At 61.8% G+C, this 109,908-nt stretch carries 116 protein-coding genes and 5 tRNA genes (1 of these 121 cut by a window edge); 75 read left to right on the top strand and 46 right to left on the bottom strand.

The window, feature by feature from the left end; translation table 11 throughout:
* Nucleotides 1-344: 344 nt before the first annotated feature.
* From rpmG to topA, 6 genes are all read right to left on the bottom strand, one after another.
* Nucleotides 345-512, bottom strand: coding sequence for a 50S ribosomal protein L33 (gene rpmG, locus BSY16_RS07590; protein ID WP_069059092.1), 168 nt, complete (start codon nt 510-512; stop codon nt 345-347).
* Nucleotides 513-605: 93 nt separating this feature from the next.
* Nucleotides 606-1,790: an MFS transporter gene (locus BSY16_RS07585; protein WP_069059091.1), complete on the bottom strand. Its 1,185-nt coding sequence runs from the start codon at nt 1,788-1,790 to the stop codon at nt 606-608.
* Nucleotides 1,791-1,803: 13 nt separating this feature from the next.
* Nucleotides 1,804-2,466 carry an NUDIX hydrolase gene (locus tag BSY16_RS07580; protein WP_069059090.1) on the bottom strand — a complete coding sequence of 221 codons (663 nt, stop codon included), beginning with the start codon at nt 2,464-2,466 and terminating at the stop codon, nt 1,804-1,806.
* Nucleotides 2,463-2,939: a DUF983 domain-containing protein gene (locus tag BSY16_RS07575; protein WP_069061434.1), complete on the bottom strand. Its 477-nt coding sequence runs from the start codon at nt 2,937-2,939 to the stop codon at nt 2,463-2,465. Before BSY16_RS07575 ends, BSY16_RS07580 begins: the two co-directional genes overlap by 4 nt.
* Before the next feature lie 34 nt (nt 2,940-2,973).
* Entirely contained in the window at nt 2,974-5,325 is a 2,352-nt protein-coding gene (rnr, locus tag BSY16_RS07570; protein ID WP_069059089.1) for a ribonuclease R, read from the bottom strand.
* A 4-nt stretch (nt 5,326-5,329) separates the two neighbouring features.
* Nucleotides 5,330-7,981, bottom strand: a complete 2,652-nt coding sequence (gene topA / locus BSY16_RS07565; protein WP_069061433.1) for a type I DNA topoisomerase — start codon at nt 7,979-7,981, stop codon at nt 5,330-5,332.
* A 257-nt stretch (nt 7,982-8,238) separates the two neighbouring features.
* Here topA and BSY16_RS07560 point away from each other — a divergent pair, with 257 nt between their 5' ends.
* The gene (locus BSY16_RS07560) at nt 8,239-8,493 is read left to right on the top strand and encodes a hypothetical protein (protein WP_069059088.1); all 255 of its coding nucleotides are present in this window, start codon (nt 8,239-8,241) and stop codon (nt 8,491-8,493) included.
* Here BSY16_RS07560 and dprA read toward each other — a convergent pair.
* The 4 genes from dprA to BSY16_RS07540 form a co-directional block, all read right to left on the bottom strand.
* Nucleotides 8,425-9,576, bottom strand: coding sequence for a DNA-processing protein DprA (gene dprA / locus BSY16_RS07555; protein ID WP_069059087.1), 1,152 nt, complete (start codon nt 9,574-9,576; stop codon nt 8,425-8,427). The genes BSY16_RS07560 and dprA overlap by 69 nt on opposite strands.
* Nucleotides 9,577-9,578: 2 nt before the next feature.
* Nucleotides 9,579-10,184, bottom strand: coding sequence for a glycerol-3-phosphate 1-O-acyltransferase PlsY (gene plsY / locus BSY16_RS07550; RefSeq protein WP_150130035.1), 606 nt, complete (start codon nt 10,182-10,184; stop codon nt 9,579-9,581).
* Nucleotides 10,185-10,283: 99 nt separating this feature from the next.
* A complete protein-coding gene (locus BSY16_RS07545) occupies nt 10,284-11,576 on the bottom strand; it encodes a dihydroorotase (protein ID WP_069059085.1) in 1,293 nt (430 codons plus the stop codon).
* Nucleotides 11,573-12,514 carry an aspartate carbamoyltransferase catalytic subunit gene (locus BSY16_RS07540; protein ID WP_069059084.1) on the bottom strand — a complete coding sequence of 314 codons (942 nt, stop codon included), beginning with the start codon at nt 12,512-12,514 and terminating at the stop codon, nt 11,573-11,575. Before BSY16_RS07540 ends, BSY16_RS07545 begins: the two co-directional genes overlap by 4 nt.
* A 172-nt stretch (nt 12,515-12,686) precedes the next feature.
* Here BSY16_RS07540 and BSY16_RS07535 point away from each other — a divergent pair, with 172 nt between their 5' ends.
* Nucleotides 12,687-14,333, top strand: a complete 1,647-nt coding sequence (locus BSY16_RS07535) for an acyl-CoA dehydrogenase family protein (RefSeq protein ID WP_069059083.1) — start codon at nt 12,687-12,689, stop codon at nt 14,331-14,333.
* On the opposite strand, the gene BSY16_RS07530 is transcribed toward BSY16_RS07535, so the two are convergent.
* Entirely contained in the window at nt 14,315-15,250 is a 936-nt protein-coding gene (locus tag BSY16_RS07530) for an AEC family transporter (protein WP_069061432.1), read from the bottom strand. The genes BSY16_RS07535 and BSY16_RS07530 overlap by 19 nt on opposite strands.
* A gap of 206 nt (nt 15,251-15,456) precedes the next feature.
* Here BSY16_RS07530 and BSY16_RS32705 point away from each other — a divergent pair, with 206 nt between their 5' ends.
* The gene (locus BSY16_RS32705; protein WP_286157190.1) at nt 15,457-15,588 is read left to right on the top strand and encodes a hypothetical protein; all 132 of its coding nucleotides are present in this window, start codon (nt 15,457-15,459) and stop codon (nt 15,586-15,588) included.
* Nucleotides 15,585-15,914 (top strand): DUF6105 family protein, encoded by a 330-nt coding sequence (locus BSY16_RS07525; protein ID WP_069059082.1) that lies wholly within the window; start codon nt 15,585-15,587, stop codon nt 15,912-15,914. The genes BSY16_RS32705 and BSY16_RS07525 overlap by 4 nt, the downstream gene beginning before the upstream one ends.
* On the opposite strand, the gene ruvX is transcribed toward BSY16_RS07525, so the two are convergent.
* Both ruvX and BSY16_RS07515 read right to left on the bottom strand, forming a co-directional pair.
* Nucleotides 15,857-16,345 (bottom strand): Holliday junction resolvase RuvX, encoded by a 489-nt coding sequence (gene ruvX / locus BSY16_RS07520; protein WP_069059081.1) that lies wholly within the window; start codon nt 16,343-16,345, stop codon nt 15,857-15,859. The genes BSY16_RS07525 and ruvX overlap by 58 nt on opposite strands.
* 24 nt (nt 16,346-16,369) lie before the next feature.
* On the bottom strand, nt 16,370-16,666 hold the full coding sequence (locus BSY16_RS07515) for an alkylphosphonate utilization protein (protein ID WP_069059080.1): 297 nt from the start codon (nt 16,664-16,666) through the stop codon (nt 16,370-16,372).
* 147 nt (nt 16,667-16,813) lie between these two features.
* On the opposite strand from BSY16_RS07515, the gene BSY16_RS07510 reads away from it, so the two are divergent.
* The 8 genes from BSY16_RS07510 to BSY16_RS07470 all read left to right on the top strand — a co-directional run bounded on the left by BSY16_RS07510 (nt 16,814) and on the right by BSY16_RS07470 (nt 23,185).
* Nucleotides 16,814-17,518 (top strand): metal-dependent hydrolase, encoded by a 705-nt coding sequence (locus BSY16_RS07510; protein ID WP_069059079.1) that lies wholly within the window; start codon nt 16,814-16,816, stop codon nt 17,516-17,518.
* A gap of 23 nt (nt 17,519-17,541) precedes the next feature.
* Complete coding sequence (locus BSY16_RS07505; protein ID WP_069059078.1) at nt 17,542-18,054, top strand: hypothetical protein; 513 nt, start codon at nt 17,542-17,544, stop codon at nt 18,052-18,054.
* A 66-nt stretch (nt 18,055-18,120) separates the two neighbouring features.
* Nucleotides 18,121-18,408, top strand: coding sequence for an Asp-tRNA(Asn)/Glu-tRNA(Gln) amidotransferase subunit GatC (gene gatC, locus BSY16_RS07500; RefSeq protein WP_069059077.1), 288 nt, complete (start codon nt 18,121-18,123; stop codon nt 18,406-18,408).
* A 3-nt stretch (nt 18,409-18,411) separates the two neighbouring features.
* A complete protein-coding gene (locus BSY16_RS07495; RefSeq protein WP_069059076.1) occupies nt 18,412-18,876 on the top strand; it encodes a GNAT family N-acetyltransferase in 465 nt (154 codons plus the stop codon).
* 17 nt (nt 18,877-18,893) lie between these two features.
* The gene (gene gatA / locus BSY16_RS07490; protein ID WP_069059075.1) at nt 18,894-20,375 is read left to right on the top strand and encodes an Asp-tRNA(Asn)/Glu-tRNA(Gln) amidotransferase subunit GatA; all 1,482 of its coding nucleotides are present in this window, start codon (nt 18,894-18,896) and stop codon (nt 20,373-20,375) included.
* Nucleotides 20,376-20,754: 379 nt separating this feature from the next.
* A tRNA-Lys gene (locus tag BSY16_RS07485) sits at nt 20,755-20,829 on the top strand.
* Nucleotides 20,830-21,270: 441 nt separating this feature from the next.
* Nucleotides 21,271-22,416, top strand: coding sequence for a slipin family protein (locus BSY16_RS07475; protein ID WP_069059074.1), 1,146 nt, complete (start codon nt 21,271-21,273; stop codon nt 22,414-22,416).
* 256 nt (nt 22,417-22,672) lie between these two features.
* Complete coding sequence (locus tag BSY16_RS07470; RefSeq protein ID WP_069059073.1) at nt 22,673-23,185, top strand: GNAT family N-acetyltransferase; 513 nt, start codon at nt 22,673-22,675, stop codon at nt 23,183-23,185.
* A 37-nt stretch (nt 23,186-23,222) separates the two neighbouring features.
* Here BSY16_RS07470 and BSY16_RS07465 read toward each other — a convergent pair whose 3' ends face one another.
* The 4 genes from BSY16_RS07465 to BSY16_RS07450 form a co-directional block, all read right to left on the bottom strand.
* The gene (locus BSY16_RS07465; RefSeq protein ID WP_069061431.1) at nt 23,223-23,480 is read right to left on the bottom strand and encodes a YjhX family toxin; all 258 of its coding nucleotides are present in this window, start codon (nt 23,478-23,480) and stop codon (nt 23,223-23,225) included.
* 193 nt (nt 23,481-23,673) lie between these two features.
* Nucleotides 23,674-24,576 carry an NAD(P)/FAD-dependent oxidoreductase gene (locus tag BSY16_RS07460; RefSeq protein WP_069059072.1) on the bottom strand — a complete coding sequence of 301 codons (903 nt, stop codon included), beginning with the start codon at nt 24,574-24,576 and terminating at the stop codon, nt 23,674-23,676.
* A gap of 83 nt (nt 24,577-24,659) precedes the next feature.
* Nucleotides 24,660-25,109: an RrF2 family transcriptional regulator gene (locus tag BSY16_RS07455; protein WP_069059071.1), complete on the bottom strand. Its 450-nt coding sequence runs from the start codon at nt 25,107-25,109 to the stop codon at nt 24,660-24,662.
* A gap of 57 nt (nt 25,110-25,166) precedes the next feature.
* Nucleotides 25,167-25,472, bottom strand: coding sequence for a DUF1294 domain-containing protein (locus tag BSY16_RS07450; protein ID WP_069059070.1), 306 nt, complete (start codon nt 25,470-25,472; stop codon nt 25,167-25,169).
* Nucleotides 25,473-25,602: 130 nt separating this feature from the next.
* Between BSY16_RS07450 and gatB the strand changes: the two genes are divergently transcribed.
* The 4 genes from gatB to BSY16_RS07430 all read left to right on the top strand — a co-directional run bounded on the left by gatB (nt 25,603) and on the right by BSY16_RS07430 (nt 28,757).
* Nucleotides 25,603-27,105 carry an Asp-tRNA(Asn)/Glu-tRNA(Gln) amidotransferase subunit GatB gene (gene gatB, locus BSY16_RS07445; protein WP_069059069.1) on the top strand — a complete coding sequence of 501 codons (1,503 nt, stop codon included), beginning with the start codon at nt 25,603-25,605 and terminating at the stop codon, nt 27,103-27,105.
* 67 nt (nt 27,106-27,172) lie between these two features.
* On the top strand, nt 27,173-27,673 hold the full coding sequence (locus BSY16_RS07440) for a GNAT family N-acetyltransferase (RefSeq protein ID WP_069059068.1): 501 nt from the start codon (nt 27,173-27,175) through the stop codon (nt 27,671-27,673).
* Between the two features lie 153 nt (nt 27,674-27,826).
* Complete coding sequence (locus BSY16_RS07435) at nt 27,827-28,225, top strand: NADH:ubiquinone oxidoreductase subunit NDUFA12 (RefSeq protein ID WP_069059067.1); 399 nt, start codon at nt 27,827-27,829, stop codon at nt 28,223-28,225.
* A 76-nt stretch (nt 28,226-28,301) separates the two neighbouring features.
* The gene (locus BSY16_RS07430) at nt 28,302-28,757 is read left to right on the top strand and encodes a DUF2155 domain-containing protein (RefSeq protein WP_083242853.1); all 456 of its coding nucleotides are present in this window, start codon (nt 28,302-28,304) and stop codon (nt 28,755-28,757) included.
* A gap of 183 nt (nt 28,758-28,940) precedes the next feature.
* Here the strand turns inward: BSY16_RS07430 and aat are convergent, their stop codons facing one another.
* The 5 genes from aat to BSY16_RS07405 form a co-directional block, all read right to left on the bottom strand.
* Complete coding sequence (aat, locus tag BSY16_RS07425) at nt 28,941-29,555, bottom strand: leucyl/phenylalanyl-tRNA--protein transferase (protein WP_069059066.1); 615 nt, start codon at nt 29,553-29,555, stop codon at nt 28,941-28,943.
* Nucleotides 29,556-29,566: 11 nt separating this feature from the next.
* The gene (accC, locus tag BSY16_RS07420) at nt 29,567-30,913 is read right to left on the bottom strand and encodes an acetyl-CoA carboxylase biotin carboxylase subunit (RefSeq protein WP_069059065.1); all 1,347 of its coding nucleotides are present in this window, start codon (nt 30,911-30,913) and stop codon (nt 29,567-29,569) included.
* Between the two features lie 10 nt (nt 30,914-30,923).
* Nucleotides 30,924-31,385, bottom strand: a complete 462-nt coding sequence (accB, locus tag BSY16_RS07415; RefSeq protein WP_069059064.1) for an acetyl-CoA carboxylase biotin carboxyl carrier protein — start codon at nt 31,383-31,385, stop codon at nt 30,924-30,926.
* A 22-nt stretch (nt 31,386-31,407) separates the two neighbouring features.
* Nucleotides 31,408-31,845, bottom strand: coding sequence for a type II 3-dehydroquinate dehydratase (gene aroQ / locus BSY16_RS07410; RefSeq protein ID WP_069059063.1), 438 nt, complete (start codon nt 31,843-31,845; stop codon nt 31,408-31,410).
* A 152-nt stretch (nt 31,846-31,997) separates the two neighbouring features.
* Nucleotides 31,998-32,756, bottom strand: coding sequence for a DsbA family protein (locus tag BSY16_RS07405; protein ID WP_069059062.1), 759 nt, complete (start codon nt 32,754-32,756; stop codon nt 31,998-32,000).
* 206 nt (nt 32,757-32,962) lie between these two features.
* Between BSY16_RS07405 and BSY16_RS07400 the strand changes: the two genes are divergently transcribed.
* A complete protein-coding gene (locus BSY16_RS07400; RefSeq protein WP_069061429.1) occupies nt 32,963-34,102 on the top strand; it encodes a pyridoxal phosphate-dependent aminotransferase in 1,140 nt (379 codons plus the stop codon).
* A gap of 74 nt (nt 34,103-34,176) precedes the next feature.
* On the opposite strand, the gene BSY16_RS07395 is transcribed toward BSY16_RS07400, so the two are convergent.
* A complete protein-coding gene (locus BSY16_RS07395) occupies nt 34,177-34,941 on the bottom strand; it encodes an SDR family oxidoreductase (protein ID WP_069059061.1) in 765 nt (254 codons plus the stop codon).
* 134 nt (nt 34,942-35,075) lie between these two features.
* Entirely contained in the window at nt 35,076-37,967 is a 2,892-nt protein-coding gene (locus BSY16_RS07390) for an Rne/Rng family ribonuclease (RefSeq protein WP_069059060.1), read from the bottom strand.
* 631 nt (nt 37,968-38,598) lie between these two features.
* Here BSY16_RS07390 and BSY16_RS07385 point away from each other — a divergent pair.
* The 3 genes from BSY16_RS07385 (at nt 38,599) to prfB (ending at nt 43,805) form a co-directional block, all read left to right on the top strand.
* Nucleotides 38,599-39,846 (top strand): N-acetylmuramoyl-L-alanine amidase, encoded by a 1,248-nt coding sequence (locus BSY16_RS07385; RefSeq protein WP_083242852.1) that lies wholly within the window; start codon nt 38,599-38,601, stop codon nt 39,844-39,846.
* A gap of 278 nt (nt 39,847-40,124) precedes the next feature.
* Nucleotides 40,125-42,572 carry a penicillin-binding protein 1A gene (locus BSY16_RS07380; protein WP_069059059.1) on the top strand — a complete coding sequence of 816 codons (2,448 nt, stop codon included), beginning with the start codon at nt 40,125-40,127 and terminating at the stop codon, nt 42,570-42,572.
* Between the two features lie 101 nt (nt 42,573-42,673).
* Nucleotides 42,674-43,805 (top strand): peptide chain release factor 2 gene (prfB, locus tag BSY16_RS07375; protein ID WP_150129898.1). Its coding sequence is split into 2 segments (ribosomal slippage): nt 42,674-42,742 and nt 42,744-43,805, totalling 1,131 coding nucleotides; the frame shifts between segments, so codons are not numbered across the junction.
* A 131-nt stretch (nt 43,806-43,936) separates the two neighbouring features.
* Here the strand turns inward: prfB and BSY16_RS07370 are convergent.
* From BSY16_RS07370 to BSY16_RS07360, 3 genes are all read right to left on the bottom strand, one after another.
* Nucleotides 43,937-44,449, bottom strand: a complete 513-nt coding sequence (locus tag BSY16_RS07370; protein WP_069059057.1) for a hypothetical protein — start codon at nt 44,447-44,449, stop codon at nt 43,937-43,939.
* A 35-nt stretch (nt 44,450-44,484) separates the two neighbouring features.
* Complete coding sequence (locus BSY16_RS07365; RefSeq protein WP_069059056.1) at nt 44,485-45,258, bottom strand: NAD kinase; 774 nt, start codon at nt 45,256-45,258, stop codon at nt 44,485-44,487.
* A 233-nt stretch (nt 45,259-45,491) separates the two neighbouring features.
* Entirely contained in the window at nt 45,492-45,689 is a 198-nt protein-coding gene (locus tag BSY16_RS07360) for a hypothetical protein (RefSeq protein WP_069059055.1), read from the bottom strand.
* Between the two features lie 340 nt (nt 45,690-46,029).
* On the opposite strand from BSY16_RS07360, the gene BSY16_RS07355 reads away from it, so the two are divergent.
* Complete coding sequence (locus tag BSY16_RS07355) at nt 46,030-46,716, top strand: DUF2268 domain-containing putative Zn-dependent protease (protein WP_069059054.1); 687 nt, start codon at nt 46,030-46,032, stop codon at nt 46,714-46,716.
* Nucleotides 46,717-47,285: 569 nt separating this feature from the next.
* Here BSY16_RS07355 and BSY16_RS07350 read toward each other — a convergent pair.
* Together BSY16_RS07350 and BSY16_RS07345 are read right to left on the bottom strand one after the other, a co-directional pair.
* Nucleotides 47,286-47,361: transfer RNA gene (locus BSY16_RS07350), tRNA-Thr, on the bottom strand.
* A gap of 52 nt (nt 47,362-47,413) precedes the next feature.
* Entirely contained in the window at nt 47,414-48,361 is a 948-nt protein-coding gene (locus BSY16_RS07345; RefSeq protein WP_069059053.1) for a LysR family transcriptional regulator, read from the bottom strand.
* Between the two features lie 130 nt (nt 48,362-48,491).
* Here BSY16_RS07345 and BSY16_RS07340 point away from each other — a divergent pair, with 130 nt between their 5' ends.
* Entirely contained in the window at nt 48,492-49,115 is a 624-nt protein-coding gene (locus BSY16_RS07340) for an FMN-dependent NADH-azoreductase (RefSeq protein ID WP_069059052.1), read from the top strand.
* Nucleotides 49,116-49,188: 73 nt separating this feature from the next.
* Here BSY16_RS07340 and rlmB read toward each other — a convergent pair whose 3' ends face one another.
* The gene (rlmB, locus tag BSY16_RS07335; protein ID WP_069059051.1) at nt 49,189-50,064 is read right to left on the bottom strand and encodes a 23S rRNA (guanosine(2251)-2'-O)-methyltransferase RlmB; all 876 of its coding nucleotides are present in this window, start codon (nt 50,062-50,064) and stop codon (nt 49,189-49,191) included.
* A gap of 292 nt (nt 50,065-50,356) precedes the next feature.
* On the opposite strand from rlmB, the gene BSY16_RS07330 reads away from it, so the two are divergent.
* The 13 genes from BSY16_RS07330 to rpoC all read left to right on the top strand — a co-directional run bounded on the left by BSY16_RS07330 (nt 50,357) and on the right by rpoC (nt 65,445).
* A tRNA-Tyr gene (locus tag BSY16_RS07330) sits at nt 50,357-50,441 on the top strand.
* Between the two features lie 24 nt (nt 50,442-50,465).
* Nucleotides 50,466-50,539: transfer RNA gene (locus BSY16_RS07325), tRNA-Gly, on the top strand.
* A gap of 220 nt (nt 50,540-50,759) precedes the next feature.
* A complete protein-coding gene (tuf, locus tag BSY16_RS07320) occupies nt 50,760-51,935 on the top strand; it encodes an elongation factor Tu (protein ID WP_069059036.1) in 1,176 nt (391 codons plus the stop codon).
* Between the two features lie 305 nt (nt 51,936-52,240).
* Nucleotides 52,241-52,897: a hypothetical protein gene (locus BSY16_RS07315; RefSeq protein ID WP_069059050.1), complete on the top strand. Its 657-nt coding sequence runs from the start codon at nt 52,241-52,243 to the stop codon at nt 52,895-52,897.
* A 136-nt stretch (nt 52,898-53,033) separates the two neighbouring features.
* A tRNA-Trp gene (locus BSY16_RS07310) sits at nt 53,034-53,109 on the top strand.
* Nucleotides 53,110-53,304: 195 nt separating this feature from the next.
* On the top strand, nt 53,305-53,505 hold the full coding sequence (gene secE, locus BSY16_RS07305) for a preprotein translocase subunit SecE (RefSeq protein WP_069059049.1): 201 nt from the start codon (nt 53,305-53,307) through the stop codon (nt 53,503-53,505).
* A gap of 16 nt (nt 53,506-53,521) precedes the next feature.
* Entirely contained in the window at nt 53,522-54,052 is a 531-nt protein-coding gene (gene nusG / locus BSY16_RS07300) for a transcription termination/antitermination protein NusG (RefSeq protein WP_069059048.1), read from the top strand.
* Nucleotides 54,053-54,253: 201 nt separating this feature from the next.
* Nucleotides 54,254-54,685, top strand: a complete 432-nt coding sequence (gene rplK, locus BSY16_RS07295) for a 50S ribosomal protein L11 (protein ID WP_069059047.1) — start codon at nt 54,254-54,256, stop codon at nt 54,683-54,685.
* 2 nt (nt 54,686-54,687) lie between these two features.
* Nucleotides 54,688-55,380, top strand: a complete 693-nt coding sequence (gene rplA, locus BSY16_RS07290; protein WP_069059046.1) for a 50S ribosomal protein L1 — start codon at nt 54,688-54,690, stop codon at nt 55,378-55,380.
* Between the two features lie 350 nt (nt 55,381-55,730).
* A complete protein-coding gene (rplJ, locus tag BSY16_RS07285) occupies nt 55,731-56,249 on the top strand; it encodes a 50S ribosomal protein L10 (RefSeq protein WP_069059045.1) in 519 nt (172 codons plus the stop codon).
* Between the two features lie 60 nt (nt 56,250-56,309).
* Entirely contained in the window at nt 56,310-56,684 is a 375-nt protein-coding gene (gene rplL, locus BSY16_RS07280; RefSeq protein ID WP_069059044.1) for a 50S ribosomal protein L7/L12, read from the top strand.
* Nucleotides 56,685-56,937: 253 nt separating this feature from the next.
* A complete protein-coding gene (gene rpoB / locus BSY16_RS07275) occupies nt 56,938-61,077 on the top strand; it encodes a DNA-directed RNA polymerase subunit beta (protein WP_069059043.1) in 4,140 nt (1,379 codons plus the stop codon).
* Between the two features lie 156 nt (nt 61,078-61,233).
* A complete protein-coding gene (rpoC, locus tag BSY16_RS07270; protein ID WP_069059042.1) occupies nt 61,234-65,445 on the top strand; it encodes a DNA-directed RNA polymerase subunit beta' in 4,212 nt (1,403 codons plus the stop codon).
* A 218-nt stretch (nt 65,446-65,663) separates the two neighbouring features.
* Here rpoC and BSY16_RS07265 read toward each other — a convergent pair whose 3' ends face one another.
* Complete coding sequence (locus BSY16_RS07265; RefSeq protein ID WP_069059041.1) at nt 65,664-66,776, bottom strand: helix-turn-helix transcriptional regulator; 1,113 nt, start codon at nt 66,774-66,776, stop codon at nt 65,664-65,666.
* A 294-nt stretch (nt 66,777-67,070) separates the two neighbouring features.
* On the opposite strand from BSY16_RS07265, the gene BSY16_RS07260 reads away from it, so the two are divergent.
* Complete coding sequence (locus tag BSY16_RS07260; RefSeq protein WP_069059040.1) at nt 67,071-68,381, top strand: calcium-binding protein; 1,311 nt, start codon at nt 67,071-67,073, stop codon at nt 68,379-68,381.
* A gap of 132 nt (nt 68,382-68,513) precedes the next feature.
* Here the strand turns inward: BSY16_RS07260 and BSY16_RS07255 are convergent, their stop codons facing one another.
* Nucleotides 68,514-68,810 carry a transcriptional regulator gene (locus BSY16_RS07255; protein ID WP_069059039.1) on the bottom strand — a complete coding sequence of 99 codons (297 nt, stop codon included), beginning with the start codon at nt 68,808-68,810 and terminating at the stop codon, nt 68,514-68,516.
* A 556-nt stretch (nt 68,811-69,366) separates the two neighbouring features.
* On the opposite strand from BSY16_RS07255, the gene rpsL reads away from it, so the two are divergent.
* The 31 genes from rpsL (at nt 69,367) to rplQ (ending at nt 88,969) form a co-directional block, all read left to right on the top strand.
* The gene (gene rpsL, locus BSY16_RS07250; RefSeq protein ID WP_022719193.1) at nt 69,367-69,738 is read left to right on the top strand and encodes a 30S ribosomal protein S12; all 372 of its coding nucleotides are present in this window, start codon (nt 69,367-69,369) and stop codon (nt 69,736-69,738) included.
* Between the two features lie 58 nt (nt 69,739-69,796).
* A complete protein-coding gene (rpsG, locus tag BSY16_RS07245) occupies nt 69,797-70,267 on the top strand; it encodes a 30S ribosomal protein S7 (RefSeq protein WP_069059038.1) in 471 nt (156 codons plus the stop codon).
* Between the two features lie 31 nt (nt 70,268-70,298).
* A complete protein-coding gene (gene fusA / locus BSY16_RS07240; RefSeq protein ID WP_069059037.1) occupies nt 70,299-72,398 on the top strand; it encodes an elongation factor G in 2,100 nt (699 codons plus the stop codon).
* Between the two features lie 66 nt (nt 72,399-72,464).
* The gene (gene tuf, locus BSY16_RS07235) at nt 72,465-73,640 is read left to right on the top strand and encodes an elongation factor Tu (RefSeq protein WP_069059036.1); all 1,176 of its coding nucleotides are present in this window, start codon (nt 72,465-72,467) and stop codon (nt 73,638-73,640) included.
* A gap of 188 nt (nt 73,641-73,828) precedes the next feature.
* Nucleotides 73,829-74,137 carry a 30S ribosomal protein S10 gene (gene rpsJ / locus BSY16_RS07230; protein ID WP_003507767.1) on the top strand — a complete coding sequence of 103 codons (309 nt, stop codon included), beginning with the start codon at nt 73,829-73,831 and terminating at the stop codon, nt 74,135-74,137.
* 168 nt (nt 74,138-74,305) lie between these two features.
* A complete protein-coding gene (gene rplC, locus BSY16_RS07225; protein ID WP_069059035.1) occupies nt 74,306-74,989 on the top strand; it encodes a 50S ribosomal protein L3 in 684 nt (227 codons plus the stop codon).
* 12 nt (nt 74,990-75,001) lie between these two features.
* Nucleotides 75,002-75,622, top strand: coding sequence for a 50S ribosomal protein L4 (gene rplD / locus BSY16_RS07220; protein ID WP_069059034.1), 621 nt, complete (start codon nt 75,002-75,004; stop codon nt 75,620-75,622).
* The gene (locus BSY16_RS07215) at nt 75,619-75,912 is read left to right on the top strand and encodes a 50S ribosomal protein L23 (RefSeq protein ID WP_069059033.1); all 294 of its coding nucleotides are present in this window, start codon (nt 75,619-75,621) and stop codon (nt 75,910-75,912) included. Before rplD ends, BSY16_RS07215 begins: the two co-directional genes overlap by 4 nt.
* A 29-nt stretch (nt 75,913-75,941) precedes the next feature.
* Nucleotides 75,942-76,778, top strand: a complete 837-nt coding sequence (gene rplB, locus BSY16_RS07210) for a 50S ribosomal protein L2 (protein WP_069059032.1) — start codon at nt 75,942-75,944, stop codon at nt 76,776-76,778.
* A gap of 15 nt (nt 76,779-76,793) precedes the next feature.
* Nucleotides 76,794-77,072 carry a 30S ribosomal protein S19 gene (gene rpsS, locus BSY16_RS07205; RefSeq protein ID WP_023517272.1) on the top strand — a complete coding sequence of 93 codons (279 nt, stop codon included), beginning with the start codon at nt 76,794-76,796 and terminating at the stop codon, nt 77,070-77,072.
* A gap of 2 nt (nt 77,073-77,074) precedes the next feature.
* The gene (gene rplV, locus BSY16_RS07200; RefSeq protein WP_069059031.1) at nt 77,075-77,464 is read left to right on the top strand and encodes a 50S ribosomal protein L22; all 390 of its coding nucleotides are present in this window, start codon (nt 77,075-77,077) and stop codon (nt 77,462-77,464) included.
* A complete protein-coding gene (gene rpsC / locus BSY16_RS07195) occupies nt 77,464-78,198 on the top strand; it encodes a 30S ribosomal protein S3 (RefSeq protein ID WP_069059030.1) in 735 nt (244 codons plus the stop codon). The genes rplV and rpsC overlap by 1 nt, the downstream gene beginning before the upstream one ends.
* Before the next feature lie 38 nt (nt 78,199-78,236).
* Nucleotides 78,237-78,650, top strand: coding sequence for a 50S ribosomal protein L16 (gene rplP, locus BSY16_RS07190; protein ID WP_069059029.1), 414 nt, complete (start codon nt 78,237-78,239; stop codon nt 78,648-78,650).
* 12 nt (nt 78,651-78,662) lie between these two features.
* Entirely contained in the window at nt 78,663-78,863 is a 201-nt protein-coding gene (gene rpmC / locus BSY16_RS07185) for a 50S ribosomal protein L29 (RefSeq protein WP_069059028.1), read from the top strand.
* 13 nt (nt 78,864-78,876) lie between these two features.
* The gene (gene rpsQ / locus BSY16_RS07180; protein WP_069059027.1) at nt 78,877-79,113 is read left to right on the top strand and encodes a 30S ribosomal protein S17; all 237 of its coding nucleotides are present in this window, start codon (nt 78,877-78,879) and stop codon (nt 79,111-79,113) included.
* A 236-nt stretch (nt 79,114-79,349) separates the two neighbouring features.
* Complete coding sequence (gene rplN / locus BSY16_RS07175; protein WP_003495199.1) at nt 79,350-79,718, top strand: 50S ribosomal protein L14; 369 nt, start codon at nt 79,350-79,352, stop codon at nt 79,716-79,718.
* Nucleotides 79,719-79,730: 12 nt separating this feature from the next.
* The gene (gene rplX / locus BSY16_RS07170) at nt 79,731-80,042 is read left to right on the top strand and encodes a 50S ribosomal protein L24 (RefSeq protein WP_069059026.1); all 312 of its coding nucleotides are present in this window, start codon (nt 79,731-79,733) and stop codon (nt 80,040-80,042) included.
* A complete protein-coding gene (rplE, locus tag BSY16_RS07165) occupies nt 80,035-80,592 on the top strand; it encodes a 50S ribosomal protein L5 (protein ID WP_069059025.1) in 558 nt (185 codons plus the stop codon). The genes rplX and rplE overlap by 8 nt, the downstream gene beginning before the upstream one ends.
* A gap of 34 nt (nt 80,593-80,626) precedes the next feature.
* Nucleotides 80,627-80,932, top strand: a complete 306-nt coding sequence (gene rpsN, locus BSY16_RS07160) for a 30S ribosomal protein S14 (protein WP_069059024.1) — start codon at nt 80,627-80,629, stop codon at nt 80,930-80,932.
* Between the two features lie 12 nt (nt 80,933-80,944).
* A complete protein-coding gene (rpsH, locus tag BSY16_RS07155) occupies nt 80,945-81,343 on the top strand; it encodes a 30S ribosomal protein S8 (protein ID WP_069059023.1) in 399 nt (132 codons plus the stop codon).
* Nucleotides 81,344-81,385: 42 nt separating this feature from the next.
* On the top strand, nt 81,386-81,919 hold the full coding sequence (rplF, locus tag BSY16_RS07150) for a 50S ribosomal protein L6 (protein ID WP_069059022.1): 534 nt from the start codon (nt 81,386-81,388) through the stop codon (nt 81,917-81,919).
* A 12-nt stretch (nt 81,920-81,931) separates the two neighbouring features.
* A complete protein-coding gene (rplR, locus tag BSY16_RS07145) occupies nt 81,932-82,294 on the top strand; it encodes a 50S ribosomal protein L18 (protein WP_069059021.1) in 363 nt (120 codons plus the stop codon).
* A gap of 124 nt (nt 82,295-82,418) precedes the next feature.
* Nucleotides 82,419-82,985 (top strand): 30S ribosomal protein S5, encoded by a 567-nt coding sequence (rpsE, locus tag BSY16_RS07140; RefSeq protein ID WP_069059020.1) that lies wholly within the window; start codon nt 82,419-82,421, stop codon nt 82,983-82,985.
* A gap of 13 nt (nt 82,986-82,998) precedes the next feature.
* Nucleotides 82,999-83,202: a 50S ribosomal protein L30 gene (gene rpmD, locus BSY16_RS07135; protein WP_069059019.1), complete on the top strand. Its 204-nt coding sequence runs from the start codon at nt 82,999-83,001 to the stop codon at nt 83,200-83,202.
* Between the two features lie 11 nt (nt 83,203-83,213).
* Entirely contained in the window at nt 83,214-83,693 is a 480-nt protein-coding gene (gene rplO / locus BSY16_RS07130; protein WP_069059018.1) for a 50S ribosomal protein L15, read from the top strand.
* Nucleotides 83,694-84,106: 413 nt separating this feature from the next.
* Nucleotides 84,107-85,447, top strand: coding sequence for a preprotein translocase subunit SecY (gene secY, locus BSY16_RS07125; RefSeq protein ID WP_069059017.1), 1,341 nt, complete (start codon nt 84,107-84,109; stop codon nt 85,445-85,447).
* The gene (locus BSY16_RS07120) at nt 85,444-86,028 is read left to right on the top strand and encodes an adenylate kinase (RefSeq protein WP_069059016.1); all 585 of its coding nucleotides are present in this window, start codon (nt 85,444-85,446) and stop codon (nt 86,026-86,028) included. Before secY ends, BSY16_RS07120 begins: the two co-directional genes overlap by 4 nt.
* A gap of 264 nt (nt 86,029-86,292) precedes the next feature.
* Complete coding sequence (gene rpsM, locus BSY16_RS07115; RefSeq protein WP_069059015.1) at nt 86,293-86,661, top strand: 30S ribosomal protein S13; 369 nt, start codon at nt 86,293-86,295, stop codon at nt 86,659-86,661.
* Nucleotides 86,662-86,905: 244 nt separating this feature from the next.
* Nucleotides 86,906-87,295 (top strand): 30S ribosomal protein S11, encoded by a 390-nt coding sequence (gene rpsK, locus BSY16_RS07110; RefSeq protein WP_069059014.1) that lies wholly within the window; start codon nt 86,906-86,908, stop codon nt 87,293-87,295.
* Nucleotides 87,296-87,395: 100 nt separating this feature from the next.
* Entirely contained in the window at nt 87,396-88,406 is a 1,011-nt protein-coding gene (locus BSY16_RS07105; RefSeq protein WP_069059013.1) for a DNA-directed RNA polymerase subunit alpha, read from the top strand.
* A 140-nt stretch (nt 88,407-88,546) separates the two neighbouring features.
* A complete protein-coding gene (gene rplQ / locus BSY16_RS07100) occupies nt 88,547-88,969 on the top strand; it encodes a 50S ribosomal protein L17 (protein WP_069059012.1) in 423 nt (140 codons plus the stop codon).
* A gap of 54 nt (nt 88,970-89,023) precedes the next feature.
* Here rplQ and msrQ read toward each other — a convergent pair whose 3' ends face one another.
* Complete coding sequence (gene msrQ / locus BSY16_RS07095; protein ID WP_069059011.1) at nt 89,024-89,668, bottom strand: protein-methionine-sulfoxide reductase heme-binding subunit MsrQ; 645 nt, start codon at nt 89,666-89,668, stop codon at nt 89,024-89,026.
* Nucleotides 89,668-90,609: a protein-methionine-sulfoxide reductase catalytic subunit MsrP gene (msrP, locus tag BSY16_RS07090; RefSeq protein ID WP_069059010.1), complete on the bottom strand. Its 942-nt coding sequence runs from the start codon at nt 90,607-90,609 to the stop codon at nt 89,668-89,670. The genes msrQ and msrP overlap by 1 nt, the downstream gene beginning before the upstream one ends.
* 201 nt (nt 90,610-90,810) lie before the next feature.
* On the opposite strand from msrP, the gene BSY16_RS07085 reads away from it, so the two are divergent.
* The gene (locus tag BSY16_RS07085) at nt 90,811-92,214 is read left to right on the top strand and encodes a DegQ family serine endoprotease (RefSeq protein WP_069059009.1); all 1,404 of its coding nucleotides are present in this window, start codon (nt 90,811-90,813) and stop codon (nt 92,212-92,214) included.
* A complete protein-coding gene (locus tag BSY16_RS07080; RefSeq protein WP_069059008.1) occupies nt 92,211-93,506 on the top strand; it encodes a replication-associated recombination protein A in 1,296 nt (431 codons plus the stop codon). Before BSY16_RS07085 ends, BSY16_RS07080 begins: the two co-directional genes overlap by 4 nt.
* 40 nt (nt 93,507-93,546) lie before the next feature.
* Here the strand turns inward: BSY16_RS07080 and BSY16_RS07075 are convergent, their stop codons facing one another.
* Both BSY16_RS07075 and BSY16_RS07070 read right to left on the bottom strand, forming a co-directional pair.
* A complete protein-coding gene (locus tag BSY16_RS07075; RefSeq protein ID WP_069059007.1) occupies nt 93,547-93,840 on the bottom strand; it encodes a hypothetical protein in 294 nt (97 codons plus the stop codon).
* A gap of 33 nt (nt 93,841-93,873) precedes the next feature.
* Nucleotides 93,874-94,188: a DUF1883 domain-containing protein gene (locus BSY16_RS07070; protein ID WP_069059006.1), complete on the bottom strand. Its 315-nt coding sequence runs from the start codon at nt 94,186-94,188 to the stop codon at nt 93,874-93,876.
* Nucleotides 94,189-94,452: 264 nt separating this feature from the next.
* Here BSY16_RS07070 and BSY16_RS07065 point away from each other — a divergent pair, with 264 nt between their 5' ends.
* Nucleotides 94,453-95,394, top strand: coding sequence for an alpha/beta fold hydrolase (locus tag BSY16_RS07065; RefSeq protein ID WP_069059005.1), 942 nt, complete (start codon nt 94,453-94,455; stop codon nt 95,392-95,394).
* Between the two features lie 107 nt (nt 95,395-95,501).
* Here BSY16_RS07065 and BSY16_RS32315 read toward each other — a convergent pair whose 3' ends face one another.
* From BSY16_RS32315 to BSY16_RS07050, 5 genes are all read right to left on the bottom strand, one after another.
* Nucleotides 95,502-95,678 carry a hypothetical protein gene (locus tag BSY16_RS32315; RefSeq protein WP_160859753.1) on the bottom strand — a complete coding sequence of 59 codons (177 nt, stop codon included), beginning with the start codon at nt 95,676-95,678 and terminating at the stop codon, nt 95,502-95,504.
* 98 nt (nt 95,679-95,776) lie between these two features.
* The gene (locus BSY16_RS07060) at nt 95,777-96,412 is read right to left on the bottom strand and encodes an alpha/beta hydrolase family protein (RefSeq protein ID WP_069059004.1); all 636 of its coding nucleotides are present in this window, start codon (nt 96,410-96,412) and stop codon (nt 95,777-95,779) included.
* Between the two features lie 21 nt (nt 96,413-96,433).
* A complete protein-coding gene (locus BSY16_RS32310; protein ID WP_171902393.1) occupies nt 96,434-96,604 on the bottom strand; it encodes a hypothetical protein in 171 nt (56 codons plus the stop codon).
* Between the two features lie 64 nt (nt 96,605-96,668).
* Nucleotides 96,669-97,661 (bottom strand): endonuclease/exonuclease/phosphatase family protein, encoded by a 993-nt coding sequence (locus tag BSY16_RS07055; RefSeq protein ID WP_150129897.1) that lies wholly within the window; start codon nt 97,659-97,661, stop codon nt 96,669-96,671.
* A 107-nt stretch (nt 97,662-97,768) separates the two neighbouring features.
* Nucleotides 97,769-98,182, bottom strand: a complete 414-nt coding sequence (locus tag BSY16_RS07050) for a hypothetical protein (RefSeq protein ID WP_069059002.1) — start codon at nt 98,180-98,182, stop codon at nt 97,769-97,771.
* A 792-nt stretch (nt 98,183-98,974) separates the two neighbouring features.
* Here BSY16_RS07050 and BSY16_RS31900 point away from each other — a divergent pair.
* Nucleotides 98,975-99,421: a hypothetical protein gene (locus BSY16_RS31900; protein WP_150129896.1), complete on the top strand. Its 447-nt coding sequence runs from the start codon at nt 98,975-98,977 to the stop codon at nt 99,419-99,421.
* Between the two features lie 189 nt (nt 99,422-99,610).
* Nucleotides 99,611-100,066: a hypothetical protein gene (locus BSY16_RS31365; protein WP_083242975.1), complete on the top strand. Its 456-nt coding sequence runs from the start codon at nt 99,611-99,613 to the stop codon at nt 100,064-100,066.
* Between the two features lie 735 nt (nt 100,067-100,801).
* Here BSY16_RS31365 and uvrB read toward each other — a convergent pair.
* On the bottom strand, nt 100,802-103,960 hold the full coding sequence (gene uvrB / locus BSY16_RS07040) for an excinuclease ABC subunit UvrB (protein WP_069059000.1): 3,159 nt from the start codon (nt 103,958-103,960) through the stop codon (nt 100,802-100,804).
* A 113-nt stretch (nt 103,961-104,073) separates the two neighbouring features.
* Between uvrB and BSY16_RS07035 the strand changes: the two genes are divergently transcribed.
* Nucleotides 104,074-105,021 carry a DUF3137 domain-containing protein gene (locus tag BSY16_RS07035; protein ID WP_069058999.1) on the top strand — a complete coding sequence of 316 codons (948 nt, stop codon included), beginning with the start codon at nt 104,074-104,076 and terminating at the stop codon, nt 105,019-105,021.
* A 63-nt stretch (nt 105,022-105,084) separates the two neighbouring features.
* Here the strand turns inward: BSY16_RS07035 and BSY16_RS07030 are convergent, their stop codons facing one another.
* The 4 genes from BSY16_RS07030 to BSY16_RS07015 form a co-directional block, all read right to left on the bottom strand.
* Nucleotides 105,085-105,333, bottom strand: coding sequence for a hypothetical protein (locus BSY16_RS07030; RefSeq protein ID WP_069058998.1), 249 nt, complete (start codon nt 105,331-105,333; stop codon nt 105,085-105,087).
* Between the two features lie 22 nt (nt 105,334-105,355).
* Complete coding sequence (locus BSY16_RS07025) at nt 105,356-107,800, bottom strand: hypothetical protein (protein WP_150129895.1); 2,445 nt, start codon at nt 107,798-107,800, stop codon at nt 105,356-105,358.
* Between the two features lie 14 nt (nt 107,801-107,814).
* Nucleotides 107,815-108,111: a hypothetical protein gene (locus BSY16_RS07020; RefSeq protein WP_069058996.1), complete on the bottom strand. Its 297-nt coding sequence runs from the start codon at nt 108,109-108,111 to the stop codon at nt 107,815-107,817.
* A 199-nt stretch (nt 108,112-108,310) separates the two neighbouring features.
* Nucleotides 108,311-109,219, bottom strand: coding sequence for a LysR family transcriptional regulator (locus BSY16_RS07015; RefSeq protein WP_069058995.1), 909 nt, complete (start codon nt 109,217-109,219; stop codon nt 108,311-108,313).
* A gap of 88 nt (nt 109,220-109,307) precedes the next feature.
* Here BSY16_RS07015 and BSY16_RS07010 point away from each other — a divergent pair, with 88 nt between their 5' ends.
* Nucleotides 109,308-109,895: an NAD(P)H-dependent oxidoreductase gene (locus tag BSY16_RS07010; protein WP_069058994.1), complete on the top strand. Its 588-nt coding sequence runs from the start codon at nt 109,308-109,310 to the stop codon at nt 109,893-109,895.
* Nucleotides 109,896-109,898: 3 nt separating this feature from the next.
* Nucleotides 109,899-109,908, top strand: the 5' portion of a protein-coding gene (locus tag BSY16_RS07005) for a DUF6220 domain-containing protein (protein ID WP_083242848.1). The gene runs 410 nt beyond the window's last position; the window shows 10 of its 420 coding nt (coding positions 1-10); it begins with the start codon at nt 109,899-109,901; its stop codon lies off the right edge, out of view.

Below are 109,908 nucleotides of genomic sequence, written 5' to 3'. Positions count from 1 at the left end.
ATGAGACAACGACACGCCGTTTGAGCGTTAATAATTCGTTGATTTTTTTTCCTTTTCGCGCGATGCTCAACTCATGGGCGGCAAACAAGCCCGCACAACCGGTTACCCCATGATGCTAGGTCCGCCGCATCTCCTGGGTCGTGGGGTCGGTCGGTCAGCTGCGACAAATACGGAATCCTCGTGCCGTCGTCGTGTCTGACCGACCCCCATTCAGCGCCGCTCCCGTCAAGGGGGCGGCGTTTTTGATTCGATCTGCCGGAAAAAGGTTGCAGACATCGGGCGCAAAAGAAAAGGCGCCGGATGTTTCCATCCAGCGCCTTTGCGAACCTGATCGGCTCCCAAGATTACTTGATCTTGGTTTCCTTGAACTCGACGTGCTTGCGGACGACCGGGTCGTACTTCGTCTTGGTCATCTTGTCCGTCATCGTACGGCTGTTCTTCGTGGTAACGTAGAAGAAACCGGTGTCGGCCGTCGACAGCAGCTTGATCTTGATGGTGGTAGCCTTGGCCATGGTCGTCCTGCCTTTATAAAAAACGAAGCCGCGGACAGCCAGTCTGCTCTGCGGCTTAAATCTGGGCGGAAACTACAAATCGCGCCCGAAAAGTCAACCCCGTTTCGGTCTGAAAACGATCCGACCAAGCGAAAGTGCCAGGTAAAAGCCGAAGAATGCGGCAATTACCCAGGCAAAACCGTCATTACCCGAGACATCCATCGCAGCGCCGATCGCCTGCGGACCCACAACCGTGCCGACCGCGTAACAGAAGATGAAGGCGGCATTGGCTGCGGCGAGGTCCGCACCGACGAGTCGCGAACCGAGATGGCTGAGACCCACCGTATAGAGGCCGGCGACGCAGCCGCCCCACACCAAGAGCACCATGGCCATCAATAGCCAGTTCTGTGACACCAGAGGCAGCGAGAGCGCGCCGACAAGGCCGATGACGGCCATGATCGTCAGCAGGCTCCGGCGATCCTTCATGCGGTCTGAGAGCATTCCCAGCGGGATCTGGAACGCCATGTTGCCGATCCCCATGATGGTGAGCAGCAGGGCCGCCTGCGGCTCTGTGAAGCCCGCACGAATGCCGTAGATGGGGAAGAGCGAGAGCCCGCCGACTTCCACCGCGCCGAAGATGAAGACGGCCGCCGTCGCCGTCGGCACGAGAAGCACGTAGCGCATGAAATGCAGTTCCGGCTTCTCGTCGATGACCGGGCTTTCCCCGCGCGCGATGTAGATCGGGATCGCCGCAAGCAGGATGATGCCTGCGCCGGCGGCAAAGGGCAGGACGCCGTCGCTGCCGAGAATCGAGAAGAGCAGGGGACCCATGGCGAAGCCGAGCGACAGCACGGTCGCGTAGATACCGAGTACGAGCCCGCGCCGGCGCGGCGGGGCGGCGGCATTGATCCAGAATTCGGACAGGATGAACAGCGTGGTGATCGCGCCGTGGAACACCAGACGCAACGGGAACCACAGCCAGAAATTCTCGATATAGTAGAAGCCGAGGCCGCTGATGGCGGAGAGCAGGATCGCCAGCAGCATCGTCGTCGACGTACCCCAGGCATGCGCAAGCCGGGTGGTGAAGGGCGCAGCCGCCATGGCGGCAATACCGGCCATGGCGGAGTTGATGCCGATCAACGTCGAGGAAATGCCGCGCTTTTCCATGATGATGGAGAGCAGCGGAAGCCCGAGGCCGATGGCGATACCGACTGCGGAAATGGCGGCGACGGCAGCAATGAGAGACCGCCAGTGGATGCTTTCCACTGGGCCGGAGGTGCCGGATTGCGGCTGCGTCATATGCGATCGATCCTCAAAGAAGGTCCCGCAGGAAGCGTCCGTGCCGGTTGCGATACAACGGCACGGCTCTTCCGAAGGGTAGAGACTTGTCTTCCTGAATGCTTTTTTGAAGCTCTTCAAGGATCAATACGGTTATGTCGGGCATCTCAATGCCCTTGTGGTCAAAAATATCGACCCAGCGCAGGTCTTCGAGTTCGTGGCTTGCCGTGGCGCCGGCCGGGTCGACATCGGCCTCGTCGGTGAAGAGCGTGAAGAATCGCGTATCGAACCGCCGCACCATGCCGGCAGGCGTGATGGCACGGGCAAGGAACCGCAGGTTCGAGAGGTCCGGCCGGAACGGCAGCGCGCCCCCGGGCTGTTCGCCAAGCGACATGCCGACCGCGATGCCGGCTTCTTCGTAGAGTTCCCGCAGCGCCGCAACGCCAATGGCGCGCAGGCGCGAATCGGAACATCGCGCGCCGGCGCGCAGGGCGAGCCGCTCGTTGGCGAGCGGGTTGAGCGGGTTCGAAACGGAAACGAGGTGATCGCCCGCATCGCGCCGGCCGCCAGGGAAAACGTAGACATCCGGCATGAAGACATGTTTGCTGCTGCGCCGGCCGACGAGCACGCGAACACGTCCGCCCGACCGGTCGAGAAGCAGGATGGACGCTGCATCGACAGGCCGGACAGCCGTCATGCGGTTCGGTCGCCGTAGGCGGGTGCGACTACTGCGTCGGTCTCTGCCGGCTTGTCGTTGAAGCCGTGCATTTTCATCGCCCATTGCAGGCCGATGACGCCGCCTTTGACGGGCTGCATCATCAGGATCGACATGACGAGCGCGATGGGCGTCCAGATTGCCAGGTGCTGCCAGGTGGTGAGCGACCACACGAGGTCCGTCGCCATGTAACCGCCGACCACGACGTGGCCGACGATGGTGATGACGAGATAGGGCGGCAGGTCGTCGGCGCGCTGGTGCGTATAGTCCTGACCGCAGGCGGCACAGTTCTCGACCGGCTTGAGGAATGCACGGAAGAGGCGGCCGGTGCCGCAGGCTGGGCAACGGTTCAGCATGCCACGCTTGATGGCGCGGCCGAGCGGGCGTTCAGCGGGCGTGGCCGTTGCCGTGTCACCAAAATGCAGCGCACTGCCGGTGGTCTCGTTCGCCTGCATGATCAAGTCCTTCCTGCCGGCGGTCTGCACCGGCCTAGCGTCTCCCGCGGGGAGGGCGGGTCCCTGGCTGGCGCCGTGGTTCGCTGCCCTTGCGCCGGCCCGACTTGTGGAAAGAGCGCACTGCCGTCGGCATCTTGCGTCCTTCGCTCAACATGTCGAACCGGAGCGATCCGGCGAGCGGCACCGCTTCCGCGAGCCTCACGCGCACCGTATCCCCGAGGCGGTAGCCAAGCCCGGTTTTTTCACCGGACAGCGCCTGATGGGCCTCGTCGTAGATAAAGTAGTCGCGTCCCAGCATAGATATAGGCACGAACCCGTCGGCGCCATACTCCGGCAGGGTGACAAATAGTCCCGCCTTGGTGACGCCCGAAACCCGGCCGTCGAACTCTTCGCCGATGCGGCCGGCGAGGTGATGGGCGATCAGCCGGTCGACCGTGTCACGCTCGGCCGCCATAGCGCGGCGCTCGAAGGTCGAGATTTCGGCAGCGATATCGTCGAGCACAGCTTCTTCATCCGGCGTGATGCCGCCTTCGCCGAACCCGAGCGAACCCACCAGCGCCCGGTGCACGATCAGGTCCGCATAGCGGCGGATCGGCGAGGTGAAGTGGGCGTATTTCAGCAGGTTCAGACCGAAATGGCCGATATTCTCCGGGCTGTAGATCGCCTGGCTCTGTGAGCGCAGCACCATCTGGTTGACCATCTGCTGGAACGGCTTGTCCTGAGCCTTGGCAAGGATGCCGTTGAAATGGTTGGAGCGCAGGTTGCCGCCCTTGACCAGCGAGATGTCGAGCGTCTGCAGGAACTCGCGCAGCGCCTCCTGCTTGGCGAGCGACGGCGTATCGTGCACGCGGTAGATCAGGACCTGCTTCTTCTTCTCCAGCGTCTCGGCGGCGGCGACATTCGCCTGGATCATCATCTCTTCGATGAGCTTGTGCGCATCGAGCCGCGGCGGCACGAAGACCCGATCGACGGTGCCGTCGTCTTTCAGCAGGATCTTGCGCTCCGGCATGTCGAGTTCAAGCGGCTGGCGGCGGTTCCGGCCAACCGTCATGATGCGGTAGGCTTCCCAGAGCGGCTTCAGGATCGTGTCGAGGATGGGGCCGGTCTTGTCGTCCGGTGCGCCGTCGATGGCCGCCTGCGCCTGCTGGTAGGAGAGTTTGGCCGCACTCTTCATCATGATGCGGTGGAAGGTGTGGCTCGCCTTGCGGCCCTCGTGGGAAAAGACCATGCGCACGGCAAGTGCGGGACGGTCGACGCCTTCCTTCAGCGAGCAGAGGTCGTTGGAGATGCGCTCCGGCAGCATGGGTACGACGCGGTCGGGGAAATAGACCGAATTGCCGCGCTTCAGCGCCTCGCGGTCGAGCGCCGACTTCGGGCGCACATAATAGCTGACATCGGCAATCGCCACGGTGACGATGACGCCGCCCGGATTGTCCGGCGACGGATCCGGCTCGGCATAGACCGCGTCGTCATGGTCCTTGGCATCGGCCGGGTCGATGGTGATGAGGGGGAGGCCGCGCCAGTCCTCGCGGTGCGCCATCGTAGCCGGGCCGGCAGACTCAGCCTCGCGGATGACCGCGTCAGGGAAGATGTGTGGAATGCCGTGGGCGTGGATGGCGATCATCGAGATCGCCTTTTCCGAGGCGACTGAGCCGATCACACTCTTGATCTGCGCGCGCGCCAGGCCGAAACGGCCCATGCGCACGACATCGAGTTCCACGAGGTCGCCATCCTTGGCGCCCGCCGTGAACTCGGCATCGACATCCATCTCCTCGCCGCGGCGATCGATCGGCATGATGCGCCCGCCGCCGCCCGGCATGACGCGGAACACGCCCATGCCGGAGTTCTTCCTCTTGTCGAGAACCTTGATGATCCGCGCCGTATAGGCCGGACCGCCACGCTCCTTCGCCGGGAAGATTTTGGCGAGCACGCGGTCGCCGAGGCCGGCGACCGGCGCCTTGTCCTTGCGAGCGCCGCTCGACTGGCGGATCAGCACGGCGGGCGCGACGCCGGCATCGTCGAGCCACTCTGCCGGGCGACCGATCAACTCGCCGTCCACGTCGCGCGTGGTGATGTCGAGCACGGCAACGGGGGGCAGGGCGCCGGGCCGCACCAGCGACTTGCGGCGCTTTTCCAGAAAACCGTCTTCCTCGAAGGACTTGAGCAGGGCCTTCAGCTCGACGCGCGCCTCGCCCTTCAGCCCGAAGGCCTTGGCGATCTCGCGCTTGGACGCCTGTTCCGGGTGGTCCGCGATGAAGCGCAGCAGCACGTCACGCGGCGGAATGACGCCGTGGATGATCGGCGTATTGTCTGCCGGCGGCACGTCACGGCCCGCGCGACCGGGCCGCTTGACGTGTCCTGCCCGGCTGCGTGGTTCCCTGGTCATGTCGTCAGGCCTTCTTTGCCTTGGCTGCAGTCTTTGGCTTGGCGGCTGCCTTTGCCTTCGGCTTTGCAGCCTTGGCACCGTCGGCCTTCGCCTTCGTGGTCTTGGCCGCCTTGGCCTTGCCCTTGGCTGGCGTCTTGCCGGCTTTTTCGGCGATCAGCACGAGCGCCTCTTCCATCGTGACGCTGTCGGCTTCCTTGCCCTTCGGCAGGGTCGCATTCACCTTGCCCCAGTTCACATAGGGGCCATACTTGCCGTCGCGAACCGTTATGGGGCCGCCATCCGGATGGTCGCCCAGCGTTTTCAGCGCCGCCGGCGTGCCGCGCGAACGCCCGCCGGGGCCCTTCGATGCCTTGTCGGCGATGACGGTCACGGCGCGGTTGAGGCCGATCGAGAACACATCCTCGACGGTTTCCAGGTTGGCATAGCCACCGTCGTGCAGCAGGAACGGACCGTAGCGGCCGAGGCCGGCGGAAATCATCTTACCGCTCTCGGGGTGCTGGCCGATATCGCGCGGCAGCGAAAGCAAAGCGAGCGCCTTCTCATGGTCGATGCTTGCCGGCGTCCAGCCCTTGGGCAGGCTCGAACGCTTCGCCTCCTTGCCGTCGCCGCGCTGCACGTAAGGGCCAAAGCGGCCGGAGCGCAGTGTGATCTCTTCGCCGGTATGCGGGTCCTTGCCGAGGCTCTGCGGCTCGTTGGACGCGTTTGCCTCCGCATCCGAACCGTTATCGGCGGAAAGTTGGCGGGTGAAGTTGCAGTCCGGATAGTTCGAGCAGCCGACGAAGGCGCCGAATTTTCCAAGCTTCAGCGAGAGTTTGCCAGTGCCGCAGACCTGGCAGATGCGCGGATCGCTGCCGTCCTCGCGCTTCGGGAAGACGAGCGGTGCCAGTTCCTCGTTCAGCGCGTCGAGAACATTGGTGACGCGCAGTTCCTTGGTTTCCTCGATCTGGGCAAAGAAATCCTTCCAGAAATCGCGGAGAACCTGCTTCCAGTCGAGTTCGCCGGCCGAGATCTTGTCGAGCTTTTCCTCGAGATCCGCCGTGAAGTCATATTCGACATAGCGCGTGAAGAAGCTTTCCAGGAAGGCCGTGACGAGGCGGCCCTTGGTTTCCGGGATCAGCTTGCGCTTGTCGATGAGGATATATTCGCGGTCACGCAGCGTGGCGAGCGTCGCGGCATAGGTCGACGGGCGACCGATACCGAGCTCTTCCATCTTCTTGATCAGCGTCGCTTCGGAGTAGCGCGGCGGCGGTTCGGTGAAGTGCTGCGTGGCATTCACCTTCTGCTTGGCGACGATCTCCTGGGCGTTGATTTCCGGCAGGCGGCTATCTTCGTCACCGTCGTCCGACTGTTCGCCGTCTTCCTTCTGGTCGGTATAGGCGGCAATAAAGCCGTCGAAACGGATGACCGAGCCGGTGGCGCGCAGGCCCGCCTTGCGGCCGCCATTGTCGGCTTCGATTTCGACCGTCGTGCGCTCGATCTCGGCGGATGCCATCTGGCTGGCGATGCCGCGCTTCCAGACGAGGTCATAGAGCCGCAGCTGGTCGGGATCGAGGAAACGCTTCACCTGGTCCGGCGTACGGTCGAAGGAGGTCGGGCGGATCGCTTCGTGCGCTTCCTGGGCGTTCTTCGCCTTGGTGGAATAGAAACGGGCCTTTTCCGGCACGTAGCGCGCGCCGAACTGCTCGCCGACGGCGCGCCGGGCAGCGTCGATCGCCTCCGGCGCCATCTGCACGCCGTCGGTACGCATATAGGTGATCAGACCGACCGTCTCGCCGCCGATGTCGATACCTTCATAAAGCTTCTGCGCCACCTGCATGGTGCGCGAGGCCGAGAAGCCAAGCTTGGAGGATGCGGCCTGCTGCAGGGTGGAGGTCGTGAAGGGCGGACCCGGGTTGCGCTTGGTCGGTTTCGCCTCGACGCTTTCGACGCGGTAGGCAGCACCGTCGAGCAGCGCCTTGAGGTTGTTCGCCTCTTCGCCGTTGCCGATTGATCGCGCCTGCAGGCGCTTGCCCTCGGCGGAAACGAGGCGGGCTTCGAACTCGTCGCCGCGCGGTGTCTTCAGGAGGGCGGAGAGGTTCCAGTATTCTTCCGAGACGAAACGCTCGATTTCGGATTCGCGATCACAGACCAGGCGAAGTGCCACCGACTGCACCCGGCCGGCCGACCGCGCGCCGGGCAGCTTGCGCCAGAGGATCGGCGACAGGTTGAAGCCGACGAGATAGTCGAGCGCACGGCGGGCGAGATAGGCATCCACGAGAGGCGTGTCGATATCGCGCGGGTTGCGCATGGCTTCGAGCACGGCCGACTTGGTGATTGCGTTGAAGACGACGCGCTTGACCGGCTTGTCGCCGAGCACCTTCTTCTTCTTGAGAACATCGAGCACATGCCAGGAAATCGCTTCACCTTCGCGATCCGGGTCGGTCGCGAGGATGAGGCCGTCGGAGGCTTTGACCGCGTCGGCGATGTCCTTCATGCGCTTGGCCGAGGCGCTGTCCACTTCCCAGGACATTTCGAAGTCCTCGTCGGGGCGCACGGAGCCGTCCTTGGCGGGCAGGTCGCGCACGTGGCCGAAGGAGGCGAGCACGGTGTAGCCAGGGCCAAGATACTTGTTGATCGTCTTGGCCTTCGCAGGCGATTCCACAACTACAACTGTCATCGTCATTTCTCTGGTATCGGGCGCCGCACGCTTGGAAGTGCGGCGAAACGGGCGCATTGCGCCGGAAAGTCGTGCTTCGACATGAACAGGGAAAGCGTTCGGGTCAAGAGGCGGAACGGAAATTAGTCGGATACAACGCGATACAACCAAAGGGAGCGCAATCGGTTGTTGCAATTCTAAATAATCGTTGTATCGTTTCCTAGGTGTAGGAATTACAACCTATCGGCGATTCTCCTCATGGACGCAACGGACAAGCCATGAACCCGAAACCAGCCCGACCCGCCTTGCCGCCCCACACGGCAGAAGAGAATATCGCCTACATCCGGCAGATGCTGGGCGAACTGCGCACCGTCGCAAACAACGAAGGCGCGGACATGCTGCGCTATATGATCGAGATGGCCTATGTCGAAGCCGGCGACATCCTGGCCGGCTTGCGGCCGATGTCAATCCGGGGCCATCGAGACCCGGCCATCGGCATGCCGCTCAAGTCGACCGGCAAGATCAAGTTCTAGAAGGACGAGGTAGACGGCCGACGCTCCGACACCGGTGTGCCGGATGATTTCGTCGATCTCGGCCGGCACTTGGCTCAAGGCCTCCGCAATCCGCTCCCGTTCGCCATCGCTCGGCGGTAACCGCAGACCGGGTGACCCATCGTCCGCAGGCTCGCCGGCGCCAGACTGTTGCGTGAAGAGGTCCGGCTCCGAGAGTGGCCGCAGGCCTTCCAGCACATCCTCCGGCGTGGTGATGATCGTCGCACCGTCCTTGAGCAGGCCGTTCGTGCCCTCGCAGCGCGGGTCGAGCGGCGAGCCGGGCACTGCAAACACCAGCCGGCCGAAATCCGCTGCATTGCGTGCGGTAATCAGCGAGCCGGAGCGCACCGCCGCCTCCACCACGACGAGACCGAGCGACATGCCGGCAATCAGCCGGTTGCGGCGTGGAAAATCCCGCGCGCGGGGTTCCCAGCCAAACGGCATTTCACTCACCGCAAGACCCGCGCCGGCCGTGAGTTCGTCGAGCAGCCCGATGTTTTCCGGCGGGTAGGGTTTATCGAGGCCACCGGCCATGGCGGCGATGGTGCCGGTGTCGAGGCTTGCGCGGTGAGCGGCGGTATCGATGCCACGGGCAAGGCCCGAGACGATCGTATAGCCCACGCGACCAATCTCCCGCGCCAGCATGCCGGCGAACTTCATGCCGGAGATCGAGGCGTTACGCGCGCCGACAATGCCAACGGCCGGTGCCGTCGCGACCTTGCGGTTGCCTTTGACGGCCAGCAACGGCGGGGCTCCGGCAATCTGGCGCAGCAGCGGTGGGTAGTCCGGTTCACCGATGCCGATGAAGGCCGCGCCGTGCCGGTCGGCAATTTCCAGTTCGCGTTCGGCCTCGGCCTTGCTGGCAACGCGGATGACGCGCGACGCGCCGCCGCGGCGCGAAAGTTCCGGCAGCATGTCCAGCGCCGTTTCGGCGCTGCCGAAGTGGTTGATCAGGTCGCGAAAGGTGGCCGGGCCGACATTGTCGCTGCGGATCAGCCGCAGCCAGGCGATCCTCTGTCTTTCCGTCAGCGCAATTCCCCGGGTCCCTGCGCTGCGGTCGTCCATGGCTATCCCTTGCTGCCGATCTTGCTCTCGGTGCCGCTCATCAGGCGGCTGATGTTGGCGCGGTGTTTCCACCAGGTGATGACGGTCAAGACCAGGAAGAGCAGCGCCACCTTCTCGTGACCGAGAAACCACAATACAACCGGCGATACCGCAGTTGCAACCAGGGCCGAGAGCGACGAATAGCGGGTGAGATAAGCAAGGCCGATCCAGACTGCGGCGAACACGGCGAGCATGACGGGCACGAGCCCGAGCAGCAGGCCGACATAGGTCGCAACGCCCTTGCCGCCCTTGAAGCCGAGCCAGACGGGGAAGAGGTGCCCCATGAAGGCCGCAAAGCCGGCGGCGATGCCCGCATCGAGCCCCCAGCGCGAGGCGATGGCGGCAGCGGCCGTTCCTTTCAGCGCGTCAAGCAGCAGGGTTGCCGCCGCGAGCTTCTTGTTGCCGGTGCGCAGCACGTTCGTCGCGCCGATATTGCCGGAGCCGATCTGGCGCACGTCGCCGAGCCCCGCCATGCGGGTGAGGATGAGGCCGAAGGGGATGGAGCCGAGCAGATAACCGAAGGCAAGGGCGGCAAGCGTCGGCAACGTGCCGAGCTGCCAGGTGAAGATGTCGGACACGTCAGTTCTCCCCCGAGACGTCTTTTCAATGCGGCGAGTGCGCAGCAGGCTAGATAGGGGCGGCGTCCCTTCCGCCCCAGACCATCCCGGTCAGTCCAACGAATGCACCCGTTTTCCGGCAACATAGGTGCTAACCGCGCGCCCCGTAAAGCGGGCATCTTCGAACGGCGTGTTCTTCGAGCGCGAAACGAAGCGGTCCTTGGTGGCAAGCCAGGGCTCGTCGGGATCGATGATGACGATGTCGGCGGATGCGCCCACGGCAAGGGTCCCGGCGTCGAGGCCGAAGGTTTTGGCCGGACGGGTTGATAGCGCATCGATCAGCCGCATCAGCGGCACTTCACCGCTGTGATGCAGCCTCAGCGCCGCTGCCAGCATGGTCTCGAGCCCGATCGCGCCATCCGCCGCATCCGCGAAGGGCAGGCGCTTGGTATCGACGTCCTGCGGATCGTGCGAGGAGACGATGATGTCGATATCGCCGCGCGCCAGCGCATCCACCATCGCCTTGCGGTCGTCCTCGCCGCGCAACGGCGGTGAGAGCTTGAAGAAGGTGCGGTATTCGCCGATGTCGTTCTCGTTCAGCGTCAGGTGGTTGATCGAGATGCCACAGGTGACGTTCGCGCCACGCTCGCGGGCGGTTTTCACCGCTTCCGCCGATTCCGGCACGGAGATTTGCGCCGCATGGTATTTTCCGCGCGTCAGGCCGGCAATGCGCAGATCCCGTTCGAGCGGGATCAATTCTGCCTCGCGCGGTGTGCCGGAAAGGCCGAGCCAGCTTGCCAGCAGGCCCTCGTTCATCACGCCGCCGGCACCGAGATATTTGTCGCGGGTCTCGAGCGCGATAACGCTGCCGAATTCGCGCGCATAGGTCAACGCACGGCGCAGCACCTGCGCATTGTGCATCGGGTTGCGGCCATTGGTGAAGGCAACGGCGCCAGCAGCCTGGAGCAGGCCGAATTCGGTCATCTCCTCGCCGTGCAGCCCCTTGGTGAGCGCCGCAGCGGGATGAATGTTAACGATCGCCTTGTCGCGGGCGTTTTTCAGCACGAACTCGACCAGCGCGATATCGTCGATGACGGGATCGGTATCCGGCATGGTGATGAAGGTCGTGACACCACCGGCGGCGGCGGCGCGCGACGCGGATTCGATCGTCTCGCGGTGTTCGCCGCCCGGTTCGCCGACGAAGACGCGCGCATCGACCAGGCCGGGGGCTGCAATCAGGCCGCGGCCATCGACAACCGCAGCGCCTTCCGGCGCGCCCTGGTTCTGTGCGCCGCTGCCGATGGCGGCGATCCGCCCGTTGTCGATGACGATCGAGCCGTTTTCGTCGATGTTGCGCGACGGGTCGAGGATGCGGAGGTTCTTGAGGACGGTCGTGCGGGTCATGCGCGGGGTCCCTGGTTCTGCGAAAGAAGGAGTGTTTCCATCACGGCCATGCGGACGGCGACGCCCATCTCCACCTGCTGCTCGATGACGCTCTGCGGCCCGTCGGCGATTTCCGAGGCGATCTCGACGCCGCGGTTCATCGGGCCTGGATGCATGACGAGCGCGTCGTCTTTCGCGGCCTTCAGCTTTTCTGCATCAAGACCATAATAGTGGAAGTATTCGCGCACCGAGGGCACGAAGGCACCGGACATGCGTTCGCGCTGCAGGCGCAGCATCATCACGACATCCGCATCCTTCAGGCCTTCCGCCATGGAATGGTAGACCTCGCAGCCCATGTCGGCGATGCCGGAGGGCAGAAGCGTTGCGGGTGCGACGACACGCACCCGGGCACCCATGGCGTTGAGCAGCAGGATGTTCGAGCGTGCGACACGTGAATGCAGCACATCGCCGCAGATCGCGACGATAATGCGCGACAGCTTGCCCTTGGCCCGGCGGATGGTGAGCGCGTCGAGCAGAGCCTGCGTCGGATGCTCATGCTGGCCGTCGCCGGCATTTACCACCGCGCAGGAGACCTTTTGCGCCAGAAGAGCGGCTGCACCGGCGGAGGAGTGGCGCACCACCAGTACATCCGGGTGCATGGCGTTCAGCGTCATCGCGGTGTCGATCAGCGTTTCGCCTTTTTTCACCGATGAATTGCTGACCGACATGTTCATCACGTCGGCGCCCAGCCGTTTGCCGGCAAGCTCGAAGGAGGATTGCGTGCGGGTGGAGGCTTCGAAGAAGAGATTGATCTGCGTCAGGCCGCGCAGCGTCGACGTTTTCTTTTCCCGCTGGCGGGAGATTTTTACCGCCTCGTCGGCGCGGTCGAGCAGCAGGGTGATATCCTGCTCGGTCAAACCCTTGATGCCGAGAAGGTGGCGATGCGGAAAGAAGTCCATGGGGGCTCCGCCTCAACTGTCGTGGATACGCGGGGTCTATAGAGCGTCGGTTCCACTGCTGCAAGGCGAAGACGGCAGGGCTTTGCGCATTCCCACGCTTTTGTGAAGCTTCAGGCGCCGGCAGCCGCAACGCCCCGTTTCGCCCGGTCGCGACTTGGGCTAGAACCCGCTCATGACTCGCGACACCGAACAGAAATTTTCCGATCTCAACCAGCCGCCGCTCTGGTCGGGCATCAATGCCTATCGTTCCGACCCGCTGCTGGTCGACGCAACCGACGCGATGCCGAAGGGCCTGCGCGACGAGTTCGATGCGATCGGCCGCTACGTGACCTCGCCGGAAGCGCAGGAACTCGCCCGCATGGCGAATGTCGGCGTGCCGCAGTTGCGCACCCATGGTCCGCGCGGCGAGCGGCTCGACGTCGTCGATTTCCACCCCGCCTGGCACGCGCTGATGCGCCGCTCCATGGCGACAGGCCTGCATTCCTCGTTGTGGGAGAACGTGCCGGACGAGCAGGGCAGGGCGCACAAGGCGCGTGCGGTGCGTTTCTATCTGACGGCGCAGCTCGAATGCGGTCATCTCTGCCCTCTGACGATGACCAGTGCCTCGGTCGCAGCCCTTTCGGCCTCGCCGCAGGTGCAGCGCGAATGGGGCCTGAAAATCCTGTCACGCAAATACGATTCGACCAACAAGCCCGCCATGCAGAAGAGTGCCGTCACCATCGGCATGGGCATGACGGAAAAACAGGGCGGCACCGATGTGCGCGCCAACACGTCGTCCGCCGAGCGGGTCGGCGAAGGTATTTACCGGCTGACCGGCCACAAATGGTTCATGTCCGCGCCGATGAGCGACGGTTTCGTCATGCTGGCGCAGACCCGCGAGGGCATCGGCTGCTTCCTCGTGCCGCGCCTCCTGGAGGACGGCGTTTCCAACGGCCTGCGTTTCCAGCGCCTGAAGGACAAGATCGGCAACCGCTCGAATGCATCTTCGGAAGTCGAGTTCACCGATACGTTCGGCTTCCTGCTCGGAAAGCCGGACGCGGGTGTGCGCACCATCCTCGACATGGTGACGTTGACGCGGCTCGATTGCGCGCTGGCGTCGTCGGGTATCATGCGCGCTTCGCTGGCGGAGGCCGTGCATCACACCCGCGGCCGCAATGTCTTCGGCAAGCCGCTCGTTGCCCAGCCGATCATGACGCGTGTGCTCGCCGACATGGCGCTCGACGTCGCGGGTGCCACGGCGCTTTCCTTCCGCTTAGCGGAGGCCTTCGACAAGGCGCGCGACAGCGCCGAAGACGCCGCCTATGCCCGCATCATGACGCCCGTCACGAAATACTGGTGCTGCAAGATCGCGCCGGCGCTGATCTATGAGGCGATGGAATGCATCGGCGGCAGCGGTTATGTCGAGGAGCGCCCGATCGCCCGACATTACCGCGAGGCGCCGGTCAATGCGATCTGGGAAGGTTCGGGCAATGTCATGGCGCTCGATCTGATGCGCGTGATCAGCCGGGGCAGGGACCTGTTCGAAATGCTGTTTGCCGGCCTTGCCCGCGATCTCGGCCCGGCCGGCAAGAAGACGGTGGACGTGCTGCGCGCTGCCCTGTCGCTCTGCGAGCGGGACGAGGGCGCCGCCCGCATGCTCGTCGAGCAGCTGGCACTTGCCGCCGCGGCTGCGGAACTTTACCGCGCCGGTGCCGGCCGCGTGGCCGATGCCTTCCTGGAAACGCGCCTCGCCTCCGGCTGGCGCTCGACCTACGGCATGCTCGATTCGCGTTTCGATTCGGCCTACATCGTCGACCTGCTCTATCCGCCGGCGAGATAGGCCGTCGCCGCCAGCACCATCGGGATGGTGAAGAACGACGCGATCGTCTGGAGCGTCGCGACGGCGGCATAGAGCGGCGCGTCACCGCCCATCTGCTTGGCCAGCACATAACCGTTCATCGCCGTCGGAACGCTGGCACCCATGGCGATGGTCAGCAGCGGCTCGCCGCGCATGCCGAGCGCATAGGCGGCACCCGTCATGATCAGCGGCATGAAAACGAGCTTCAGCACCACGGGTAGCAGCGCGAGCGGACGCGGGCGTAGCGCATCGGCCAGCTTCAGCCCGGCGCCAACCATGATGAGGCCGAGGCTGAGCGACGCATCCGCAACAAGCTCCGTCGCCTGCATCAGCGGGTCGTAGATCTTGATGCCCAGCAGGTTGATGCTAACGCCGAGAACCGAGCCGATGATCATCGGATTGGTGAGAATCTTGTGCGCAAAAATCTTGAGGCTGCGTGTGCCGCCGCCAAACCAGACGAGAACGCCGATATTGTAGAGGTTGATCGGGATGATGATCAGCGTTGCGACCAGTGCGACGAGCGCGAGGCTTTGCGGCCCGTAAAGCTTCTCGGCGATCGCCAGCGCGATGAAGGCATTCCAGCGCGTCGAGGTCTGGAAGACCGAGGTGTAGGAGGCCGCGGAAACGCCGGCTGCCCGAAAGAGCGGCCAGCCAATTGCCAGCATGAGCGCAATCAAGGTCACGGAGCCGATGGAGCCGATCGCGATATCGCCTGCGGCGATGCCGGAAAACTCCGCCTTGGCGAGCGTCGTGAACAGAAGGCAGGGAAACAGCACGAAGAAGCCGAGCTGTTCGAGCCCGTTCCACATGTCGCGGTCGATCAGCCGCCAGCGCTTGAGCAGCGCTCCCAGCACGACGAGCAGGAAGACGGGGAGGATGCTTTCGAAGATGGCGAGCATGATACCGGATCGGCTGGAGAGATCACCGCTCATTCCACGCCTTGGTCGAAGTGGCAAGGGCGGGGCGCGACGGCGGCCATGTGGAAATTAACCTTAATGAAGGGTTTACGTTGCGTACGGAAGGTTAACGGGTGAAGGTGCCATTCACTTGGTGTTAACCATGCGAGCGAGTGCTTGATATGGCCAGAACGGCCCGGATTTCGGTCATGACGACCCTGTTTTGTTTTGTCGCGGTGGATATCGCCGTGCCGTTGCTTGTGCTTGTCGGGAGTGTGGCGGTGAGCGAGATGATCTTCGCTGCCGGCGACCTCCTCGCGATGAAGAGGAGGGCTGCATGAAGTGGTTCCTGATTCTCTGGGCCGGCCCGATTGCGCTGATCGGCAGCTGGTACGGGCTTTCCTATTACGACATGAGCTTCGGCTTCTTCATGCTGACGCGGGATGCGCATGATCTGGTGTTCCAGATCTATGGCCATATCCTCGGCATTCCGCCGGAAAGCCTGCCGCCGCTGGTGCTGCGCGCCATTATCTTCGACAGTTTCCTGGTGCTCGGCATCATTGCGTTCCGCCGCCGCAAGCAGATTTTTGCCTGGTGGCAGGCCCGCCGTCAGTCGTCGTCGTCGGCCGTCCTTGCCAGAGACGAAAGCCTGTCCAGCGCGCCTTGAAGAATGAAGGAGGCGGCGGCCGAGTCGATACGCTCGGCCCGCTTCTTGCGCGACACATCCATCTCGATCAGCGTGCGCTCCGCCGCCACCGTCGACAGTCGCTCGTCCCAGTAGACAAAGGGGATGTCGGTCTTTTCGCTCATCGAGCGCACGAAGGCGCGCGTCGCCTGAACACGCGGACCGGCGCTGCCATCCATGTTGACAGGCAGGCCGATGACGAAGGCGACGACCTTTTCCTTTGCCGCGAAGGCCAGCAGCAGCTCGGCATCCTGCGTGAATTTCACACGCTTCAACACCGGCCGCGGCGTCGCCAGCCGCCGGCCGAGATCAGAAACCGACAGGCCGATCGTCTTCGTGCCGAGGTCGAGGCCGGCGATCGGCTGGCGGGGTGCAAGCGCCTCAGCCAGTTCTTCCAGTGTCAGTGTCGCCATGGATGAAGCCTCCCGCGGATTGTTTCAGCGTTTGCGGACGAATTCCGTGCGTAGCACCAGGCCCTTGATGGCATCGTGCCGGCAGTCGATTTCTTCCGGGTTGTCGGTCAGGCGGATCGTCTTGATCACCGTGCCCTGCTTCAGCGTCTGGCCGGCGCCCTTCACCTTCAAGTCCTTGATGAGCACGACCGAATCGCCATCGGCCAGCACGGTGCCGCTGGCATCGCGCACCACGTTCTGCGCGGCTTTCGCGGCTGCGATCTCGGAGGCGGGGCGCCATTCGCCGGTGGCTTCGTCATAGATGTAATCATCGTCGCTCATGGCGGCTCCTTGCGTGGATGGCGCATCACCGGCGGGCTGCCGGGCGTTGCTCCATCTCTATCGCCACGCTTATAACGATCCTGAGATGGATGGAAACGGCATTCGCCGGATCTATATTCCGCAGCTACTCATAACAGGAGAAACGTCATGAAGATCACCTGGCTCGGCCATTCGGCCTTCCGGATCGAAACCGCCAAGGCAAGAATCCTCATCGATCCCTTCTTCACCGGCAATCCCGCCTTCGACGAATCGACCCGCAAGGATGCCGTCGCCGGCCTCACGCACATTCTGCTCACCCACGGCCACGGCGACCATGTCGGCGATACGATCCGGATCGCCAAGGAAACCGGCGCGACCGTGCTGGCGAATGCCGATCTTGCCGCCTGGCTAGGCGCCAAGGGCGTGGAGAAGATCGACATGGGTAATACCGGCGGCACCGTGCATTTCGACGGGTTTTCGACGACCTTCGTCAACGCACTGCATTCCTCTGCGCAGATCACCGAAGACGGCGTCTCCCATTCGCTCGGCAATGCCAACGGCCTCGTCCTGCATTTCGAGGAAGACCCGACGCTCTATCACATGGGCGACACGGATATCTTTTCCGACATGGCGCTGATCCACGAACTGCACCAGCCGGAAATCGGCCTGGTGCCGATCGGTGACCGTTTTACGATGGGCGGTGCCGTGGCCGCGCTTGCCTGCCAGCGCTTCTTCAAGTTCGACACCGTCATTCCCTGCCACTACGGTTCCTTCCGCATCATCGACCAGACCGCTGACCTCTTCGTGCAGGCGATGGACGGTGCCGTGGCGAAGGTCGATGTGCTTTCGGTCGGCCAGGTGCGTGGGAGCTAGCAAAGCGTATCGAGGGGCTTTTGATGGAAGCGCGAGAGAAACACGCGGTCTTTTCGACGCTGCGTGAAAATATCGTCGAGCACCTTTTCGCCGGGGAACTTCTCCGGCGCCTCTGGCAGAAGGACATCCTCGATGCCGAAATCCTGAAAAGCGAATTCGATGCAGGTGGGTACGATCTCGTGCTCACCTGCAGGAACGTCACACGGCACATCCAGCTGAAAATCAGCCGGAAGGGTGGGGCTCGCGCCGAGGTCAATATCAGCCTGCGCCTCGCGGAGAAGGCCAGTGGATGTGTTGTGTGGATCGTCGTGGACGACGATCTGAAGACGATGAACTTTCGCTGGTTTGGGGATACGAACGGCGGCCCGTTGCCGGATATCGCGGATTTGAAGGTGGTGCGGCACAGCAAGGGCAATGCACAGGGCGTCAAGCACGAGCGACTGGGGCATCGTATCGTTCCGCAGAAGCGGTTCACCCCTCTGGAAAGCGTGGACGAATTGTTGTTGTGTCTGCTGGGAAGCGCGATCCTGAACTGATCGGCCCCGTTGCATAGGGCCGTCATGGCCGCTATAGCCGGAAGGAAAATCCCACCGGAGCTTACCATGTCCGTAGATCTAGCCACCGTGAAGCGCGTCGCGCGTCTTGCCCGCATCGCCGTCAGCGAGGACGAGGCAAACCGCATGACCGGCGAGCTGAACGGCATCCTCGGCTTCGTCGAGCAACTGTCCGAAGTCAATGTCGAGGGCGTCGAGCCGATGACCTCCGTCACGCCGATGGTCATGCGCAAGCGCGATGACGTCGTCAGCGACGGCAGCAAGGCGGATGACATCGTTGCCAATGCGCCGGCGTCCGACCGCAATTTCTTCCAGGTTCCGAAGGTTGTGGAGTAATCCTTGACCGTCACCATCGCCGTCGAAAGCCCGTTGCAGGATGAGGTTCGCACGCTGATCGCGGAGCTGAACACCATTTTGCTCGCGCTCTCGCCGCCGGAGGCCTGTTATCACCTCACCGTCGAGCAGATGGCCGAGCCGACCGTCACGGTCTGGATCGCCCGCGATGATGACATCGTCATTGGCTGCGGCGCGCTGAAACGCCACTCCGAGACGGTGGGCGAGGTGAAGCGCATGTTCACCCGGCCGGCGTGGCAGGGGCAGGGCATCGGCCGGCGCATCCTCGGCGAAATCCAAAGCGTTGCCGAACGGGAGGGGCTGGAAACGCTCGTGCTCGAAACCGGCGACCAGCACCCGGCGGCCTGGGCGATCTACGAGAAGGCCGGCTTTTCCCGCTGCGGCCCCGTGCTCGACTATCCGGACTCACCTTTTTCCGTCTTTTACCAAAAGCAGCTTCCCGCTGCCTGACCTGAAGTGACCGCACCATGACCGATCTGACCCGCCTGACCATTGCCGAAGCCCGCGAAAAGCTCGGCGCCAAGGAGATCACCGCCGTCGAACTGACGGACGCCTATCTCGGCGCGATCGATGGCGCGAACGGCGCGCTCAACGCGTATGTCGCTGTGACGCCGGAAAAGGCGCGCGACATGGCGAAGGCCTCCGACAGCCGCATCGCTGCGGGCAAAGCCGGCGCGCTGGAAGGCATTCCACTCGGCATCAAGGACCTGTTTGCGACCGAAGGCGTGCACACACAGGCGTGCAGCCACATCCTCGACGGCTTCAAGCCGAAATACGAATCGACCGTCACCCAGAACCTGTGGGATGCCGGCGCCGTCATGCTCGGCAAGCTGAACATGGACGAGTTCGCCATGGGCTCTTCCAATGAGAGTTCCTATTACGGCGCGGTCAAGAACCCGTGGCGTGCCAAGGGCTCGAACGCCGATCTCGTGCCGGGCGGTTCGTCCGGCGGTTCGGCCGCAGCCGTTGCCGCCTTCCTCTGCGCCGGCGCGACGGCAACGGATACCGGCGGATCGATCCGCCAGCCCGCAGCCTTCACCGGCACCGTCGGCATCAAGCCGACCTATGGCCGCTGCTCGCGCTGGGGCATCGCCGCCTTCGCCTCGTCGCTCGACCAGGCCGGCCCGATCGCCCGCGATGTGCGCGATGCCGCGATCCTCTTGAAGTCCATGGCCAGCGTCGACGCCAAGGACACGACCTCCGTCGATTTGGCCGTTCCGGATTACGAAGCCTCGCTCGGCCAGTCGCTGAAGGGCATGCGCATCGGCATCCCGCGCGAATACCGCGTCGATGGCATGCCGGAAGAGATCGAGGCGCTGTGGCAGCAGGGTATTGCCTGGCTGAAGGAAGCCGGTGCCGAGATCGTCGACATCTCGCTGCCGCACACCAAATATGCGCTTCCCGCCTACTACATCGTGGCGCCTGCCGAAGCCTCGTCGAACCTCGCTCGCTACGACGGTGTACGCTACGGCCTGCGCGTCGATGGCAAGGACATCGTCGACATGTACGAGAAGACCCGCGCCGCCGGCTTCGGCAAGGAAGTGAAGCGCCGCATCATGATCGGCACTTATGTGCTGTCGGCCGGTTACTACGACGCCTACTACCTGCAGGCCCAGAAGGTCCGTACGCTGATCAAGCGCGACTTCGAACTCGCTTTCAACGCCGGCGTCGATGCGATCCTGACCCCCGCAACGCCATCCTCCGCCTTCGGCATCGCCGACGAGGATCTCGCGTCCGATCCGGTCAAGATGTATCTCCAGGACATTTTCACCGTCACCGTGAACATGGCGGGCCTGCCGGGCCTCTCCGTGCCGGCCGGCCTCGACCACAAGGGCCTGCCGCTCAGCCTGCAGCTCATCGGCAAGCCGTTCGAGGAGGAAATCCTCTTCAAGACAGCGCATGTCATCGAAAAAGCAGCCGGCCGCTTCACGCCGAACAAGTGGTGGTAAGGGGCCAATAGCCCCTCATCCGGCCTGCCGGCGACCTTCTCCCCGCAGGCGGGGAGAAGGGATATGCCGCACTGTTTTCCTCAATCTAGACTCCTGCATGTGGCAAGTTCCCTCGCCCCGCTTGCGGGGAGAGGGTTAGGGTGAGGGGCACCCGAAGGCACGGCTTTCATCGTCCATATCGTGTCGTAACGGCAACACCTGCCGTAACGATAGGCATGCCCACGCCTTTTCTGCTTGATCCCCCCATAAGTTGAGAATAAACGCGCCCTCCCGGTCGTTCAGCCGGTGCGGATGTCAACGGATGGAGTTTTCACGCTCCTCCCGCGCGAGGCGGCCCTGCCGTCGTCGTGTACGGATGCCGCACCAAGAAGACTGGTTTGCGGACCTAGCTCAGCGGTAGAGCACCGGACATTTTCTCCGGAGGTCGCGGGTTCGATTCCCGTTGTCTGCTCCATTGGATAGCTCAGTGGTAGAGCATCAGACCTGTAATCTGACTGTGGAAGGTTCGAATCCTTCTCCAAACAGCCTTCCAAGCTGTCTCGATATCCGGTCCGGGGACCGGACTGCGGACGGCGAACCGGGGAAACCCGGAAAGCCTAACGCCGGACATTTGCGGTCCGGTTCGCGGTGACGGCCAAGATGCCTTCAGGCCAGCGACGGAGCCCATGGTTCCCGAGCCCGCCGAAAGGCCGCGCGGTCCTCTCCCGAAAACCCATCGCCGATGGCCGTCATCCGGTTCTCGGATCACTATTCGCATGCCCCGCCCGCAGGTTCCCCGGGCGATCAGGGTGTCTCAGGGAACTGGTGGCAAGATGCGCCTCCGGTACCAGTCGAAACCAGAAACGAAAGGAAGATCGGTTCGTGACGTAGCGTATGACCCGAAGGAGCAAGAACAATGACGATGTTTCTCGATATGATTTTGGGGCGCCAGCGCGTCCTCGTGAAGGCAAACGAACGGGTGCTCGCCCTCTACAGGGGAGAGGTGCTCGGCATTTTCGGACCAGGCGAGCACGCCCTACCGAACCGCCGCGGCATGCTCGAGCTGGAGCGCCACGACGTGAACCGGCCGACCTTTGCCTCGGCCTACGAGAAGCCGTTGTTCGATACGCTCCCGGAGGTGGCGGCACGCGAACTGGCGGTTTTCCGGACGGGCAGCCGTGAGGTGGCGGTCGTCGAGCGCGACGGCGAGCTGCATGCGGTGCTCGCACCGAACCAGAAGCTCGTGGTCTGGAACGCGGCCGGTCCGTGGACCGAAACGCGCGTCGATCTCAAGGATCGGCTCGACGTCGATCCGGAGCTGATGCGTCGGCTGACGCGGGCGCGTCGTACGGAGCTGACGACGGCCTTCCTCGTCAACGATGGTCAGGTTGGCCTGCTCTTCGTCGACGGTACGCATCAGCGCATGCTGGAGCCCGGCGCTCACGCCTTCTGGAACGTCGGAAAGACGATCCAGGTGCGCGTGGTCGACCTGAAGCGCCAGTCGCTCGACGTGACCGGTCAGGAACTGCTTACCCGCGACAAGGTGACGATCCGGGTGAACATTGCAGCCGAGTACCGCGTCGTCGATCCGCTGAAGGCGGTGTCTGACGTGAAGGACTTTGCCGATGCCCTGTACCGGGCATTGCAGTTCGCCTTCCGCCAGACGCTCGGCACGCTGACGCTCGACCAGATCCTTGAACGCAAGGTGACGGTCAATGCGGAAGCCGCCGAGAAGGTGCGCGCCGACATGGCGGCGATCGGTGTCGAGGTGTCGGCCATCGAGCTCAAGGATGTGATCCTGCCGGGCGAGATGCGCGATATCCTCAACCAGGTTGTCGCCGCGGAGAAGCAGGCAGAAGCCAACGTCATTCGCCGCCGCGAGGAAACGAACGCCACCCGTTCGTTGCTCAACACGGCGAAGGTGATGGCGGAGAACCCGGTCATGCTGCGGCTGAAGGAGCTTGAAGCGCTGGAAGCCATCGCCGGCAAGGTGGAACGCCTGACCATCCACAATGGTACGGCGGGTCTGATGAACGACATCGTCCAACTCCGCGACAAGTAAGGGATCGCCCGGCCGAAAGGCCGGGCGGTTTCGTTTTGGAAAGACCTTTACCCCAACCCCGGACCTGAGCCGGAGATGCATTGGCCTCCCTGGAGTGTGGATGGTCGCGTCAAGCCCGACCATGATCGAGGAGAGGTTGAGGCCTCTTTGGTGCGATATGTCCGCACGCTCCTCCCATCATCTCCGTGGATAGCCTTTCGTCTCCCTCGCCAAGTCCCTCGTGCAGTGCTTTCATAGTGCCGGAAGGGGCACCCGCATGATCACTGTTCGCAATGCGCGTGAAGAGGATGTGCTCGCCGTCGTCGAGATTGGCGTGCGGGCCTGGGAGCAGGCCGTGGTGGGGGTAGCCGACCTTCAGGTGCGGCGGGACAATGCACGCTCCGCCTTCCAGCAGTTTCTGGCCGCCCATTGGCTGCGGGTGACGGTGGCCGAGAGCGACGGCGTGCTGGCCGGTTGGGCCTCGCGTGAATCCCTGGACGACGAGATCACCGATCTCTGGGTCGATCCGCCCCAGCAGAAGAAGGGCCTCGGCGCCGCCCTGCTCGCTGCCATTGAGGGTGAAATCCTTGCCGCCGGATTCGAGGCGGCACGCCTTCAGACCCATGCGCGCAACACGGCCGCCGTCGGCTTCTTCCAGAAACACGGTTATTCGGTTAGCTGGCTGTCTGTTGACTACCAGCCGCGTCTCGACCGGGATGTGGAATCGATCGGACTGCGCCGGCAGTTGATCGCGGAGGAACCCATCGGTTATGGGCCAGCCGGATTTTGAAACGGGAGGCGGGCTTTTGCCGCGCCTCCCGGTCTGTCTACTGGTTGTCCAGCTGCGATCGCACGAGCACCAGGCCCCGCTGCGTGATGCGGTAGGGCCTGCCGCCGGATGACGCGATGCAGCGCCGGCGTTTCAGCTTGCGGAAGAGCTCTATCGTGAGCCCGCCCGCGCGCCAGCCGTCCCGCGTGATGCAGGCGACCGTTGCGATCTTTCGGTTTTCATCTTTTTCGATGTCGATCCTGCCGCCCTGGGCGAGCAGGTGGAGAATGCGCTGTTCGGCGCGCGAAATGTCCATTGTCTTGAGTGATCCGTCTGGCGTTCGAATGAACGCGAAAAAACGTTCCGCCACCCACGGGGTGGCAGGGTTCATCGTTTTTCCGACCCTGCGCGCATTGGTTAGCGGGCAGGGTCCTCAGCAGGTCTCAGAGGAGTTGGACATCAAAACTCCATGTGCGGACGCCTTGAAATAACCAAGCGCCGCTGCTGCGTCAATGCGCAGGCCAGATCAGCGAGTGATGTAGCATCACGGCGGTTTTGACCCCATTGGCCGCGGCAAGCGAGATATTGGCCGGGCCAAGCGCGATGTCGCCGGCGGCATAGAGGCCGGGCAGGGATGTCTGGCCCATGTCGTCCGTGTGAAGGATATTGCCGATCGGCGTTTCCTTGAGTTTGAGGCCGCGGTCTGCCGGGATGGCGCTGCGCACCCGTGCCTCCGGCATGACGAAGAGCGCCTTCACCAGTGTCGGAATGCCCGGCCCGGTCTCGACCGACAGCATGCCATCCGGCCCGTCCGCGATTGCGGTAACGCGGCCCGGCCGCAGTTTCACATTGCGCTCGGCAAGCACGGCAAGCGCCTCGTCGTCCGGTTCCGGCACGGCATTGGTGAAGAGGGTGACATCGCCCCAATCGGCGACGACAGCCGCGAATCGCGCCGCTTCGGCGGTCCGGGCCAGCACGCCGACCGCGCCGCCGCCGACCTCGTAGCCGTGGCAATAGGGGCAATGCAGCACCGTCTTGCCCCAGCGCTCCGCAAGACCGGGGATCGCCGGCAGTTGGTCTTCGAAACCGGTGGCGAGCAGCACGCGCCGTGCATCTATACGCCCGCCACCGCCAGTGAACACGGAAAAAGCGTCCCTCTCGCCCTCCAGCGTTTCGGCCGGCACATCGCGGAAGGTGACGGTCTCATAAGCGGCAAGCTGGCGACGGGCATCGGCGAGGATATCGCGCCCCGGCCGACCATCCTGCGCAAGGAAGCCGTGCGAATGGGCGGAGAAGCGATTGCGCGGCTCGCCGGTGTCCAAGATGGTAATGCGGCGGCGGGCGCGGGCAAGCTGCATGGCGGCGGAAAGGCCGGCAAAGCCCCCGCCGATGATGATGGCATCTTCGGTCATGGTTTCATCCTTTCTGGAACAAGCGGCAGCGTTCGCCCGGCGGTGCCGGTCGTTGACGATGCGGATAGGGACGTGGTTGCGACTTAGCCGGTATCGGCGCGGGCGCGCTTGGCTGCGGCCGCCGCGCGGAAATCCTCGGCAAGGTTGGCCAGTGTCGTACCGGCGAAACGCGCCATCAGGATCGCTTCCGCATCCTTCAGCGCATCGCCGATCACCCGGTTCACGGATTGCTCGACCACGCAGCCCGGCATTTCCGTGGCAGCACCGATCTGGAAGACGATCGGCTCGCCGAGCGCATTGTAGATGTCGAGCAGCGAGATATTGGCAAGCGGCCTGGCGAAATGCCAGCCGCCGCCATGGCCGCGGCCAGATTGCACGATGCCGGCATCGCGAAGCCCGGCCATGGTGCGCCGAACGACGACGGCGTTGGTATCGAGGCAGCGCGCGAGATCGTCCGAGGTCATCGGTGCGTCGCGTTCGGCCATATGCATGAGTGCGTGAAGCACCGCGGAAAGTCGACTGTTTCTTTTCATGTAACAACAATAGTTACGAATCGTGCCGTGTGTCAACAGGCGCTGCCGAATGGGATGTCAGCCGGCGCGCAGCATCTGGTAGAGGGAAGGGCCGAAGACCAGAGCCGTCGGGATCAGCATTGCGTGCAGGATCAGGATTGCCATCAGCTGTGTACGAAACGGCTCCTTGTGCGTCTTATGCCGCAACAAGCGTTGCGCGGCGAACGCGCCAAGGCTGCCGCCGATCAAAGCCAACTGCAGCAGGCGCGCTTCGGAAACGCGCCGATGGCCATCGCGCGCGGCTTGCTTGTCCCACCAATAGACGCAGAACGTCACGAGGTTGAAAACGAGAAAAAAGACCAGAAGCGTTGTTGCCGTGCTCATGGGGCGTTGTTAGCCGATCATCCTTGCCGCCTGGCTAACGAGGTCGGGCTGCGCCTGCTGAAAACCTTGCGCCGCCTGCCCATATGTTCTACCGAGACAGCACTGAAGACACCCGAGCCAAGAGCCTGCCATGACCCTCGTCGACGTCCGTACTCCCGATCCGAAACGCTTCATCCCCGGCGCCACTGGCGACTGGGAGGTGATCATCGGCCTGGAGGTGCACGCGCAGGTTCTTTCGAATTCCAAGCTCTTCTCCGGCGCCTCCACCGAGTTCGGCAAGGCGCCGAACGCCAACGTTTCGCTCGTCGATGCGGCCATGCCTGGCATGCTGCCAGTCATCAACGAGGAATGCGTGCGCCAGGCCGTGCGCACCGGTCTCGGCCTGAAGGCGCAGATCAACCACCGCTCGATCTTCGACCGCAAGAACTACTTCTATCCGGACCTGCCGCAGGGCTACCAGATTTCGCAGTTCAAGGATCCGATCGTCGGCGAAGGCAAGATCGTCATCTCGCTCGGCCCCGACCGCCAGGGCAACTTTGAAGATATCGAGATCGGTATCGAGCGCCTGCACCTTGAGCAGGACGCCGGCAAGTCGATGCACGACCAGCATCCGACCATGTCCTATGTCGACCTCAACCGTTCGGGCGTCGCGCTGATGGAGATCGTCTCCAAGCCGGACATGCGCTCGTCGGACGAGGCCAAGGCCTATATGACGAAGCTGCGCTCCATCGTGCGCTACCTCGGCACTTGCGACGGCAACATGGACGAAGGCTCGATGCGCGCCGACGTCAACGTCTCCGTGCGCCGTCCGGGCGAGGGCTTCGGCACGCGCTGCGAGATCAAGAACGTCAACTCCATCCGCTTCATGGGCCAGGCGATTGAATACGAAGCCCGCCGCCAGATCGGCATTCTGGAGGACGGCGGTTCGATCGACCAGGAAACCCGTCTCTTCGACCCGGGCAAGGGCGAGACGCGCTCCATGCGCTCGAAGGAAGACGCGCACGATTACCGCTATTTCCCCGATCCGGACCTGTTGCCGCTGGAATTCGACAACGAATTCGTCGGCAAGCTTCTGGCCGACTTGCCGGAACTGCCGGATGACAAAAAGATTCGCTTCGTCAAGGATCTCGGCCTTTCGGTCTACGATGCCTCGGTGCTCGTCTCGGAAAAGGCGATCGCCGACTATTACGAGGCCGTGGCCGCCGGCCGCGACGGCAAGATTGCCGCTAACTGGGTCATCAACGACTTGCTTGGTGCCTTGAACAAGGACGGCAAAGCCATTGAAGAGACTCCGGTTTCGCCCGATCAGCTCGGCGGCATCATCGATCTCATCAAGGACGGCACCATCTCCGGCAAGATCGCCAAGGACCTGTTCGAAATCGTCTGGACCGAAGGCGGCAACCCGGCTGAACTCGTCGAAACGCGCGGCATGAAGCAGGTGACAGATACCGGCGCCATCGAGAAGGCCGTCGATGAGATCATCGCCGCCAATCCCGATCAGGTGGCCAAGGTTCTGGCCAAGCCGACGCTGGCCGGCTGGTTCGTCGGCCAGGTGATGAAGGCGACGGGCGGCAAGGCCAACCCGCAGGCCGTTCAGGCGCTGGTCAAGGCCAAGCTCGGCATCGAGGACTGAAGCAATTCCAGGAAAAGTGTGAAGCGGTTTTCCGTCCGGAATTGCTGCAAAACCAAAGGGATCCTCCATGTTCTTCGTTCGCACGGCTTCCGAGCAGGACTTGGCGAAGGTCAGCGCGCTTCTTGCCGAGACGTGGCACGCCACCTATGACGCGCTCTACGGCGCCGACAAGGTGAGCGAGATCACCGCGCGCTGGCACGCGGTGCCGGCGCTGAAGGCCCGGCTTGCGCGCAAGGACAGCGAATTCGTCGTCGCCGACAATGGCAAGGAGCTTGCCGGCATGGGATATGTCGCCATGTCGAAGGAGCGGCCGAAGGCGGCGTTTCTCCATCAGCTCTACGTGCTGCCGCGCTTCCAGCGCCAGGGGATCGGCCGCGACATGTTCGCAGAGCTCGAATCCTGCTTTCCCGATGCCAATTCCATGGTGCTGGAGGTCGACCCGCGCAACGAGGCTGCGGTCGGCTTCTACGCTGCGCACGGCTTCACCAAGGTGGGCGAGGCGCAGCATACCGCCGATAACATCTCCGGCGTGCCGCTGGATGTCTACGAGAAGCCGCTCGGCGGCTGAGCGCGACGAAAAGCCATGTGCGAACGCGCGGGAATCGCTGGACATTCAGGCGTCACCGCGCCATAAGCGGAAGAATATCGCCCGCCATGCGCGGGGTAGAACTATCAGTCTCGGGCCGCGCTTCCGGCATGGCCCTGCCAAGGACGCCAGCCCATGAACCTTCTCAAGCAGATTTTCACCTGGTGGAACGGTCAGACGATCGGCACCCGCTTTCACACCTGGCGCTTCGGCAAAAAGGTGGGGCAGGACGAGTTGGGCAATGTCTATTACCAGGGCAGCGCCAAGGATTCGGAAGGCCGCACGCGCCGCTGGGTAATCTATAACGGCTATGCCGATGCCTCCGCCATCCCGCCGGGCTGGCATGGCTGGATGCACCATCGCACGGACGTTTCGCCGGCTGACGAAGAGTACACGCCGCGCGAATGGCAGGTGGGGCACCGCCCGAACGGGACCGGCACCGCACAGGCCTACCGCCCGCCGGGCTCGATCGCCGTTGCCGGCGAGCGCCCGCGCGTGACTGGTGACTATGACGCCTGGACGCCGGGCAACTGATACCGATTTGGCCACAATTCGCCGGTAGCTCCAAGCGACCGGCGAACGCCGGTGCAGATCGCAGGAGACGGCATTCATGACATCAGGGTTTTCACGGGCAAACGCCGGCCGGCGGTTCCTTGTCGCTGTGCTTGCAGCCGCGACCGCAGGCGCCGTGTTGATGCCTGTCGCATCGAACGCCGCGCGCATCGAAAACCCGGTCGCCGTGTTCTCCGGCATCGACAAGATCACCGGCCGCATCACCAATTTCGATGTCTATATCGGTGAGACGGTACAGTTCGGCGCGCTGCAGGTGACGCCGAAGGTCTGTTATAGCCGCGACGACACCGAAACCCAGAAGGTCACGACCTTCGTCGAGGTCGACGAGATCACGCTCGACCGGAAGATTCGCCGCATCTTCACCGGCTGGATGTTCGCCGACAGCCCCGGCCTCAACGCCGTCGAGCACCCCGTCTATGACGTCTGGCTCGTCGAATGCAAGGCAAAGTCAGAAGTGCCGCCGCCGGAAGACGCTGAGACGAAGGCAGAGTAGCGCAGATCCCCGTTTGCGGACGTGGATCCTCGGGTCGAGCCCGAGGATGACGGCGGGGAGGGTGGGGTATGAACCCGTCTAACGACACCGCATGCGGCACCGTTCCTTGTGTTCTTCCCATCTTTTCTTCTGTCATCCTCGGGCTTGACCCGAGGATCCACCCCGCCAGGCGCGACTTTTCCGTCAAAACGACAGATGTGGCGACGCCAGCGCGTTGGCGAGCATATCCTCGTATTCGATCTTCGGCACGTCGATTGCCCCGAACGTCTTCAGGTGCTCGGTCGTAAACTGCGTGTCGAGCAGGCGAAAGCCGCGGTCCTTGAGCCGCTCCACGAGGTGCACGAGGCAGATCTTCGAGGCATCCGTGCGCCGGGAAAACATGCTCTCGCCGAAGAACGCGGCACCCAGCGAGACGCCATAGAGCCCGCCGACGAGCTGATCGCCCTCCCACGCCTCCACGGAATGCGCATGGCCCATGCGGTGCAGGGTGCCATAGAGCGACTTGATCTTCGCATTGATCCAGGTGGAGGGGCGGTCGGGTGCTGCCTCCGCGCAGGCGGCCAGCACAGCGTCAAAGGCACTATCGAAGCGGATGTCGAAGGGGCTTTTGCGGATGGTTTTTACAAGGCTGCGCGAGACGTGAAAGTCATCGAGCGGGATGACGCCCCGCATGTCCGGCTCGACCCAGAACAGTTCTGGGTCGTCTGCCGAATCGGCCATCGGGAAAAGCCCGATGGAATAGGCGCGCAGCAACAGTTCCGGCGTGATTTCCGGGTGACGGCTGCGACGCCCTGCCATAACCGACGCCCTCAGGCGTCGGTCTTGTTGGCCAGATAGTTCTCCAGCCAATGGATGTCATAATCGCCGTTGGCGATGTCCTGGTTGCCGATCAGGTCCTGAAACAGCGGCAGCGTCGTCTTGATGCCGTCGATGACGAACTCGTCCAGCACGCGGCGCAGGCGCATCATGCATTCGACGCGGGTACGGCCGTGCACGATGAGCTTGCCGATCAGGCTGTCGTAGTAGGGCGGGATCTTGTAGCCCTGGTAGACGCCTGAATCCACACGCACGCCAAGTCCGCCCGGTGCGTGGAAATGCGTGATCGTGCCCGGCGAGGGGACGAAGGTGCGCGGGTCTTCCGCATTGATGCGGCACTCGATGGCATGGCCGGAGAAAACGATGTCCTCCTGCTCGACCGACAGGCCGGCACCGGAGGCGACGCGGATCTGCTCGTGTACGAGGTCGATGCCGGTGATCGCTTCGGTGATCGGATGCTCCACCTGAAGGCGGGTGTTCATTTCGATGAAATAGAACTCGCCGTTCTCGTAGAGGAACTCGACCGTCCCGGCGCCGCGGTACTTCAGCTTCTTCATGGCGTCGGCGCAGACCTGGCCGATCTTCATGCGCTGCTCGACGTTGAGGGCCGGCGAGTTGGCCTCTTCCCAGACCTTCTGGTGACGGCGCTGCAGCGAGCAGTCGCGTTCCCCGAGATGGACGGCGTTGCCCATGCCGTCACCGACGACCTGGATTTCGATGTGGCGCGGCTTGCCGAGGTACTTTTCCATGTAGACGGCGTCGTTGCCGAAGGCGGCAAGCGCCTCGGAACGGGCTGTCGAGACCGCTTCCTCGAGGTCGTCCTCGTTCTTGGCGACCTTCATGCCGCGGCCGCCGCCGCCGGCGGTGGCCTTGATGAGCACGGGAAAGCCGATCTGGCGGGCGATTTCCAGTGCGTTTTCCGGCTTTACTTCGCCGTCAGAACCCGGAACGACCGGGATGCCAAGCGCTTCCGCCGTCTTCTTGGCGGTGATCTTGTCGCCCATGATGCGGATATGTTCCGCGGTCGGCCCGATGAAGGTGATGCCGTGCGCGTCGAGGATTTCCGCGAACTTGGCGTTTTCCGACAGGAAGCCATAACCCGGATGCACGGCGTCGGCGCCGGTGATCTCGCAGGCGGCAACGATCTGGTGAATGTTCAGGTAGCTTTCGCGCGACGGCGGCGGGCCGATGCACACGCTTTCGTCGGCAAGGCGGACATGCATGGCGTCGGCATCCGCCGTCGAATGCACGGCAACCGTGGCGATGCCGAGCTCCTTGCAGGCCCGAAGGACCCGAAGGGCGATTTCGCCGCGGTTGGCAATGAGGACTTTGGAGATCATGGGGGCCGCCTTATTCGATGACGATCAGCGGTTCGCCATATTCAACCGGGCTTGCATCCTGCACGAGGATTTCGGTGACCTTGCCCGAGCGCGGCGCGGGGATCTGGTTCATCGTCTTCATGGCTTCGATGATGAGGATGGTCTGACCTTCCTTGACCGTCGCGCCAACTTCGATGAAGGGGCGCGAACCCGGTGCGGGTGACAGATAGGCCGTGCCGACCATCGGCGCCGTGACGGCATTCTTGTTGTTGCGCGCGTCGACGACCGGAGCGGCTGCGGCAGCAGCGGGCGCGGCGAAGGCAGGCGCCGGAGCGGCCATCGGCGCCTGGACGTATTGCGGGGTGCCGGCGCGCGAGACGCGGATGCGCAGGTCGTCCTGCTCCACTTCGATCTCGGTCAGGTCGGTCTCGTTGAGGATATTGGCGAGATCGCGGATCAGACCCTGATCGATGCCGTGTTTCTTGTCAGCCATGGAAGTGAGCCTCTGGTTTTTCTTATGTCGTGATGGACGAGAGCGCATGGAGCGCAAGGACATAACTCTGCGCACCAAAACCGCAGATGACGCCCTTTACGGCGGGCGCGATCATCGATTTGTGGCGGAATTCCTCGCGGGCATGCACGTTGGAAAGGTGCAGTTCGACCACCGGGATCTTGATGGCGCGAATAGCGTCATGCAGGGCGATCGAGGTGTGGGTGTAGGCGCCGGCATTGATGGCGATGCCGACGGCAACGTCGCCGGCCTCGTGGATCCAGTCGACCAGGTCGCCTTCATGGTTGGATTGGCGGAAATCCACGGCAAAACCCAGCTTTTCGCCCTCGGCCTTGCAGAGCACTTCGATATCGGCGAGCGTCTGGCCGCCATAGATACCGGGCTCGCGTTTGCCGAGTGCATTCAGATTGGGGCCGTTGAGCACAAAAAGGGGTGATGCCATTCGTAATTCCGCATGCTGGATAGAGGATTACCTATAGACCGGCGGTTCCCGCAGGGAAAGCCCCAAGGGCAGGGGCTTTCCCGGTCGAAAGGGGCGATGTCCACAAGCAGCACAGCCTGAACAGGGTCAGCGTGGCAGGAAGATGGCCGTTCTCAGCAGGTCGCCTTGCCGCACGCGCGCACGTTGGCGATTTTTTCGCGCAGATCGTCTGCGCCGACGGCACCGAAGATCGTCTCCTGGCCGAGCACGTAGGACGGCGTGCCGGTGATGCCGAGGTCGTTTGCCAGCGAATACGCTTCGCGCACGGCGTCGTCATGCGGCTTCTCGGTCATGGTCTTGCGGATGTCCGCTTCGGTAAGACCCATGCTGGCGGCAAGCGCGATGGCGCTTTCTTCGGTGGCCCGGCCTTCGCCGCCGAGCAGCGTGCGGTGGAATTCACCATATTTCTCCGGCGAAAGATCGCGCACGGCGGCACTCACCTTGTGGGCGGCGAGCGAATCAGGACCGAGGATCGGCAGTTCCTTCAGCACGAAGCGGACGTTCTTGTCCTCCTTCAGGATATCGTCCATGTCGGAGAGCGCGCGCTTGCAGTAGCCGCAGTTGTAGTCGAAGAATTCGACGATCGTGACGTCGCCCTTCGGATTGCCGAGTGCGATATCGTAGGGGGAGGAGAAGATGGCCTTCTCGTTGTCGGTGATGACGCTTTGCGCCTTGGCCTGCTGCTGCGCTTCCTGCTTCTTCTGCAGGGCTTCCTGCACGTCCACGAGGATTTCGGGGTTTTCGACAAGGTATTCCTTGATGAAGTCGCCGATCTCCTTCTTCTGCGCATCGTCGAGGGCGAGAGCCGGAAGAGGGGCTGCGACCGCGAGTGTAAGAGCGATGGTGGCCGCAAGCTTCGTCTTGAATGTCATGTCTGTTCTGTCCTCGTCATGATGCGCCGATGAAGTGCCATTGGCGACGCCCGCGCGTCAATGCAGATGCGGGCGCTTTCAACGACTCTATGGTCGCTCGCGCGCAAACGATAGGGTAAAAGCGGCGGATTTTCGGCCCTCGCAGGATTGTGAAGACCGGTATCTTGCGGCACACAGACGACGACCTTGAAACGGAACGGAAGCTCATGAAACTCTCCAAGCGCGGCGCCGTCGAACCCTTTCACGCCATGGACGTGCTCGCCGAGGCGACGAAGCAGCGCGCGGCCGGCCGGCCGGTAATCTCCATGGCCGTCGGGCAACCGGTACATCCGGCGCCGGAGGCCGCCCGCGAAGCTGCCCGCCGGGCGCTGGAGATCGGCCGCATCGGCTATACGGATGCGCTCGGCCTGCTGTCGCTCCGCCGCGCCATTTCGGATTTCTACAGGAACCATCACGGCGTTTTCGTCGATCCCGGACGGATCGCCATCACGACCGGTTCCTCGGCTGGCTTCAACCTCGCCTTCCTCGCGCTCTTCGATGCCGGAGACCGTGTCGCCATCGCCCGCCCGGGCTATCCGGCCTATCGCAACATCCTGGCGGCGCTCGGCATCGAAACGGTGGAAATCGAGGTGAATGCCGAAAACGGTTTCACGCTGACGCCGGAAGCGCTGGAAGCGGCCGGCCGCATCGACGGCGTGCTTCTCGCCAGCCCCGCCAACCCGACCGGTACCGTCACCGGCCGCGCCAATCTCGCGGCGCTCTCCGCCTATTGCCGGGACAAGGGCATCGCCTTCATTTCGGATGAGATCTACCACGGCCTCACCTTCGTCGGCGAAGAGGCGACGGCGCTGGAATTTGGCGACGAGGCGGTGATCATCAACTCGTTTTCGAAGTACTATTGCATGACCGGCTGGCGCATCGGCTGGATGGTGCTGCCCGAGGCACTGGTGCGCCCGGTCGAGCGCATCGCCCAGAGCCTCTATATCTCCGCGCCGGAACTGTCGCAGATCGCAGCGGAAGCGGCGCTCGGCGCCGAGGCGGAGCTGAATGTCTACCGCGACGCCTATCGAGTGAACCGTGACTTCCTCGTCAAGCGCCTGCCGGAGCTCGGCTTCGCTATCGCCTCGCCGATGGACGGTGCCTTTTATGCTTATGTCGATGTCCGCCGTTTCACCAATGACAGCATGGCCTTTGCCCGCCGCATGCTCGCCGAAACCGATGTCGCGGCAACACCCGGCATCGACTTCGATCCGCGCGATGGTCACCACACCATGCGCTTCTCGTATGCCGGCTCTTTCGACGAGATGAGCGAGGCGGTCGACCGCCTCGCACGCTGGCTGGCCTGAGCGTGAAAACGATTCCGTTTCAAGGCCTTGCGGCCGGAGACGGAATCAACCCTGCAGGCACCTGATTCTGTTTCTCAGACCCGATTGATCGACACGCCACCATCAACCAGCATGGCCGTGCCGGTCGTGAAGCTGGAGGCATCGGAGCACAGGAAGAGCGCTGCCTCGGCAATCTCTTCCGGCGCCGCGATGCGCTTGAAGGCATTGAGCCCGGCAATGAACTGGCGCGCTTCCGGCGTGTTCGCCACATCCCGCCCCATCGGCGTATCCGTCGCACCCGGCAGCAGCGCATTCACCCGAATACCCTTAGGGCCGTATTCGGAGGCCAGCACCTGCACGAGGCCAATCAGGCCAGATTTCGACGCGGCATAGGCGGCCAACCCCGGAAAGCCTGCAGTATAGCCGACAAAGGTCGAGGTGAAGACGATCGCGCCGCCGCCGCGTGCCTCCATGGCGGGGAGCTGGTATTTGGCGGCGAGAAACCCGCTGGTCAGGTTTATGCCGAGCACGCTCTGCCAGTCTTCCATGGAAAGTGCCGGTAGGGGACCGACAGGGCCGGTGGTGCCGGCATTGTTGAAGGCGATATCGACGCCACCGAACTCGGTCGTGGCCGCCTCGATCAGCGCCTGGTGGTGCGCCTCTTCGCTGACATCGCCTGCCACGGCAATCGCCGAGCCACCTGCCGCGCGGATTTCGGCGGCGACGGCCTCAAGCCGCTCGTGCCCACGCGCCGAGAGTACGACTTTTGCTCCCTGTCGGGCGAAGAGAAGGGCTGCGGCACGGCCGATGCCGGAGCTTGCGCCGGTGATGATGGCGACCTTGTTGGTGAGGCGGGTCATGAGGGTCTCCCTTACTGGTTTCTGACGACCGCGGGTGTCGCAGAAGGGGGAAGGGCGAGCCACCCGTTTCCTGCCAGCCAAGAAAAAGGCCCGGACAATGCCGGGCCTTCGAATTTTTCAGAGATCAGCGCTTCTTAGAAGAAGCCGCGGCGCTGCCACCAGCCGCCCTTCTTGGGCTTGTCCGCGTCGTCTTCCGGTGCGGCTTCCTTCGCCGTAGAGGATTTCACCACCGGCTCGGAGGCGATCTTGGAGAGATCACGGTTGCCGCGGACAGGCTTGGCCGGCTCTTCGAGATCGGCCGATGCCATCACGACTTCCGGCTCTGCCGGCGTGGCTTCCTCTATAGCGGCTTCGACCGTAGCTGCTACCGGCTGCGCTTCGATTTCGCTGCGGGCAGCATCATCGACGACAGCCTCTTCCGCAGCCTTGGCACGGCTGCGGCGCGCGCGCTTCGGCTTGGCCGGCGCCTCTTCGGCAACGGCCTCGACCGGCACTTCCTCTGCAACGACAGCCACTTCGGCGACGTCCACTTCGACGGCCGTTACCTCGCCCGCATCGGCTTCATCCGAATCACCTTCGGCATCATCGCCTTCTGCGCCTTCAGTACCGGCTTCAAGCGAACCGTCCTCTGGACGATTGCGACGACCGCCACGCTTGCCACGACGGCGGCGTTTGCGGCGCTGCTCGGCGGTTTCTTCGGCTGGCGCCTGCGATGCATCCGCAGCCTCTTCGCCTTCACCATCGGCGTCGTCGTCTTCCAGGTCATCCTCGTCGCCGGCCTGTTCGCCGCCGAAGGATGCAGTGTCCGTGCCTTCGCCACCTTCACGGCGGCCGCGACGGCGACGACGACGCTTGCGCTTGCGATTGTTTTCGTCGGCGGCGGCTGACGAAGAGGACTGGGCAGCCGGTGCAGCAGCAGCGGCTGCCGGACGTACCTCCTCTTCTTCTTCCTCCTCGATCTCGTCCTCGATGATGATGTCGTCGTCTTCGGGTTCCGGCTCGAAATGCAGGATCTGCTCGATCTTGACCGGATTTTCGACGGCCTCGCCACGGTCGATCGCAAAGTGCTGCGCGCCGACATGGGCATCAGCCTCGATGATGATCTGGACGCCGAAGCGGGTCTCATAATCGATGATCGTGCCGCGCTTGTGGTTGAGCAGGTAGAGCGCGATGTCCGGCGTCGTGCGGACCGAGATATTGTGCGTCGTGTTCTTGAGGAGATATTCCTCGATGCCGCGCAGTACGTGCAGCGCCACCGACGACTGCGAGCGGATATGGCCCGTGCCGTTGCAGTGCGGGCAGACCTGCATGGTCGATTCGAGAACGGATGCGCGAATACGCTGGCGCGACATTTCGAGCAGGCCGAAATGCGAGATGCGGCCGACCTGGATGCGTGCGCGGTCGTTCTTGAGGTGGTCCTTCAGACGCTTCTCGACGGAGCGGTTGTTGCGCTTCTCTTCCATGTCGATGAAGTCGATGACGACGAGGCCGGCAAGGTCGCGCAGGCGAAGCTGGCGCGCCACTTCCTCGGCGGCTTCCAGGTTCGTCTGGAGCGCAGTATCCTCGATGGAGTGCTCGCGGGTCGAACGCCCGGAGTTGACGTCGATCGAGACCAGCGCTTCGGTCTGGTTGATGATGATGTAGCCACCGGACTTCAGCGTCACCTGCGGCTGCAGCATGCGGTCGAGCTGCGCTTCGATGCCGGAGCGCGAGAAGATCGGATGCACGTCGCGGTAAGGCTGAACAACCTTCGCGTGGCTCGGCATCAGCATCTTCATGAAGCCCTTGGCTTCCTTGTAGCCTTCCTCGCCGGCAACGACGATCTCGCTGATATCCTTGTTATAAAGGTCGCGGATCGAGCGCTTGATGAGCGAACCTTCCTCGTAGACGAGGCAGGGTGCGGTGGAGGCGAGCGTCAGCGTGCGGACGTTCTCCCACAGGCGCATCAGGTATTCGAAGTCGCGCTTGACTTCGACCTTGGTGCGGTTCGCACCGGCGGTGCGCAGGATGACGCCCATGCCCTGCGGAACTTCGAGGCTGCGGGCGATTTCCTTCAGGCGCTTGCGGTCCTGAAGCGCGGTGATCTTGCGGGAAATGCCACCGCCACGCGCCGTGTTCGGCATGAGAACCGAGTAGCGGCCGGCAAGCGACAGATAGGTGGTGAGAGCCGCACCCTTGTTGCCGCGCTCTTCCTTGGCGACCTGCACGAGCAGGATCTGGCGGCGCTTGATGACTTCCTGGATGCGGTACTGCTTGCGCGGCTTGCGCTGCACACGATCCGGCACCTCTTCCATGGCGTCTTCGGCGCCGACGGATTCGATGACTTCCTTTTCTTCGCCGTGATGATCGTCATCATCGTCGTCGTCATCGCGACGACGACGACCGCGCTTGCGCTCGGTCGGCTCGGAGATTTCGTCGGTGTCGACGGCCATGGCCATCGCGCCGCCGGGCGTTTCGTCGTCGCTGGTTTCTGCGGGAGCGGCGGCCTCTTCTTCTGCCGGCGCCTCCTCGGTCTTTGCCTTCGCCTTGCGGGTGCGGCGCGGCTTCTTCACCTTTTCGGCCGGCGCTTCTTCCGCGACAGCGGCGGACGCCTCGACCACTTCGGCCTCAGCCTCGGGGGCCGCTTCGACGACCGGGGCTTCTTCGGCAGCTGTTTCAACGGCTTCCGCCGTCGGCTCGCTGTCGTCGGAAAGGTCGGTTCCGGTCTCGATCTGCTCGATCTCGTCGTCGCGGCGGTGCTCTTCGGCCTCGGCCCTCAAGAGCGCCTGGCGGTCGGCAAGCGGGATCTGGTAATAATCCGGGTGGATTTCGGCGAAGGCCAGGAAGCCGTGGCGGTTACCGCCATAGTCGACGAAGGCCGCCTGGAGCGACGGTTCGACGCGTGTGACCTTGGCAAGGTAGATATTGCCGCGGATCTGCTTCTTGTGTTCGGATTCGAAGTCGAATTCTTCTATGCGGTTTCCGCGTACGACAACGACGCGCGTCTCCTCAGCGTGAGACGCGTCGATAAGCATTTTCTCTGCCATGTAGATTGTGCTCCTCGGCGCACACGCAATCCTGGCGGCGAGCTGTTTCCTGTAAAGGAAGTGCCGGGGGAGGAGAGGGATGCGCCGAATATGTAAGTTCCCGTTAGGCCCCGGTGAGGAGTAAGCGGACGGAGGGCGGTCGGTACGCGAACGTCCCGGTGCCTGTTACCCTCTGAGAAAAGCCGCTGTGACAACATCAACGTCCAACGAGAATGCCAGTGCCATAGACCTTGAAAGGTCCGATGAAGTTGCCCTTGGGGAAGGGCGGTTGGTGGAAATCCACCTTGACTGTTCCGGCCACCGCCGGTTTACGCGATCTGTTCGGACGGGAGAAAGAGGTATGACGGAGGATGAAGGCCCGGTTCGGCGCCAAGTCCCGGAGGGGTGGCTGCCTGCTCAAAGCGATTCTATCCCGTCTAAGCTTTTTCCCTGACTTTGCTTTTATGGCGGATATGTCACAATGGCAAGGGAAAAGCCAAAAGCGTCATAATCTTGATCGATTTGCCACTATGCCTGCGTCTTTGCGGCGGATGCACCGGATTGCAAGCTTTGGTTAACCCTATGGGGGCATCTATGGGGCTTGTCCTGCACCGCGTTGTACGCGGGTTCCACGCGTTTGAACGGACTGCCAGTGGTAAAGCTAAGTCTCCTGACTGAACATTGTCTCCGCGTCGTAACCGGCGCGATCATCGCCGCGCTGTCGATTGCGATCGTGACGCCGGCCTTTGCGGTTTCTGCTTCGGCCGCACCGCTGCTTGCCTTTTCCGCCCGCATCGCCGGTGATGACGCGCGCACCCGGCTGATTATCGATTTCGACCGCAAGCCCGAATTCAAGGTGCACTACGTCGCCAATCCGTACCGTGTGCTGATCGACCTGCCGGAAACCGATTTCGGCATCAAGGCGGAGGAACTGGAAGCGCGTGGCATCTTTTCCGAGATCCGCTACGGCACCATGGCCGCTGGTCGCTCGCGCATTGTGCTGACGGCCGCGCGTCCTGTCGGCGTTGTCCTTGCCGAAGTGCAGGAAGAGCAGGGGGCCACAAGCTACAGGCTGGTCATCGATGCGGCGATCGTCACCGACCAGGTCTTTCAGGGCCAGATGGAAAAGCAGAGCTGGCAGGAAGCCTCCGCGCCGGCCACCACCGAGCAGACACCTGTCATGCTGCCGGGCAGCAAAGCGGACGGCCCGTTCGTCATCGCCGTCGATGCCGGCCATGGCGGGATCGACAATGGTGCGCGCGGCGGCGTCACCAAGACGGAGGAAAAGCACGTCACGCTCGCCTTCGCCCAGCAGCTTGCCGAGGCGCTGAACAAGCTGCCTGATACACGCGCCTTCCTGACACGTCAGAAGGACGAGTTCCTGTCGCTCTCCCAGCGCGTGCAGCTTGCCCGCAGCGAGGGCGCGAACCTGTTGATCTCCATCCACGCCGATACCCTGAAACAGAAGGACACGCGCGGCGCGACGGTCTACACAATTTCCGACAAGGCCTCCGACAGCCTAGCTGCGAGCCTTGCCGAGCGCGAAAACCTCTCCGACCAGATCGCCGGCATCTCCTTCGTCGACGAGCCGGCCGAAGTGGCCGACATCCTTCTCGACCTGACGCGGCGCGAGACGCAGGCCTTCTCGATCAACCTCGCCCAGAGCGTCGTCAGCACCTTCAAGGACGAGGTGATGCTGATCAACAACCCCCATCGCCATGCCGGTTTCCGCGTTCTGACCGCGCCGGATGTGCCGTCGATCCTGCTCGAGCTCGGCTTCATGTCGAACAAGGACGACGAACAATTGCTGATCGATCCGGCCTGGCAGAAGAAGGTGGCAGGCCTCGTCGCGAAGGCCGTGGAACAGTACCGCTCGACCGTCGTGGCGAATGGCGGTTAAGCGTCTTGGACGATAGAGGCGGCGCGCAATCAGGGAATGTGCTAGTCTTGCTGTGCCGGAAAAGTGACAGCTGCCGCCATTGTGCGTTGCTGAAGGCCGGATGCATGCTGTAAGCCCTATTTTCCTCACATTCCGATCGCTAGACGGAAGCAAGAAAATGGGGGCGACTCGTCTTCTATCGAAGAGGTGCCGTGGCGGATTGCGCTACGGTGGCGCAAGGCCGGGCGGCGGGTCTGCCTGATGAAATTATAAAGACATAAGGCATCGGTAACTGGCTCATGATCAGACTGATTGGATATTTCTTCGGGATTGGCGCCGTGTTCTTCCTCGGCGTGGCGGGCGCAGTTGCGCTCTATCTCGGAAGTGTCACCAAGGATCTTCCCGATTATGAGGTCTTGAACAGTTACGCGCCGCCGGTGACGACGCGCATGCATGCCGGCAACGGCGCGCTGATGGCCGAATATGCCCGCGAGCGGCGCCTGTACCTGCCGATCCAGGCGATCCCGGATCGCGTGAAGGCCGCCTTCCTCTCGGCGGAAGACAAGAATTTCTACCAGCATCCCGGCGTCGATGTGACAGGCCTGTTCCGCGCCATCGTGGTCAACGTCCAGAACATGGGCTCGGGCCGTCGTCCGGTGGGTGCATCGACCATCACCCAGCAGGTCGCCAAGAACTTCCTGCTCTCCTCCGACCAGACGATCGACCGCAAGGTCAAGGAAGCGATCCTATCCTTCCGCATCGAGCAGGCCTATTCCAAGGACCGCATTCTCGAACTCTATCTCAACGAGATCTTCTTCGGCCTGAATTCCTACGGCATCGCCGGTGCGGCGCTCACCTATTTCGACAAGTCCGTCACCGAACTGACGGTCGCCGAAACCGCCTATCTCGCCGCGCTGCCAAAGGGGCCGTCGAACTATCATCCCTTCCGCCGCACCGAAGCCGCCATCGAGCGGCGCAATTGGGTCATCGACCGGATGGTCGAGAACGGCTACGTCACCCAGAGCGACGGTGCAGAAGCGAAAACCCAGCCGCTCGGCGTGACGCCGCGCCATCGCGGATCCTATCTGTTCGCCTCGGAATACTTCTCCGAAGAGGTCCGCCGGCAGATCATCGAGCGCTACGGCGACAACGCGCTCTACGAAGGCGGCCTCTCGGTCCGCACCTCGCTTGACCCGCGCATCCAGGTCGCCGCCCGCAAGACGCTCCAGAAGGGGCTGCTCAGCTATGACGAGCGCCGCGGCTTCCACGGCCCGATCAAGACGATCGAGGCCGGTGGCGACTGGGGCGTGGAACTCGCCAAGATCGTCGCGTTCTCCGACGTGCCGGAATGGAAGCTTGCCGTCGTGCTTTCTGCTGATGACGGCGGCGCCGATATCGGCCTGCAGCCGAGCAAGGAAGCCTCCGGCAAGGTCGTTGAAGAACGTGTGACCGGCCGTATCGAGGCCGAGAACATGAAATGGGCCTACCGTTCGGCCAAGGGTGACCGCAAGACGGCGAAATCACCGGCCGGTGTCTTCACCGCTGGCGACGTCGTCTATGTCGAACCGATGGAAGGCGGCACCTATCGTCTGCGCCAGCCGCCGAAGGTGCAGGGCGGCCTCGTCGCCATGGACCCGCATACCGGTCGCGTGCTCGCCATGGTCGGCGGTTTCTCCTATGGCCAGTCGGAGTTCAACCGCGCGACGCAGGCGATGCGCCAGCCGGGTTCGTCCTTCAAGCCCTTCGTCTACGCAGCCGCGCTCGACAACGGCTATACGCCGGCTTCGGTGATCATGGACGCGCCGATCGAGATCGTCGCCGGCGGCCAGGTCTGGCGCCCGCAGAACTACGGTGGCGGCTCAGCAGGCCCGTCGACGCTGCGCCTCGGCATCGAGCGCTCGCGCAACCTGATGACCGTGCGCCTTGCCAACGACATGGGCATGAACCTCGTTGCGGAATATTCCGAGCGCTTCGGCATCTACGACAAGATGCTGCCGGTGCTCGCCATGTCGCTCGGCTCCGGCGAGACAACCGTTCTGCGCATGGTCTCCGCCTATTCCGTGCTCGCCAACGGCGGCAAGCAGATCAAACCCTCGTTGATCGACCGTATCCAGGACCGCTACGGCAAGACGATCTTCCGCCACGAAGAACGTACCTGCGAGAACTGCAACGCCACCGACTGGGAAAACCAGGACGAGCCGACGCTGGTCGACAACCGCGAACAGGTCCTCGACCCGATGACCGCCTACCAGATCACCTCGATGATGGAAGGCGTCGTGACCCGCGGCACCGCCGCCGGCAAGATCAAGCTCGATCGCCCGACGGCCGGCAAGACCGGCACGACCAACGATGAGAAGGACGCCTGGTTCGTCGGCTACACGCCCGATCTCGTCGCCGGCCTCTATATCGGCTTCGACAGCCCGGCACCGCTCGGCCGCGGCGCGACCGGCGGCTCGCTTTCGGCGCCGATCTTCAACGAATTCATGCAGGCAGCGCTTGAGGGCACCAAGCCGACGAAGTTCATCGTGCCGGAAGGCATGCAGTTCATCGCCGTCAACCGCAAGACCGGCATGCAGGCGAATGAAGGCGATCCGGACACGATCATGGAAGCCTTCAAGCCCGGCACCGGCCCCGCATCCGTCTTCTCCGTCATCGGCGGTGAAGACTATGCAACCCCCGAGGAAATCCTGAACAACTCGCCACAGGCGAACCAGGCGGTCACAGGCGGCAGCGGCGGTCTGTTCTGATCCACCGATGATCCAGTTCGAGGGCGGGCGCGGGGCTTTACATCCGCGCCCGCCCTCTCTATTTCGAGGCCACCGAAACTAGAGCATCGAAGAAAGCGGATATGCGCGCGGAAATCGAGAATATTGTCGACGAAATCAAGCAGGCCATAAGCCTGCTGAGGAGGCATCTTTGACTGGGATCAGGCGGTAAGACGACTGGACTGGTTGAACAATAAGGCAGAGGATCCCAACCTCTGGAACGATGCCCAGGAAGCCCAGAAGCTGATGCGCGAGCGCCAGCAGCTGGACGAAAGCATCAATGCCGTGCGCGCCATCGAGCAGCAGCTCAAGGACAATATCGAACTCATCGAACTCGGTGAGGAAGAGGGCGATGCCGACATCGTCAAGGATGCTGAAGACGCCCTGAAGGCGGTTCGCACCGAGGCGTCGCGCAAGCAGGTCGAAGCCATGCTGTCCGGCGAGGCCGATGGCAACGACACCTATCTCGAAGTGCATTCCGGCGCCGGCGGCACGGAAAGCCAGGATTGGGCGAACATGCTGCTGCGCATGTACACCCGCTGGGCCGAGCGCTCGGGCTACAAGGTGGAACTCCTGGAAGTCCACGACGGCGAAGAAGCGGGCATCAAGTCCGCGACGCTGCTCGTCAAGGGCCACAATGCCTATGGCTGGCTGAAGACCGAATCGGGCGTGCACCGCCTGGTCCGCATCTCGCCCTATGACAGCAATGCGCGCCGCCACACCTCGTTCTCATCGATCTGGGTCTACCCGGTCATCGACGACTCGATCAACATCGAGATCAACGAAAGCGACTGCCGCATCGACACCTACCGCTCGTCGGGCGCCGGCGGCCAGCACGTCAACACGACCGACTCGGCCGTGCGCATCACGCACATCCCGACCGGCATCGTCGTTGCCTGCCAGCAGGAGCGTTCGCAGCACAAGAACCGCGCCAAGGCGTGGGACATGCTGCGCGCCCGCATGTACGAAGCCGAGCTGAAGAAGCGCGAAGAAGCTGCGAATGCTGAAGCCGCCTCCAAGTCGGACATCGGCTGGGGCCATCAGATCCGCTCCTACGTGCTGCAGCCCTACCAGCTGGTCAAGGACATGCGCACCGGCGTCGAAAGCACGGCACCGTCGGATGTTCTCGACGGCGAACTCAACGAGTTCATGGAAGCCGCACTCGCCCACCGCGTCAACGGCGGCGCCGATGCAGTCGTGGACGACCTGAACTAAGCGCTTCGGAAAATGAGATCGGAACGGGCGCTTCGGCGCCCGTTTTCGTTAGATTCGTCATCGCCTTCCCACCGTCATCCTCGGGTCAAGCTCGAGGATGACGGCAGAGGGCGTCTGGCAGGACGTCGTTGTCAGTTGGTGGCGCGCTCGACCTTGATCTCGCCGAGATCGTCGATCAGCACCGTCCAGCTTTCCGGCTCGGCGGCCTTCGGGTCGGTCTTCAGGTAGACCGTCGCGAACAGGCCGGGCTGCGCGGTGATTCCCGCCGAATTTTCCGGACGGATGTCCGTCACATAGGGCTTCATCGCCGAAAACTCTTCAAGCACGGTCGAGGACGCGATCTTCGGGCCGGAAGCGGTCGCTTCGATCTGCTGGAGGTGGATCTCAGCCGTGCCGTCCGGCTGGCGCACGGCGGCAAGCTTGTAGTAGCCGCGCCGCATCGCGGTCGGCTGCGCCGTTTCGGCGGTCTCCGGCTTGGTGGTCGTAGCACCTTCTGCCGCCGCATCGTCGGCCGGTTCCTCCCAGAAACCAGTGCTCACCACGAAGGTCACCGTCTCCGCCACGGGGGGCTCGCCTTCGGTCCAGGCGGGGGTGGCGGCGATGAAAAGCAAGGTGAGGGCGGTGGCAAGTGCGTGCCGGTGCATGGCAAAACTCCTGTCCCGAGGCTGGGGTCATACTGTCAGTAATCGAATTGTTCGGCAAGAATCCGATCGGACCAGGAATGATCGGGATCTGACAGGATGAGCGCCGAAAGGCTCGCCGATTCGGCGATGCGCACGGAGGTGACGGATTTGACCTCGGTATTGTCGGCCACTGCGTTGACCGGCCGCTTTTCCGCCTCCAGCACCTCGATCGTCACCGTCACCTTGTTCGGCAGCAGCGCGCCGCGCCAGCGCCGGGGCCGGAAGGCGCTGACGGGGGTGAGAGCCAGCAGCGGCGCTTCCAGCGGCAGGATCGGGCCATGGGCGGAAAGGTTGTAGGCCGTTGAGCCGGCCGGTGTCGCAAGCAGCAGGCCGTCGCAGATCAGCTCCTCCAGCCGAACCCGGCCATCGACGCTCACCCGCAGCTTTGCCGCCTGGTAGGATTGGCGGAACAGATAGACCTCGTTGATCGCCAGCGCACGGCGCTCCTGGCCGCTGGCATCGCCCGTCACCATTTCCAGCGGCCGGAAGGCATTTTCCACCGCGCCCTCGATGCGGGCCGACAGATCCTTCGTATCATACCGGTTCATCAGAAAGCCGATGGAGCCGCGGTTCATGCCGTACACCCGCTTGCCGGTGTTCATCGTCGTGTGCAGCGTCTGAAGCATGAACCCGTCGCCGCCGAGGGCCACGATGACGTCTGCCTCTTCCGGGTCGGCATTGCCATAGATCGAGATCAGCTCGTTGCGCGCTTCCTGTGCTTCAGGCGCCGTCGAGGCGACGAAGGAGAAGGAGGTGGTGTCACGCGCCATGCTGCCGTTCCGCATCTTCTGGAGGAAGTCCGCTCTTCTTCGAAGCGCGTAAATACCCCATCCCTTTGTTTCTACGCAGCTCCGAACGCAGGAACCGCTGCGTCGTTTGCGAAAGTTGCGCAAGCGAGCCGTGGCGCACCGCACGCCCAAGCCGGCCTTTGTCGCATGCCTTTACGGCATGCGCATCTGAAAAATATGACAATGCCGGTGCAGGGAAGGAGAGGGCGCCGATTTCACGCCTTGGAAGGCCCGTTGGCTCGCGCTTCCAGCGCCTTGAGCGTCGCCTGTCCCGCAGCGGCGGCCTGCATCGGATTGGCGAACGGCCCCTTCACGGGATAGGTGACGCCGCGGAAGGTCAGCGCGAAAAAATACTTCCCGTCGATGCGCTTTTCGACCGTCACCTTGCTAACCGGCTGTTTGTCTTGCGCCACGTCTGTTCCTCCGAATTGCTAGGCGGGAATGCGGTGCTCGTCGGCACTGCGTCTCTTGGAAGGCCTATAGGCCAGTCGGCCCGACGGGGCAATCTGCAAGGCACAAGTCTGCGCCTATCCCGCCATGGGCAACGAAAGCGACTCCCTTGCGCAGGTGACGTAGTGTTTTGGCAGATATCCTAATATTGAAGCCGCTTTTGACAGCTTGAGCTGATCGTGGCAGCGTATGCTCATGATCAGCTTCGTCATCATCGCATAATCACCTCCGCAAGGTCCTTCGACACTTTCGGAACCGGAATGCTACCTCAAAAGAGGCGGCATCATATGCGATTGGACTGCTATGAGGCTCAACATCCATTTTCTTGAGGCCGAGGGGGCGCTTGGTCCCTGGCACGCCGCGCTGCAAACCCAGGCCGACGCCGTTGCTGACCGCATCGCCGAAATTGTGTCCCCGAAATTTGGGAGGCACCCGGTCGATGTCATCATCCAGTATCTACCGGATGAGACCATTCCCGAACTTGGTTTTGGCGGCTCATGCTTTCGACGTGGGCTCGTGACGATCAGCCTCGATCCGGAAGCGTCCGGATTCGAGGACGGTCTGGCCCGAGGCATTTTCCGTCGCACGCTTGCTCATGAGCTCCATCATGCAATGCGATGGGATGCCTGTGGGTATGGACTATCGTTGGGCGAGGCCTTCGTATCAGAGGGGTTTGCTGACGTTTTTTCGTGTACGGTTACCGGCGTTTCGGTTCCGCCTTGGGCGAACACATCAATATATGCGGACTGGGCGGCCGTTCTCGACCAGGCGGAGCGAGAACGGGACAGCCACGACTACGATCATGCGGCTTGGTTCTTCGGCACTGGCGAACTGCCACGATGGGCAGGCTATACCATTGGCTATCACCTGGCCCGTCTCTACGGTCAGGCCAACCCGGAGGCCGCTGCAAGGGGCATGATTGACACTTCAGCGGCCGCGGTCCTCACATTCTGGGTGGCGCTCAAGGCGAATGCTTTAGCCGATAGATAGTGCCTGACATTTCCATCGGAGAGGTCGGTCGCGAAAGCCTGAATTTTGCGCTCGACTTCTCCGACGGGCGCCGCAGTCGGGGTGCGGCGTAGCGAAGAGGGCGCCAGCCGACATTACAGCCAACATCCTCGCCGCTGCCTTGGTCAGCGGGTGCTTTTCAGCGCGATTCAGGCCGTCCACAAGTCGTCGTCGCAAGCTTTTTGGCCGTCTTCGCCGAATGCGGTTTGGGTTTCCCATAACTGCGCTCCTTGCGTGCACTTGGAAAAGGAACGCCATGGATCGTAGCGGGTGACTCGAGTCATTCTTTACCGGCTTTACCGGCGGCGGCCCGATACCCGGCCCAGAGCGAACATCTCTATTCGTGGCGTCCTGCACTGGATAAGCTAAATACGAACTCGCGTTTGCTTGGGATGTCTAGAGAATAAGTCCCGTGCAAACCATGTTGCCGGCGCGGCGATTCACGACACCACGAATGGGCGTTTAGCGAGCCGCAAAGGTGGGCTCAGAGGTGGATCGAAATCGCGCTGGTGCGAGCAATCACCTTATGACCTACAGTTTTGAAGGAAAAATGGTGCCCCCACCAGGACTCGAACCCGGGACCCCCTGATTACAAATCAGGTGCTCTACCAACTGAGCTATAAGGGCACTCGGCGTGGAGTTAGCATATTTTTCGCCGCTGTAAAGCGAAAAGGATGGTTCAGATCGACCAGTTGCTGTCGGATGGGGTTTTGGGCAGGATTTCCTTGCAGCGCAGCATGGAACGCGGCAGGTTTTCGGCGAGGTGGTCGATGAGGGCGCGCACCGCCGGCAGCATGCCGTGGCGGGCGGTGAAGACGGCGTGGACGGTGGATTCTGCGCTGCTCCAGTCCGGCAGGACAGGCGACAGGAAGCCGGTGCGGAAGCCGCGTTCGGCGATGATTTCCGGCAGGAGGCCGAGGCCGACCCCGGCGGTGGCCGCGCGCTCCAGCACGCTGAAATCGGAGCACATGAGCACCGGCGAATGGGCGACGTCGTGCACCGCGCCGTCGGCGTTGTAGAGCGTCCAGATTGCCCTGATATCGTTTTCCTGCATGGAGAGTGTTGGAACGCGACCGATCGTGTCGAGTTCGATGGGGCCGAAACGCTCCAGGAAGTCCGGGCTTGCCACGAGATAGCGTCGCGTGCCGCCGAATCGGCGCACGATCAGGGACTGGTCGGTGTCGTAGCCGTCCCGCACACGCAACGCGACATCGATCCGCTCCTCGATGAGATCAACGGGTCGGCCGGTGGTGAGGATGGAAAGGCGCACCTGCGGATATCGCTTCATGAAACTTGGCAGCACATCCGACACGGCCGGGCCAAAACCCGGGGGCATCGCCATGCGCACCATGCCCGCCGGTTCCGCCTTGGCAACCGCAACGACCGCCTCGGCCGCCTCCACGCCGGAGAGCACGGCCTCGCAGCGCTCATAGAAGGACTGGCCGATGTCGGTGATGGAGAGCTTTCGCGTCGAACGCTCGATGAGGCGCACGCCGAGCTGCTCCTCAAGGGCCGCGATGCGCTTGCTGATCTTCGATTTCGGCACCGACAGCGCGTTCGCCGCCGCGGTAAAGCCCTTGTGGCGTACGACGGCGGCATAAAGGGCGAGATCGTTCAGGTCCTGCATGGTGTTCTCTCCACGGTTTCCTGATTTATTGTTTCCCCCGTGAAACAGTCAATTGGATTTTTACCGTCTAATCAGGTGATTGTTTTCGGATCATATGTTTTGCACCCAAACACAACAAAGGTGCTGAACCATGAACGTCCTCCATATCGACTCCGGCATTCTCGGAGACCATTCCGTATCCCGCCGCCTGACCGCGGCCGTCGCTGCACAGATCCAGGCTGAGCAGGCCGGTGCCACCGTTACTTACCGCGACCTTGTGGCCAATCCGCTGCCGCATCTTTCCGGCGCCCATCTGATGGCCGCCAATGCCAAGCCGGAAGATGTCGATGCGCAGATCGCCGCCGACAATACCGAAAGTGCAGCCGCACTCGAAGAATTCCTCGCCGCCGACACGATCATCCTCGGCGTGCCGATGTACAATTTCTCCCTGCCGAGCCAACTGAAAGCCTGGATCGACCGCGTCGCCGTTTCCGGCAAGACGTTCCGCTATTCTGCGGAGGGCCCGGAAGGCCTCGCCAAGGGCAAGAAGGTCATCATCGTTTCCACCCGTGGCGGCCATTACAGCGCCGGCCCGGCTGCCGTGATGGATCACCAGGAAAGCTACCTGAAGGCCGTGCTCGGCTTTCTGGGCATCACGGATATCGAGATCGTTCGCGCCGAAGGCCTGAACCTCAGCCCCGATTCGAAGATCGAGGCGATTTCCGAAGCCGAGCGCACCATTTCCGGCCGCGCGAACCTGCGCCTCGCCAGCTAAGCCAAAAAGTCCCTGACACGCAAAGGCCCGCCGGCGAAAACCGGCGGGCCTTTGCGTTTCCAAGTCCGATGGCTCAGCCGAACAGGTGCCGGTGCGTGGCGTAGAGCGCGATCGCCGCAGCGTTCGAGACGTTGAGCGACTTGATCGCTCCGGGCATGTCGAGCCGGGCAAGCGCATTGCAGGTGGAGCGCGTCTTCTGGCGTAACCCCTTGCCCTCGGCTCCCATGACGAGTGCGACGCGTTTGCCCGAGAGCGTGCCCTCGAGCGGCGCCGGGCCTTCCGAATCGAGGCCGATCGTCAGGAAGCCGAGCTTGTGGAGTTCGTCCATCGCATCGGCCAGATTGGTGACCTGGATATAGGGAATGAGTTCCAGCGCGCCGGAGGCGGTTTTGGCAAGCACGCCCGATTCGGTCGGCGAATGGCGCTGTGTCGTGATGACGGCGCCGGCATTGAAGGCGACAGCAGAGCGCATGATGGCGCCGACATTGTGCGGGTCGGTTATCTGGTCGAGCACCAGCAGAAGCGGGCTGTCCTTCAGCGCCTCCAGTCGACGGGCGGGCAGCGGCCGCGTTTCGAGCATCACGCCCTGGTGGATGGCTTCCGGGCCGAGCACCTTGTCGAGATCCGACGGCAGCACGGTTTCGACGGGGTAGGGCAGGGTCGAAAAATCGGGCAATTCCAGCCGCTGGGCGGCGTTCAGGCTCACCGAAAGCTTGATGATCTTCCGCTCGGGATTATCGAGGGCCGCGCGCACCGTGTGCAGGCCGTAGAGATAGACCTGGTCGGGGGCAAGTGCCGGCGCCTTCCAGCCGTCTGCCGGCTTGCGGCGACGATCGTCCTTGGGTGTCGGAATCTCGCCGCGTTCACGCCGCTGGTCGCGGTGCGCCCGGCGCAGGGTGGCGTAATGGGTGTCTTTTGCGGACTTGCCGCCGGTATCGTCTTTGCTCATGCGGCCATATAAAGCATGTCGCGCAAAAGTGTGCAGCGGTTTTGCGCAAACGGCCGCAAAAAACAAAACCCGCGGGGAGGGAGCAAAACCGAAAAGCCGCCACATGCGTCAGGCGGATCGCAAGCGCCGCTTTCGGCTACCCTCTGGGGATGATGACGTTTTTCGCAATTTTTTCCGTGACGTCGTGTTGACAGGATGAATTGTGCCCGTCATATACGCCGCCAGATCGAAGGCGCCGCCCACAAGGCACTGCCCGCCGGTCGACACTGGTCGCTTGATCCCGACAGAATATGGAGGGATGCCCGAGTGGTTAAAGGGGACGGACTGTAAATCCGTTGGCTCAGCCTACGTTGGTTCAAATCCAACTCCCTCCACCATTCTGTCACTGGATCAAGACCCCCGCGGGTATAGCTCAATGGTAGAGCAGCAGCCTTCCAAGCTGAATACGCGGGTTCGATTCCCGCTACCCGCTCCACATGTTTGCCTTCACACGAAGAATCAGCGTTTCGCCATAAGGCCCTGCCTTGAAAAAACGATTCGTCGTCACAATATTCCGGAAATCCGGCTCGCGTCGGGCCCTTTCCGGCATATTTTCCCGTGCATTTAGCGCTTGCGCATTCGTTGCGAAAGCCTTAAACGCCTGCCAAACCGGACGGGCCGGTTAGCCCAACTTTCGTTCAGTAGGAAATAAAGACATGGCAAAGAGCAAGTTCGAGCGCAACAAGCCTCACGTAAACATCGGCACGATCGGCCACGTTGACCATGGCAAGACGTCGCTGACGGCAGCGATCACGAAGTATTTCGGCGAGTACAAGGCGTACGACCAGATCGACGCCGCCCCGGAAGAAAAGGCCCGCGGCATCACCATTTCGACGGCACACGTCGAATATGAAACGCCGAACCGTCACTACGCCCACGTCGACTGCCCCGGCCACGCCGACTACGTCAAGAACATGATCACCGGTGCTGCCCAGATGGACGGCGCGATCCTGGTCTGCTCGGCTGCTGACGGCCCGATGCCGCAGACGCGCGAGCACATCCTGCTCGCCCGCCAGGTTGGCGTTCCGGCTATCGTCGTGTTCCTCAACAAGGTCGACCAGGTTGACGACGCCGAGCTTCTCGAGCTCGTCGAGCTGGAAGTTCGCGAACTTCTGTCGTCCTACGACTTCCCGGGCGACGACATTCCGATCATCAAGGGTTCGGCTCTGGCCGCTCTCGAAGATTCGGACAAGAAGATCGGCGAAGACGCGATCCGCGAGCTGATGGCTGCTGTCGACGCCTACATCCCGACGCCTGAGCGTCCGATCGACCAGCCGTTCCTGCTGCCGATCGAAGACGTGTTCTCGATCTCGGGCCGTGGTACGGTCGTGACCGGCCGCGTCGAGCGTGGCATCGTCAAGGTTGGTGAAGAAGTCGAGATCGTCGGCATCCGCCCGACCACCAAGACGACGGTTACCGGCGTTGAAATGTTCCGCAAGCTGCTCGACCAGGGCCAGGCCGGCGACAACGTCGGTGCGCTGATCCGTGGCGTTCAGCGTGACGGCGTCGAGCGTGGCCAGATCCTGTGCAAGCCGGGTTCGGTCAAGCCGCACAAGAAGTTCATGGCAGAAGCCTACATCCTGACGAAGGAAGAAGGCGGCCGTCATACGCCGTTCTTCACGAACTACCGTCCGCAGTTCTACTTCCGCACGACGGATGTGACCGGTATCGTTTCGCTTCCGGAAGGTACGGAAATGGTCATGCCGGGCGACAACGTCACGGTCGCCGTCGAGCTGATCGTTCCGATCGCGATGGAAGAAAAGCTGCGCTTCGCGATCCGTGAAGGCGGCCGTACCGTCGGCGCCGGCATCGTCGCTTCGATCGTCGAGTAATTCGGGTCTCTGACCTGATCAGGAGCCCCGCGGGAAACCGCGGGGCTTTTTTTGTTTCTGCGGTTCTTTGAAAACTTTCACTTGTTTAGCGGCTGGCGATAACTCGCCAGTTTTGGGGATAGAGCCGGGGAACGTCCGGCGGTAGGTTTGGGGCGTCGCTTCGAGCGACATGGCGCGTGGTAGAAACCACGGGCCCGGCGCCTGCGGATCGCGGTTGATCCGGTGTTTTGCGAAGGCGCCCTTGCGTGTGGCGGGCACGAGTGTGCCGCGCGCATCACGGTAACCTGCAGACAGGCCGTATCTACATGGACGTTTTTGCACGTGCGACGCGCACAACGCTCGCCCTTTTGATGATTCTCGCTTTTCTGCCGGCTGGCTCTGCCGAGGCGAGCGATTCTCTTCTCATCTGGTCTCCGGCGAAGCTTTCAAGCAATGCCTATCGCCTGCGCATGGGCGCGAAGACTGCGACGGGTGCGCCCGTGAGTGCCGGGGTGGATGTTTCCGTCACCACGTCCTCGACCGGCCGCATTCGGGATACGCGGGACAATACGCGCCTTTGGGCGGAAATGCGCGGGCAGGGGGGATCAGGGGCGGAGCGAAACGTGTCCGCCGGCTACAACCCGTTGACCGGCCGGGTTTCGGCGACGGCGGGCCTGTCGCGGCGCTGGATGTCGTCGCCGTCGTTCGATGTCGTCGTCACGCAGTCCGTTACGGCTGAGGCCAATGTGCGGCATGGTGATCGCGGCGCCCTTCGCATGGTGCAGAAGGCTCAGCTCCAGGCGCTGCGGACGGGGACGTCGTTCGTCGCTTCCGGCGCCGCCAGGAGCGGGGAGGGGCGCGTTGGAGCGGAATTCGGCATTGAGCAGCGTGTCTTCGATTGTCTCGATCTCGCCGCCTCGGCGCGGCGGGAGGACGCATCCCTGATCGGCGGTATCAAGGCGCGGCTTCGCTTCGATTGGTAATCGGGGTACGGGCAGGGTAAACTGCTGCAAAGCTGTGAAAAAATCTCGCCTTCGGGCTTGCCAAGTCGTTCCGTGCGCCGTAAAGACGCCATGCCTTGCCGGCAACGGGCGGTTCGCCATGGGGCGGCAGGCATCTAGGGGTATAGCTCAGTTGGTAGAGCGGCGGTCTCCAAAACCGCAGGTCGTCGGTTCAAGCCCGGCTGCCCCTGCCACTCCAAAGCCGAACAGCGCGGACGACTTGCAGCGGCGGCGGGAGATGGCGCGACGGCGTTCGACCGTCTAAATTCGCGAAAAGCCCGGGCTGCCTCTTGTGAAAAAGAGAATCGGGCTTTATGTAGGGCAAAACAGACACGCGGTGCGTGGGGCTGATAGTTCAGCTTTACGTGCCGTAATGGCGTGGACATTCAATGGCATCGAAAACAAATCCGATTGCGTTTCTGCAGCAGGTACGCTCCGAGACGGCGAAAGTGACTTGGCCGTCGCGGCGCGAGACGATGATCTCGACCATCATGGTTTTCGTCATGGTCTTCCTTGCGGCAGTGTTCTTCTTTGCTGCTGACCAGTTGTTGGGATGGCTGATCGGCCTCATCCTCAGCGCAAGCGTCTGATTGGTTGGAGATGAGCATGGCTTCCCGTTGGTACATCGTCCACGCCTATTCGAATTTCGAAAAGAAGGTCGCTGAGGACATCGAGAACAAGGCGCGTCAGAAGGGCCTTGATCACCTGTTCGAAAAGATCCTCGTGCCGACCGAAAAGGTTGTCGAGGTGCGCCGTGGTCGCAAGGTTGATGCCGAACGCAAGTTCTTCCCCGGCTACGTGCTGGTGCGGGCGAACCTGACGGACGAGGTGTTCCACCTCATCAAGAATACGCCGAAGGTCACGGGTTTCCTCGGTTCCGACAACAAGCCGGTTCCGATTCCTGATTCCGAGGCTGAGCGCATCCTGTCGCAGGTCCAGGACGGCGTCGACCGCCCGAAGCCCTCGATCTCCTTCGAGATCGGCGAACAGGTTCGCGTTTCCGACGGTCCGTTTGCGTCGTTCAACGGCACCGTGCAGGACGTCGACGAGGAGCGTTCGCGCCTCAAGGTGGAAGTGTCGATCTTCGGTCGCGCAACCCCGGTCGAGCTGGAATACGCCCAGGTCGAAAAAATCTGATTTCGGTAGCGCCTCCGGGCGCTGCCTGTTCGAAATCCACGCCTCTCCGGAGGGGTGGTGGCGGAGGTTTCCGCCAATCGCGTGGGAGGGTCGGCGACCAGTAAGCCGGGCGCCACATCCGCACCACGCAACCGCAGCCGCCGGTCTTCGGATCGGCATCATGGGCCGGGAAACCGGCCGCATTCTGAAAGGCAGAGAAAAATGGCTAAGAAAGTTGCAGGCCAGCTCAAGCTTCAGGTCAAGGCAGGATCGGCTAACCCGTCCCCGCCGATTGGTCCTGCGCTTGGTCAGCGTGGCGTAAACATCATGGAATTCTGCAAGTCGTTCAACGCGGCTACGCAGGAAATGGAAAAGGGTATGCCGATTCCGGTCGTCATCACCTATTACCAGGACAAGTCCTTCACTTTTGTGATGAAGCAGCCGCCGGTGACCTACTTCCTCAAGAAGGAAGCCAAGATCACGTCCGGTTCGAAGACCCCGGGCAAGGGCGCGACGGTCGGCAAGCTCACCAAGGCTCAGATCAAGTCGATCGCCGAAGCCAAGATGAAGGATCTCAACGCCGCCGATATCGAAGGCGCGATGGCAATGGTCGAGGGCTCTGCCCGCGCCATGGGCCTGGAAGTGGTAGGTTAATCATGGCCAAGATTGCAAAGCGTCTCCAGAAGATCCGCGAAGGCATCGACCCGACCAAGCTCGTTGCCCTGTCGGACGCCATCGCTCTCGTAAAAGAGCGTGCGGTTGCCAAGTTCGACGAAACCGTCGAAGTCGCCATGAACCTCGGCGTTGACCCGCGTCACGCAGACCAGATGGTCCGCGGCGTCGTCAACCTGCCGAACGGCACCGGCCGTGACGTTCGCGTCGCCGTCTTCGCACGTGGCGCCAAGGCTGATGAAGCCAAGGCTGCCGGTGCAGACATCGTCGGCGCCGAAGACCTCGTCGAAATCGTCCAGGGCGGCAAGATCGACTTCGATCGCTGCATCGCGACCCCGGACATGATGCCGCTCGTCGGTCGTCTCGGTAAGGTTCTCGGCCCGCGCGGCATGATGCCGAACCCGAAGGTCGGCACCGTCACCATGGACGTTGCAGGCGCCGTCAAGGCATCCAAGGGTGGTGCTGTCGAGTTCCGCGTCGAGAAGGCTGGTATCATCCACGCCGGTATCGGCAAGGCTTCCTTCGACGCCAAGGCTCTGGAAGAAAACATCAAGGCATTTGCCGACGCCGTCATCAAGGCGAAGCCGGCTGGCGCCAAGGGCAACTACGTCAAGCGCGTAGCCATCTCTTCGACGATGGGCCCGGGCGTTAAGATCGATCCGGCAACGGTTGCCTGATTTTTCCGGTCCGGCTGACGCTGGACCGCAACAGAATTCCCGGCCTTGTCTGGCCGGGAATTTCCGGGGCTAAAACCCCGGAACTCCTGTCCGAGATTGCAGGTGGTTATCCCTTAATCACTTCAGCCTGCATGAGACGGGGTGAGACCTGGATTTCTTCAGCGTCGGATGGCGCCGAAATTCGGTTCGAACCTACCTTACCTTGTGTCGCGGCCCATCCGGGTCGAGCGCGGGGGGACAGGATCCTCGAGCGTCGCTCGGGATCCCTTTTAAAGAGGATCCCTGGCGGCAAAGGTAAACCCGGCAGGTCCCGTGAGAAGTCACGGTCCTGTCAACTGGAGATAGGCACAGTGGAAAGAGCGGAAAAACGCGAATTCGTCACGGAGCTGAACGAAGTCTTCAAGGCTTCCGGTTCGGTTGTCGTGGCCCGCTACGCCGGTATCACCGTCGCACAGATGAACGATCTTCGTACGAAGATGCGTGCAGCGGGCGGTACCGTCAAGGTCGCGAAGAACCGCCTGGCCAAAATTGCCCTTCAGGGTACGGAGTCGGAAGGGATGTCTGATCTCTTCCAGGGTCAGACGCTCATTGCTTACGCAAATGATCCGATGATTGCTCCTAAGGTAGCCATGGATTTCGCCAAGACCAACGACAAGCTCGTTGTTCTCGGTGGTGCCATGGGTGCGACCACACTCGACGCAGAAGCAGTCAAGTCGCTTGCGACCCTGCCTTCGCTCGACGAGCTTCGCGGAAAGCTCCTGGGTCTGCTTGCAGCCCCGGCTACGCGCGTCGCTACGGTCGTTGCAGCACCGGCAAGCCAGCTTGCTCGCGTGTTCGCAGCCTATGCCAAGAAGGACGAAGCCGCTTGAGGCGGTTTTTCGCTGTAATCAAACAATACCAGTTCGAACCGAATATAAGGAACTATCACAATGGCTGATCTCGCAAAGATCGTTGAAGACCTCTCCGCTCTGACCGTTCTGGAAGCTGCTGAGCTTTCCAAGCTGCTCGAAGAGAAGTGGGGCGTTTCGGCTGCTGCTCCCGTAGCAGTCGCTGCTGCTGGCGGCGCTGCTGCTGCAGTTGTTGAAGAAGAAAAGACCGAGTTCGACGTTATCCTGGCTGACGCCGGCGCTAACAAGATCAACGTCATCAAGGAAGTCCGCGCTATCACGGGCCTCGGCCTCAAGGAAGCCAAGGACCTCGTTGAAGCCGCTCCGAAGGCTGTCAAGGAAGCTGTTTCCAAGGCAGAAGCCGCTGACCTCAAGAAGAAGCTTGAGGACGCCGGCGCCAAGGTCGACGTTAAGTAATATCGGAATGCGATGGGAGAGGGTTTCGACCCTCTCCCATTGATGATTCCTCTGAACTGATTACCCAAAAGCCGCGAAAACCGGCTTTTGGGTAATGGGTTCTTCAAGAGGATGGTCTTCTACCGAGCAATTGGGCAATCCGGCCCGTGGTTCGGCGGCAAGACGAGTTTGAACCAACCCATGATAGACGGGATCGACTGGCCAGCGAACCCCGTCCGTTGCAGGCCCGGATGCTTAATTTGAAGGAGCGACGATGGCTCAGACCCTTTCGTTTAACGGTCGTAGGCGCGTACGCAAGTTTTTTGGTAAAATCCCTGAAGTCGCAGTCATGCCGAACCTCATCGAGGTTCAGAAGGCGTCCTACGACCAGTTTCTGATGGTAGAAGAGCCCGCCGGCGGTCGTCCGGATGAGGGCCTTCAGTCCGTTTTCAAGTCGGTCTTCCCGATCACCGATTTCTCCGGCGCTTCCATGCTCGAGTTCGTCTCCTACGAATTCGAACAGCCGAAGTTCGACGTCGAGGAATGCCGCCAGCGTGACCTGACCTACGCAGCCCCCCTCAAGGTGACGCTGCGCCTCATCGTGTTCGATATTGACGAGGATACCGGCGCGAAGTCGATCAAGGACATCAAGGAACAGAACGTCTACATGGGCGACATGCCGCTCATGACGGACAATGGTACCTTCATCGTCAACGGTACCGAGCGCGTCATCGTTTCCCAGATGCACCGTTCGCCGGGCGTGTTCTTCGATCACGACAAGGGCAAGAGCCACTCGTCGGGCAAGCTGCTGTTTGCAGCCCGCGTCATCCCGTATCGCGGTTCCTGGCTCGACATCGAGTTCGACGCCAAGGACATCGTGCATGCGCGCATCGACCGCCGCCGCAAGATTCCCGTCACGTCGCTGCTCATGGCACTCGGCATGGACGGCGAAGAGATCCTGTCGACCTTCTACACGAAGTCGTTCTACCAGCGTGACGGCAAGGGCTGGCGCGTTCCTTTCAATCCGGAAGCGCTGAAGGGCCAGAAGGCCGTCGCCGACATGGTGGATGCCGATAGCGGCGAAGTCGTCGTGGAGATCGGCAAGAAGCTGACGCCGCGCCTGCTCAAGCAGCTGTCTGAAAAGGGCCTCAAGGCCCTCAAGGCGACCGACGAAGACCTCTACGGCAACTATCTCGCCGAAGACGTCGTCAACTATTCGACGGGCGAAATCTACCTCGAAGCCGGCGACGAAATCGACGAGAAGACCCTTCCGGTCATCATGTCGGCTGGTTTCGAAGAAATCCCGGTTCTCGACATCGACCATATCAATGTCGGCGCCTACATCCGCTCGACGCTGGCCGTGGACAAGAACGAGAACCGTCAGGACGCTCTGTTCGACATCTACCGCGTCATGCGTCCGGGTGAACCGCCGACCATGGATTCGGCCGAAGCCATGTTCAACACGCTGTTCTTCGATGCGGAGCGTTACGACCTCTCCGCCGTTGGCCGCGTGAAGATGAACATGCGCCTCGACCTCGACGTTGCCGACACGGTCCGCACGCTGCGCAAGGAAGATATCCTTGCCGTCGTGAAGATGCTGGTCGAGCTGCGCGACGGCAAGGGCGAAATCGACGACATCGACAACCTCGGCAACCGCCGTGTTCGTTCGGTCGGCGAATTGATGGAGAACCAGTACCGTCTCGGCCTGCTCCGCATGGAGCGTGCGATCAAGGAACGTATGTCCTCGATCGAAATCGACACGGTGATGCCGCAGGACCTGATCAACGCGAAGCCGGCTGCTGCCGCGGTTCGCGAGTTCTTCGGTTCCTCGCAGCTCTCCCAGTTCATGGACCAGGTGAACCCGCTTTCGGAAATCACCCACAAGCGCCGTCTTTCGGCTCTTGGCCCGGGTGGTCTGACCCGCGAGCGCGCAGGCTTCGAAGTCCGCGACGTTCACCCGACCCACTACGGCCGTATCTGCCCGATCGAAACGCCGGAAGGCCCGAACATCGGTCTGATCAACTCGCTCGCCACCTTCGCCCGCGTTAACAAGTACGGCTTCATCGAAAGCCCGTACCGCAAGATCGTGGACGGCAAGGTGACGACGGACGTGGTCTACCTCTCCGCCATGGAAGAGGCCAAGTACCACGTTGCCCAGGCCAACTCGGTGCTCGGCGCTGACGGCTCCTTCTCGGAAGAGTTCGTCGTCTGCCGTCACTCGGGCGAAGTCATGCTGGCGCCGCGCGACCAGATCAACCTGATGGACGTTTCGCCGAAGCAGCTCGTTTCGGTTGCGGCCGCGCTCATCCCGTTCCTTGAGAACGACGACGCGAACCGCGCGCTCATGGGCTCGAACATGCAGCGTCAGGCCGTGCCGCTCCTGCGTGCCGAAGCCCCGTTCGTCGGCACCGGCATGGAACCGATCGTTGCCCGTGACTCGGGCGCTGCGATCGCGGCTCGCCGCGGCGGTGTGGTCGACCAGGTCGACGCGACCCGTATCGTTATCCGCGCCACCGAAGACCTCGATCCGTCGAAGTCGGGCGTCGATATCTACCGCCTGCAGAAGTTCCAGCGCTCCAACCAGAACACCTGCGTCAACCAGCGTCCGCTGGTCACCGTCGGTGACATTCTGAACAAGGGCGACATCATCGCTGACGGTCCGTCGACCGACCTCGGCGACTTGGCACTCGGCCGCAACGCGCTCGTCGCGTTCATGCCGTGGAACGGCTACAACTACGAAGACTCGATCCTGATGTCTGAGCGCATCGTCTCCGACGACGTGTTCACCTCGATCCACATCGAGGAATTCGAAGTCATGGCCCGCGACACCAAGCTCGGTCCGGAAGAAATCACGCGCGACATTCCGAACGTTTCGGAAGAGGCGCTGAAGAACCTCGACGAAGCCGGTATCGTTTACATCGGTGCAGAGGTTCAGCCGGGCGACATCCTGGTCGGCAAGATCACCCCGAAGGGCGAAAGCCCGATGACGCCGGAAGAAAAGCTTCTGCGCGCCATCTTCGGTGAAAAGGCGTCCGACGTTCGCGACACTTCCATGCGCATGCCGCCCGGTACCTTCGGTACGGTCGTCGAAGTCCGCGTCTTCAACCGCCATGGCGTGGAGAAGGACGAACGTGCGATGGCGATCGAGCGTGAAGAGATCGAGCGTCTGGCGAAGGACCGTGACGACGAGCAGGCGATCCTCGACCGTAACGTCTACGGTCGTCTGGTCGACATGCTGCGTGGCCACGTTGCCGTTGCCGGCCCGAAGGCCTTCAAGAAGGGCACCGAGCTTTCGAACGCCATCATCTCCGAATATCCCCGCTCGCAGTGGTGGATGTTCGCAGTCGAGGACGAGAAGGTTCAGGGCGAGATCGAAGCGCTCCGCGGCCAGTACGACGAATCCAAGTCGCGCCTTGAACAGCGCTTCATGGACAAGGTCGAAAAGGTCCAGCGCGGCGACGAAATGCCCCCGGGTGTCATGAAGATGGTCAAGGTCTTCGTCGCTGTGAAGCGCAAGATCCAGCCGGGCGACAAGATGGCCGGCCGCCACGGCAACAAGGGCGTCGTCTCGCGTATCCTGCCGATCGAGGACATGCCTTTCCTCGAAGACGGTACGCATGTCGACATCTGCTTGAACCCGCTGGGCGTGCCGTCGCGCATGAACGTCGGTCAGATTCTCGAAACGCACCTCGCCTGGGCTTGCGCCGGTATGGGCAAGAAGATCGGTGATCTGCTTGACGAGTATCGTAAGACCATGGACATCACCGACCTGAAGCGCGAGCTGACGGAAGTCTACGAGAGCGAAGCCAAGGACGAAGTCGCGCACTTCAACGACGACGCCCTGATCAAGCTGGCCGAGCAGTCCCGCAAGGGCGTCTCCATCGCAACGCCGGTGTTCGACGGTGCGCATGAACCTGACGTCGCCAGCATGCTGGAGCGTGCGGGCCTCAATTCCTCGGGCCAGTCGGTTCTCTACGACGGTCGTACGGGTGAGGCTTTCGACCGCAAGGTGACTGTCGGCTACATGTACATGATCAAGCTGAACCACCTCGTGGACGACAAGATCCACGCCCGTTCGATTGGTCCGTACTCGCTCGTGACCCAGCAGCCGCTGGGTGGCAAGGCGCAGTTCGGTGGCCAGCGCTTCGGGGAAATGGAGGTCTGGGCGCTCGAAGCCTACGGCGCCGCCTACACGCTGCAGGAAATGCTGACCGTGAAGTCGGACGACGTGGCGGGCCGCACCAAGGTGTACGAGGCGATCGTACGTGGCGACGACACGTTCGAGGCGGGCATCCCGGAGAGCTTCAACGTTCTCGTCAAGGAAATGCGCTCGCTCGGTCTGTCGGTCGAACTCGAGAACTCGAAGCTCGACGCCGCCAATGAAGCTGGCCAGCTTCCGGACGCCGCGGAGTAATCCTGATCGGGTGCGCGCCGAACGCGGCGCGCACCGTTTCCGCCTCCGCCCTGCCGGGCAGGGGCGGCTCATCCGTTTCAAGCAGCCTTGCGGCACCCGGGTATCGCCGCAATTGGTTGCTAAGCAGAGGGCCACTGGCCCACGAAGGAGATAGGCATGAACCAAGAGGTCATGAACCTTTTCAATCCGCAGGTGCCTGCGCAGACGTTCGATTCCATCCGGATCTCGATCGCTTCTCCGGAAAAGATTCTTTCCTGGTCTTACGGTGAGATCAAGAAGCCGGAAACGATCAACTACCGCACGTTCAAGCCGGAACGCGACGGTCTGTTCTGCGCGCGCATTTTCGGGCCGATCAAGGACTACGAGTGCCTGTGCGGCAAGTACAAGCGCATGAAGTACAAGGGCATCATCTGCGAAAAGTGCGGCGTCGAAGTCACGCTGTCGCGCGTTCGCCGTGAGCGTATGGGCCATATCGAGCTCGCCGCTCCCGTCGCCCACATCTGGTTCCTGAAGTCGCTTCCCTCGCGCATTTCGACGCTGCTCGACATGACGCTGAAGGATGTCGAACGCGTTCTCTATTTTGAGAACTACATCGTGACCGAGCCCGGCCTCACCGCGCTCAAGGAAAACCAGCTTCTTTCCGAAGAAGAATACATGATCGCCGTCGATGAATATGGTGAAGACCAGTTCACGGCGATGATCGGCGCCGAGGCCATCTTCGAGATGCTCGCATCGATGAACCTCGAGCGGATTGCTGGCGACCTGCGTTCGGACCTGGCGGAAACCACGTCGGAGCTGAAGCAGAAGAAGCTGATGAAGCGCCTGAAGATCGTCGAGAACTTCATGGAATCCGGCAACCGTCCGGAATGGATGATCATGAAGGTCGTTCCGGTGATCCCGCCGGACCTGCGTCCGCTGGTTCCGCTTGACGGCGGCCGCTTCGCGACGTCCGACCTCAACGATCTGTACCGCCGCGTCATCAACCGTAACAACCGTCTGAAGCGCCTGATCGAACTGCGCGCACCGGGCATCATCATCCGTAACGAGAAGCGCATGCTTCAGGAATCGGTTGACGCCCTGTTCGACAACGGCCGCCGCGGCCGCGTCATCACGGGTGCCAACAAGCGTCCGCTGAAGTCGCTGTCCGACATGCTCAAGGGCAAGCAGGGCCGCTTCCGCCAGAACCTGCTCGGCAAGCGCGTCGACTATTCCGGCCGTTCGGTTATCGTGACCGGTCCGGAACTGAAGCTGCACCAGTGCGGCCTGCCGAAGAAGATGGCGCTCGAACTGTTCAAGCCGTTCATCTACGCCCGCCTCGACGCGAAGGGTTTCTCCTCGACCGTCAAGCAGGCCAAGAAGCTCGTTGAAAAGGAAAAGCCGGAAGTCTGGGATATCCTCGACGAGGTCATCCGCGAACATCCGGTTCTCCTGAACCGCGCACCGACGCTGCACCGCCTGGGCATCCAGGCCTTCGAACCGATCCTGGTCGAAGGCAAGGCCATCCAGCTGCATCCGCTCGTCTGCACGGCCTTCAACGCCGACTTCGACGGTGACCAGATGGCTGTTCACGTTCCGCTCTCGCTGGAAGCCCAGCTGGAAGCGCGCGTGCTCATGATGTCGACGAACAACATTCTGCACCCGGCGAACGGCGCACCGATCATCGTTCCGTCGCAGGACATGGTTCTCGGCCTCTACTATCTGTCGATCCTGAACCAGAACGAGCCGGGCGAAGGCATGGCCTTCTCCGACATGGGCGAACTGCACCATGCGCTCGAAAACAAGGTCGTCACGCTGCACGCGAAGATCCGTGGCCGCTTCAAGTCGGTCGATGGTGAAGGCAAGCCCTACACCAAGATCTTCGAAACGACGCCTGGCCGCATGATCATCGGCGAACTGCTGCCGAAGAACGGCAACATTCCGTTCGACATCTGCAACCAGGAAATGACCAAGAAGAACATCTCCAAGATGATCGACACGGTCTACCGTCACTGCGGCCAGAAGGACACGGTCATCTTCTGCGACCGCATCATGCAGCTCGGCTTCAGCCACGCCTGCCGCGCCGGCATTTCGTTCGGCAAGGACGACATGGTCATTCCGGACACCAAGGCCAAGATCGTCGGTGACACCGAAAGTCTGGTGAAGGAATACGAACAGCAGTACAACGACGGCCTGATCACCCAGGGCGAGAAGTACAACAAGGTCGTTGACGCTTGGGGCAAGGCTACCGAAAAGGTCGCCGAGGACATGATGGCCCGCATTAAGGCCGTAGAGTTCGATCCCGAGACCGGTCGTCAGAAGCCGATGAACGCGATCTACATGATGTCGCACTCCGGCGCGCGTGGCTCTCCGAGCCAGATGCGTCAGCTGGGCGGCATGCGCGGCCTCATGGCCAAGCCGTCGGGCGAGATCATCGAAACGCCGATCATCTCGAACTTCAAGGAAGGCCTGACCGTGAACGAGTACTTCAACTCGACGCACGGTGCCCGTAAGGGTCTCGCAGACACCGCCTTGAAGACCGCGAACTCCGGTTACCTGACCCGCCGTCTCGTCGACGTCGCGCAGGATTGCATCGTCACGCATGTCGACTGCGGCACCGACAAGGGCCTCACGATGACGGCGATCGTCGACGCCGGTCAGGTCGTGGCTTCGATCGGTACCCGCGTTCTCGGCCGTACCGCGCTGGACGACATCGATCATCCGGTCACGGGTGAGCGTATCGTCGATGCGGGCCGAATGATCCTCGAGGCCGACGTGGTCCTGATCGAGAAGGCTGGTATCCAGTCGATCCGTATCCGTTCGGCGCTGACGTGCGAAATCCAGACCGGCGTCTGCGGCGTCTGCTATGGTCGCGACCTTGCACGCGGCACGCCCGTCAACATGGGCGAAGCCGTTGGCGTCATCGCGGCACAGTCGATCGGCGAGCCGGGCACCCAGCTTACCATGCGTACCTTCCACTTGGGCGGCACGGCGACCGTGGTCGACCAGTCGTTCCTGGAAGCGTCGTATGAAGGCACGGTGCAGATCAAGAACCGCAACATGCTGCGCAACTCCGACGGGAACCTCGTCGCGATGGGCCGTAACATGGCGGTCACGATCCTCGACGAGCGCGGCGTGGAACGGTCCTCGCAGCGTGTTGCCTACGGTTCGAAGATCTTCGTGGACGACGGCGACAAGGTGAAGCGCGGCCAGCGTCTCGCCGAGTGGGACCCCTACACCCGTCCGATGATGACGGAAGTCGAGGGTACCGTTCACTTCGAAGACGTCGTCGACGGTATCTCGGTTCTGGAATCGACGGACGAGTCCACCGGCATCACCAAGCGTTCGGTCATCGACTGGCGCTCGACGCCGCGCGGTACGGACCTGAAGCCGGCCATCATCATCAAGGACAAGAATGGCGCTGTCGCCAAGCTGTCCCGCGGTGGCGAAGCTCGCTTCATGCTCTCGGTCGACGCGATCCTGTCGGTCGAGCCGGGCCAGAAGGTCTCCCAGGGTGACGTTCTTGCCCGCTCGCCGCTGGAAAGCGCCAAGACCAAGGACATCACCGGTGGTCTGCCGCGTGTTGCCGAACTGTTCGAAGCCCGTCGTCCGAAGGACCACGCCGTCATCGCTGAGATCGACGGTACCGTCCGCTTCGGCCGCGACTACAAGAACAAGCGTCGCGTGATGATCGAGCCGGCGGAAGACGGTGTCGAGCCGGTCGAGTACCTGATCCCGAAGGGCAAGCCCTTCCATCTTCAGGATGGCGACTACATCGAAAAGGGTGACTACATCCTCGACGGCAATCCTGCGCCGCACGACATCCTGGCGATCAAGGGCGTGGAAGCACTCGCTTCCTACCTCGTGAACGAAATCCAGGAAGTCTACCGCCTGCAGGGCGTTGTGATCAACGACAAGCACATCGAGGTGATCGTTCGCCAGATGCTGCAGAAGGTCGAGATCACCGATGCTGGCGACTCGACGTATATCGTCGGCGACAACATCGACCGCATCGAGCTGGAAGACGTCAACGATGGCCTGATCGAGGAAGGCAAGAAGCCGGCTTACGGCGATCCGGTCCTCCTCGGCATCACCAAGGCGTCGCTGCAGACCCCGTCGTTCATCTCGGCCGCATCCTTCCAGGAGACCACCAAGGTTCTCACGGAAGCTGCGATCGCCGGCAAGACCGACGGCCTGCAGGGCCTCAAGGAAAACGTCATCGTCGGCCGCCTCATCCCGGCCGGTACCGGTGGCACGATGACCCAGATCCGCCGCATCGCGACGGCCCGCGACGAGATGATCCTCGACGAGCGCCGCAAGTCGACCGGTGCTGGCGTTGCAACCCCTATGCTGGCGGACCTCGCCGGCGGCGAGGGCGCAGCTGCCGAGTAAGCGGATTAAGGGCAGGGGCTTCGAAAGCCCCGCCTGTCAACGCATACGAAAACGCCCGGAGCAATCCGGGCGTTTTTGCGTTTCAGATATGGTCTGCCAGGTTTTCGCGCCCTATTGCTGAGGCGTCGCAGTACCCGCCTGTTTGCCGGAACCGTCATCCGCCACGACATGCTTGCCGGAAGACAACTGGCCCTTGAGGTCAGCTCCCTGAGCGGTCGTCACCCGTTTGAGGGATCTTGTGGTGGCGGTGGCAACGAATATCTCGCCACGACCGACAAGCGGCGAACGAGATCGCTTTGTCCGGAGCTGCCGGTCTTGGCGTAGATGGCTTTGGCTACGCTGCGCGCGGTTTCATAGGAAATGCCAAGCCGTCTGGCGACTTCCGGCAGGGCCATGCCGCTCTGTATCTCGATCGCGATGCGTGCTTCGCTGCGGGTCAGGTCATAAAGCCCTTTCAGGATGCGGAGGTCGTTCGACTGTGCTGCCGCTGGTTGGGCAATCAGAACAATTGCGGTACCTCGCGGCGAAAAATCGAGAGCGTTCCCGCACAGCGGTATGACGTGAACGATGCAGGCCTGTTCGTCTTCCGTCGCCGGCAGCGGGATCGATTTGATGTGGTCACTGGCGATTTTCGCCAGTGCATCATAGAGCAATCGATTGGCGCTTTCATCGTGAAGGAAAATCCGGTCGCGGGCGCGGATCGAGACGCGGCGAAGCGCAGTCGTGAAGAGTGGATTTGCCGACAATACACAGCCGTTATCCTGCACGATGGCAGCGGGCGCGCCGATCGCACTCAGGCCGGCCGTCAGAAGGTCGGCTTTCTGCTGGTCCAGCTCCGTTGCCAGCACAAGGCTTCTGGCGATATGCGGCCGCAGGCTGTCGAGGATACGGATCGCCTCGTCGCTGATATTGCCCTTGGTGAGATGCTGTTCGAAACAGACGCTGATATTGATGTCTTCCGGGCCGTTTATCAGGGTTGCCGTCGCGCATCCCAGGCCGCGTGGGGCAAGAAACTCTCGGTAGATCGGGATGGTACGCCGCTCTTCCGCGGTGAAGAGATCGGTATCGCGTACGAAGGAAAACTGGCCCTCGCGGTTGGCCTTCTCCAGCCGAATGTTTTTTGCCGCCCAGCCTTCGGCTATAAATTCGTCCATCACGTCCAGAAAATTGGCCGTTCCCATCCATCTGCGTTCACCGCCGGTCTCCCAGGTGAGTGCACCACCCCAGAAATCGAAATAACGGCCTATTGTCGCGATAACCTCCGGCCAGCGGTCCTTGAATATTGCTGCTTCGTAGATCTTGCCAATCAGTTCGGACTGTATTGCTTCCATAAACGTTCCAGCATTGCTTCAGCGGGGTATTCGGCTCCAAACTATTCGGCATCGTGAAGCATTTCGCACGAAAAACAAACGGCTATTCGGACGTCTGATGCTCCGTGCGTGATGTTTTCGTTGCGAAAATGCGACCTGCCGCTGTCTTTCCGTCTGGCCGACTGCCATGGCTGAGGTTCTGGACGGTGACCCCCACGTATATTCCTGACGAGCTACCCTCCAATTGGGGGGAGCGTTTATTTGCCGTGGTGATATGCCCATCAAGAAGTGCCGTTTTGGAGCAGGGGGAACACCATGGCTACCTACACTTTGAACATGCCTTACGGGCAGTTTCCCGGGCAGTATCTGCCCAACCACTGGGCCACGGACTACAATCCGGCTCTGGGTGAGCTGTTGGACTACGGCAAATATATAAAGAGTACATCGACGACCGCCATCTATCGCATGGACAACGGCGTCGATCTCGTCATCACGGGCACCAATCTCAAATATGTTTCGAAGGGCGGCGCGATTAACGGCGGCCTGATCACATCGCTCAAGCTCGTGGATAGCGCGGGCGGCGGTACCATTCAAACCCTCACCGGTCTGAAATGGGCGGGCAGTGATTTCTACAAGACGGTGAATCAGGGTGACTCCTGGTACACCGCGAGCATCGTGCTGAAAGGCGCCGATGTTCTGCAGGGAAGCGCTGGCAGCGATGAGCTTTGGGGTTTTGGCGGCAACGACAAGCTGATCGGCGGCGCCGGCGGTGACAATCTCGCCGGCGGACGGGGCGCCGATACCTATGACGGTGGCACGAGCACGGGAAGCATCGACCAACTCACGTTCGATGACGCCTATAATGACCCGGTCGGTGCCAAGGGTGTCGTCGTCGACATGGCCAAGGGGACGGCGACCGACCCGTGGGGCTTTGCGGAAACGTTCAAGAGCATCGAACGCATCAAGGGAACGCAGTTCGGCGACAAGATCTCCGGTTCGGCTGGCGCGGATGAGTTCCGTCCGCTTGGTGGCAATGACGTCGTTGATGGCCGAGGCGGGATCGATACGATCCGGTATGACCGCGACTATCAACACGGCGGCAACAAGGGCGTCACCGTCGATCTCGCGTCGGGCAAGGCGGTCGATGGCTACGGGGGAAGGGATACGCTTGCCAACATCGAGAACGCTGTAGGGACGGATGGCGCTGACAGCATCAAGGGAAGCAGCATTGCCAATGAACTGGCTGGCAGAGGCGGCAACGACAAGCTTTACGGGGGTCTTGGAAAAGATCTTCTAAAAGGAGGCGAAGGCAGGGATGTGTTCGTCTTCGACACCAAGCCCAGCGCCGCCAACATCGACACGATCGCCGATTTCAACGCCAAGGATGACACGATCTGGCTCGATGACGACGTGTTCACAAAGGCCGGCAAGGTTGGCGACCTGGCACCCGCAGCATTCCATGTCGGCGCCAAGGCGCACGATGCCAGCGATCGCATCATCTACGATAAGGTAAGCGGAAAGCTATTCTACGATGCGGACGGGGATGGCAGTGTCGCTGCGGTTCAGATCGCGCTTCTCGGCAAGGGACTGACATTGACGGCGTCGGATTTCGACATCATCGCATAGGCTGTCGATCTGGTATGCGCCCGGCATGGAGCCGAGCCTGCCATCGGATCGAGGACGGTTCGGCAGGAGAGGCTTTATCCACCAGCGCATCGGCGCAGGCATTGCCCTAATCAATGCCTGCGCCTCATTCCTTCATGCAAAGCGGATGATCGCGACTTCGCCTTCCAGCGCGCCCTTGTAGGCGGAGGCGTGCGGTTCCTCTTCGGGAACGTCCGTCAGTGTGCCGATCTGGTCGAGGTCGGCCTCGAGAAAACCCTCTTCCGAAAGCGCATTCAGCGCCTCGCGCACGGCGCTGTCGTCGTCCGGCGCGCGCAGCATGACGTGGATGTCGATGCCGTCCTCGCCTTCGCGCTCATAGGCCTTGCCGATAATGATGAAGATCATCGGGTCGTCGAGCGTGTTGTTGTCGTTGTCGGCACTGGATGCCATGGCATGTTCCTCTCGGGATGAATGATGTTCGTTCTATAAAGCGTAGGGCTGCCGGACCCAAACGCAAAATCGAGGCCGTCACCAAAAGGTGAGTCGCGGGAATCGGTGGATGTGTTTTCGCCCGCCCGACTCTTCCGGTTGATTCTATCTTCAGGCTTTATTAATGTTCTCAGGCGAGACCCGTTCGCTTCAAAAGCGACGCGAACAGGGTAGGGCGGGATGCCGAAAGCCCTGCTTTCCGGGCAGAGCAGCCATTCCTGCGCCGGATTCTTTCGCGCCGCCCCTTGACCTTTTGCCCTTAAGTCAGTAGACCGCACGCCATCAGAGCCTATGTGAGGCTGGCTGTTTCGGAACGACTCGTTCTGGAGTTCGCCTCAAACAGGGCTCGACACACGTTGAGAACATGAATGCTGCACGCACGACGCGATAATTTCGCGTCCTCTGCTCATCGAGGTCATCCACAAAAGGTGGATCGGCCTTGTTTTGCGCATGAACAGGCGTGTGGCCATGTATCCGCCCGAAAGGGTACTGAGACACTATTGCAAGGGATGGGTCTATGCCTACCGTAAACCAGTTGATCCGCAAGCCGCGCCAGGCGTCGGTAAAGCGCAACAAGGTTCCTGCTCTGCAGGAAAACCCCCAGAAGCGTGGCGTTTGCACCCGCGTTTATACGACGACCCCGAAGAAGCCGAACTCGGCTCTGCGTAAGGTCGCCAAGATCCGCCTGACCAATGGCTTCGAAGTCATTGGCTACATTCCGGGCGAAGGTCACAACCTGCAGGAACACTCTGTCGTCATGATCCGTGGCGGCCGCGTAAAGGACTTGCCGGGTGTGCGTTACCACATCATCCGCGGCGTTCTCGACACCCAGGGCGTCAAGAACCGCAAGCAGCGCCGTTCCAAGTACGGTGCGAAGCGTCCGAAGTAATATAGTAACCGGCGCCATTTCGCTGGTCAGTCCATTCTAAGTTTGAGAGACAAAAAGTATGTCCCGTCGCCACAGAGCAGAAAAGCGCGAGATCAATCCGGACCCGAAGTTCGGCGATCTCGTAGTCACCAAGTTCATGAATGCCATCATGCTGGACGGCAAGAAGTCCGTCGCCGAAACGATCGTTTACGGCGCCTTCGATGTTGTCCAGGGTAAGGCCAAGCAGGATCCGGTGACGGTTTTCCATTCGGCTCTCGACAACGTTGCGCCGCACGTCGAAGTGCGCTCGCGTCGTGTCGGTGGTGCGACCTACCAGGTTCCGGTCGACGTTCGTCCGGAGCGCCGTCAGGCTCTCGCAATCCGTTGGCTGATCGCGGCTGCCCGCAAGCGTAACGAAACGACCATGGTCGAGCGCCTCTCCGGCGAACTCATGGACGCAGCGAACAATCGCGGCAGCGCCGTCAAGAAGCGCGAAGACACGCACAAGATGGCTGACGCCAACCGTGCCTTCTCGCACTACCGCTGGTAACCGAAACTAGACGTCTCGAAAGGAGTCCCAGATGGCTCGCGAATATAAAATCGAAGACTACCGAAATTTCGGTATCATGGCGCACATCGACGCCGGCAAGACGACGACGACCGAGCGTATCCTTTACTACACCGGCAAGTCCCACAAGATCGGCGAAGTCCATGATGGCGCCGCGACGATGGACTGGATGGAGCAGGAGCAGGAACGCGGCATCACCATCACGTCCGCTGCTACCACGACCTACTGGAAGGGCCGTGACGGCAAGACCCGCCGCTTCAACATCATCGACACCCCCGGCCACGTTGACTTCACCATCGAAGTCGAGCGTTCGCTGCGCGTGCTCGACGGTGCGATTGCCCTTCTCGATGCCAACGCCGGTGTAGAGCCGCAGACGGAAACCGTCTGGCGTCAGGCTGAGAAGTACAACGTTCCGCGCATGATCTTCTGCAACAAGATGGACAAGACCGGCGCGGACTTCTACCGCTCGGTTTCCATGATCAAGTCGCGTCTCGGTGCGACTGCGGTCGTCATGCAGCTGCCGATCGGCGCTGAAAGCGACTTCAAGGGCGTTGTCGATCTGATCGAAATGAACGCTCTCGTCTGGCGTGATGAATCGCTCGGCGCCCAGTGGGACGTCGTCGAAATCCCGGAAGACATGAAGGAAAAGGCCGCGGAATACCGCGAGAAGCTCATCGAGACCGTCGTCGAAATCGACGAAGCCGCGATGGAAGCCTACCTCGAAGGTAACTACCCGGACAACGACCAGATCCGTGCGCTCGTTCGCCGCGGCACCATCGACGTGAAGTTCCACCCGATGTTCTGCGGTACCGCGTTCAAGAACAAGGGCGTTCAGCCGCTGCTCGACGCCGTCGTGGATTACCTGCCGTCGCCGGCAGACATCCCGGCCATCAAGGGCATCGACGTCAAGACCGAGCAGGATATCGAGCGTCACGCCGATGATGCCGAGCCGCTTTCCATGCTCGCCTTCAAGATCATGAACGACCCCTTCGTCGGTTCGCTCACCTTTGCCCGTATCTATTCCGGCAAGCTCGAAAAGGGCACGTCGGTCATGAACACGGTCAAGGAAAAGCGCGAACGCGTCGGCCGTATGCTTCAGATGCATTCCAATTCGCGTGAAGACATCGAAGAAGCCTTCGCAGGCGACATCGTTGCTCTGGCCGGTCTCAAGGACACGACCACGGGCGACACGCTCTGCGATCCGCTGAAGCCGGTCATCCTCGAGCGCATGGAATTCCCGGAGCCGGTCATCCAGATCGCGATCGAGCCGAAGACGAAGAACGACCAGGAAAAGATGGGCCTCGCCCTCAACCGCCTGGCCGCTGAAGATCCGTCCTTCCGCGTCAAGACCGACGAAGAATCCGGCCAGACGATCATCGCAGGCATGGGCGAACTTCACCTGGACATCATCGTCGACCGTATGCGTCGCGAGTTCAAGGTCGAAGCCAACGTCGGCGCCCCGCAGGTCGCCTACCGCGAAACGATCACCCGCAAGACCGAAAAAGACTATACGCACAAGAAGCAGACCGGTGGTACCGGCCAGTTCGCCCGCGTGAAGCTCGTGTTCGAACCGAACCCGGAAGGCGAAGATTTCCTCTTCGAATCCAAGGTTGTCGGTGGTTCTGTTCCGAAGGAATACATTCCGGGCGTTCAGAAGGGTATCGAAAGCGTTCTGTCCTCGGGTCCGCTCGCAGGCTTCCCGATGCTCGGCGTCAAGGCGACGCTCATCGACGGCGCCTACCACGATGTCGACTCCTCGGTCCTCGCCTTCGAAATCGCATCGCGTGCATGCTTCCGTGAAGCTTCCCGCGAAGCCGGCGCACAGCTGCTCGAGCCGATGATGAAGGTCGAAGTCGTAACGCCGGAAGACTATGTCGGCGACGTTATCGGCGACCTGAACTCCCGTCGTGGTCAGATCCAGGGCCAGGAGAGCCGCGGCGTTGCCGTCGTCATCTCCGCCAACGTGCCGCTGGCGAACATGTTCAAGTACGTGGACAACCTGCGCTCCATGTCGCAGGGCCGCGCCCAGTACACGATGACCTTCGATCACTATGCGCCGGTTCCGTCGAACGTCGCGCAGGAAATCCAGGCAAAGTATTCCGGTCAGAAGTGACCGGGGTACGCCCCTAAACAGTTTGTATGAATTCCCCTCTGCGGGATAAAGAACGGAGAGCCGGAAATGGCAAAGAGCAAGTTCGAGCGCAACAAGCCTCACGTAAACATCGGCACGATCGGCCACGTTGACCATGGCAAGACGTCGCTGACGGCAGCGATCACGAAGTATTTCGGCGAGTACAAGGCGTACGACCAGATCGACGCCGCCCCGGAAGAAAAGGCCCGCGGCATCACCATTTCGACGGCACACGTCGAATATGAAACGCCGAACCGTCACTACGCCCACGTCGACTGCCCCGGCCACGCCGACTACGTCAAGAACATGATCACCGGTGCTGCCCAGATGGACGGCGCGATCCTGGTCTGCTCGGCTGCTGACGGCCCGATGCCGCAGACCCGCGAGCACATCCTGCTCGCCCGCCAGGTTGGCGTTCCGGCTATCGTCGTGTTCCTCAACAAGGTCGACCAGGTCGACGACGCCGAGCTTCTCGAGCTCGTCGAACTGGAAGTTCGCGAACTTCTGTCGTCCTACGACTTCCCGGGCGACGACATCCCGATCATCAAGGGTTCGGCTCTGGCCGCTCTCGAAGATTCGGACAAGAAGATCGGCGAAGACGCGATCCGCGAGCTGATGGCTGCTGTCGACGCCTACATCCCGACGCCTGAGCGTCCGATCGACCAGCCGTTCCTGCTGCCGATCGAAGACGTGTTCTCGATCTCGGGCCGTGGTACGGTCGTGACCGGCCGCGTCGAGCGTGGCATCGTCAAGGTTGGTGAAGAAGTCGAAATCGTCGGCATCCGTCCGACCACCAAGACGACGGTTACCGGCGTTGAAATGTTCCGCAAGCTGCTCGACCAGGGCCAGGCCGGCGACAACGTCGGTGCGCTGATCCGTGGCGTTCAGCGTGACGGCGTCGAGCGTGGCCAGATCCTGTGCAAGCCGGGTTCGGTCAAGCCGCACAAGAAGTTCATGGCAGAAGCCTACATCCTGACGAAGGAAGAAGGCGGCCGTCATACGCCGTTCTTCACGAACTACCGTCCGCAGTTCTACTTCCGCACGACGGACGTGACCGGTATCGTTTCGCTTCCGGAAGGCACGGAAATGGTCATGCCGGGCGACAACGTCACGGTTGCCGTCGAGCTGATCGTTCCGATCGCGATGGAAGAAAAGCTGCGCTTCGCGATCCGTGAAGGCGGCCGCACCGTCGGCGCCGGCATCGTCGCTTCGATCGTCGAATAAGACATAAGGCTTAAGGCCGCTGAAATAGGAAGGGCAGGGTGTTATCCTGCCCCTCCGGTCTTTGATAATTTAGCGGACTGGCCTTTCGGCATTGTGTTTTCGTGCGTGTTCCTTTAAGGCAACCGCAGAATCAAAAAACGCGTATTCTCAAGAGAATCGCGCGGATAACGAACTAAGGAAAAAGTCGTATGAACGGCCAGAACATCCGCATCCGCCTCAAGGCGTTTGACCACCGGATCCTTGATGCCTCCACGCGTGAAATCGTGTCGACGGCAAAGCGCACCGGCGCAAGCGTCCGCGGCCCCGTTCCGCTCCCGACCCGTATTGAAAAGTTCACTGTCAACCGCTCGCCCCACGTGGACAAGAAGAGCCGTGAACAGTTCGAGATGCGCACGCACAAGCGCCTGCTCGACATCGTAGATCCGACTCCGCAGACCGTCGACGCTCTTATGAAGCTCGACCTTGCGGCCGGTGTAGACGTAGAGATCAAGCTCTAAGTCCGGCGTAAGCCGAAATAACAAGGAAGGTACGTGGCGTAAGCCGACGTCTTCTGAAAACGGGAAACCCGACGGCTAGAAAGCCCGAGTGGAATCCTTAAACCAAGAGGCATGAAGGGGCTCCCGCTCACGGGAATACCCCGACAGGACTTCTAAGAGGATTGAACCATGCGTTCAGGTGTGATTGCACAGAAAGTAGGGATGACTCGCGTCTATAATGACGCAGGTGAGCATATCCCTGTTACAGTATTGCGACTGGATAACGTCCAGGTCGTTGCCCAGCGTACGCAGGAGAAGAACGGCTACACGGCCGTCCAGCTCGGCGCCGGCACCTCCAAGGTGAAGAACACGGTCAAGGCACTTCGTGGCCAGTTCGCCGCTGCAAGCGTTGAACCGAAGGCGAAGCTCGTCGAGTTCCGCGTCTCGGAAGACAACCTCATCGACATCGGCGCAGAGCTGACCGCCAGCCACTTTGTGGCCGGTCAGCTCGTCGACGTTACCGGCACCACGATCGGTAAGGGTTTTGCCGGTGCCATGAAGCGCCACAACTTTGGTGGTCTTCGTGCAACGCACGGCGTTTCCGTCTCGCACCGTTCGCACGGTTCGACGGGTAACAACCAGGATCCGGGCAAGGTCTGGAAGGGCAAGCGCATGGCTGGTCATATGGGCCAGACGCGCGTCACCACCCAGAACCTCGAGGTCGTTTCGACCGACGAAGAGCGTGGTCTCATCCTCGTCAAGGGCGCAGTCCCGGGCTCCAAGGGCGCCTGGATCGTCGTTCGTGACGCCGTCAAGTCCGGCACCCCGTCCGACGCTCCGCGTCCGGCCGCCGTGCGCGCCGCAGCTAAGTAAGGGAGCCTGATCATGGATCTCAAAGTCACGACCCTCGAGGGGAAGGACGCCGGCAAGGTCTCCCTTTCCGACACGATTTTCGGCCTTGAGCCGCGTGAAGACATCATTGCCCGCGTCGTTCGCTGGCAGCTCGCCAAGAAGCAGCAGGGCACCCACAAGTCGAAGGGCCGCGCGGAAGTTTCCCGCACCGGCGCCAAGATGTACAAGCAGAAGGGTACGGGTCGCGCTCGTCACCATTCGGCACGTGCTCCGCAGTTCCGCGGCGGCGGCAAGGCCCACGGCCCGGTTGTTCGCAGCCACGCCCACGATCTGCCCAAGCAGGTTCGCGCTCTTGGCCTGCGTCATGCGCTCTCGGCCAAGCTGAAGGCTGAAAACCTGATCATCATCGACGATCTGGTTGCTTCCGAAGCAAAGACGAAGGCTCTGGCTGGCGTTTTCGCGTCGCTCGGCCTCACCAACGCCCTCATCATCGGCGGCGCAGAACTTGACGGCAACTTCAAGCTCGCAGCACGGAACATCCCGAACGTGGACGTTCTGCCGATCCAGGGCATCAACGTTTATGATATCCTGCGCCGCGGCACGCTCGTTCTGTCCAAGGCTGCTGTAGAAGCCCTCGAGGAGCGGTTCAAATGACGGATCTTCGCCACTACGATGTGATCGTATCTCCTTCGATCACCGAAAAGTCGACGCTGGTCTCCGAACACAACCAGGTCGTCTTCAACGTTGCCAAGCGCGCCTCCAAGCCTGAAATCAAGGCTGCAGTGGAAGCACTCTTCGGCGTCAAGGTCACGGCTGTGAACACGCTCGTCCGCAAGGGCAAGATCAAGCGTTTCCGCGGCTTCGCCGGCCGGCAGGGAGATGTCAAGAAGGCTATCGTCACGCTTGCTGACGGTCAGTCCATCGACGTCTCCACCGGGCTCTAACGGGCAGTCGGCTGAAAGGAAACAGAAAAATGGCATTGAAACACTACAACCCGACCACCCCGAGCCAGCGCCAGCTGGTCATCGTCGACCGGTCGAGCCTTTACAAGGGCAAGCCCGTCAAGGCTCTGACCGAAGGTCTCTCCAAGAGTGGTGGCCGTAACAACCTCGGTCGCATTACCGCCCGCTTTATCGGCGGTGGTCACAAGCGCACCTATCGTCTCATCGACTTCAAGCGTCGCAAGTTCGACGTCGAGGGCACGGTCGAGCGTCTGGAATACGACCCGAACCGCACCGCGTTCATCGCACTGGTGAACTATGCCGATGGCGAGCAGGCCTACATCCTGGCGCCGCAGCGCCTGGCCGTTGGCGACAAGGTCATCGCGTCCGGCGCGGCGGTTGACGTCAAGCCCGGCAACACCATGCCGCTGCAGTACATCCCGGTCGGCTCGATCATTCACAATGTTGAAATGAAGCCGGGCAAGGGTGGCCAGATCGCCCGTTCCGCCGGCACCTTCGTTCAGCTGGTCGGCCGCGATCAGGGCATGGCGATCCTTCGCCTGAACTCGGGCGAACAGCGCCTGGTTCACTCGTCCTGCCTCGCGACGATTGGCGCCGTATCCAACCCGGATCACGGCAACATCAACGACGGTAAGGCCGGTCGCACGCGCTGGCGCGGCAAGACCCCGCATAACCGCGGCGTCGTCATGAACCCGGTCGACCACCCGCACGGTGGTGGTGAAGGCCGCACCTCCGGTGGTCGTCACCCGGTATCCCCGTGGGGCAAGCCCACCAAGGGCAAGCGTACCCGCTCGAACAAGTCGACCGACAAGTTCATCATGCGCTCGCGCCACTTGAAGAAGAAGTAAGAGAGGTAGTCAGGAATGGCTCGTTCAGTATGGAAAGGCCCGTTTGTTGACGGCTATCTTCTCAAGAAGGCTGAGAAGGTTCGTGAAGGCGGTCGTAGCGAAGTGATCAAGATTTGGAGCCGTCGCTCCACGATCCTGCCGCAGTTCGTTGGACTGACCTTCGGCGTCTACAACGGCAGCAAGCACATCCCGGTGGCCGTCAACGAAGACATGGTTGGCCACAAGTTTGGTGAATTCGCTCCGACCCGGACCTATTACGGTCACGGTGCGGACAAGAAGGCGAAGAGGAAGTAACGATGGGTAAGGCTAAAGCCGAACGTCGGCTGAAGGATAACGAGGCGCAGGCCATCGCGCGCACGATCCGCGTCAGCCCCCAGAAGCTCAACCTGCTTGCTGCGCTCATCCGCGGCAAGAAGGTGGACAAGGCTCTCGCTGAGCTTGAATTCTCGCGCAAGCGTAGCGCTGAGACCGTCAAGAAGACGCTTGAATCTGCTATCGCCAACGCAGAAAACAACCACGACCTCGACGTGGACTCGCTGATCGTCGCGGAAGCGTATGTCGGCAAGTCGATTGTCATGAAGCGTTTCCACGCCCGTGGCCGCGGTCGCGCATCGCGGATCGAGAAGCCTTTCTCGCATCTCACGATCGTCGTCCGTGAAGTCGAAGCCAAAGGGGAGGCCGCATAATGGGTCAGAAGATTAATCCAATCGGTTTCCGCCTCGGCATCAACCGTACCTGGGACAGCCGTTGGTTCGCCGACAACGCCGAATACGGCCAGCTGCTCCATGAAGACCTGAAGATCCGCGCTTTCGTCATGGAAGAGCTGAAGCAGGCCGGTATCGCCAAGGTCGTCATCGAGCGTCCGCACAAGAAGTGCCGCATCACGATCCACTCGGCTCGCCCGGGTCTGATCATCGGCAAGAAGGGTGCAGACATCGAAAAGCTTCGCAAGAAGCTTGCCGCGATGACGAACTCCGAAACGCACCTTAACATCGTTGAAGTGCGCAAGCCGGAAGTCGACGCGACGCTCGTCGCGCAGTCGATCGCCCAGCAGCTCGAACGCCGCGTGGCTTTCCGCCGTGCGATGAAGCGCGCTGTTCAGTCCGCAATGCGTCTTGGCGCCGAAGGCATCAAGATTACCTGCGGTGGTCGTCTCGGCGGCGCAGAAATTGCCCGTACGGAATGGTACCGCGAAGGTCGCGTTCCGCTTCACACGCTGCGTGCAGACATCGACTACGGTACGGCGGAAGCCAAGACCGCATTCGGCATCTGCGGCATCAAGGTCTGGATCTTCAAGGGCGAAATCCTTGAGCATGACCCGATGGCCTCTGAGCGTCGCGCAAGCGAAAGTGACAGCCAGGGCCCCGCCAGCCGCGAACAGCGCGGTGATCGTGGCGACCGTCGTCGTGAAAACGCGTAACAGTCGCGTTTGGCAGCCAATATCGGAGAAGTAAAAAAATGTTGCAGCCAAAGCGTACCAAGTACCGCAAGCAGTTCAAGGGCCGCATCAAGGGTGTCGCCAAGGGCGGCTCCGACCTCGCTTTCGGCGAGTTCGGCTTGAAGGCTCAGGAACCTAACCGCGTGAACGCTCGCGAGATCGAAGCGGCCCGCCGCGCGATCACCCGTTACATGAAGCGTGCCGGTCGTGTGTGGATCCGCGTGTTCCCGGACGTTCCGGTCACCGCAAAGCCCACCGAAGTCCGCATGGGTAAGGGTAAGGGTTCGGTCGAATACTGGGCGGCCAAGGTCAAGCCTGGCCGTATGATGTTCGAGATCGACGGTGTTACCGAGGAGATCGCCCGTGAGGCGCTTCGTCTCGGCTCGGCCAAGCTCTCGGTCAAGACGCGCTTCGTACAGCGCATTGCAGAGTAAGGGGCAGAAGCTATGAAAGCCGTAGACGTTCGGGCGCTCAGCGCCGATCAGCTCAACGACGAGCTTGCCAAGCTGAAGAAAGAGCAGTTCAACCTGCGCTTCCAGAAGGCGACAGGCCAGCTCGAGAAGACCTCGCGTATCAACGAAGTCCGCAAGGACATCGCGCGCGTCAAGACCATTGCCCGCCAGAAGGCGGCAGAAGCCAAGGCCTAAGGACCAGAAAAAGATGCCGAAACGCATTCTGCAGGGCACTGTAGTCAGTGACAAGAACGACAAGACCGTTGTCGTCCGCGTCGAGCGCCGCTTTGCCCACCCGCTGCTTCAGAAGACCGTTCGCCGGTCGAAGAAGTACAAGGCGCATGACGAAACCAACCAGTTCAAGGTTGGCGACGTCGTTTCCATCGAGGAATGTGCGCCGATCTCCAAGGACAAGTGCTGGACCGTCGTATCGGCCCAGGCTTAAAAACATCAGATTGACCGCCAGGCTCTTGCTTCTGGCGCGAATCTCTGTATGAAGCAGCGTAAGGACGCTCGGAATCGCGAGCGTTCTTTTGCTTTGAGCGCACGGAAGGTCCATCGGTTCGCCGACGTGGAAACCACCTTGGCAACACACCATCCCGCGCGAAGACATGAATTTCCATAAGCTGGAACAGGGGGCTAACACCCAACCGGTCCGGTAAAACAAGAAGGCGACCTGACATGATTCAGATGCAGACTAACCTCGACGTCGCGGATAATTCCGGCGCACGTCGTGTCATGTGCATCAAGGTTCTGGGCGGCTCCAAGCGCAAGTACGCTTCGGTCGGCGACATTATTGTCGTCTCGATCAAGGAAGCCATCCCGCGCGGCCGCGTGAAGAAGGGTGACGTGATGAAGGCGGTTGTTGTTCGCACCGCCAAGGACATCCGTCGCGCAGACGGCAGCGTGATCCGTTTCGACAACAACGCAGCCGTCCTGATCGACAACAAGAAAGAGCCCATCGGCACCCGTATCTTCGGACCGGTTCCGCGCGAACTTCGCGCAAAGAACCACATGAAGATCATCTCGCTGGCTCCGGAAGTACTCTAAGGAGCGATGGCTATGCAAAAGATTCGTAAGGGCGACAAGGTCGTCGTACTCACCGGCAAGGACAAGGGCCGTACCGGTGAAGTTGTTCAGGTCATGCCGAAGGAAGACCGTGCGGTCGTCAAGGGTATCAACCTGGTGAAGCGTCACCAGCGTCAGTCCCAGACCCAGGAAGCCGGCATCATCACCAAGGAAGCTTCGATCCATCTGTCGAACATCGCGATCGCCGACCCCAAGGACGGCAAGCCGACCCGCGTCGGTTTCAAGGTCGAGGGTGACAAGAAGGTTCGTGTTGCAAAGCGTTCGGGAGTGTCGATCGATGGCTGACACCAAGTATGAGCCCCGGCTCAAGAAGGATTATGTCGAGCGTATTCGCCCGGCGCTGAGGGAGCAGTTCTCCTACGCCAACGAGATGCAGATCCCGCGCCTCGACAAGATCGTCATCAACATGGGTGTTGGCGAATCGACGGGCGACTCGAAGAAGCCGACTGTTGCGGCTGCCGACCTCGCAGCGATCGCCGGCCAGAAGCCGGTCATCACGCGCGCTCGTAACTCCATCGCGGGCTTCAAGCTCCGCGAAGGCATGCCGATCGGCGCAAAGGTTACCCTTCGCGGCGCCCGCATGTTCGAATTTCTGGATCGCCTCGTGAACATCGCGCTGCCCCGCGTACGCGACTTCCGTGGTCTGAACCCGAAGTCCTTCGATGGCCGTGGCAACTTCGCCATGGGTATCAAGGAGCACATTGTGTTCCCGGAGATCAACTACGACAAGGTTGATCAGATGTGGGGCATGGACATCATCGTTTGCACGACGGCACCGACGGACGACGAAGCACGGGCTCTTCTGAAAGAGTTCAGCTTCCCGTTCCGCGCCTGATCCGTAACGACAAGCGTAAAGAAGGATAACTGTTATGGCGAAAACGAGCGCAGTTGAAAAGAACAAGCGCCGCCGCAAACTGGTTGCCAATCATGCCGCAAAGCGTGCGGCCCTGAAGGCGATCACTCAGAACCAGGCTCTTCCGATCGAAGAGCGCTTCCAGGCTACCTTGAAGCTCGCTGCGCTGCCGCGCAATGGTTCGAAGACCCGCATCCGCAACCGCTGCGAAGTTACTGGCCGTCCGCGTGCCTTTTATCGCAAACTCAAGATGTCGCGTATTGCGCTTCGTGAACTGGGCAATTCCGGCAAGGTGCCGGGTATTGTCAAGTCGAGCTGGTAAGGAGACGGGCACATGTCAATGACTGATCCTCTGGGCGATATGCTCACCCGCATCCGCAACGGCGCCGCACGCCGCAAGTCGAGCGTTTCCACGCCGGCTTCCAAGCTGCGCGCCCGCGTTCTGGACGTCCTTCAGTCCGAAGGCTACATCCGCGGATATTCGGAAGTCGAATTCGGCAACGGCAAGGCTGAGCTGAATATCGAACTCAAGTACTACGAAGGCGCATCCGTGATCCGCAAGATCGCTCGCGTCTCCAAGCCGGGCCGCCGGGTCTATGTCTCGGTCAAGTCCATTCCGCAGGTCGCGAACGGCCTCGGCATCACCATCCTTTCGACCCCGAAGGGCGTGATGGCCGATCACCAGGCACGCGAACAGAACGTTGGTGGCGAGATTCTTTGCTCGGTCTTCTAAGACTGAGCAAGGATCTCCATAACGAACAGACAGGATAAAACAATGTCTCGTATCGGTAAGAAGCCCGTTCAGGTTCCCGCTGGTGTCACCGCGACCGTAGATGGTCAAAAGGTCACCGCAAAGGGCCCGAAGGGCGAACTGTTCTTCGTCGCAAACGACGAAGTTTCGGTGAAGCTCGAAGACAACGCTGTTGTCGTACAGCCGATCAACGCATCCAAGGATGCTCGTTCCAAGTGGGGTATGTCCCGCACGATGGTCGAGAACATCTTCAAGGGTGTGAAGGACGGCTACGAGCGCAAGCTCGAAATTAACGGCGTCGGCTACCGCGCGTCGCTGCAGGGCAAGAACCTGCAGCTGGCACTCGGCTTCAGCCACGACGTGGTCTACCAGACGCCGGAAGGCATCTCGATTGTTGTTCCGAAGCCGACGGAAATCGTCATCTCCGGCATCGACAAGCAGAAGGTCGGCCAGGTCGCAGCGGAAATCCGCGAATACCGTGGCCCCGAGCCCTACAAGGGCAAGGGCGTCAAGTATGCCGAAGAGCGGATTGTCCGCAAAGAAGGCAAGAAGAAGTAAGGATCACGCGAAATGGCTAGCAGGAAAGAAGCTCTCGTGCGCCGCGCCAACCGCGTGCGCCGTTCCATCAAGGCGGTCGCCAATGGCCGTCCACGCCTGTCGGTTCATCGCTCGTCGAAGAACATCTACGTACAGGTTATCGATGACGTGGCCGGTAAGACGCTTGCGGCTGCCTCCACGCTCGACACCGATCTGCGCTCGTCCTTGAAGACGGGCGCCGACACGGCAGCAGCTGCTGCCGTCGGCAAGCTCATTGCTGAGCGTGCTGTCAAGGCTGGCGTCAACGAGGTCGTTTTCGACCGTGGCGCCTTCATCTATCACGGCCGCATCAAGGCACTCGCCGAAGCTGCTCGTGAAGGTGGTCTGACCTTCTGATCATCCGGTCGGGCGCCTCGAGCGCCCGCCGACCTCAGTTGGGTATCAGTCGCTTCCATTCCTGAATGGAGGCGATTTTCGTCAATCTGCCGATTGCACCCGGAAAATAAAAAGGAAAAGGACAATGGCACAGGAAAAGCGCGGTCGCGATGACCGCCAGAACCGCGAAGAGCGTGACAGCGAGTTTGTCGACAAGCTCGTCGCGATCAACCGCGTCGCGAAGGTCGTCAAGGGCGGCCGTCGTTTCGGCTTTGCAGCTCTCGTCGTCGTCGGCGACCAGAAGGGCCGCGTCGGCTTCGGCCACGGTAAGGCTCGTGAAGTTCCGGAAGCCATCCGGAAGGCCACTGAAGCCGCCAAGCGCGACCTCATCTTCGTACCGCTGCGCTCGGGCCGCACGCTGCACCACGACGTGCACGGTCGTCATGGCGCCGGCAAGGTTCTGCTTCGCTCGGCCAAGGCCGGTACCGGTATCATCGCTGGTGGTCCGATGCGCGCCGTCTTCGAAACGCTCGGCGTTCATGACGTCGTCGCCAAGTCGACCGGCTCCTCGAACCCGTACAACATGATCCGTGCGACGTTCGACGCTCTCAAGAGCCAGATGCACCCGAAGGACATCGCAGCTCAGCGCGGCATGAAATATGCAACGCTGCAGGCTCGTCGTACGTCCGCCGGCGTCGCTTCCGAAGAATAAGGGAGTTTGATCCATGGCTAAGAAAGAAACCGTATCGAAGACGGTGACTGTCGAGCAGATCGGCAGCCCCATCCGCCGTCCGGCCGTACAGCGCGCAACGCTGGTCGGCCTGGGCCTCAACAAGATGCATCGGGTTCGCACGCTGGAAGACACTCCGTCTGTCCGCGGCATGATCCGTGCCGTCCAGCACCTCGTTCGCGTCGTCGACGAGAAGTGAGGGGATAGATCATGAAGCTCAATGAAATCAAAGACAACGAAGGCTCCACCAAGAACCGTAAGCGCGTAGGTCGCGGTATCGGTTCTGGCTCCGGCAAGACCGGCGGTCGCGGTGTAAAGGGTCAGAAGGCACGTTCGGGTGTAGCCATCAACGGCTTCGAAGGCGGTCAGATGCCCATCTACCGTCGCCTGCCGAAGCGCGGCTTCAACAACATCTTCTCGTCCGACTTCGTCATCGTGTCGCTGGGCCGCATTCAGGTCGCAATCGACGCTGGCAAGCTCGACGGCAAGGCAACGGTTGACGCAGCCGCTCTCAAGGCCGCTGGCGTTATCCGCCGCGTCAAGGACGGCGTTCGCATCCTCGCTGATGGCGAACTGACGGCAAAGGTGACGTTCGAAGTCGCCGGCGCCTCCAAGCCGGCTGTTGAGAAGATCGAAAAGGCCGGTGGCTCGATCAAGCTTCTCTCGGCAGCAGCAGAAGCAGCCGAATAATTCGACGAAAACTTCGCCCGGTGTGCTTCACACCGGGCGATTTTGCTCCCATATGTGAGCCTCACGACGACGCCCGGATTCTCTGGGCCGTTGTTATCCGGAAGAGAAACTACAACGCCGCGCGTCACACGTGATGCACCAAAGTCGCTGTAGAATTTTGAATCTGCTGCATAATTCCTTACATCGATTGCGATTTAAGGAATTATGCAGTGCGGTGAGGCCGGGATTGCTTGACAATCCGCGTTTCAACCGGTTTAGGCTCCATCCGCCAGGTTTGCCGCAACGGCAAAATAGGCACGACGAATTTTAGCATGTGCAATCGGTCCGAGGAGGCCGGGCGCATGTGCCAACGGATCAGCCATTCCGGACCTGGCCGGGCTCCCCGCCGCCGGATCGGCTTCGCGGAGAAATGCATGGCTTCGGCAGCGGAACAACTTGCCTCTAATCTCAACTTCTCGACTTTCGCCAAGGCGGAAGATCTGAAGAAGCGCCTCTGGTTCACGCTGGGCGCGCTGCTCGTCTATCGTCTCGGCACCTATATCCCGTTGCCGGGCCTCAACCCCGAAGCCTTTGCGCAGGCCTTCCGTGGCCAGTCGAGCGGTATCCTCGGCCTCTTCAACATGTTCTCCGGCGGCGCCGTCGAGCGCATGGCGATCTTCGCACTCGGCATCATGCCATATATTTCCGCGTCGATCATCGTGCAGCTGATGACCTCGGTCGTTCCTTCGCTGGAGCAGCTGAAGAAGGAAGGCGAGCAGGGTCGCAAGATCATCAACCAGTACACTCGCTACGGCACGGTGCTGCTCGGCACGCTGCAGGCCTATGGCATCGCGGTCGGCCTCGAGAGCGGGGCAGGGCTGGTCAACGATCCGGGCTGGTTCTTCCGTATCTCCACCGTCATTTCGCTGCTCGGCGGCACCATGTTCCTGATGTGGCTGGGTGAACAGATCACCTCGCGCGGCATCGGCAACGGCATTTCGCTGATCATCTTCGCCGGCATCGTCGCCGCCCTGCCGGGCGCGCTGGCCGGTACGCTCGAACTCAGCCGCACAGGCGCGCTGTCGATCGGCGTGGTCATTGCCGTCGTGGTCATGGCTGTCGGCGTCATCGCGCTCATCGTCTTCGTCGAACGCGCCCAGCGCCGGCTTCTGATCCAGTATCCGAAGCGACAGGTGGGCAACCGCATGTTCCAGGGCGATACCTCGCACCTGCCGCTGAAGCTCAACACCGCAGGCGTCATCCCGGCGATCTTCGCGTCCTCGCTGCTTCTGCTGCCGGCAACGCTGGCCGGTTTCTCGAACACCGCGGAACTGCCGTCCTGGGCGACCACCATCATAGCAGCGCTTGGCCACGGCCAGCCGCTCTACATGATGATGTATGCCGGCATGATCGCGTTCTTTGCCTTCTTCTACACGGCCATCGTCTTCAATCCGAAGGACACGGCCGACAATCTGAAGAAGCACGGCGGCTTCATTCCGGGCATTCGCCCGGGCGAGCGCACCGCCGAATATATCGACTACGTGCTGACCCGCATCACGGTCATCGGCGCGGCCTACCTGATGTTCGTCTGTATCCTTCCCGAAATCCTTATCGCGCAGACCGGTGTGCCGTTCTACCTTGGTGGTACGTCGCTTTTGATTGTTGTCAGCGTGACCCTGGATACTGTAGCACAGATACAAGGTCACCTGATTGCTCAGCAGTATGAAGGGCTGATCAAGAAGTCGAAGCTGCGTGGAGGAAAGAGGGGACGATGAGACTGATTTTTCTGGGGCCGCCGGGCGCTGGCAAGGGTACACAAGCCAAGCTCCTGACGGAAAAGCACGGTATTCCGCAGCTTTCCACGGGTGACATGCTGCGGGCGGCTGTTGCCGCCGGCACGGATGTCGGCAAGCGCGCGAAGGCCGTCATGGATGCCGGCCAGCTCGTTTCCGATGCGATTGTCAACGAGATCGTTTCCGATCGCGTTGATTCGGCAGACTGTGCCAAAGGCTTCATCCTTGACGGTTACCCGCGCACGGTTCCGCAGGCCGAGGCCCTCGACAGGATTCTCGCCGGCAAGGGCATCGCCCTTGATGCCGTCATCGAGTTGAAGGTCGACGAGGATGCGCTGGTGAAGCGCATGGAGACTCGCGTGGCGGAAACGCTTGCCGCTGGCGGCACCGTTCGCTCCGACGACAATCCGGAGGCCTTCAAGCGCCGTTTGACGGAATACCGCGAAAAGACTGCGCCGTTGTCGAACTACTACGCTTCGACCGGCAAGCTCCAGACGATCGACGGCATGGCCAATGTCGATGTCGTAACCGCCGAAATCGACGGGATTCTGGAGAAGGCTTGAGAAGCAATGTTCCATCAGGAACTGCTTTAGGGGCTCAAAGCCTAAAAAGGACCGGCCGGGGAGTTGACTTTTTGGCCGATTCCCCCTTAAGACAGCGCCAACTCGCGACATTCCATTGCGATCGGCGCGGACTTCCAAAAAACGAAGTCCGGGTTCGGTCGTTTTCGACATGACCCGAACATCGATTGAGCGACACGGCTTCTGGGCCGTTTCATATGAAGAAAACCACTTGCCGGATGGCAACTGGAAGCAAGGAGAACAGGCGTGGCACGTATCGCTGGCGTCAACATCCCGACCGCGAAGCGCGTAGTCATCGCGCTGACCTATATCCACGGGATCGGCCCGAAATTCGCACAGGAAATCATCGAGAAGGTCGGTATCCCGGCTGAACGTCGTGTGCACCAGCTCACGGACGCAGAAGTTCTGCAGATCCGCGAAGCCATCGACCGCGACTACCAGGTCGAAGGCGACCTGCGTCGCGAAACCTCGATGAACATCAAGCGTCTCATGGACCTCGGTTGCTACCGTGGTCTGCGTCACCGTCGTGGCCTTCCGGTCCGCGGTCAGCGCACGCACACCAATGCCCGTACCCGCAAGGGTCCGGCAAAGGCCATCGCAGGCAAGAAGAAGTAATTTCCCGGCAACGGGGAACAAGAGGCTGGCGCTTCGCGCCGGCCTCTTTTGAGTTTCGAGCGGGGCCTTGCGTCATGCATGGGTCCCGGTCGGTGGAGCTGCTGGCATTACGGCAGTGACGATATCGCCGCACGCATCGCCCTACCGGGCCAGCGTGCATTTGTTATTCAGGGCAGGGACTTCAGTCTCTCCCGGTGGAGCCGCTGGTACTACGGCGGTGTCGAGATCAACGAAAGGACTACCCATGGCCAAAGAAGCCGCACGCGTCCGCCGTCGCGAACGCAAGAACATCACCTCGGGTGTTGCTCACGTCAATTCTTCGTTCAACAACACGATGATCACCATCACCGATGCACAGGGCAACGCAATTGCCTGGTCGTCGGCCGGTGCCAAGGGCTTCAAGGGTTCGCGTAAGTCGACCCCGTTCGCAGCCCAGATCGCTGCTGAAGATGCTGCCAAGAAGGCGCAGGAACACGGCATGAAGTCGCTGGAAGTCGAAGTCTGCGGTCCGGGTTCCGGCCGTGAATCGGCTCTGCGCGCCCTCCAGGCTGCCGGTTTCATGATCACGTCGATCCGCGACGTGACCCCGATCCCGCACAACGGTTGCCGTCCGCGCAAGAAGCGTCGCGTCTGATCATCGCATTTAAACAACCATGGAAGCCGGTCGGCTTCCATGGATCTTCAGGGCTCGGCCGTCACGATTGAATGGTGGCGGCGAACGGAAGGCAAAACATATGATCCAGAAAAACTGGCAGGAACTGATCAAGCCGAACAAGGTGGAATTCGCCTCCTCCGGCCGCACCAAGGCAAGCCTTGTTGCAGAGCCGCTGGAGCGTGGCTTCGGCCTGACGCTCGGCAACGCGCTGCGTCGCGTTCTCCTGTCGTCGCTGCGTGGCGCGGCTGTTACCGCCGTGCAGATCGATGGCGTCCTGCACGAATTCTCGTCGATCCCGGGTGTCCGCGAAGACGTGACCGATATCGTGCTCAACATCAAGGAAATCGCCATCAAGATGGATGGCGACGATTCCAAGCGTATGGTCGTGCGCAAGCAGGGTCCGGGCGTTGTTACGGCTGGTGACATCCAGACGGTCGGCGACATCGAGATCCTGAACCCCAACCATGTCATCTGCACCCTCGACGAGGGCGCGGAAATCCGCATGGAGTTCACGGTCAACAACGGCAAGGGCTACGTCCCGGCCGACCGCAACCGTTCCGAAGACGCACCGATCGGCCTTATCCCGGTCGACAGCCTCTACTCGCCGGTCAAGAAAGTGTCCTACAAGGTGGAAAACACCCGTGAAGGCCAGGTTCTCGACTATGACAAGCTGACCATGTCCATCGAGACTGACGGCTCCGTTACCGGCGAAGATGCGATCGCGTTCGCGGCCCGTATTCTTCAGGACCAGCTCTCGGTCTTCGTCAACTTCGACGAACCGCAGAAGGAAGCCGAAGAAGAGTCGGTCACCGAGCTCGCCTTCAACCCGGCGCTCCTCAAGAAGGTCGACGAACTGGAACTTTCGGTCCGTTCGGCGAACTGCCTGAAGAACGACAACATCGTCTACATTGGCGATCTCATTCAGAAGACCGAAGCCGAAATGCTTCGCACTCCGAATTTTGGTCGCAAGTCGCTGAACGAAATCAAGGAAGTTCTCGCTTCCATGGGCCTGCACCTCGGCATGGAAGTGCCGGCATGGCCGCCCGAGAACATCGAAGATCTCGCCAAGCGCTACGAAGACCAGTACTAAGGCCGCGCGCGCCCCCACGGGGGCGCGTAAAGCTGGCCTTAGCATGTACAAACGCGCATGTACCTGTGTTCCGCGGAGCGGGACGGACATGCGGAACCATCAAACGGCAGGCAACTGCCTGCATGTGAAGGAGAATAGAGATGCGTCACCAGAATTCCGGTCGCAAACTCAACCGTACCCCCAGCCACCGCAAGGCGATGTTCGCTAACATGGCTGCTTCGCTCATCCTGCATGAGCAGATCGTAACGACGCTGCCGAAGGCGAAGGAAATTCGTCCGATCGTCGAGAAGCTCGTCACCCTCGGCAAGCGCGGCGACCTGCACGCTCGTCGTCAGGCGATCTCGCAGATCCGTGACGTTACCGTCGTCGCCAAGCTGTTCGACGCCATCGCGACCCGTTACGCCACCCGCAACGGCGGCTACCTTCGCATCATGAAGGCCGGCTACCGTCACGGCGACAACGCCCCGCTCGCCGTCATCGAGTTCGTTGAACGCGACGTCGACGCCAAGGGCGCAGCCGACAAGGCGCGCGTTGCTGCTGAAGCCGAAGCTGAAGCCGCCTGATCCTTTCGGGATACACAGTTGAAAAAGGCCGGGAGAGCGATCTCCCGGCCTTTTCTATGCCCTGTTGAACTGCGTTCGCCCGTCGCTTCCGCGTTTCCAGCGATTGAAGCGCGGCCGTATGGGGCGCCAGGCGACGAGCAGGACCACGAGCCCCAGATAGATCATCTGCTCCAGGGCGACGACCTTGACCGCCATGGCAAAGTGCAGCGCGCCTGCCGCCGCAATCACATAGACGAGCCGGTGCAGTTTCACCCAGCGTGGCCCGAGCCTGCGGATCGACCAGTTGTTGGACGTCAGAGCGAGCGGGATGAGCATCACGAAGGCGGCCATGCCGATGGTGATGAAGGGGCGCTTGGCGATGTCGGTCAGGATAGCCGCGAAATTCAGGTACTGGTCGAGCACCATATAGGTCAGGAAGTGCATCAGCACATACCAGAAGGCCAGCAGTCCGAGCGCGCGACGGTAGCGGATCCAGTTGATACCGAAGAGATCTCGCAGGGGCGTGATCGCAAGCGTCGCCACGAGAAAGCGCAGCGCCCAGAGGCCAAGCAGGTGCTCGAACTCTTTTACCGGATTGCCGGGCAACAGTCCCGTCGCGCCGAGATAGAAGCCATAGGCCGCAGGCGCGAGCCCGACGGCATAGAGCAGCCAGATCGACGCCGCATGGTATTTGCGGGGCAGGGCGGGCAGGCTGACCATCAGAAATTCGCCCTCAGATCCATGCCGGCATAGAGGCTCGCGACCTCCTCGGCATAGCCGTTGAAGGGCAAAGTCGGCCGGCGGTTGGCGCCGAAGAAGCCGCCTTCGCCGATGCGGTTCTCGCTCGCCTGGCTCCAGCGTGGGTGATCCACCTCCGGGTTCACGTTGGCGTAGAAGCCGTATTCGTTGGCGGCGGCGAGGTTCCAGGTGGAGGGCGGCTGCTTGTCGGTGAGCGTGATCTTGACGATCGACTTGATGCCCTTGAAGCCGTACTTCCAAGGCACGACGAGACGGATCGGCGCGCCGTTCTGGTTCGGCAGGGTCTTGCCGTAGACGCCGACGGAGAGGATCGTCAGCGGGTGGCGGGCTTCGTCCAGCCTGAGGCCTTCGACATAGGGCCAGGGCAGCGATTGGAAGTAGCCCCCTTGGCCCGGCATTTCCTCCGGCCGTACCACGGTCTCGAAAGCGACGTATTTCGCGTCGCCGAGCGGCTCCACCTGGTCGAGCAGGGCGGCGAGCGGAAAGCCGATCCACGGAATGACCATGGACCAGGCCTCGACGCAGCGCATGCGATAGACCCGGTCTTCGAGCGGCATGGCCATCAGCTCTTCCAGCCCGAATTCCTTGGGCTTGCCGACGAGGCCATCAACCTTGATGGTCCAGGGCGTCGGCTTGAACTTTTCCGAATTCGCCGCCGGATCGCCCTTGCCGAGGCCGAACTCATAGAAATTGTTGTAGGTCGTGACGTCCTTCTCCGGCGTCAGCTTCTCATCGACCTTGTACTGGCTCGGCGCCGCCTTCAGGGCCTCCGCAAAAGCCGGCGTGCCGGCCGCCGCCATCGCGCCACCCGCCGCAGCGGCGAGAAAGGTGCGGCGATTGAGGAAACAGTGTTCCGGCGTGATATCCGAAGCGGCGATGCGGGGCGGGCGGTAGAAAGACATGGTGAGGCTCGATCTGTTCGGTTGCTTTCCCTGGTACCTACGTAAAGGAGGCCCATGTTGTTTCAACGGCAGCAAAAGATTCGTGGTGACCACTTTTTCGTGCATTGCTCGTGACGTCGTCGCGATCGAGAAGCGGGCGGTTTGCCTTTTTTCCTGCGAAATCCTATCTGATCGTAGCGCAGAAACGAAGGAGACTCGTCCATGCTGAAAGTCCGCACCTTGCTTGCCGTCCCGGTCGTTCTCGCACTGGCGCTCGTCACGCCCGCCACGGCCCAGGAGCGCACCGTGCCGCAATCGCGCACGGAGATGCACCTCTCCTTCGCACCGCTCGTCAAGCAGGTCGAGAATGCCGTCGTCAACGTCTATGCCGAGCGCGTCGTCGAGCGCCGATCGATCTTCGAAGGCGATCCCTTCTTCGAAGAATTTTTTGGCCAGCGCATGCCGAATCGCAGTGAAAAGCAATCCTCGCTCGGCTCCGGCGTCATCGTCGGCACGAAGGGCATCGTGGTCACCAACAACCATGTGATCGAGGGCGCCAGCGATATCAAGATCGCGCTGGCTGATGGCCGCGAGTATGAAAGCACCGTTGTGCTGAAGGACGAACGCGTCGATCTCGCCGTGCTCAAGGTCAAGGGCGACTTCGAATTCACGGCACTGCCGCTCGGCGACAGCGACGCGGTCGCGGTGGGCGATCTCGTTCTTGCGATCGGCAATCCCTTCGGCGTCGGCCAGACGGTGACCAGCGGCATCGTTTCGGCGCTGGCGCGCAACCAGGTGCGGTCCGGTGACTTCGGCTTCTTCATCCAGACGGATGCCTCGATCAACCCCGGCAACTCCGGTGGCGGCCTGATCAACATGAACGGTGAGCTGATCGGCATCAACACGGCGATCTTTTCGCGCGGCGGCGGCTCGAATGGTGTCGGTTTCGCCATACCGGCCAACCTCGTGAAAACCTTCATCGCCAGCGCGGAGAACGGCAGCGCCAGCTTCGACCGTCCCTTCGTCGGCGCCACCTTCGAGGCGGTCACCTCGGAAGTGGCCGAAGCGCTCGGCCTGCAAAGGGCGCGCGGCGCGCTGATCTCGCAGGTGCAGGCCGGCAGCCCGGCGGAAAAGGCGGGCATGAAGCCGGGGCAGGTCATTACGGCGGTGAATGGCATTCCGGTCGAACATCCTGATGCCCTCGGCTATCGTCTGACCACGGTCGGCATCGGCGGCACGGCGCGCATCACCATCGTCAACAACGGCAAGGAAGAGGACCTGACGCTGTCGCTCGACCGCGCGCCCGAAACGACGCCGCGCGACGAGCGGCTGATCGAAGGCCGCAATCCCTTCTCCGGTGCTGTCGTCGCCAATCTGTCGCCGCGTATCGCTGAAGAGCTGCGCATGCCGGTCAACCAGGCGGCAACCGGCGTGGTCGTCACCGAGATCAATCGTGGTTCGCCGGCAGCCCGCATCGGTCTCCAGCCACGCGACATCATCGTCGAACTCAACGGCACTGCGGTCACGTCGAGCGAAATCCTCGCCAAGCTCGTCAACGAGGACCCGTCCATTTGGCGCGTCGAGATCGAACGCGACGGCCAGCGCATCCGCCAGTTCTTCCGATGAGCGATCTCTTCGCCCCGCGTGAACCGGAGGACATGGCAGCCAAGCGCCCGCTTGCCGATCGCCTGCGCCCTCGCACGCTGGGCGAGGTGTCCGGCCAGGAGCACCTGACCGGGCCGGACGGTGTACTGTCGCGTATGATCGAGGCCGGCTCGCTCGGCTCGATGATCTTCTGGGGGCCGCCCGGCACCGGCAAGACGACGGTGGCGCGGTTGCTGTCCGGCGAAACCGGTCTCGCCTTCGAGCAGATTTCGGCGATCTTCTCCGGTGTCGCCGATCTCAAGAAGATGTTCGATGCGGCCCGCCAGCGCCGCATGGGCGGGCGCCAGACGCTGCTCTTCGTCGACGAGATCCATCGCTTCAACCGCGCCCAGCAGGACAGTTTCCTGCCGGTCATGGAGGACGGCACCATCGTGCTTGTGGGCGCCACGACGGAAAACCCGTCCTTCGAGCTCAACGCCGCTCTTCTCTCCCGCGCTCGCGTGCTCACCTTCAAGCCGCATGACGAGGAGAGCCTGGAAGAGCTGCTGAAGCGCGCCGAGGGGATCGAGGACAAGCCCTTGCCGCTCGACGCGGAGGCGCGGGCATCGCTGCTGCGCATGGCCGACGGCGATGGACGGGCGGTGCTGACGCTGGCGGAGGAAGTCTGGCGCGCAGCCCGCGCCGGCGAAACCTTCGGGCAGGACGATCTCTTCCGCATCGTGCAGCGCCGGGCGCCGGTCTATGACAAATCGCAGGACGGCCATTACAATCTCATCTCCGCTCTGCACAAAGCCGTGCGCGGATCGGACCCCGATGCGTCGCTCTACTATCTTACCCGCATGCTGGATGCCGGGGAGGATCCGCTGTTCCTTTGCCGCCGCATGGTGCGCATGGCCGTCGAGGATATCGGCCTTGCCGATCCGCAGGCGCTGGTCGTCTGCAATGCCGTGAAGGATGCCTACGACTTCCTCGGCTCGCCGGAGGGCGACCTGGCATTGGCGCAGGCCTGCCTCTATCTTGCCACCGCACCGAAATCGAACGCCGTCTACACCGCCTACAAATCGGCCATGCGTGCGGCCAAGGAAAACGGCTCGCTGCTCCCGCCGAAGCACATTTTGAACGCGCCGACCAAGCTGATGAAAGGCGAGGGCTATCGCTACGACCACGACCAGCCCGACGCCTTTTCCGGCCAGGACTATTTTCCGGAAAAGATGGGCCGCCGGCAATTCTACGACCCGCCGGAGCGCGGTTTCGAGCGCGAGCTGCGCAAGCGGCTCGAATGGTGGGCGAAGCTGCGGCGGGAGCGCGGTTAGGCCGCGCTGCACGCTTGGCGTGGCGCTGTCGTTGAGATGACTATTCTGCGCTTACCTGGATGGAATCTACGCTGATTTGGCTGAGCCTTTCCCTGGCGTTGATGGCGATCAGCCTCAGCCCGGGGTTTTCTTCAATCGCCCGCCCGTACCAGTACTTTGCGGCATGCAGGTCGCCAATTTTTTCGTAGCATAGACCCAGCCGCTCCCCGAGATATCCGCCGTCCAGCGACTGGTCGCCATCTGCCATGAACAGATAGATCTTGATCGCATCCGCAGCGTTCCCGTCCGCGATTAGCTCTTTTGCTCGACGCTCAAAATAGTTGAAATTATACATATTTACTTCTCGTGTCGGTTTCTCGCCTCAAGGCTACGCAGCGCTGAAGCGGGGTGCCGGTTTCTGCGGGGCGAGCGGCACGATCTTGATCGACGAGTCGGCCTTGCCCGGATGCCCTTCCATGTCGACCACCACGTGCCAATGGCCGCTCTTCGGAATCTTCAAGCGGATCGGCGATTGTTTGGCGACGCCGCCGAGAAACTTGTGCTGGCGGGCGTTCTTGAACAGGTCGAAGTTGGCGTGGCTCATCAGGCGCACATTGGCCACCGCCGAAAGCGTGATCTCGATCACCGTTCCGCCGCGCTGCATGTCGAGATCGTAGTGCGTGTAGGAAAAGCTGTGTGCCATGGTCTGCCCGGGAACGTATCTGGTTTTGCGCTAATATTGCCACGCGCCGGTTAATGTTTTCTTCCGCGCAGAAGGCCGCCAGCGAATTGAATATTCTATTGATTCCAGTATGTTGCTGGAGAAACCGGATTCAGTCCGGCAACCCGTTGATTCAACTTTTCAAGCGCTGCGGAAAAATTTCGAGGGCCGTGTCGGCTCGTCGGTCCGGGCGACGTCCTTGGTGCATGAAACCGGCGGGCGCCGGTTGGAACCGAGGAGAACGACATGCCCAGAATGACCATCATCACCCTTCTGACCGCAGCACTTGCCGCTTTCGCACCCATCGCAGCCGCCGAGGAGGCCAGGGACAACCCGTTGCAGGGCGAGGCCGGCAAGCCGGACAAGGCGGGCCATCTCGAGGTCAACGGCATCAACTATTACTACGAGATCCGCGGTAAGGGTGAACCTCTGCTGCTGCTTCACGGCGGCCTTGGCCAGATCGAGATGTTCGGCGCCAATCTCAAGACGTTGCAGGACAAGCGGCAGGTGATCGGCGTTGATCTCCAGGGGCATGGTCGCACGCCGCTCGGCAGCCGGCCGATCGACATTGCGGCGATCGGCAAGGACATGGCCGGCCTCGTCACGACGCTTGGTTACGACCAGGTCGATGTGCTGGGTTACTCCTTCGGCGGCGGTGTCGCGCTCCAGATGGCCGCGCAGGCGCCGGAAAAGGTGCGTCGCCTCGTCATCGCCTCCGCGCCCTTTGCCCGGAACGGTTTCTTCCCCGAGATGATTCCGCAGCAGGAGGCGGTTTCGGGTGCGATGGCCGACATGATGAAGGAGACGCCGATGTATAAGTCCTATGCGGCCGTGGCACCCGATGTTTCCGAGTTCCCGAAACTGCTCGATGCCATGGGGGCGGCGATGCGCCAGGATTACGACGCCTCCGACGCCGTCGCAAAGCTCTCCATGCCGGTCATGCTGATCTTCGGCGACAGCGACATGATCCGGCCGGAGCATATGGTCGAGTTCTACCAGAAGCTCGGCGGCGGGCTGAAGGATGCCGGTTGGATGCGGGAGAACATGTCAAAGAACCGTCTGGCCATCCTGCCGGGCCTGACCCACTACGAAACCTTTGCGGCACCCGCCCTTGTCAATACCGCACTGCCTTTCCTCGATGGCCAGTCTACCACGCAGAGCTGGGCCGGGCAGGTTGACGGCAATTGAAAAAGTCTGAAGCCCGGATGCGGTGATCGCATCCGGGCTTCACACGTCCGTGAGGCCGTCTGGCCGCTGGAGCCGCGCTTCGAGCGACCCCGGTCGAAGGGCTCCGCTTAGCGGCAGACGCGGACGCGTTTGATGATGAGGTTGCCGTAGTAGTCGTAGCTCTTGATCTTCTTGATGAAGCAATAGGGCTGGTAGTCGTAGCTGTAGTAGCCGGCCTGCGAGGGGGCGGCGAAGGAGGCAACGGCGGTGAGAGCGACGGCGGCGGCGAGGATGAGGTTGCGCATGGTGGTGTCCCTTCTGGTTCGGTTGGGATGGTTCGTTCCATCCAGTGACCGAACTTTCGCATGGGACGCAGCTCCGCGCTGTTCCGCGCGGAACAGGGCTACAAAGTCTCCGTCCAGGCCTTCACGGTCCTTGCCATGGTGGTGAGGTGATCGGCGGCGGAGAAGCCGGAAATGCTCTTGCGCGGCTTCAGGTCATGGTCGCCGTCTTCCAGCCAGAGCAGACGGATGCTGGCCGGTAGACCATAGGTCGGCACCTCGTCCTTCGTACCGAAGGGATCGCGGGTGCCTTGGCAGATCAGCGTCGGCGTTTTCAGCGCCATCAGGTGGGCGGTGCGCAGTTGTGTCGGCTTTTCCGGAGGGTGGAAGGGGTAGCCAAGGCAGAGGAGGCCGGCGATGCGACCTTCGGCAAAAAGCGCGTCCGCCACCATGCTGGCAACGCGCCCGCCCATCGACCTGCCGCCGACGACGAGCTTGCCCTTCGCCGCGAGCGCCTCGACGGCGGCGCGGAACGCCGGGTTCAGCGTCTCGGCCTTCGGCGGCGGACGACGGCTGCCCTCGGTGCGGCGGGCGGCCATGTAGGGGAATTCGAAGCGGGCGATGCGCAGGCCTTCTTCGGCGAGCGCCGCTGCGGCCGCGTTCATCGATGCCGAATCCATCGGCGCGCCGCTGCCATGGGCAAGGAGGATCGTGGTGGCGGCGTCGTCCGGGCCGGTGAAGAGGAAGGGGGTGCTCATCGCTGCGTCAACGGCCCCGTCTCACTTGGCGTGGTCCTTCGCATCGCCGGGGGCGATCGGGTCGCTGGCGGGGAAGGTCTCTTCCAGCGCTTCTTCCAGATAGTCGTCCTGCTCGGCCTTCTCGCTCTTCTGCTTCTGGCGCGCGCGCTCCTGTTCGATGGAGGTTTTCGGGCTGTCCTTCTCTGTCGGCATCGTCATCTCCCGTGAAAATCTTGCATCCAAGATAGGGTGTTTTTTCGTCGTGACGAGGCCCCGGTCAGCTTTCCGGCAGCGAGAGTTCGGCGATGACGGGCAGGTGGTTGGAGCCGAAATCCGGGCCGATGCGGCGAGCGTGCAGCGAGATGTCGGGCGAGACGGCGATGTGGTCGATCGAGGCGCCGACATAGGCGAGCGGCGCGAGCTTCAGGCTGAAGCGCGTGACCGGCTGCAGCCAGCCGCCGGCAGTGGATGTGAGGCCCGCCTGCTTCAGAAAATTGCGGAAGAACGGCGACCAGGTCGGCGTGTTCCAGTCGCCGGCGACGATGACCGGCGCCTTTTCGAGATCGCCCTTCACGGCGTCGGCGGCGGCCGAGAGATAGGCGTTGCGGTCGCGCCATTGCCAGAGGCGGCGGGGCGTCTCGGGGTGGAAGGCGTAGAGGAAGAGCGGCTTGCCGCGCGCATCGAGCTCCAGGCGCAGCGGCTGCTTGTAGGCGTCCTCCTCGGTGAAGGCGCGCTGCAGGGCGGTCTGCGCGCGGATCGGCAACTGCGAATAGACCTTTATGCCGTCGCGCGCGGAGGGATCGAACTGGCTTTCATAGGGGAACAGGCGGGAGGCGGTGATGGCGGTCACGAAGCGCCGCGTGGTTTCCTGCATGACGACGATGTCAGGCTTTTCCCGGCGCAGCAGGTCGACGAAGGTTTCCGGGGTCTCCGCGTTCAGTACGTAGAGATTGGCGGTGAGCACCTTCAGGCCCGTGGCGGCGGTGGAGAGGCGGGCGGTCGGCACGTCGGCGGCGGGGATGAGCGCGACGGCAAGGCCGGCGACCGCCATGACGATCGCCTTCACCCGTCGCGTCACGCAGGCCGCGACGACGAGCAGCGCGCCCACGACGACGATATAGGGCCAGGCGAAGGTGGCGAGGTCGACCAGCCAGAAGCGGTCGGCGGCGAGCACGACGATGCTGACGGTGAACAGATAGGCGATGACGCCCGGCAGGACGAGGACGCGGTAGGCGAGGGCGATCGGTCCCCGGCGCGGCGCTATCGGCATCGGCTGTTCCTTCCGCATCAGGGGATTCGCCAGAGTCCCGTAACGGGATGTCCAGCCTTTACCCCGCGCTGCCGGATGCCGCAATGCACACGGCCGCGAAGACGCGCTCAGTCGGGCGGAAAACCGTCCAGCCACGGCGGCGGCTCCTTGGCCCGCAATGCCTCGAAGGCCCGGAAAGACCGCAGCCGCCGCCCGGCGAGCAGCGAGCGCGCCACCGCCACGGCCGCATCCTGCATCTCCCGTTCACCGCGCCAGCGCGAGGCGAACAGCAGCTTGCTGGCGGGCGTGCTGTAGTCCCTGACATCGCGCACCAGCTCGGCGAAGGCGTCGAACAGGCGGCGCTGTTCCGTCTCGAGATTGTCGACGCAGCAGGGCTGCCGGTCATCCCGATAGAAGAACGAGCAGCGGCGCGCGCGCCGGCATTCGCGCACAGAGCAGGCGTGCAATGGCAAGGCGAGCATATCAGCGGTGTGGCAAAGCAGTGCCTCGTTGAGCGGGGGAAGCCGGCTGCGGTCGAACATGGGGGCTCCTGTCTGTGGGAGGTCGGGTGCGCGTGCGCTTCAGCCGGGGTCGCCGGACTGCGGATGCGCGACAGCGGTCCCGCGCGTGAAACCACGCCGGGCTCTGGACAAACGAACGTCGGACGGGGCGCCGGAGCTGCCGCATCTAAAGTAAGTAACTGGCACCTCGCGGCACCCCGTTCAGTGGTTTTTGCCTGCGACTCCGGTCTCTCTGCAAAGGCTGGCGCCGGCGGGCGGTTGCCGTCGGTTTCCGGGGCGGGTCCTGTCCGGTTGACGGAACGGCAGCGCTCTCCATGAGCCCCGCCGCCCGGAAAGGCGCAATCCGCACCCGTCCCGGAAAGACATCACCCCGGCGGACGATGCCGACGCATCCTCCGGGCCAGCCTCCTTGTGTGCCGCACAGGCACATCCGGCGCGCCGTTCGGGGCGCAAAACGACAGGGTTGGTCCGACACCCCGCCGCTTCCCCCGTGCCGCCGGAGGGAGACCATTTTCCGCAGGCCCTTCTGGAGCAGGATTACGTCCCGCCCGCCCCAAAAGCGCCGCCCCCGCCTCGCCGCAACGCCTTGCGGTGTATCCGCGGCGGGATGAGGGGATTATGGCATGGGCGGAGAGGGTGGGGATAAAAACGGAAAACAAAAATAGTTTGTTGGATCAGCTTGATGTGATCCTCGGCCCGCAGTTCCAATCTCCTTCAATTTTACGGTGCATATGGTTAAATCAAATCTTGACGCATTAGTTGAATTTGTTCACGATTTGATCGCATCAAAATTTGTTTGAAGGGCTTATGTCTATGGATCCTGTTGACTCCGAGAACAATATTTCCGACGGCGATTCTGCGAAAAAAGGCTCGTCGCGTCAAGAATTACGTCCCTTTCCTAGGAAGGCATTAGCTGACGCTTTAAAAGTGGTTCACGCAATTAAAGACAAAAACGCAGGCAAGGCATACTCGCCGCCACAAATTGCTGACGCTATTGGGAGAAGACCTCGATCCTCTGAATTCGGGGTTATTCTCTCCGCTGCTCAAGCTTATGGATTGACAGAAGGCAATACGAGAGCAAGCACCATTTCGCTCACTGATTTAGGAAGGCGCATTGCGTATCCTCGTGATCCACAAGATGAGTCCGAGGGAAAATTTAAAGCATTTTGCAATGTTGACGTATTCTATAAGGTATATCAGCATTATGAAAACAATACCATTCCAGAGAAGAAGTTTTTTAGAAATACACTTATTTCATAATTTAAAATTATTGAGAGGTATGTAGATGAGTTTATTGAGATATTTGAGGGAAATATTCGCTTTTTGGGAATCGATGCGAAGCAAAGCCTTGTGTATGTTCAACCTGCCGGAAGGGGGGATGTGTTGCCGGCAGGTGTGTCAACAGACACTGTTGTCACCCGGTCCGGTCGATATAAGGCGTTCGTCATAATGCCATTTGTCGAGCGTAACCCGGTGCGTTCGGAAGGTTTTTTTAAAGAAGTATATCGCTCACTTATAGAGCCTGCGGCAAAAGCTGCGGGATTTGAAGTTGATTGGGCAAATAAAAGTGGTTCTGATATTATTCAGTCTACTATAATAAATGAAGTATTGGATGCTGACCTTTTGATTGCTGACTTAAGCGATCATAATCCTAATGTATTGTTTGAACTTGGATTGAGGCTTGCCTATAATAAAGGGCCAACCGCTTTAATAAAGAGCCAGGATACCGGAAGGCTTTTTGATGTTGATAATCTCGTTCGAGTTTATGAATATAAACCAACTCTTTGGAAGTCTTCTCTTGATATAGATATCCCGAATTTGGAAGAGCATATTCGTGCAACTTGGGATAATCGCGATAAAAACGACACATATCTTAATATTTTACGCAGGAGAAGTGATCGCTAGTCAGCATAGATATTTTTTGGCGTCAGTCTGCAAGTGTTTCGGGGCTTATTGTTCGTCCCGCATTCTGCCATCCTTAAAGCCTGAAAATGGCAATGCCTAACTTCCATTCGTTCTGTTAGCACTCTGCGTGGGGGAGTGCTTGACTTGATGATCTGTTGGGTTCACGTTCTGACCTTTAGTGATTCGCAAATGTGCAATGTGGTTAATTGACGCAGTTGGAGTCGATAGGATGAATCTACGCAGCGCTTTGAGAAAGATTGCCCACGAATGCGGCCTGAAAGGCCAGTATACAAGCGACGATGTCATTGCTGAATTGAGAGCGCGGTACCCGAGCCTAATCGCATCACAGTCAGAGAAACTCGAAACACTTGCTCTGAAACGTATATTGGCCGATGTCGACGCTAGACAGGCCAAAACGTATGATCCCAGTCAATCGGACCTTTTTCCTGAGCTGGCCGGTTTTCCCGGATCAGTCGACGCACGCTCTATAGGGCTTACAGACAAGAAGGGTTTTCGGGTTCTGCTACAATTTCTACCAATGAAGGTTGTCCGCGCGATAGCATCGTATAGTAAGCCGCCAAAACGTAATATCTCTCTCCAGGCTCGATTGAAGGCGTATTTAGATGAACTTGCGCCTTATATGCACTCGGACGACGATTTGCTCTCTGATGTAATTAAGCGAAGTCGTAAATAGGCATCTTACCGAAGGGTCGAAAATCGGCAGCGGTGACTAATTCACTGCCCCGGACGCCCCGTTTTCCCCTTCGTGCGCCCCTTGCGCTTCGCCTCCGCCGGATCCTCATAGCTCCCGACGCCGACCTTTCCCCGCACGACCGGTTTGGCGTCGTCGGTGCCGGTTGCGCGTTCCGGCTGGCCTTCGAGCAGGGGGGCGGTGCGTTTCTTGCTGGCGAGGGTTTCGTCCGGGCGGGCGGGGAGGTTACCGGTGACGGGTTTTTCGGTGCGGCCGACGGTCATTTCGTCCAGGCTGTTCTTGCGGAACAGGGATTTGCCGGCCGGGGTCGCGACGTCGCGGCCCATGTCGTCTAGGGCGGGTTTCTGGAAATAGCTGGTGCCGGCTTTACCCTCCCCTTGAGGGGGAGGGTCGGACCGGAGGTCCGGGGTGGGGTGATCCTCTCCGGTGTCGGCGGTTGTGGCGGGGTCACCCCCACCCGCCGCTGCGCGGCGACCTCCCCCCTCAAGGGGGAGGTGGGTGGCCGTCTTCTTTCCGGCATCCTGCGCCTTCGCGGCGCCTTTAGATTTCCCGCTCGCGCCTTCGGCATTTGCCGCCTCTTGCCGCGCCATCGGGTCGTCCATGACGGCGAGTTCGGCGGCCTTGAGGCGTTTGATTTCGTCGCGCAGGCGGGCGGCCTTTTCGAAGTCGAGGTCGGCGGCGGCGTCGCGCATGGCTTTTTCCAGCGCGTTGAGATGGGTCTGCAAGTTGTTGCCGACGAGATTGCCGCCATCGGCAAAACCCTTGCCGGAGACGCCGGAAATGTCGGCGCGCACATGGTCGCGCTCGTAGACCGAGTCGAGGATGTCGGAAATCCTGGCCTTCACCGATTCCGGGGTGATGCCGTGCGCCGTGTTGTAGGCCACCTGCTTTTCGCGGCGGCGGCTCGTCTCGTCCATGGCGCGCTGCATGGAGCCGGTGATGTTGTCGGCATAGAGGATGACCTTGCCGTCGACGTTTCGCGCCGCGCGGCCAATGGTCTGGACCAGCGAGGTTTCGGAGCGCAGAAAACCTTCCTTGTCGGCATCGAGGATGGCGACGAAGCCGCATTCCGGAATGTCGAGGCCTTCGCGCAGCAGGTTGATGCCGACCAGCACGTCGAAGGCGCCGAGACGCAGGTCGCGGATGATCTCGATGCGCTCCAGCGTGTCGATGTCCGAGTGCATGTAGCGCACGCGAACACCCTGCTCGTGCAGGTATTCGGTGAGGTCTTCGGCCATGCGCTTGGTAAGCACGGTGACGAGCGTGCGGTAGCCGGCCTGCGCCGTCTCGCGGATTTCGCCCAGCACGTCGTCCACCTGGCTTTTCGCCGGGCGCACCTCCACGGGCGGATCGATCAGCCCGGTCGGGCGAATGACCTGCTCGGCGAAGACGCCGCCGGCCGCTTCCATCTCCCAGTTGCCGGGCGTCGCCGACACGGCGATCGTATCCGGCCGCATGGCATCCCATTCCTCGAAGCGCAGCGGGCGGTTGTCCATGCAGGAGGGCAGGCGGAAACCGTATTCCGCCAGCGTTGCCTTGCGGCGGAAGTCGCCGCGGTACATGCCGCCGATCTGCGGGATCGTGACGTGGCTTTCGTCGATGAAGATCAGCGCGTTGTCGGGGATGTATTCGAACAGCGTCGGCGGCGGCTCGCCGGGCTTGCGGCCCGTGAGGTAGCGCGAATAGTTCTCGATGCCGGCGCAGGAGCCGGTGGCCTCCAGCATCTCGACATCATAACGCGTGCGCTGCTCGAGGCGCTGCGCTTCCAAGAGGCGGCCGGCCTTTTCCAGCTCGACGAGACGGTGCTTCAGCTCCTCCTTGATCGCCTTGATGGCGCCGTTGAGGGTGGGGCGGGGCGTGACATAGTGGCTGTTGGCGTAGATCTTGACCGACTTCAGGTCGCCGGTCTTCTGGCCGGTCAGCGGGTCGAATTCGGTGATCGCGTCGATCTCGTCGCCGAACATGCTGATGCGCCAGGCGGCATCCTCCAGATGGGCGGGGAAGATTTCGATCGTGTCGCCGCGGACGCGGAACGAGCCGCGCTGAAAATCCATCTCGCGGCGCTTGTATTGCTGGGCGACGAGATCGGCGAGCAGCTGGCGCTGGTCGAGCCGTTCGCCGACCTGCATCTGGAAGGTCATGGCGGTGTAGGTCTCGACCGAGCCGATACCGTAGATGCAGGAGACCGAGGCGACGATGATGCAGTCGTCGCGCTCGATCAGCGAGCGGGTGGCCGAGTGGCGCATGCGGTCGATCTGCTCGTTGATCGAGGATTCCTTCTCGATGAACGTGTCCGAGCGCGGCACATAGGCTTCCGGCTGGTAATAATCGTAGTAGGAGACGAAATATTCGACCGCGTTTTCCGGGAAGAAGTTCTTGAACTCGGAATAGAGCTGCGCGGCCAGCGTCTTGTTCGGCGCGAGGATGACCGCCGGGCGCTGCGTCGCCTCGATCACCTTGGCCATGGTGAAGGTTTTTCCGGAGCCGGTGACGCCGAGCAGCACCTGGTTGCGCTCGCCGGAGCCAAGTCCCTCGACGAGGTCCTTGATGGCGGTCGGCTGGTCGCCGGCGGGCTGGTATTCGGAAATCATGCGGATGGGGATGCCGCCCTCCGACTTTTCCGGCCGGGCCGGGCGGTGCGGCGTCCACAGCTTGCCGTCCTTGAACAGCGGGTTGCCGCTCTCGATGAGCGCCGAGAGCGCCTCCACCGTCGCGGTGACGGCCGCACCCGCATTCTGCGAGACGGCGTCCTCCAGCGAGGTGTCCATGCCGGACACCGGGTTGAGGCCGGCCGCGGCGCGGGTCTTCGGGTCGGACGAGCCGCCGATCGACACGCCGCGGGATGTCTTGCTTGCGCTCACGGCCGCTCCGCCCTTCGGGCTGGCCTCCGCGCGGGGCGCCGGACGACCGGCGGCGGCCGTCTGGCCGCTGCGCTTCGCTCTGGCTTCCGCTTCGACGTTTTCCGTGTGGCGGCGGGCGGCGTTCTCCACCGTCTTGCGGTGTTTGCCGGCCTTCGACGCGACCTCGCGGCGGCTTTCGATGCCTGCGGCCTCCGCTTCCGCCTCGAGCTGCTTCACCCAGTCGGAGACGCTGCCGGACAACGGCTCTCCCTCGACGGGCGATTGCGGGGCTTCCTCGAAACCGGGGTTCGAGGGCGAGGGTTTTTTCGGGGATCTGGCCATGCGGGGAATATGGAGAGAGTCACCGGGAAAGAAAAGAGGGCATGAGTACAAAAGGGAAACGAATTTGCGGCCGGTTCCACCCGTTATCCGAGAGCTACGGTGAGGGGGCGGTCATGAGCGCAGTCATTGACGAAGCAGCATTGATGCCGAAGGACGCGGCACTGGAGACCCTGCACGCGGCGGTGGCGGACTACAATGCATCGCGCGGCCGGGTGACCGGAGACATGTATGTGCGCGTGGCGCTGATCTTCGGCGGTTACCTGGTGTTTTCGGCTTTCGTGGCCTACATCGCCTGGGTGGAAATCGCGACCGATATCGTCGGCATCGTGCTCGGGCTGCTGTTCGTCGGCGGCGGCTTCGTCTGGCGTTTCGCCCTCGCACCGGCCAGGCAGTTCCAGCAGAGCCTGCGCGACCGCATGCTGCCGCTGGTCTTCGGTTTCGTCGACAACGTGCAGTATGTGAACGGGGCGGAGCCGCGCTTCATCCACACCATGCCCGGCAAGGACCTCGTGCCGCGCGACCGCAACGAACATGGCGACATGATCGCCGGCAGGCACAAGGGGCTGGCCTTCACCCTGTCGGAGACCGAACTGATCACCGGCAGCGGCAAGAGCCGGCAGACCACCTTCAAGGGCGTGATCTTCCATTTCGAGCGGGAGCAGGAGTTTCCCGGCCAGCTTCTGGCGGCGCGCCGGCCCAATGCCGTTCACCGCTTCATGCGCGACCTGTTCGGCGGCTCCAGCCTGGCGCTCGTCACCAGCGGCAATCCCGAGGTGGACTCCTCGCACGAGTTTCGCACCAACCGGCTGGACGCCGCGACGCCCATCGTGCAGGGCACGCTGGCCAAGGCGCTCGACTATCTGGCGACGGAATGGCGCGACGACGTGGTGCGCATCGCGCTGGACGGCCGGGACTGCTACCTGCTGGTGCCGGCGAAGAAGAATTTTTTCGAGCTGCCGCCGGTGGACACGCCGATCGACTTCGACCGGCACCTACGGCCGATGATCCGTGATCTCGTCATGCTGCTGGCGACGGCGCAGCTGGTGAACAGGATCGGCTAGCGCATTTCCAGCCGGAGCGGCACCGCGTCGGCGTCGGATAATGCGATAAAACAATACTCTCGATCAGGGCACGACGACGCCCTGGAAGGCGCCGCAGAAGCAGATCGAGCCGAGCATCGCGGGCGGGATCTGGCAGACGAATTGCGGCGTCGCGCACCGGAAGCCGAAGGCCTGCGCGGTCTGCAGGGCGGCCGTGCGCTCTACTAGACGGCTGTCAGCGGCCGATAGAGGCAGGGCGGCCACAACGGCGAGCAACAGAACCGGCAGCTGCCGGCGCCCCGCTTTGGTTCTGTGTCCAAAAAATCGCGTCATCTCTCGGTTCTCCATTGTCCAGCTACTGCGCTGCGGCGTCCGAAGTGGTGGCCTGGGTGGTGACGGCATCCAGCTTGTTGCCGTCCGCGGCCGCCGGGACCTTGCTGAGAATGTCGACCACCGTCACCTTGCCATCGATCTCATCCATGCCTTCGCTCGTCCAAACCCGGAGCGGCAATGTCTTGGTGCAGCGTCGCGCCGTGGGCTCGTTTGTGATGTTTGAGGGCATGCCTGTCAGGGCCGCAAGGGGCTGCACGTCCTCAATCGTCGTTTGGACGATCGTCTTGCAATCGATGAAGTCGTCGAAGAAGGCGCTGACCGATTTGAAGCTCGCGATGACGCCTTCCATGTCCGGCAGGACAAAAATCTCGTCCGCTTTCTGGCTGCCGAGGGTCACAACGGTGCTGCGCCAGAGGCGGACACCGGGGATGATGATCGAGCCCGGTTGCCCCACGCGCAGCAGGTGCCCGCTACCGAAGGCGTCCTCATCAATGTTGGGTCGCCGATAGGTCAGGCCATCCGAAATGAACGCGTCGAAAATCTCGTAGTCCGACGGCATGGGAATGGGAAAGCGGCGCGGTGGATCCTCGAAGACGACGGAACCCGAATCGTTGACCCAACCGGTCGTAACCTCGGCTTCGATCTGGTTTGCCCAGGCCGGCACGGACAGGAGCGCGGTCTGGGAAAAGGTCTCGGGACCGGAGGTGCGGTCATTGCCGATAGCGATCCACCCGAACTCGATCACGTCGGCCGGGCTGGCCATGCCGAAGGTCAACACCTCCGGCTCCGTATCGAAGGCGGAAATGTCTTCGCCATGGTCGAGTATGCCGCCGAGCCGTCCTTCTCCGCCCTTCAGGCCGAGGCGGAGACTGGCCGACTTCGAAAGCACCCGCGCTGTGGAGGATCCATTGGGGATGAGAGAGTAGAGATAGGAATCCGAACGCTCGACCTTCTTCATGAAGGCAAAATAGCCGGCCGGAAAGAAGATCGACGACAATGAACCGGTTTTCGGAAATATGTCCGTCTGGCCGCAATAATCGCCGATGCCGGCGATGGCCGTTTCCGCGTCCTCGCGCCGTTCCAGTTCCTTGGTGGGCGATGTGCTCGAAGGCAGGCACAGTTTGCCGGCATCGGCCAGGTGGTAGATGCTGGGTTTGGATTCCGTCGCCAGGGTCTCGTAGATCTGGGCGGCGAGGCCGTAGACGAGGGGCGGTATCGGGTCCGTCGCGGAGGCGGTCTTGATCTTGGTCGTGAAATAGACCCTTCGCTCCTCATCGTTGACGATGATCGTCGCGAAGTTTGACTGGAGGTCGTTCAGACGGCTGATCAGCGCCTGAAACTCATCGTCGGTGCTCGCCGTAAGCGAGAAAATGGTCGTTGTCAGCGGCAGCACACGCATTCTGAGCGCCGAGCAGTTGGCTTCCTGTATGATGTTGCTGGAATATTGCAGGCTGATCACATCGGACCATGGTGTCGGCAGCGGCACCGCCGCGAGGTCCGTTTCCGGAAACTCGAAGTCGCTCTGTATGGACAGGACTTTCGCGAGCGTTTCGCGGAACATGCCCCGCACGTTCTCAAAATTGACCACGGCCAGATTGAGTTGGAGGATTTGCGCATTCGACGGGCCAAGCAATCGCTTGCAGGAGCGATCAAGCTCGCGGTTCAGCCTGTGTTCCAGGTTTTTGAGCCACTCGTTGTACTGAAGATAAGACCGGTAAAGCGGATGCGCCTCGTTTGTGAGGATGGTGTTGCCTTCCTTCGAAAAGTAGAAGGTGTTTACGAGTGCCTCTTCGACGGACATCGGATTGCCGTCGGCCGCCGTCGGGGGTGAGAAAAGCTTTTCCGCGGTGATCTTGAAGGCGACGCGTGCGTGGTAGCTTGAGCCGCGCCGCTTGAGCACCGTCGTATCGAATTTCATTGCCACCAGAGAATTGCCGGTCAGGTCGTGCCGGTCGTCGAGCATGTTCTCGATGATGTCCTGACGGATCTTGTCTCGCATGGCGGACTTGAGGTCGTAGTCGACATCGTAGGGAAACTCGCCCACCGGATCGGTTCTCACCGACGTGGCGGGGGCCGTCTCCGTTTTCGATGCATCGGACGATTCCGCAGCGACGGGTTCAGTTTTTCCGTCTCCGGCCTCTGCTGCGCCGATACCGATTTTCAACGATGAAGATATGCGCGTCCTGCTGAAGGTGGATTTCTCCACGGTGTCGAGCTTGTTGTTAAGCCAGGCCGCTTGCAGGTAGCGATCGTTGACCAGCCGCTCGCGGGTGTAGATTTCCGGGCTTTCCACATAGATGCGGCCTGGTGAGCGCCAGAAGTAGAGATCCGGCAGGCCGAACAGATAGACGAGATAGGCCAGAAAGAGGGCGATCACGGTGGCGCCGGCAGAAACGCCGGCACGCCACCCCGTCGGAAGCCGGAAGGCATATCGGGGTGTGGGTTGCGCAGGATCCGGTTCGTTCACCACCACCATCCACCTCAGTTTCGCTTGTCTTGTTTGGTCTTGTCTTTTCCGCTGCCGGTGGTCGCCGGCACCGCCCCATTCGTCCTCTGGCTCGCGACGGGCGGCTCACACCGCTGAAAGACCGCTCTTCCACTCGAGCACAGGAAGCGCGCAACGCCGGACGGGCAGCCCGCATAGGGCAAGGTGACCTTTGTTCCATTGGTTCCGGCGCGGCATTCCTGGGCGCTGGCCGGCATTTGGCTCAGCAGCAGAAGCGCGGAGACAGCGACGGCCTGCCGCGCGACAGAGTGTGAAGATGCCATCAGGGACATTCATCCCTCCTCGCACTGAAAATCGGGCCGCGCGACGCCGGACGGTTGTTTTCGTCATTCGCGCGTAAGTGCAGTCTGTGTCATATTGAGAAATGCAAGGTAGTATATAATAAGGGATTGCGAATGCAAGCAAAAGTGGGAATTCGCGGCTTCGACGGGTACCCGGGTTGAGGCCGGCCGGCGATCCCGTTTTGCTGTTTTATCGACGCGCCGCAGCAAGCAACGTTCGCAATTCATCCGCGACGTGCTGCACCGCCCGGTCCTTGTCGCGCCGGCGGTGCCAGGCGAGGTGGAGCGGGAAGCCGGCAACGGGGATGGGCGGCAGGACGATGTGGAAACGCTCGGCCGCATCCGATGGCAGGCAATGGCTCGGCATCATAGCGATGAGATCGCTGCCCTCCAGCAGCGACGGCACCATCAGGAAGCTCGGCACGACGATACCGACGCGGCGGGATTTGCCAAGGGCGGCAAGCTGGTCGTCCAGGGGCGTGCGCGTGTCGCCCCGGCCGGAGACGAGGATGTGCGGATAGGCCAGCCAGCGATCGAGGGTGAAATCGGCGCCGGCCGGGTGGGTCTTCCGCATGGCGATCACATAATGCTCCTGCAGCAGCGTTTCGCAGTGGAAGGCCGTTTCGTCGATGGCCGGGAAGACGGAGAGTGCAATGTCGCTGGCGCCGCGGGCGAGGGATTCGAGGACGGCGGCGGCGCCATGCCAGGGTTGGATGACCAGATCGATGCCGGGGGCGGAGCGGGCGAGGGCGTGGTGCAGCGGGCCGGCGACGAGGATGCCGGGATGGTCGGCGGTGACGATGCGCACGGTCTGGCGGATGTCGGCAAGCGGCTCTTCCGGGGCGTCGACGACGGCGGCAATGCCGACGAGCAGGTTTTTCAGGGGATCACGCAGCGCTTCCGCCTTCGGCGTCAGGCGCATGCCACCCTTGCCGCGTTCCAGCAGGGGATCGGCGAAGAGGTGGCGGCAACGGTCCAGCGCACTGGAGGTGGCGGGCTGCGACAGGTTCAGCTTGGCGGCGGCGCGTGAGACATGGGCCTCGTCGAGCAGCGCGTCGAGGATGACGAGAAGGTTGAGGTCGATCGATCTTAAATTCATGAAATCGATAATAGCATATACAAACCATCCATTGGAATGATTTTACCGGGCACGGCATTCTGATGGCGTCAACACAGGAGATGACGCCATGAGCAAGACCTTGATCCTTCTTTTCCATCCCGATCTCAGCGGTTCGCGCGCCAATGTCGCGCTCGCCGGCACGGCCCTTCGCCTGCCCGGTGTCGAGGTCATCGACCTCCATGCCCTCTATCCGGACGGCAGGATCGATGCGGACCAGGAAGTGGCCCGGCTGCTGTCGGCCGACCGCATCGTGTTGCAGTTCCCGATCCAGTGGTATTCGACGCCGTCGCTGCTGAAGGCCTGGCAGGATGCGGTGCTGACGCGCATGTATTACCTCAACTACGAAACGGAAGGCCGGTTGCTGGAGGGCACGCCGCTGCTCGTCGCCGCAACAGCCGGCAATGTGCCGGAAGCCTATGCACCGGACGGCGCCAATAAGTTCACCATGGCTGAACTGCTGCGCCCGCTGGAAGCGACCGCGCATCGTTGCGGCCTGCCATGGCAGCCGCCCTTTGTGCTCTTCCGGGCCAACAAGCTGGACGACATTGCATTGCATGGCGCGGTGAAGACCTATGCGGGGCTTCTCGAGGACTGGCGCAAGGCGACCGAACCGCAGGAAGATTTCCGACGCTTCCTCGTGGAAGCCTGGGGGTGAGCCATGACGACGA

The sequence above is a fragment of the Sinorhizobium sp. RAC02 genome (genome assembly GCF_001713395.1).
Classification (GTDB): Bacteria; Pseudomonadota; Alphaproteobacteria; order Rhizobiales; family Rhizobiaceae; genus Shinella.
This window is presented reverse-complemented; position numbering and strand designations above follow the sequence as displayed.

Excerpts from the sequence above, each read along its gene's own strand:
- rnr (WP_069059089.1), bottom strand. The coding sequence starts at position 5,325 with ATGACCAGGGAACCACGCAGCCGGGCAGGACACGTCAAGCGGCCCGGT.
- BSY16_RS07365 (WP_069059056.1), bottom strand. The coding sequence starts at position 45,258 with ATGGCGCGTGACACCACCTCCTTCTCCTTCGTCGCCTCGACGGCGCCT.
- BSY16_RS07370 (WP_069059057.1), bottom strand. The coding sequence starts at position 44,449 with ATGCACCGGCACGCACTTGCCACCGCCCTCACCTTGCTTTTCATCGCC.
- rplV (WP_069059031.1), top strand. The coding sequence starts at position 77,075 with ATGGGTAAGGCTAAAGCCGAACGTCGGCTGAAGGATAACGAGGCGCAG.
- rpsL (WP_022719193.1), top strand. The coding sequence starts at position 69,367 with ATGCCTACCGTAAACCAGTTGATCCGCAAGCCGCGCCAGGCGTCGGTA.
- rpoC (WP_069059042.1), top strand. The coding sequence starts at position 61,234 with ATGAACCAAGAGGTCATGAACCTTTTCAATCCGCAGGTGCCTGCGCAG.
- BSY16_RS07065 (WP_069059005.1), top strand. The coding sequence starts at position 94,453 with ATGCCCAGAATGACCATCATCACCCTTCTGACCGCAGCACTTGCCGCT.
- BSY16_RS07465 (WP_069061431.1), bottom strand. The coding sequence starts at position 23,480 with ATGGACATTTCGCGCGCCGAACAGCGCATTCTCCACCTGCTCGCCCAG.
- rplD (WP_069059034.1), top strand. The coding sequence starts at position 75,002 with ATGGATCTCAAAGTCACGACCCTCGAGGGGAAGGACGCCGGCAAGGTC.
- BSY16_RS07050 (WP_069059002.1), bottom strand. The coding sequence starts at position 98,182 with ATGTTCGACCGCAGCCGGCTTCCCCCGCTCAACGAGGCACTGCTTTGC.
- BSY16_RS07255 (WP_069059039.1), bottom strand. The coding sequence starts at position 68,810 with ATGGCATCCAGTGCCGACAACGACAACAACACGCTCGACGACCCGATG.
- BSY16_RS07260 (WP_069059040.1), top strand. The coding sequence starts at position 67,071 with ATGGCTACCTACACTTTGAACATGCCTTACGGGCAGTTTCCCGGGCAG.
- rplA (WP_069059046.1), top strand. The coding sequence starts at position 54,688 with ATGGCCAAGATTGCAAAGCGTCTCCAGAAGATCCGCGAAGGCATCGAC.
- BSY16_RS07105 (WP_069059013.1), top strand. The coding sequence starts at position 87,396 with ATGATCCAGAAAAACTGGCAGGAACTGATCAAGCCGAACAAGGTGGAA.
- BSY16_RS07575 (WP_069061434.1), bottom strand. The coding sequence starts at position 2,939 with ATGCAGGCGAACGAGACCACCGGCAGTGCGCTGCATTTTGGTGACACG.
- dprA (WP_069059087.1), bottom strand. The coding sequence starts at position 9,576 with ATGGACGACCGCAGCGCAGGGACCCGGGGAATTGCGCTGACGGAAAGA.
- BSY16_RS07080 (WP_069059008.1), top strand. The coding sequence starts at position 92,211 with ATGAGCGATCTCTTCGCCCCGCGTGAACCGGAGGACATGGCAGCCAAG.
- BSY16_RS07015 (WP_069058995.1), bottom strand. The coding sequence starts at position 109,219 with ATGAATTTAAGATCGATCGACCTCAACCTTCTCGTCATCCTCGACGCG.
- rpsJ (WP_003507767.1), top strand. The coding sequence starts at position 73,829 with ATGAACGGCCAGAACATCCGCATCCGCCTCAAGGCGTTTGACCACCGG.
- BSY16_RS07440 (WP_069059068.1), top strand. The coding sequence starts at position 27,173 with ATGTTCTTCGTTCGCACGGCTTCCGAGCAGGACTTGGCGAAGGTCAGC.
- rplO (WP_069059018.1), top strand. The coding sequence starts at position 83,214 with ATGAAGCTCAATGAAATCAAAGACAACGAAGGCTCCACCAAGAACCGT.
- BSY16_RS07505 (WP_069059078.1), top strand. The coding sequence starts at position 17,542 with ATGGAAGCGCGAGAGAAACACGCGGTCTTTTCGACGCTGCGTGAAAAT.
- rplE (WP_069059025.1), top strand. The coding sequence starts at position 80,035 with ATGGCTGACACCAAGTATGAGCCCCGGCTCAAGAAGGATTATGTCGAG.
- BSY16_RS07340 (WP_069059052.1), top strand. The coding sequence starts at position 48,492 with ATGAACGTCCTCCATATCGACTCCGGCATTCTCGGAGACCATTCCGTA.
- BSY16_RS07390 (WP_069059060.1), bottom strand. The coding sequence starts at position 37,967 with ATGGCAGAGAAAATGCTTATCGACGCGTCTCACGCTGAGGAGACGCGC.
- BSY16_RS32315 (WP_160859753.1), bottom strand. The coding sequence starts at position 95,678 with ATGCGCAACCTCATCCTCGCCGCCGCCGTCGCTCTCACCGCCGTTGCC.
- rpsK (WP_069059014.1), top strand. The coding sequence starts at position 86,906 with ATGGCCAAAGAAGCCGCACGCGTCCGCCGTCGCGAACGCAAGAACATC.
- rplQ (WP_069059012.1), top strand. The coding sequence starts at position 88,547 with ATGCGTCACCAGAATTCCGGTCGCAAACTCAACCGTACCCCCAGCCAC.
- BSY16_RS07120 (WP_069059016.1), top strand. The coding sequence starts at position 85,444 with ATGAGACTGATTTTTCTGGGGCCGCCGGGCGCTGGCAAGGGTACACAA.
- rplN (WP_003495199.1), top strand. The coding sequence starts at position 79,350 with ATGATTCAGATGCAGACTAACCTCGACGTCGCGGATAATTCCGGCGCA.
- BSY16_RS07460 (WP_069059072.1), bottom strand. The coding sequence starts at position 24,576 with ATGACCGAAGATGCCATCATCATCGGCGGGGGCTTTGCCGGCCTTTCC.
- nusG (WP_069059048.1), top strand. The coding sequence starts at position 53,522 with ATGGCTTCCCGTTGGTACATCGTCCACGCCTATTCGAATTTCGAAAAG.
- BSY16_RS07070 (WP_069059006.1), bottom strand. The coding sequence starts at position 94,188 with ATGGCACACAGCTTTTCCTACACGCACTACGATCTCGACATGCAGCGC.
- accC (WP_069059065.1), bottom strand. The coding sequence starts at position 30,913 with ATGATCTCCAAAGTCCTCATTGCCAACCGCGGCGAAATCGCCCTTCGG.
- rplX (WP_069059026.1), top strand. The coding sequence starts at position 79,731 with ATGCAAAAGATTCGTAAGGGCGACAAGGTCGTCGTACTCACCGGCAAG.
- rplL (WP_069059044.1), top strand. The coding sequence starts at position 56,310 with ATGGCTGATCTCGCAAAGATCGTTGAAGACCTCTCCGCTCTGACCGTT.
- BSY16_RS07470 (WP_069059073.1), top strand. The coding sequence starts at position 22,673 with ATGATCACTGTTCGCAATGCGCGTGAAGAGGATGTGCTCGCCGTCGTC.
- secY (WP_069059017.1), top strand. The coding sequence starts at position 84,107 with ATGGCTTCGGCAGCGGAACAACTTGCCTCTAATCTCAACTTCTCGACT.
- rplC (WP_069059035.1), top strand. The coding sequence starts at position 74,306 with ATGCGTTCAGGTGTGATTGCACAGAAAGTAGGGATGACTCGCGTCTAT.
- BSY16_RS07435 (WP_069059067.1), top strand. The coding sequence starts at position 27,827 with ATGAACCTTCTCAAGCAGATTTTCACCTGGTGGAACGGTCAGACGATC.
- ruvX (WP_069059081.1), bottom strand. The coding sequence starts at position 16,345 with ATGGCGACACTGACACTGGAAGAACTGGCTGAGGCGCTTGCACCCCGC.
- secE (WP_069059049.1), top strand. The coding sequence starts at position 53,305 with ATGGCATCGAAAACAAATCCGATTGCGTTTCTGCAGCAGGTACGCTCC.
- BSY16_RS07395 (WP_069059061.1), bottom strand. The coding sequence starts at position 34,941 with ATGACCCGCCTCACCAACAAGGTCGCCATCATCACCGGCGCAAGCTCC.
- rpmC (WP_069059028.1), top strand. The coding sequence starts at position 78,663 with ATGAAAGCCGTAGACGTTCGGGCGCTCAGCGCCGATCAGCTCAACGAC.
- BSY16_RS07030 (WP_069058998.1), bottom strand. The coding sequence starts at position 105,333 with ATGACGCGATTTTTTGGACACAGAACCAAAGCGGGGCGCCGGCAGCTG.
- BSY16_RS07545 (WP_069059085.1), bottom strand. The coding sequence starts at position 11,576 with ATGACCCGCACGACCGTCCTCAAGAACCTCCGCATCCTCGACCCGTCG.
- BSY16_RS07475 (WP_069059074.1), top strand. The coding sequence starts at position 21,271 with ATGACGATGTTTCTCGATATGATTTTGGGGCGCCAGCGCGTCCTCGTG.
- gatC (WP_069059077.1), top strand. The coding sequence starts at position 18,121 with ATGTCCGTAGATCTAGCCACCGTGAAGCGCGTCGCGCGTCTTGCCCGC.
- aroQ (WP_069059063.1), bottom strand. The coding sequence starts at position 31,845 with ATGGCATCACCCCTTTTTGTGCTCAACGGCCCCAATCTGAATGCACTC.
- BSY16_RS07215 (WP_069059033.1), top strand. The coding sequence starts at position 75,619 with ATGACGGATCTTCGCCACTACGATGTGATCGTATCTCCTTCGATCACC.
- BSY16_RS07510 (WP_069059079.1), top strand. The coding sequence starts at position 16,814 with ATGAAGATCACCTGGCTCGGCCATTCGGCCTTCCGGATCGAAACCGCC.
- msrQ (WP_069059011.1), bottom strand. The coding sequence starts at position 89,668 with ATGGTCAGCCTGCCCGCCCTGCCCCGCAAATACCATGCGGCGTCGATC.
- BSY16_RS07450 (WP_069059070.1), bottom strand. The coding sequence starts at position 25,472 with ATGAGCACGGCAACAACGCTTCTGGTCTTTTTTCTCGTTTTCAACCTC.
- rpoB (WP_069059043.1), top strand. The coding sequence starts at position 56,938 with ATGGCTCAGACCCTTTCGTTTAACGGTCGTAGGCGCGTACGCAAGTTT.
- BSY16_RS07380 (WP_069059059.1), top strand. The coding sequence starts at position 40,125 with ATGATCAGACTGATTGGATATTTCTTCGGGATTGGCGCCGTGTTCTTC.
- gatB (WP_069059069.1), top strand. The coding sequence starts at position 25,603 with ATGACCCTCGTCGACGTCCGTACTCCCGATCCGAAACGCTTCATCCCC.
- rpsN (WP_069059024.1), top strand. The coding sequence starts at position 80,627 with ATGGCGAAAACGAGCGCAGTTGAAAAGAACAAGCGCCGCCGCAAACTG.
- BSY16_RS07525 (WP_069059082.1), top strand. The coding sequence starts at position 15,585 with ATGAAGTGGTTCCTGATTCTCTGGGCCGGCCCGATTGCGCTGATCGGC.
- BSY16_RS07345 (WP_069059053.1), bottom strand. The coding sequence starts at position 48,361 with ATGCAGGACCTGAACGATCTCGCCCTTTATGCCGCCGTCGTACGCCAC.
- BSY16_RS07265 (WP_069059041.1), bottom strand. The coding sequence starts at position 66,776 with ATGGAAGCAATACAGTCCGAACTGATTGGCAAGATCTACGAAGCAGCA.
- BSY16_RS07535 (WP_069059083.1), top strand. The coding sequence starts at position 12,687 with ATGACTCGCGACACCGAACAGAAATTTTCCGATCTCAACCAGCCGCCG.
- rpsH (WP_069059023.1), top strand. The coding sequence starts at position 80,945 with ATGTCAATGACTGATCCTCTGGGCGATATGCTCACCCGCATCCGCAAC.
- BSY16_RS07035 (WP_069058999.1), top strand. The coding sequence starts at position 104,074 with ATGAGCGCAGTCATTGACGAAGCAGCATTGATGCCGAAGGACGCGGCA.
- BSY16_RS07020 (WP_069058996.1), bottom strand. The coding sequence starts at position 108,111 with ATGTCCCTGATGGCATCTTCACACTCTGTCGCGCGGCAGGCCGTCGCT.
- tuf (WP_069059036.1), top strand. The coding sequence starts at position 50,760 with ATGGCAAAGAGCAAGTTCGAGCGCAACAAGCCTCACGTAAACATCGGC.
- BSY16_RS07405 (WP_069059062.1), bottom strand. The coding sequence starts at position 32,756 with ATGACATTCAAGACGAAGCTTGCGGCCACCATCGCTCTTACACTCGCG.
- tuf (WP_069059036.1), top strand. The coding sequence starts at position 72,465 with ATGGCAAAGAGCAAGTTCGAGCGCAACAAGCCTCACGTAAACATCGGC.
- BSY16_RS32705 (WP_286157190.1), top strand. The coding sequence starts at position 15,457 with ATGACGACCCTGTTTTGTTTTGTCGCGGTGGATATCGCCGTGCCGTTG.
- BSY16_RS07400 (WP_069061429.1), top strand. The coding sequence starts at position 32,963 with ATGAAACTCTCCAAGCGCGGCGCCGTCGAACCCTTTCACGCCATGGAC.
- topA (WP_069061433.1), bottom strand. The coding sequence starts at position 7,981 with ATGACAGTTGTAGTTGTGGAATCGCCTGCGAAGGCCAAGACGATCAAC.
- rplB (WP_069059032.1), top strand. The coding sequence starts at position 75,942 with ATGGCATTGAAACACTACAACCCGACCACCCCGAGCCAGCGCCAGCTG.
- rlmB (WP_069059051.1), bottom strand. The coding sequence starts at position 50,064 with ATGAGCAAAGACGATACCGGCGGCAAGTCCGCAAAAGACACCCATTAC.
- BSY16_RS07315 (WP_069059050.1), top strand. The coding sequence starts at position 52,241 with ATGGACGTTTTTGCACGTGCGACGCGCACAACGCTCGCCCTTTTGATG.
- rpsE (WP_069059020.1), top strand. The coding sequence starts at position 82,419 with ATGGCACAGGAAAAGCGCGGTCGCGATGACCGCCAGAACCGCGAAGAG.
- BSY16_RS31900 (WP_150129896.1), top strand. The coding sequence starts at position 98,975 with ATGGATCCTGTTGACTCCGAGAACAATATTTCCGACGGCGATTCTGCG.
- BSY16_RS07430 (WP_083242853.1), top strand. The coding sequence starts at position 28,302 with ATGACATCAGGGTTTTCACGGGCAAACGCCGGCCGGCGGTTCCTTGTC.
- BSY16_RS07055 (WP_150129897.1), bottom strand. The coding sequence starts at position 97,661 with ATGCCGATAGCGCCGCGCCGGGGACCGATCGCCCTCGCCTACCGCGTC.
- BSY16_RS07085 (WP_069059009.1), top strand. The coding sequence starts at position 90,811 with ATGCTGAAAGTCCGCACCTTGCTTGCCGTCCCGGTCGTTCTCGCACTG.
- BSY16_RS07560 (WP_069059088.1), top strand. The coding sequence starts at position 8,239 with ATGAACCCGAAACCAGCCCGACCCGCCTTGCCGCCCCACACGGCAGAA.
- BSY16_RS07580 (WP_069059090.1), bottom strand. The coding sequence starts at position 2,466 with ATGACGGCTGTCCGGCCTGTCGATGCAGCGTCCATCCTGCTTCTCGAC.
- uvrB (WP_069059000.1), bottom strand. The coding sequence starts at position 103,960 with ATGGCCAGATCCCCGAAAAAACCCTCGCCCTCGAACCCCGGTTTCGAG.
- BSY16_RS07355 (WP_069059054.1), top strand. The coding sequence starts at position 46,030 with ATGAGGCTCAACATCCATTTTCTTGAGGCCGAGGGGGCGCTTGGTCCC.
- BSY16_RS07060 (WP_069059004.1), bottom strand. The coding sequence starts at position 96,412 with ATGAGCACCCCCTTCCTCTTCACCGGCCCGGACGACGCCGCCACCACG.
- rpsC (WP_069059030.1), top strand. The coding sequence starts at position 77,464 with ATGGGTCAGAAGATTAATCCAATCGGTTTCCGCCTCGGCATCAACCGT.
- rplP (WP_069059029.1), top strand. The coding sequence starts at position 78,237 with ATGTTGCAGCCAAAGCGTACCAAGTACCGCAAGCAGTTCAAGGGCCGC.
- aat (WP_069059066.1), bottom strand. The coding sequence starts at position 29,555 with ATGGCAGGGCGTCGCAGCCGTCACCCGGAAATCACGCCGGAACTGTTG.
- rplR (WP_069059021.1), top strand. The coding sequence starts at position 81,932 with ATGGCTAGCAGGAAAGAAGCTCTCGTGCGCCGCGCCAACCGCGTGCGC.
- BSY16_RS07010 (WP_069058994.1), top strand. The coding sequence starts at position 109,308 with ATGAGCAAGACCTTGATCCTTCTTTTCCATCCCGATCTCAGCGGTTCG.
- BSY16_RS32310 (WP_171902393.1), bottom strand. The coding sequence starts at position 96,604 with ATGCCGACAGAGAAGGACAGCCCGAAAACCTCCATCGAACAGGAGCGC.
- BSY16_RS07455 (WP_069059071.1), bottom strand. The coding sequence starts at position 25,109 with ATGAAAAGAAACAGTCGACTTTCCGCGGTGCTTCACGCACTCATGCAT.
- accB (WP_069059064.1), bottom strand. The coding sequence starts at position 31,385 with ATGGCTGACAAGAAACACGGCATCGATCAGGGTCTGATCCGCGATCTC.
- BSY16_RS07585 (WP_069059091.1), bottom strand. The coding sequence starts at position 1,790 with ATGACGCAGCCGCAATCCGGCACCTCCGGCCCAGTGGAAAGCATCCAC.
- BSY16_RS07530 (WP_069061432.1), bottom strand. The coding sequence starts at position 15,250 with ATGCTCGCCATCTTCGAAAGCATCCTCCCCGTCTTCCTGCTCGTCGTG.
- rpmD (WP_069059019.1), top strand. The coding sequence starts at position 82,999 with ATGGCTAAGAAAGAAACCGTATCGAAGACGGTGACTGTCGAGCAGATC.
- rpsG (WP_069059038.1), top strand. The coding sequence starts at position 69,797 with ATGTCCCGTCGCCACAGAGCAGAAAAGCGCGAGATCAATCCGGACCCG.
- BSY16_RS31365 (WP_083242975.1), top strand. The coding sequence starts at position 99,611 with ATGCCATTTGTCGAGCGTAACCCGGTGCGTTCGGAAGGTTTTTTTAAA.
- fusA (WP_069059037.1), top strand. The coding sequence starts at position 70,299 with ATGGCTCGCGAATATAAAATCGAAGACTACCGAAATTTCGGTATCATG.
- rpsS (WP_023517272.1), top strand. The coding sequence starts at position 76,794 with ATGGCTCGTTCAGTATGGAAAGGCCCGTTTGTTGACGGCTATCTTCTC.
- rplF (WP_069059022.1), top strand. The coding sequence starts at position 81,386 with ATGTCTCGTATCGGTAAGAAGCCCGTTCAGGTTCCCGCTGGTGTCACC.
- msrP (WP_069059010.1), bottom strand. The coding sequence starts at position 90,609 with ATGTCTTTCTACCGCCCGCCCCGCATCGCCGCTTCGGATATCACGCCG.
- BSY16_RS07075 (WP_069059007.1), bottom strand. The coding sequence starts at position 93,840 with ATGTATAATTTCAACTATTTTGAGCGTCGAGCAAAAGAGCTAATCGCG.
- rpsQ (WP_069059027.1), top strand. The coding sequence starts at position 78,877 with ATGCCGAAACGCATTCTGCAGGGCACTGTAGTCAGTGACAAGAACGAC.
- BSY16_RS07515 (WP_069059080.1), bottom strand. The coding sequence starts at position 16,666 with ATGAGCGACGATGATTACATCTATGACGAAGCCACCGGCGAATGGCGC.
- gatA (WP_069059075.1), top strand. The coding sequence starts at position 18,894 with ATGACCGATCTGACCCGCCTGACCATTGCCGAAGCCCGCGAAAAGCTC.
- rplK (WP_069059047.1), top strand. The coding sequence starts at position 54,254 with ATGGCTAAGAAAGTTGCAGGCCAGCTCAAGCTTCAGGTCAAGGCAGGA.
- rpmG (WP_069059092.1), bottom strand. The coding sequence starts at position 512 with ATGGCCAAGGCTACCACCATCAAGATCAAGCTGCTGTCGACGGCCGAC.
- BSY16_RS07540 (WP_069059084.1), bottom strand. The coding sequence starts at position 12,514 with ATGGACTTCTTTCCGCATCGCCACCTTCTCGGCATCAAGGGTTTGACC.